Raw genomic sequence first — 110,333 nt, 5'->3', positions numbered from 1 at the left:
ACTCCGCCGCCTGGCGCGCCGCCCGGTGCAGTTGGTTGGAGCGGAAACGCACCCGGTCCGCGTCCTGCTCCGCGAGTTTCGCCGCCGTCACATCCCGGAACAGCCAGCCGACCCCCAGCGGAACAGGCTCTTCCGCCAGCGGCGAGGCCAGCCTCAGGAACCCGCTGCGCCAGCAGCGCCGGCGCTCCCCCTCGGCGGTCCGCAGGGTCACCCAGAGCTCGGCCGGTGCGGACGGCGCACCCTCGGCGAGGACATGGTGCAGCGCCCCCTCCAGGTCCTCGACACCCTGCACGATCAGCTCGCCCAGCGGACGCCCCAGCAGCGTCGTACGCCCGCCGCCCAGCGCCCGGGCGGCGTACGCGTTGACCACGGTCGGCCGCAGGTCGACGTCCACGGCGACGACACCCCAGGACGCGTCCTCGAACAGGGCCTCGCTGAGCGCGATGGACCGCTCAAGATCGATCTGCGCGTGCACCTCGCTGAACGCGCAGTACACCCCGGCGGGCTTCCCGTCCTCGCCTCGCACCCCCGACGACTGGGTCCGTACGAGGACGCGCCCGCCGTCCTTGCGCAGCAGCGCGAATTCGTTGACCTGCCGCCCCGGCGCTTCCATGGCCGCCATCAGCCGCCCCTGCACGTCCCCCGCGTCCGCGCTCCGCACGGCCCACCCCGCGAAGCCGCGCCGCCCCACGGCCTCGGCGGCGCTCCAGCCGAGGATCCGCTCGGCCTCACGGTTCCAGTGGGTGATGGTTCCGTGGGCGTCGAACGCGCAGAGGGCGGCGTCCATGCCGTCGAGCAGCGCGGCGAGAAGCCGGGACCCTGGAATCGCCACCGCCGAGGGCTCCCGCCCGGGGTCCTCGTCGGGGCCGAGCGCGTCGGTGGTCCCGGTGCTTCTGGAAGCACTCACTCCGTACCTCCTGCAGGGCATATTCCGCTGCGGGTTCCGCGTTGCCGCACGTCAGACCCATTGAACTCGAACGTGAGCCACCACACAGCCACTTCCACGAAATCTGCCGGATCAACGCAGTTATCACCAGGCACGCCGTGTGTTCGACATTCGCCCAAAGATCATGCACCCGTGTGGTGTTTCGGCCGGCCACTCCGGACTCACCGGCCCGGGCAGATACCTTCAGGCCAACACGTCGAAAGGAGATCACTCGCTCCCGTTGCCTCCCCGCGAGGCAGAACGAGTGAACAGCCCCAGTCATCATGATCGTCGATCAAAGGCAGGTGCCCTTGATGACTACGTTTCCTGCAGGCGAGCAGACCCACCGAGCTGTGCTTCCTCAGCAGCTCGCTCTGGAATCCGTGGGAGCAGACACCCCTGGGAGCAGGGACGAAACGGCTCACGGACACCCCGTCACCGCACGGGACACCGGCAGGGAACATGGGCGAGGGGAGACCGACGGGCTCTGCACCGGGCTCCGTCGGCGTCACGCCGAACAGGCAGAGACCGGGGCCGGTAACGTCCCCACGCGGAAAGGTCACCGCACAACCGGGAAAAAGGCAGGCAGAGTCTTCGTCCTCGCGAAGGGCGGCGAACCACTCATGCCCTGTCATCCCGCCCGCGCGCGCGAGTTGCTGGCCCGAGGACGTGCTGTCGTCGTACGGCACACGCCCTTCACCATCCGCATCAAGGACCGCACACGCGCTGAGTCCAACGTCTCCGGCGTGCAGCTGCGCATCGATCCCGGTTCCCGAGGGACCGGGATCGCGCTCACCGACAGCAAGCAGGAATCCGCACCGGACGGAACGCGGGTCTCCATGAGGCGCGGCCTCGTCTCCGTCGAATTACGTCACCGGGGCACCCAGATCCATCGGGCGATGGGGCAACGAGCCGGGTACCGGCACAGGAGACGCTCGGCGAACTGCCGTTACCGCGCGCCCAGGTCACACAACCGCACACGCCGAAAGGGCTGGCTGCCACCGTCGGTACAACACCGGGTCGACACCACGGTAAGCATGAGCCGCCGCCTGTCCGGACTCGCTCCCGTCACCGAGGTCCACATCGAGGAGGTCGTCTTCGATACCCATGCCATGGGCGTCGGCCACGATCTGACAGCCACCGAGTACCGCACCGGAACCCTCGCGGGCACCGAGATCCGCGAATTCCTGCTCGCCAAATGGGGCCACACCTGCGCCTACTGCGGAGTCTCGGGCGTTCCCCTGAACATCGACCACATCCAGCCTCGCAGCCGTGGTGGTTCCGATCGCATCTCCAATCTGACTCTCGCCTGCATCCCCTGCAACCAGGCCAAGGGGTCCACCCCCGTCGAAGCCTTCCTGGCGCATCGGCCGGGCCGACTCGCGACCATCCGCGCGCAGCTCAAGGCACCGCTTCGTGACGCCGCTGTCATGAACGCCACCCGGCGTCTCGTCTCGGAGGGCCTCTCTGCTCTCGGACTGCCTGTGCACACATGGTCGGGCGGGCGTACGAAGTGGAACCGCACCGCGATGGGCCTGCCGAAGACCCACACGCTCGATGCCCTCTGCGTCGGAGAGCTCGACCACCAGGCCGGAGCCATCACCGTCCGTGTGCCCGATCAGGTGCAGATCGTTACAGCGACAGGGCGCGGCACCTATGCGCGCACCACCCCCGACCGGTACGGATTTCCCCGGCTCACCCGCACTCGCCGGAAGCGCCACCACGGGTTCGCCACCGGTGACCTCGTACACGCCTTCCAGCCCAAGGGCAGATGGGCAGGCAAATGGACCGGACGCATCTCCGTCCGAGCCTCGGGGCAGCACAGCCTCACGACGCGGCAGGGTCGCTTCAACGTCTCCTACACGAACCTGCGGCTGCTGCAACGGGCCGACGGATACATGTACAGCACCAGACGCGAACCCACCGAATAAATGGGTTGAGACAGCCTCCGGGCATTTGTAGGCTGCTGTCAGCGAAGAAAGGAGGTGTTCCGGAAGTGATTTCTTCTCGGACTCGTGAGGTGACTGCGGGCTGACGCCCGTTGTCGCGCTCTTTGCAGTGCAGGCCGGTTGTCGGCCAATCCCAAGCAGTCACCGACCCGCAGGCTCGCCGGTAAGTCCGGCCGGCTCCTCCGCGAGGAGGAACCAGAGCCTGCGGGTTTCTGCGTTCACGGGGCGGGGCGGGTCAGTACTGCTCGGACTGGCCGCCGTCGATCGGGATGACCGTGGCGTTGATGAAGCCGGACTCCTCGGAGAGCAGGAACGCGACCAGGTTGCCGACCTCCTCCGGCCTGCCGAAGCGCTTCATCGGGTTCACGCTCACGAAGGCCTCGCCGGCCTGCTCCCAGTTGTCCGCGTCGATCTGCTTGAGCGACGCCTCGACCATGGGGGTCATGATGGCACCGGGGGCGATCGCCTTGACGGAGACGCCGAACCGGCCGTATTCGACACCGGAGTTCCGGGTGAGGCCGACGACGCCGTGCTTGGCCGCCGCGTAACCGGACTGGTTTCCCACGCCCCGTATGCCGCCGACGGACGCCGTGTTCACGACAGAGCCGGTGCCCTGGTCCTTCATGACCGGGAGCACGTACTTGAGGCCGAGGAACACGCCGCGGAGGTTGATCGACACGACTCGGTCGAACTCGTCGGAGCCGAAGTCCTCGGTGAGGTTCTGCTTGCCCTCGATGCCGGCGTTGTTGAAGAAGCCGTCGATGCGGCCGTAGGCCTCCACCGTGGCGGTGACGTACCGCCGCACGTCGTCCTCGGAGCTCACATCGGCGGTGATCCGCAGGACCTCCGCGCCGGGAGCGGTCTTCTCCACCTCGGCCGCCGTGTCCGCGAGACCCTGCCCGCTGATGTCGACGAGCGCCAGCCTGGCGCCTTCGGACGCGACCCGCACGGCCGCCGAGCGCCCGAGACCGGAGCCGCCGCCGGTGATGAGGACGACCTTGCCGCTGAACCGGTCTTCCATGACTGGACCTCCACGCTGAGATGCTGAATGAGCACTAGACTAGACAGTACGTACAGTCTAAATATTCCGGCTGTGCGCCCAGCCCCGCTCCCGGAGGACCCGTGGACCATGACGACCGCCCCGCCGGCTCCCGCCCCCGGCGCGGCCCCCACCGCGACCCGGACGCCCACGAGGCCGTGCTGGCAGCCACGCGCGAGCTGGTGGCCGAGTTCGGCTACAAGGGCGTGACCATGGAGCGCATCGCCTCACGGGCCGGGGTGGCCCGGATGACGGTCTACCGCTGGTGGCCGAACAAGGCGGCGGTGATCACCGAGGCGGTCGCGGACCGGCTCGCCCCGGGCCCGGCCCCCGACACGGGCGACGTACGCGAGGACGCGCTGCTCTGGCTGCGCGGCCTGGTGCGCACCCTGACCCTGCTCGGCGACCCCAGTGTCGTGACGGGCGCGCTGACCGAGCGCGGGGAGCCCGGCCGGGCCGAACTGCGCGACCTGCTCAAGGCGCATGCCGAACCGGCCGCGCAGCTGATGCGGAACGGCGTGGCCCGGGGCGGGCTGCCGGAAGACCTGCCCGTGGACGCGGTCGTGGACGGCTGGATCGGTTACGTCGTGTACCGGACGGTGTTCCTGGGCCAGGAGATCGCCGAGGCCGACCTCCTGGACCTCGTACGCCTCCTGCCGCCGCCTCCCGGACCGTCCGGCGGGGAGGCGGGCTGACCGCTCACGGGCAGAGGCGTTCCACGCGCCAGTCCTCGGCCGGGCTCTCCCGGACGTAGCGCAGCCGGTCGTGCAGCCGGTTCTCGCGGCCCTGCCAGAATTCGATCGCGTCCGGTACGACGCGGAATCCGCCCCACTGCGGCGGCGCGGGGACCTTCTCGCCCTCCGGGTAGCGGGCGGCGAGCTCCTCGTAGCGGTCGACCAGCTCCTGGCGGGAGCCGACCACCGTCGACTGTTCGCTGGCCCAGGCTCCCAGCTGGGAGCCGTGGGGGCGGGTGCGGAAGTACGCGACCGTCTCCTCGCGCCCGACGCGGGCAGCGGTGCCCGTGACGATGACCTGGCGGGCGAGCGGGTGCCAGGGGAAGAGCAGCGAGACGTACGGGTTCGCCGTCAGCTCGCGGCTCTTGCGGGATCCGTAATTGGTGAAGAAGACGAAGCCGCGGTCGTCGTAGTGCTTCAGCAGCACGGTCCGGGAGGACGGCCGGCCCCGGGGATCGGCCGTGGAGACCACCATCGCGTTCGGCTCGTGGAGCGCGCCGCCCCCTGCGACCTGGCGGAACCAGTGGGCGAACTGGTCCATGGGGTCGGCGGCGAGGTCCTTCTCGACGAAGTCCTCCGAGCGGTACTGCTCGCGCATCGCGGCCGGATCGGTGGTGCAATCGGATGACGGAACGCGAGAGGAGGCGGAAGCGGAAGACGGAGTGGCATCTGCTGTGGGCACGGGGCCATCCTGCCGCAGCGGGCCGGAATCCCTGCGGGGAGGGGCGCGATCGCCGGTCCGCGAGCCGGGAGGCTGTGCCGGACGTCACCCTTCCCCGCGTCGTGGTAACCCGCCAGTATGCGTGGACCGGCCTTTGTGGCCGTCATACAGCCGCCGAGTCGAGGGAGCCGCCCGATGTCCGACTTCGTACCCGGACTTGAAGGAGTCGTCGCGTTCGAGACGGAGATCGCCGAGCCCGACAAGGAAGGCGGATCGCTCCGTTATCGCGGCGTCGACATCGAGGACCTCGTCGGCCAAGTGTCGTTCGGCAACGTCTGGGGACTCCTGGTGGACGGGGCGTTCAACCCCGGTCTGCCGCCCGCCGAACCGTTCCCGATCCCCGTGCACTCCGGCGACATCCGCGTCGACGTGCAGTCCGCGCTGGCCATGCTGGCGCCGGTGTGGGGCCTGAAACCGCTGCTCGACATCGACGAGCAGACCGCGCGTGACGACCTGGCGCGGGCCGCCGTGATGGCCCTGTCGTACGTCGCCCAGTCGGCCCGTGGCCAGGGGCTGGCGATGGTTCCGCAGAGCGAGATCGACAAGGCGGAGTCCGTGGTGGAGCGGTTCATGATCCGCTGGCGCGGTGAGCCGGACCCGAAGCACGTCAAGGCCGTCGACGCGTACTGGACGTCGGCCGCCGAGCACGGGATGAACGCCTCCACCTTCACCGCCCGCGTCATCGCGTCGACCGGCGCGGACGTCTCGGCGGCGCTGTCCGGGGCGGTGGGCGCGATGTCGGGCCCCCTGCACGGCGGGGCGCCGTCCCGGGTTCTCGGGATGATCGAGGAGATCGAGCGGACGGGTGACGCCAGTGCGTACGTGAAGCAGGCGCTGGACAAGGGTGAGCGACTGATGGGCTTCGGCCACCGCGTCTACCGCGCCGAGGACCCCCGGGCCCGCGTGCTGCGCCGCACGGCCCGCGAGCTGGCCGCCCCGCGCTTCGAGGTGGCGGAGGCCCTGGAGAAGGCGGCTCTGGAGGAGCTCCACGCCCGTCGCCCGGACCGTGTCCTGGCGACGAACGTCGAGTTCTGGGCGGCTATCGTGCTGGACTTCGCGGAGGTCCCGGCGCACATGTTCACGTCGATGTTCAGCTGCGCCCGTACGGCGGGCTGGTCGGCGCACATCCTGGAGCAGAAGCGGACCGGCCGCCTCGTCCGCCCCTCGGCGAGGTACGTCGGCCCGGGCACGCGTGACCCCCGCTCGATCCAGGGCTACGACCAGCTGGCGGACCTGGGCAACTGACGGGACGCGGCGGGTGCCCGTGGGAGCGGACGGCTTCCCCGGGCACCCGCTCTTCGCCGTGCTGTGCACACGACGGATCACGCGGACTTCGGCGCGCCCACGGGGACGGTTCGGGCGGTCCCGAACCGTCCCGGCCCTAGCGTCAGGGCCTATGACGCACACGTTCCGCGACGGCCCGACCCGGCGCCCGCTGACCGCTTTCGCCCGTCTGCATCACCAGGCCGCCACCCCGCTCCTGCTGCCGAACGCCTGGGACCATGCCTCGGCCGCGGCTCTGACGGCCCAGGGCTTCCAGGCGATCGGCACCACCAGCCTGGGTGTGGCCGCGGCTGCCGGCCTGCCCGACGGAGCGGCCGCCACGCTCGACGCGACCCTGGCGCTGGCCCGCCGGCTCGGGGAGGGCTCTTTCCTCTTCACCGTCGACGCCGAAGGCGGCTTCAGCGAGGACCCGGAGGACGTAGCTCGCCTGGCCCGGGAGTTGTCCGACGCAGGCGCCGCGGGGATCAATCTCGAGGACGGCCGCCCGGACGGCACCCTCGCCCCCGCGGAGCTGCACGCCGCGAAGATCGCCGCGGTGAAGGCCTCCGCGCCTGCGTTGTTCGTGAACGCCCGCACCGACACCCACTGGCTCGGGGTCCAGGAGGAGGAGACCGTGGCGCGTCTCGCCGTCTACGAACGGGCGGGCGCGGACGGCGTGTTCGTGCCCGGCCTCTCGGATCCGGACGCGATCGCGACCATGACGGCAGCCCTCACCGTCCCCCTGAACATCCTGTACACGCCAGCCGGCCCCACCCTCGCCGAACTGGCCGCGCTGGGCGTCCGCAGGGTCAGCCTCGGGTCGCTGCTCTACCGCAGCGCCCTGGCGGCGGCGGTCGCCACCGCGACCGCCATCCGCGACGGCCACCGCCCGCCCGCGGGCCTCGGGACCCTCTCCTACGCCGAGGTCCAGGCGCTCGGGCCGCCCGCGCGCCCTTCTCGCCGACGGCCGCCACGGCCCGGTCTGCCTTGAGTACGGCGGGGTAGCCGCCGGGGCAGAGCCGGGGTGCGTCAGGTCAGGGCGTCGTCCAGCAGGGCCGCCCATTGGCGGGCGACTCGGCGGCGCCTTGCCGTGTCGTCCGTCAGCAGATTGGCGAGGCCCAGTCCCCGGGCCATGTCGAGGAGGCCCTGCACCGTCTCGCGTACTCCGGGCCGGGTCTCGTCCGCGCCCAGGAGTTCCACGGCGATGCGGTGGGTCTCGCGGCCCACCCGCGCTTCGAGTTCGGTGACGCGGGGCCGGAGCTGCGCCTCGTTCGACGCGGCGACCCAGAGCTGGAGCGCGGCGCGGAAGAGCGGCCCGGTGTACAGGTCGACGAGCGCGGCGACGACCTCGGCGCGGCCCTGTACGGGCAGGGCGCGCAGGGCGGCGGAGCGTTCCTCGGCGACGTACTCGACGGCGCCCGTGAACAGGTCCTCCCGGGTGGGGAAGTGGTGCTGGGCGGCGCCTCGCGAGACCCCGGCGTGTTCGGCGACGACGGATACGGTGGAGCCCGCCCAGCCGCGTTCGGCGAGGCAGGCGACCGCCGATGCCAGGAGCCGCTGCCGGGTGGCGCGGCTCCTGTCCTGCTTCGGGGGCGTCACAGCACCCATGCGGGATCCCGTCGTTCCAGGAAGGCCGTCATCCCCTCCCGTGCTTCGTCGGAGGCGAAGAGCGCTGCCGAGCGGGCGATGAGGTCTTCGGCGTGACTGTCGAAACTCTTCAGCACAGTAGCCGTGACCAGCTCCTTCGATGCCTTCAGCCCCTGGGGTGACGCCCTGCGCAGTCCGTCGAGTACCGGTACGAGCGCCTTGTCCACGTCCTCGGCGGCCATGGTGACGGCCCCGGTACGGGCCGCTTCCTCCGCGTCGAAGCGTTCACCGGTGAGGTAGTAACGGGTGGCGGCGCGCGGGTCGAGGCGGGGCAGCAGCGGCAGGGAGATCACGGCGGGGGCGAGGCCCAGGCGCGATTCGGTGAGGGCGAAGGAGGACTCGGGGCCCGCCACGGAGATGTCGCACGCCCCGAGGAGCCCGAGGCCCCCGGCCCGGACGTGCCCGGTGACCCGGGCGACGACGGGCTTGGGGAGGGCGACGACCGCCCGCATCAGGGCGACGAACGCCGCCGGTTCGGGCGGCGCGGTCAGGTCGGCGCCCGCGCAGAACGTGTTGCCGGTGTGGGTGAGGACGACGGCGCGGACCGTGTCGTCGGCCGCGCAGCCGGCCAGGGCCTCGGTCAGTTCGCCGACGAGACGGGCCGAGAGCGCGTTGCGGTTGACCGGGGAGTCGAGGGTGAGGGTGGTGATTCCGCGGTCGCGGGCCGGGGGTGCCAGGGTCATCGCGGCTTCTCCCGGTCGCGCAGCTCGCGCCGCAGGATCTTGCCGGACACCGCGCGGGGCACCGCCTCGATGAACTCGGCCCGTCTGACCTTCTTGTACGGGGAGACGCGCTCGGCGACGTACGCGATGACGTCGTCCTCCGTGAGGTCCCCCGCGTCCGGCCGGCGCACCAGGTAGGCCTTGGGGATCTCGTTGCCGTCGGTGTCGTGGACGCCGATGACGGCGGCGTCGGCGATCGAGGGGTGGGTCAGGAGGAGGGCCTCCAGGTCGGCGGGGGCGACCTGGTAGCCCTTGTACTTGATGAGTTCCTTGACCCGGTCGACGACGTACAGCCAGCCGTCCGCGTCGACGCGGCCGACGTCCCCGGTGTGCAGCCAGCCCTCCTCGTCGATCATGGCGGCGGTGGCGTCGGGGCGGCCGAGGTAGCCCTTCATGACCTGGGGGCCGCGGATGAGGATCTCGCCGTCGGTCCCGTCGCGGACGTCGGCGCCGGGGTCGGTGAGCGAGATGATCCGCATCTCGGTGCCGGGCAGCAGCTTGCCGACCGTGCCCGGGGGCGGGTTCTCCGCGTCGAGGGGGACGACGTGGGTGCCGGGCGAGAGTTCCGTCATCCCGTAGGCCTGCCGTACGGCGGGCACGCCGAGCCGGGTGGAGCAGGCGGCGGCGAGCCGGTCGTCCAGCGGGGCGGCGGCGCTGACGATGTACTCCAGCGAGGAGAGGTCGTAGTCGCCGACGAGCGGGTGCTTGGCGAGGGCCAGGACGATCGGCGGGGCGACGTACAGGCCCGTGATGCGGTGGGTCTGGATCGTCTCGAGGAACTGGGCGAGGTCGAAGCGGGGCAGGACGACGACCGTGGCGCCGTAGCGCAGCGGCCCGTTCATGAGGGCGGTCAGCCCGTAGATGTGGAAGAAGGGCAGCACCGCCAGGATGCGTTGGCGTTCGCCGAGGGGGACGAGGGGCCGCAGCTGCTCCAGGTTGGTGGCGATGGAGCGGTGGGTGAGCATGACGCCCTTGGGGGTGCCCGTGGTCCCGGAGGAGTACGGGAGTACGGCGATGTCCTCGGCCGGGTCGAAGGCGATGTCGGGCTCGGGGGCGGTGGAGCCCAGCATGTCGAGTACGGAGGTGTGGCCCTCGGCCTGGTCGCAGACGTAGATCTCCTCGATGCCGCCCGCGAGTGCGGCGGCCCGGCGGGCGACGTCGAGGAGCAGGGACACGGTGACGATCCAGCGGGTGCCCGAGTCCTTGAGCTGTTGGGCGAACTCCTCGGGCGTGGACAGCGGGTGGATGGTGGTGACGGTGGCGCCGGCCCGGGTCGCCCCGTAGAAGACGGGCGGGTAGACGATCGTGTTGGGGCTGTGCAGGGCGAGGACGTCGCCCTTGCGCAGGCCCGCCGCGGCGAGGTGGGCGGCGATGCGCCGGTGGAAGGTGTCGAGCTGGCCGTAGGTGACGGTCATCCCGTTGGTCCCGTCGACCAGGGCGGGGATGTCACCGAAGTCCGGGGCGTTGCCGAGGACGGCCTCGTGGATGGGTTTTTCGAGGGGCGTGACGTCTGCGTACTCGCTGTGGAACACCATGGCGGTCCCCTTCGACGCGGGTGGAGAGCCAGAATCGCCCTGCGGGGGCGGATGGGGAGACCCGGAACGTGGCCGGACTCGTCGGGACGACGTCAGTACGACTTCGGCAGGCCCAGGGTCTGGTGGGAGACGTAGTTCAGGATCATTTCCCGGCTGACCGGCGCGACACGGGAGACACGCGCCGCCGTGATGAGCGAGGCGAGCCCGTACTCGCGGGTGAGGCCGTTGCCGCCGAGGGTGTGGACGGCCTGGTCGACGGCCCTGACGCAGGCTTCGGCCGCGGCGTACTTCGCCATGTTGGCGGCCTCCCCCGCGCCGGTGTCGTCGCCGTCGTCGTAGAGTTTGGCGGCCTTCTGCATCATCAGCCGGGAGAGCTCGAGCTCTATGTGCGCCTGGGCGAGCGGGTGGGCGATGGCCTGGTGGGCGCCGATGGGCGCGCCCTTCCAGACGGTGCGGGTCTTCGCGTACTCCACGGCCCGTTCGACGGCGTAGCGGCCCATGCCGATGGAGAAGGCGGCGCCCATGATGCGTTCCGGGTTCAGCCCGGCGAAGAGCTGGAGCAGCCCCGTGTCCGCCTCCTCACCGACGAGTGCGCCGGCGGGCAGGCGTACGTCGTCGAGGACCAGCTCGAACTGCTTCTCCGCCGCCTGGAGTTCCATGTCGATCCGGGTGCGGGAGAAACCCGGGGCGTCGCGGGGGACGATGAAGAGGCAGGGCTTGAGGCTGCCTGACTTCGCGTCCTCGGTGCGGCCGACGATCAGGGTGGCGTCGGAGATGTCGACGCCGGAGATGAAGACCTTGCGTCCGCTGAGGACCCACTCCTCGCCGTCCCGCCGGGCGGTGGTGGTGATGCGGTGGGAGTTGGAGCCGGCGTCGGGCTCCGTGATGCCGAAGGACATGGTCAGGGAGCCGTCGGAGAGGCCGGGGAGCCATGCCTGCTTCTGGGCCTCGGTGCCGAAGCGGGCGATCACGGTGCCGCAGATCGCCGGGGAGACGACCATCATGAGCAGAGGGCTGCCGGCCGCGCCGAGCTCTTCCAGGACGATGGAGAGTTCGGCCATGCCGCCGCCCCCTCCGCCGTACTCCTCGGGGAGGTTGACGCCGAGGTAGCCGAGCTTGCCCGCCTCTTCCCAGAGTTCGCGGGGGTGCTCGCCCTTGCGCGCCGGGCCGGTGCTGTAGTCGCGGCCGAAGCGCTTGCCCAGTGCGGCGACGGCGGCGCGGAGGGCCTTGTGCTCTTCGGTTTCGAGGACGGTGCTCATGCGGTCGTCTCCTCCTGGTGCGCGGGTGCGGGCGCGGGCGCCTGGACGGGGGCGTCCTGTACGACGGCGAGCAGTGCGCCGACCTCGACCTGGAGTCCGGGGGCGGCGTGGAGCGCGGTGAGGAAGCCGGAGGCGGGGGCGAGGATGCGGTGCTCCATCTTCATCGCCTCCAGCCAGATCAGCGGCTGCCCGGCCTCGACGGCCGCGCCGGGCGCGAGCCCGTCGGCGACGCGTACGACGGTGCCGGGCATGGGGGCGAGCAGGGAGCCGGGTTCGGTGCGTTCGGCGGGGTCGGTGAAGCGGGGCAGGGCGGTGAAGGTGTACGAGCCCGCGGCCGTGTCCACATACACCCGGTCGCCGTGGGTGGTCACGGTGAAGTGCCGGGTCACACCGCCCGCTTCGAGGGTGACCGCGTCGGAGCGGGCGGCGAGGACCCGCTCGCCGGTCACGGGGGCGGGGATGCCGCTCCGGCCGGTGCGGTAGGGGATCTCGTACGCGGTGCCGTCGGGCTCGCACCGGTAGCTCCTGCTCTGCGGCTGCGAGGCGAGGTTGCGCCAGGCGCCGAGGCGGGCGGGGCCCGGACCGCTGCCCGCCCCCACGGCGGAGGCGAGCGCCGCGGCGGTGGCGGCGAGGCGGCGGGTCTCCTCGTCACCGGGGGCGGACGCGGTCAGGGCGGCCAGGTGCCGGTCGTAGAAGCCGGTGTCGAGGCGCCCCGCGACGAAGTCCGGGTGGCGCAGGGAGCGTACGAGGAGCTCCCGGTTGGTGACCGGGCCGTGGATGCGGACGCGTTCCAGGGCGCGGGCGAGGAGCCGGACGGCTTGGGTGCGGGTGGGAGCGTGGGCGATGACCTTGGCGAGCATCGGGTCGTAGTGCACCCCGACGGTGTCGCCGCCGGTGCAGCCGGTGTCGAGACGGATGCCGGGTTCGTCGGGCACGTCGAGTGTGAGCAGTGCTCCGGTCTGTGGCTGCCAGTCACGCGCCGGGTCCTCGGCGTAGAGCCGGGCCTCGACGGCGTGTCCGGTCGGCTGCGGTGGTGCGGCGGCAGGCAGCGCCCCGCCCTCCGCGACGCGCAGTTGCAGGGCGACGAGGTCGAGGCCGAACACCGCCTCGGTGACGGGGTGTTCGACCTGGAGCCGGGTGTTCATCTCCAGGAAGTACGGGCGCCCTCCGGCCGATACGAGGAACTCGACGGTCCCCGCGCCCCGGTAGCCCACCGCCTGCGCCGCGGCGACGGCGGCGGCGTGCAGCGTCCGGCGCAGCCCGTCGTCGATGCCGGGTGCGGGGGCCTCCTCGATGACCTTCTGGTGGCGGCGCTGGAGCGAGCAGTCGCGGGTGCCGAGCGCCCAGACCGTGCCCTGCCCGTCCGCCATGACCTGGACCTCGACGTGCCGGCCCCGTTCGACGTACGGCTCGGCGAAGACCTCGCCGTCCCCGAAGGCGGAGGCGGCCTCGGCGGAGGCGGCGGTCAACTCCGTCGGCAACGCCGCCAGTTCACGCACGATCCGCATCCCGCGCCCGCCGCCGCCCGCCGCCGCCTTCAGCAGCAGGGGCAGATCGGCGCCGGTGGCGCCCCCCGGGTCGACCGGGGCGAGCAGGGGGACATCGACGGCGGCCATCAGCTCCTTGGCGCGGGTCTTGGACGCCATCAGCTCGATGGCCTTGACCGGCGGCCCCACCCAGACGAGGCCGGCGTCCAGCACGGCCTGGGCGAACCCGGCGTTCTCCGAGAGGAAGCCGTACCCGGGGTGCACGGCGTCGGCCCCCGCGGCGAGCGCGGCGGCGACGACGAGGTCACCCCGCAGATACGTATCGCCGGGTGCGGCCCCCGGCAGGCGTACGGCGGTGTCGGCCTCCCGTACGTGCAGGGCACCGGCGTCCGCGTCGGAGTACACGGCGACGGTGGAGATGCCCAGCTCACGGCAGGTGCGGAAGATCCGGCAGGCGATCTCGCCCCGGTTGGCGACAAGCAGTGCGGTGATCATCCGATTCCTCACATCCGGAAGACGCCGAAGCCGCGCGCGCCTTCGACCGGTGCCGTATGGATCGCGGACAGGCACATCCCAAGGACGGTCCTGGTGTCGCGCGGGTCGATGACCCCGTCGTCGTACAGCCGCCCCGAGAGGAACATCGGCAGCGACTCGGACTCGATCTGCTGCTCCACCATGGCGCGCAGACCGGCGTCGGCCTCGTCGTCGTAGGGCAGCCCCTTCGCGGCGGAGGAGGCGCGGGCGACGATCGAGAGGACGCCCGCGAGCTGCTGGGGGCCCATGACGGCGGACTTGCTGCTGGGCCAGGCGAAGAGGAAGCGGGGGTCGTAGGCCCTGCCGCACATGCCGTAGTGCCCGGCGCCGTAGGAGGCGCCCATCAGTACGGAGAGGTGGGGGACCCGGGAGTTCGACACCGCGTTGATCATCATCGCGCCGTGCTTGATGATGCCGCCCTGTTCGTACTCCTTGCCGACCATGTAGCCGGTGGTGTTGTGCAGGAAGAGGAGCGGGATGTCGCGCTGGTTGGCGAGCTGGATGAACTGCGCGGCCTTCTGGGACTCCTCGCTGAACAGCACGCCCTGCGCGTTGGCGAGGATGCCGACGGGATAGCCGTGCAGGCGGGCCCAGCCGGTGACCAGGCTCGTTCCGTAGAGCGGCTTGAAGGCGTCGAAGTCCGAGCCGTCGACGAGGCGGGCGATGACCTCGCGCGGATCGAAGGGGACCTTGAGGTCGCCGGGGACGATCCCGATCAGCTCGTCCTCGTCGTACTTCGGCGGCTCCACCGGTCCCGGATCCGGGTGCGTCTTGCGCCAGTTGAGCCGGGCGACGATCCGGCGGGCCTGACGCAGCGCGTCGTGCTCGTCGACGGCGTAGTGGTCGGCGAGGCCGGAGGTGCGGGCGTGCATCTCGGCGCCGCCGAGGGATTCGTCGTCGCTCTCCTCGCCGGTCGCCATCTTCACCAGGGGCGGGCCGCCGAGGAAGACCTTGGACTGCTCCTTGATCATCACGGTGTGGTCGGACATGCCGGGGACGTACGCCCCGCCGGCCGTGGAGTTCCCGAACACCACCGCGACGGTGGGGATTCCGGCGGCGGACAGCCGGGTGAGGTCGCGGAAGAGCGCCCCGCCGGGGATGAAGATCTCCTTCTGCGAGGGCAGGTCGGCGCCCCCGGACTCCACCAGTGAGATGCAGGGGAGCCGGTTGGCGAAGGCGATCTCGTTGGCGCGCAGCGCCTTCTTCAGGGTCCACGGGTTGGAGGCGCCGCCGCGCACGGTCGGGTCGTTGGCGGTGATCAGACACTCCACGCCGGACACGGTCCCGATCCCGGTGACGAGCGAGGCTCCGACTGTGTACCCGGGGGCCTCACTGCCCCAGGCGGCCAGCGGGGAGAGCTCCAGGAAGGGGGTGTCCGGGTCGACGAGCAGTTCGATCCGCTCGCGGGCGAGGAGCTTGCCGCGCCCCCGGTGGCGGGCCACGTATTTCTCGCCGCCGCCCGCCAGGGCCTTGGCGTGCTCGGTGTCCAGCTCGGCGAGCTTCGCGAGCATGGCCTCGCGGTGGGCGGCGTATTCGGGCCCCGTGGTGTCGAGCGCGGTGGGCAGGACGGTCATGCGTTCACCTCCGGTGCGTCCAGCAGCTGTACGGGGACGGGGACGTGCCGGGACCGCAGCCACTCCCCCACCGCCTTGGCCTGCGGATCGAAGCGCGCCTGTGCGGCGACGCCCTCGCCGAGGAGGCCGTCGACGACGAAGTTGAGCGCCCGCAGCCGGGGCAGGACATGGCGTACGACGGTGAGCCCGGCGGTCTCCGGCAGCAGTTCCCGGAACCGTGCGACGGTCAGCTCGTGGGCGAGCCACCGCCAGGCGTCGTCCGTGCGGACCCACACGCCGACGTTGGCGTCCCCGCCCTTGTCGCCGCTGCGGGCGCCCGCGATCCGTCCGAGGGGCGTGGTGCGGGTGGGCCCGGCGGGCAGCGGTTCGGGCAGCTCCGGTTCCGCGACGTCTTCCAGCCGGCGGTATGGGCCGGCCGCCGGGACGGCCTCGCGGGACCCGTCGGGCCCCACGGCGACATGCTCGATCTCGCCGGCCGGTACGTACACGGCCTCGAACACCCCGTACGGCGCGCCCTTCCCGGGCGGGGAGGTCACATGGAAGCCCGGGTAGCTGCCGAGTGCCAGCTCGACGGCCGCCCCGGACACCGCGCGGCCGACCGCGTCCGCGTCCGGGTCGCGCACGACGAGGCGGAGCAGGGCGCTCGCGGTCTCCTCCGTCGCGGCGTCGGCCCGGTCGGTGCGGGCGAGCTCCCACCGCACCTCGGCGGGTTCGGAGCCCGCGCGGTCGAGGGCGTCGGCGAACTGGCCGCGCACCAGCCGGGCCTTGGCCTCGATGTCGAGCCCCGTCAGCACGAAGACGACCTCGTTGCGCCACCCCCCGAGCCGGGTGAGTCCGACCTTCAGGCTGGGCGGCGGGGCCTCGCCGCGTACGCCGCTGATCCGCACCCGGTCGGGCCCGTCCCGCGTCAGCGTGACGGTGTCGAGCCGGGCGGTGACGTCGGGGCCGGCGTAGCGGGCACCGCCGGTCTCGTACAGCAGCTGGGCGGTGACGGTGCCGATGTCGACGACACCGCCCGTGCCGTCGTGCTTGGTGATGACGCTGCTGCCGTCCTCGTGGATCTCGGCGAGCGGGAATCCGGGGCGGCGGATGTCGTGGTCGCCGAAGAAGGCGTAGTTGCCCCCGGTGGCCTGGGTTCCGCACTCCAGGACGTGCCCGGCGACCACGGCTCCGGCGAGGGCGTCCTGGTCCTCCGGCCCCCAGCCGAAGTGGGCGGCGGCGGGCCCGGTGACGAGGGCCGCGTCGGTGACCCGGCCGGTGACGACGATGTCGGCCCCGGCACGCAGACAGGCGGCGATGCCTCCGCCGCCGAGGTAGGCGTTGGCAGTGAGGTAACCGTCGGGCACGGGCCGGCTGTCGCCCTCGACGTGCGCGACGCGCACGGGCACACCGATCCGCTCCGCCAGCTCCCGTACGGCGTCGGCGAGTCCGGCCGGGTTGAGCCCGCCGGCGTTGGCGACGATCTTCACACCCCGCTCGTGGGCGAGCCCGAGCCCCTCCTCCAACTGCCGCAGGAAGGTCGAGGCGTAGCCGCGCTTCGGGTCCTTGAGGCGGCTACGGCCGAGGATCAGCAGGGTGAGTTCGGCGAGGTAGTCCCCGGTGAGGACGTCCAGCGGGCCGCCGGTGAGCATCTCGCGCAGGGCGTCGAAGCGATCGCCGTAGAAGCCGGACGCGTTGCCGATGCGCAGCGGCCGGGTCATCGGTCCGTCTTCCGGGGGCGCCCGGGTCCGGCGGGTCCGGCGAAGGCCTGCGCGATGTCCAGCCACTGCCCGGCGTCCGCGCCCACCGCCTCGACGGCGAGGTCGTCCCGGTGCGCGCGCTGGGTGACGAGCAGGCAGAAGTCGAGGAGCGGACCGGTGACCCGCTGGGCGGCGTCCTCGGGCCCGTACACGGTCAACCCGCCCTCCGCGGCCCGCAGTTCGATACGGAACTGCTCGGCGGGCGGTTGCAGGCCCCGTACGACGTAGGCGTAGTCCCGGGCGCGTACGCCGATCCTGGCGACGTGCCGCAGCCGGGCGGTCGGCTTCCTGGTCACGCCGAGCGCGTCGGCGATGTCCTGGCCGTGGGCCCAGGTCTCCATGAGCCGCGCGGTCGCCATCGAGGCGATGCTCATCGGCGGGCCGTACCAGGGCAGTTTCGTCCCGGCGGGCGCCGCCCGGAGTGCCTTCTGCAGCCGGGCCCGGCCCTCCCGCCACTCCACGAGCAGCGCCTCGGGGGGCAGGGCGGTGACGGCTTCCTCGGCCGCGTCGCCGACGAAGGTCTCGGGGGCGGCCAGCGCCTTCTCCACCTCGGCGGCGAAGGCTTCGGGCTCGGTGGCGGCGGTCAGGGCCACCTCGTCGGTCCAGTTGAGGTGGGCGATCTGATGGGCGACGGTCCACCCTTCGGCGGGGGTCGGCGCGGCCCACTCGCGTGCGCTCAACCCCGCTACCAGCAGGTCGAGTTCGTCGCTCTCCTCACGCATGTCGTCGAGCACGGCGGCGGTCACGGCCGATGCGTCGGGCACGGTGCGCTCCCCTCGGGGCGTAGCGGTGTGCCCCGGAGCATGCCAGCGCCCCCCAAAACAAGCAAGCATGCTTGCATGATTTATTCGGCCGCCCCTGCCCCGGCGGAGAGGTGGGACGCGCGCTCAATCGACCCGGTAGCCCGGGACCGAGGGCCGGCGCACGGTCAGCACCACGGACTCGTCCTCCGCGCGCCAGGAGTGGTCGACGCCCCGGCCCCATACGACGTGGTCGCCCTGGCGTTCCAGCAGCACGTCACGATCGGGGAACCGCATCCGGGAGCGGCCGCTGATCTCCAGGGCCTCACCGTGGCGGGGATCGGAGGGGTCCCTGAAGTGGCCGAGCTGCCATCCGCGGTCCAACGCCGCGTCCTTCTCCGCACGACCTGCGTACACGCCATCCCCGTCACCAGCACCCGGCCGACGGGAAGTCACAGACAGCCGCTTCGGATATTCCGGGCGTAACGTCCGCGACTTCCCGGCGAACGCCGGGCCGGTCGGCTCACATCGGCCATTGTTCGCACCCATTCAGCCATCGCCGCATAAAAAGATTCCCGGAATGATCGAGTCGTGAAATGATCTTGGCCGCCACGGACCATACCGCGCGCTGGTTCCGCCTCGCCCGGCCACTTTCGACATCTCGACGAGCCCACCAGGAGTTCACTCATGCGCATGCCCAGACGACTCGCGTCCGCTGCGACAGTCCTCGGCCTCACCGCCGCCGGAATGACCCTCACGGTCGGCACCGCCGAGGCGGCTTCCTACAACAGTGCCTGTGGGTCGGGTTACAGCGTGATCGACTCCATGGATGTCGGCGACGGCAACACGTTCCTGACCTACAACAGCTCCACCGGTTACAACTGCGTCGTGACCGTCGGCGACGCCCCGGGGACGTCCCAGATCCTGGGCGCACGTCTGCGACTGCACAGCACTTCCACCACGTGGAAGTCCAGCGAGGTGGACGACGGGGTGTTCAGCTACTACGCGGGTCCGGTCTACGCCTACGCCAAGGGCTCGTGCATCGACTGGGGCGGCCGAGCGGCGTCCAACTACACGCGCGTCAACTACGGCGTCCACTGCGGCTGAGCCGGCAAACCTCAGGCCGACACTCGATCTCGCCGCCGACGGGTGGGAGATCTCCCGGGCTACTCCGTGCGGTCGCCCTCCGCCTGGGAGGGTTCGGTCCGGGGGACGTCGGGGTGGGTCTCGGGCGCCCTGCCGCGCACGGCCGGCTCCTCGCGTTCGCCCTCGGCCTGCGAGGGGGTGTGCGAGTACAGCCCGTCGTACTCATCGGTTTCCTTTGCGGATCCCATGCGCGGGCCTCCTTCCTCCGCTCCCTTCCATCCTGCCTCCCGCGCCCGCTCCCGGCACGGTGACCGCGGCACGGCGCGCCCGTGCCGCGGTCCGCGCCGGAGTCACTGCCTCTTCGACGCCGCCTCGGCCATCTTCGCCGTGGTGCTGGCGCCGTCCAGCGCCTCGCGGACGATGTCGGCGTGGCCACTGTGGTGGGCGATCTCGCGGAAGACGTGCCACAGGACGTGACGGACGGTCCAGACGACCGGCTCCGGGGGCGACCAGGGGTACGAGGGCAGCGTGACCTCGCGGTCGAGGTCGGCCTCCTCGCGCACCGTACGGTCGAAAGCGGCCGCCGCCGCGTGGAAGGCCTCCAGCAGCCCGGCCACCGTCTCGGCGTCGGTCATCCGGTTGCCGTCGGGGTCGAGGTCCGCCCAGTCGACCTTGGCGGGGGCGGTGCCCTCGACGACGTCGAGCCAGCTGCGCTGCACGAGTCCGAGGTGCTTCAGGAGTCCGCCGAGGGTCAGCTCGCTGACCGTCGTCCGGGCGCGGGCCCCGGCGTCGTCGAGCTCCGCGACGGTGTAGAGAAAGTTGGTGCGCTGATCGGTCACGAGCGCCAAGAGATCGTCGCGTTCCGGCATGTGTTCCTCCAGGTCGGCCATCGCGACCACCCTAGGATCGGACGCCTGCCCGCGCAGGCGGAACGGGCAGGCCGGTCCCCCGGCGCGGCGGGCTCACCGCTTCCGCGAGCCCCGCGTCTGACTGCGCACCGCACCCATGCTCGCCCCGATGACCAGGGCGATGGCGAGGGCGTCGGTGGAGGAGAGGGCCTGGTCGAGGAGGAGGAAGCCCGCCGTGGCCGCGATGGCCGGTTCCAGGCTCATCAGGACCGCGAAGGTGGGCGCGGGCAGCCTGCGCAGGGCCATGAGTTCGAGGGTGTACGGAAGGACCGAGCTCAGCAGCGCCACGGCGACACCCAGAGCCAGCGTCGTCGGGACGACGAGCTTCGAGCCCGATTCCATGATGCCGAGGGGCAGCGAGAGGACCGCCGCCACCGCCATGGCGAGGGCCAGCCCGTCCGCCTGCGGGAAGCGGCGGCCGGTGCGGGCGCTGAAGAGGATGTACAGCGCCCACATGACGCCCGCGCCCAGGGCGAACGCCGTCCCGACCGGGTCCAGGCGGTCGAAGCCGCCGCCACTGAGCAGGACGACACCGCCGAGGGCCAGAGCGGCCCAGACGAGGCTGATCAGCCGGCGGGAGGCGACGACGGACAGGACCAGGGGCCCCAGCACCTCCAGGGTGACGGCCGCGCCCAGCGGGATGCGGTCGACGGCCTGGTAGAAGAGCATGTTCATGCCGCCCATCGCGACACCGAAGGCGACCACGGTGCCCCAGTCGGCGCGCGAGTGCCCCCGCAGCTTCGGCCTGCAGATGACCAGCAGGACGACGGCCGCGGCGGCGAGGCGCAGGGTGACGACGCCGAGCGCGCCCGCCTTCGGCATCAGCAGGACGGCGACCGCCGCGCCGAACTGGACGGAGAGCCCGCCCGCCACCACCAGCGCGACCGGGCCGAGTGCGGCTCTCCGGGCGCCGGGGCGCCCCGGCCGGCCCTGTCCCGGCTCGTCGAGCGCGGACACCGCCTCGGGTACGGCAACGGCAGCGGCGGGCTCTGCGGCAGCGCGCGGGTCGTTCACCGGAAACCTTTCGTTCAGTCTAATGAAGTGCACCAAGAGGTCTACGGTACGGCACCGAGCGGGGGCCGTTCACCTCCTCACCGTAGGGACCCGCGCGCCTCTCGTGAAATGCCGGTTGTGCTCCCGTTATGCTCCGCAGGCATGAGCACTGGACAGGGCACGGGGAACGGCGGCCGCTCCATCGAGGTCCGGCACCTCCGGGCCTTCCTCGCCATCGCCGACGAGGGCAGCGTCACCCGCGCCGCCGCCCTGCTCGGCGTCACCCAGCCCGTCGTCTCCCGCACGCTCGCCGCCCTGGAGCGGCACCTGGGCGTCCGGCTCGTCGACCGGTCCACCCACCACCTCGCCCTCACCCCCGAAGGTGTCTCCTTCCGCGACAAGGCGGCCGCCGCGGTCGGCGCCTTCGACGAGGCCGTCGACCCGGGACGGCCGCACGATCGGCCGCTGCGGATCGGGCACGCCTGGTCCGCGCTCGGCCCGTACACCACGCCGCTGCTGCGGGCCTGGCAGCAGCGCCACCCGGGGACCCCGCTCGAACTGCTGCGGATCGACGACCGTACGGCCGGTCTCACGCGCGGCGAGGTGGACGCGGCACTGCTGCGCGGGCCCGTGGAGACTCCGGGGCTCGTCACCGAGGTGCTGTTCACCGAGGCCCGGGTGGCGGCCGTGGCCGCCGACGGCCCGCTCGCCGCCCGTACCTCCGTGTCGCTGGCGGATCTGACCGGTGATCCGGTCGTCCTCAACACCGTCTCGGGCACCACCACGCTCGGCCTGTGGCCCCCGGACGCCAGGCCCGCCGCCACCGTCACCGTCGCCAACACCGACGACTGGTTCACCGCCATCGCGGCCGGGCGGGGCGTCGGGGTCTCGGGGACCTCCACCGCCCGGATGCACGCGTACGCGGGTGTCGCCTACGTGCCGCTGGACGACGCCCCGCCGCTGCCCGTCCTGCTGGCCCGCCGGGACGGCCCCGGCCATCCCGCGCTGCCCCGACTGGCGGCGCTCGCCCGGGAGATCGTGGCGCGCGAACAGGGCACGCCGTCCGGAAATTCCGTCGGCCGGCGGGGAATGGAGCCGTGACGTAAGGGAGTTGGGGACCTGTACCGACCAGGCCGATCACTCCAGGGGGCGTCTCATGACGGACACCGGCGACACCACCATCACCGTGCACGGCACGGTCGCGGCGGGCTTCGAGGGCGTACGGGAGGAGTTCGCCGCCGTACTCGCCGCGGACCACACCGAGCCGGGCAGCCAGCTCGCCGTGTACCACCACGGCCGGCTCGTCGTGGACCTGTGGGCCGGGGAGGGCATCGACGGTGACTCGCTGCCCGCCGTGTACTCCTCGACCAAGGGCGCCGCGCATCTCGTCGTCGCCCACCGACGTGGTGACCGCCCAGACCGACCCCTTCGCCCTGGGCTTCGAGGCGCAGCAAGGGCACTACCCCGCCCTCGGCGAGGGCGCCTTCGGGCACTCGGGAGCCGCGGGGTCACAGGCGTACGCCGATCCGGTCAACGGCGTGGCCTACGGCTGCACCCGGCGCCGCTTCGCTCTTCCCGGCGGTGCCGCCGCGGAGAACGAGCGGCTGTCCGCGGCGGTGAGCGAGGCCGTGGCGAAGGTCTGACGCAGCGGGCCGGGCGGGCAGGTCCCTGGAGGGAGGGGGACCTGCCCGTCGGTCACTTGGCGCAGACCGCCTTGTCGGCCTCCACGCGCTGGACGCCCTCCGGAGTCTTTCCAGGGGCCGAGAGCGGGCTGCCCGCCTCCGTGAAGTCCGGGCCCAGGGTCAGGACCATCGGGTCCATCTCGCCCGCGTCCGTCGTCGTCGGCTTGAGGGCCGAGGCCGCCATGCCCATCATCTCGGCCAGCCGGCGGGCCTGGTCCGCCTGGTTGGGGGCGTAGACGAGCTGGGTCTTCTTCACGTCCTCGGGCGCGTTCGCCTTGTTGGTGGACTTCAGCACGCCCTCTTCGTTCTGCAGCCAGTCCAGGGCGCTCTGCGCGGAGCCGGCGGGGGCGCCGCCGTTGTAGACGTCGACCCGCACGTCCGCCGCGTCGGCCTTCGCGCCCTGCAGCTTGGCGTCCTCCTTGGCCTTCGCCGCCGCCTTCTCCTGCTTCTCCACCGCGGTGAAGGAGACGTCCTCACGCATCATCGAGAAGACCTTCTGAGCCTTGGCGCTGTCCAGCAGGACGGTCGCCACGTCATCCGGATTGTCCCGCACCGGGACGGTGGTGAACGTGATGTTCTTGGGATCGACCGACGCCAGCTCCATGCCCAGCTTGCGGAGCTGATTTATGTCGGAGATCTTGTCGTCGACGGTGAGCGCCTTGGTGGCGGCCTCTGCGAGCGACCACATCTTGGTGGGGCTGGTCAGGGTGTCGTTGGACTTCAGCTTGCGCATCAGCGAGCCCAGGAACTGCTGCTGGATCTCGATGCGGCTCAGGTCACTGCCGAATCCGACGGAGTGCCGGGTGCGCAGGAAGGCGAGGGCTTCCTCGCCCTGGAGGCTGTGCTTCCCCTTGGGCAGCTTGAGGTGGGAGTCCTTGTCGTCGATGTCCTTGGCGAGACAGACCTCCACACCGTCGACGGCCGTCGTCAGGGACTTGACCGCGTTGAAGTCGGCCACCATGAAGTGGTCGACCTCGAGGCCGGTGAGCTCGGTGACGGTCCGCATGGTGCAGCTGGGCGTGCGGTCGGACTGTCCGAGGCTGGTGTTGAAGCGCACCCCGGTGGTCGCGGGGATGTCCTTCTCCTCCCCGCTCTCCAGCTTCGTGGGGCAGTCGGGGATGTCGGTTATCAGGTCCCGGGGGATGCTCAGCGCGGTCGCGTTCGTGCGGTCCTTGGAGACGTGGAAGAGGATGTTGGTGTCGGCGTGGCCGACGCTTCCCGCGTCCCCGTAGCCCTCGTTGCCCTCGCCGGTCCGCTTGTCGGTCCCGATCACCAGGACGTTGATCGCCCGGTCCTTGCTGAAGCCACCGGTGCCGGCCCCGTCGGTGGAGACGGCGGTGATGTTGCCGTTGAAGTGCTGGTACACGAGGTAGCCCGCGGTGCCGGTGCCCACCAGCAGGAAGGCGAGCACACCGCCGGTCCACACCAGGGCCTTCTTCTTGCGGGACTTCCTGGGCTTGGCCTTGCGGCGCCCGGTGGCAGGCGCTGCCGCCCGGCTCCCCGGCTTCCGCGCCTCGTCCCGGTCCCCGCGCCCGCCGCCGGCACCCCTGCGGCCGCCGCGCTGGCCGGGCACGGAGACGCGGTCGCCGGGCGGGGCGGTCTCCGGGTTCGGCCCGCGGCGCGGTCCGGGCGTTCTGACATCCGACGTACCGGCCGACGCGGATGATCGCCCTGAGGAGGGAGTCAGTCGCAGTTCGTAATCACCGGTGTCCGGGTTGAGTACCCACTGGTCTGCGGGGTCGATGCCTTCGTCCCGCCCACGGCCTTGCGCGTCCACGGTTGCCTGCGTCCTCCGTCGGGGCCACGCGGCGCCTCCCCCTTCAAGGCGCGCGGTGTGTCTTACGGCAGTGCCGACCTGGGAGGTCGGACGCACCGGAGCGCTCACATTAGCTGGCCACCGGCCCGGGGGCGACGATCGTGACAAATCAAGCCCCACACAGGGGACATACCCACACATTCACCACGACTCACCCACCCGACTTCTCGCGCAACACCGGAAACACTCGTCGGCGGGCACGAATCAGGTCGGTTCAAGCCAGATTTCATACAGAAGTGGCCACAAGGAATCCCCAAACAAGTCGCCAATTCTCCTATAGTTGCCGTGACTTGATCAGGAACAATCAGCTCCAGTTGTGGTTCTTTCGCCATCACCACACCGATGTGTCCCGATTGTCCCTTCGTCGTGCCAGCCGCACCTGTCCCTCCCGCCGCACCGTCCGCCCCGAGGACTCCGATTGCGCCCTTCACTCCGGCCGACCGCACTCGCCCTGCTGATCTCGGCAGCCGTTACCGGTGCTCTGTGCCTGTGGGCGGTCTCCGCCGCGCCCGCCTCGGTACGGACACCGCTCGCCTGGGGGGCGGGTGCCGCCGCCTTGCTGCTGTGCGTCGCGGTGGCCGTGACGGTCCACACGCTCGCCACCGCCCGCAACCTGCGGGCCCTGCGGGCCGCCGACTCCGAACGCTTCACCGCCGAGACCTCCCGCCTCGTCTCGACCTCCGCCGCCGAGGCGCAGCGCTTCACCGCGGAGACCGCCCGGATCAGGGCGGCGGCCTCGACCGAGGCGGCCCGGGTCACCGCCGAGGCGGACGAGCGTGTCGCACGGGTCACCGCCGACGCGGCCGAGCAGCACGAGCGGCTCACCGCCGAGACCGCGCGCCTCGCCGCCCGCGCCCGGCGCAGCGAGACCGAGCGTTCCGCCGCGGTCGCCGCGTGTGCCAACGCCGCCGGCCGGATGCAGGCCCTGGCCACGAGCATGCTGGCCGACCTGCGTGAGATGGAGCACCGGCACACCGCCGAGGACGTGCTCGGCGACCTGCTGCACCTGGACCACCGCACGGCCCAGGCGGGCCGTCTCGCCGACTCCATCGCCGTGCTGACCGGGGCGCGTTCCGGGCGCCGCTGGGCCAAGCCGATCGTGATGGAGTCGATCCTGCGCGGCGCGATGGGCCGTATCGGCGGCTACCAGCGCATCCGCCTCCACTCGACCAGCGATGTGGCGATCGCCGGCCACGCCGCCGAGGGCGTCATGCACGCCCTGGCGGAGATCCTCGACAACGCTGCCAACTTCTCGCCGCCCACCGCCGAGGTGCACGTGTACGTCGAGGAGGTCCCGGCGGGCATCGTCGTCACCGTCGAGGACAGCGGCCTGGTGATGAGCGATGTGCAGCTGCGCCGCGCCGAACGGGCCGTCTCCGCCGACAACCAGGACCTCACGGGGCTCTCCGGCACCCGGCTCGGCCTCGCCGTCGTCGGCCGGCTGGCCAGGAAACACGGACTCACCGTCTCCTTCCGGCCGTCGGCGCGCGGCGGCACGGGCGCGCTGATGATGCTGCCGCAGGAGCTCATCTCCCGTATGCCCACGCCCGCCCCGGTCCCCGAGTCCGCCCGGCACCCCGAGCCGGAGCCCGACCACGCGACGCCGGACGCGGAGAACCAGCGCCGGGCCACGGCGGACTCCCCCGGGTCCGCGTCCCGCGCGGTGCCCGCGCCCGGGAGGCCCGAGTCGGCGTCCGAGTCCACCGGATCCGTCCCCCAGTTCGGAGAGAGCGGCCTGCCCAAGCGCCGCCGCGGCCGCACCCTGGCCGCCGCCGAAGCCCGTACCGGCGATTCCGCCCCCGGCGGAGCCGAAACCCCCAGGCCCCGTACCACCGACCCGAAGGTGCAGGCTGCCCGCTTCAGCACCTTCAGCAAGGCCGTACGAGCCAACTCCCCGCACCCGGAAGGCAACACCCGATGAGCGCGACCACCGACGAGAAGCTGAACTGGCTGCTGGAGGGGCTGCTCGACCGCACGCCCGGCGCCCGGCACGCCCTCGTCCTGTCCCGGGACGGCCTGAAGCTGTGCCGCACCCCCGAACTCTCCGTCGACCAGGCCGACCAGCTGGCCGCGATCTCCGCCGGCATCCAGAGCCTGTCGCACGGCGCGTCCATGGAGTTCGGCGACGGCACCGGAGGCGTACGGTCCGCGATGACCGAGTTCTACGGCGGCGTGCTGTTCATCGTCGAAGCGGGCGCGGGCGCCCACCTGGCGGTCGTGGCGGCCGAGGACTCCGACGTCGGCCTCGTCGGCCACAACATGAGCGAACTCGTCGAGCAGCTCGGCGAATACCTCGTAGCCCCTCCGCGTGACCCTGTCGCCGGTCACGCGGCGGCCACGGCCACGGAAAAAGCGGACGTATGACATCGGTCCCCCGCCCCCGCCCCGGACGCGATGACGACCCGGACCGGCTGTACACCCTGACGGGTGGCCGCAGCCGGTCCGACTCGGCCGCCTTCGACCTGGTGACGCTCGTCGTCGCCGAGTGCGAACCGACCCCCGGGATGCAGTCGGAGCACGTCGCGATCCTGCGGATGTGCCACAGCCCCACCGCGGTCGTCGAGATCTCGGCCACCCTGAATCTGCCCGTCAGCATCGTCCGCATCATGCTGTGCGACCTGCTCGACACCGGCCGGATCAGCGCCCGCCACCCCCGTACTGCACGTGTCGAGGACCGGCTCCCCGACACCGACACCCTGGAACAGGTGCTCGTTGGACTCCGCAACCTCTGACCGTGCCGCCCTGCAGGCGACGGCCGACAACGGACTGAAGATCGTCGTTGTCGGCGGCTTCGGGGTCGGCAAGACCACCATGGTCCGATCCGTGAGCGAGATCCGTCCGCTCAACACGGAGGAGACCATGACCCGCGCGGGCGAGGCCGTCGACGACCTCGACGGTGTGCACTCCAAGACGTCCACCACGGTCGCCTTCGACTTCGGCCGCATCACGCTCGACGCGCGTTCGGTCCTCTATCTCTTCGGCGCGCCCGGACAGGAACGCTTCTGGTTCCTGTGGGACCGCCTCTTCTCCGGCACCCTGGGCGCCGTCGTCCTCGTCGACACCCGGCGGCTCGCCGACTCCTGGTACGCGATCGACCGGCTGGAGCACCACGGAACGCCGTTCATCGTCGCGTGCAACGACTTCGGCGGCCCGCTCCACACCGAGCAGCAGATCCGCGAGGCCCTCGACCTCTCCCCCGACGTCCCGCTCGTCGAGTGCGACGCCCGGGACCGCTCCTCCAGCAAGTACGTCCTGATCACGCTGGTCGAGCACCTCCACGCGCTCTCCCTCGCCCGCGCGAAGGGTGCCGAAGCGGCCCTCGCGGGCGGCCAGGCCGCCGCGGCGATGACCTCGGAGCGGACCCCGTGACCAAGTGCCCCGTGTCCCACGGCTCCGTGCCCCTGTCCGGGCCGCGGTTCCAGACCGACCCCGTGCAGCTGTACCGGGACATGCGCCGCGACCACGGCGCCGTGGCCCCCGTCGCGCTCGACGGCGACATACCCGCCTGGCTGATCCTCGGCTACCGCGAGCTGCACCAGGTCACCAACGACCCGGTGCTCTTCAGCCGGGACTCGGACCTGTGGAACGAGTGGGAGAACATCCCGGACGACTGGCCGCTGCTGCCGATGATCGGCCGCAAGCAGCCGTCGATCCTCTACACGGTGGGTGAGCGGCACACCGTCCGGGCGTCGATGATCAGCAACGCGCTGGAGGCCGTCGACCCGTTCGCGCTCAAGCGGTACGCGGAGGAGCTCGCCGACGACCTCATCGACGGCTTCTGCTCCACCGGCCGCACCGACATCATCGCCGAGTACGCGATGCTGCTCCCGGCCCGCGTCCTCGCGAGGATCTACGGCTTCAGCGACGAGGTCGGAGGGCCCCTCGTCGGCGCGCTCAACGACATGATCGACGGCCGTGAGAGGGCCCTGGCCGGCCAGCAGCACCTCGGCGCGGCCATGCAGCAGCTCCTCGTCGACAAGCACGCCGGGCCCGGCGACGACGTCGCGAGCCGGATGCTCCAGGACCCGGGCGGCTTCACGGACGAGGAGGTCGCCCAGGACCTCATGGTGATGTTGGCGGCGGGCCACCAGCCGACCGCCGACTGGATGGGCAACTCACTGCGGCTGATGCTCACCGACGACCGCTTCGCCGCGTCGCTGTCCGGCGGCCGGCACAGTGTGGCCGAGGCCATGAACGAGGTGCTCTGGGAGGACACCCCCACCCAGAACGTCGCGGGCCGCTGGGCGTCCCGCGACACCCATCTCGGCGGACGCCACATCCGCGCCGGTGACCTGCTGCTCCTCGGTATCGCCGCCGCCAACGGCGACCCGCAGGTACGCACCGACGGCTCCGCCCTGACCGGCGGCAACAACGCGTTCCTCTCCTTCGGCCACGGCGAGCACCGCTGCCCGTTCCCCGCCCAGGAGACCGCGGAGGTCATCGCCCGTACGGGGATCGAGGTGCTCCTGGACCGGCTCCCGGACGTGGACCTCGCCGTCCCCGAGGACCAGCTGACCCGGCGCCCGTCCCCGTGGCTGCGGGGGCTGACGGAGCTGCCGGTGCTCTTCACGCCCACCCCAGCACTTGGAGGCCAGAAATGACCCGGATCGCCCTCGATCCCCTCGTCGCCGACCTCGACACCGAGAGCGCCGCCCTGCGCGCCGCCGGGCCGCTGGCCGAGGTGGAGCTCCCCGGCGGGGTGCACTGCTACGCGGTGACGCACCACGCCGAGGCACGCCAGCTGCTCACCGACAGCCGCGTGGTCAAGGACATCAACGTCTGGAACGCCTGGCAGCGCGGCGAGATCCCGATGGACTGGCCGCTGATCGGCCTCGCCAACCCGGGCCGCTCCATGCTGACGGTCGACGGGACCGAGCACCGCAGGCTGCGCAGCCTGGTCGCGCAGGCGCTCACGGTGAAGCGGGTGGAGCGGCTGCGGTCCGGCATCGAGGCGCTGACGAACGCCTCCCTGGACCGGCTGGCGGCGCTGCCCGAGGGCGAGACCGTCGATCTGAAGGCGGAATTCGCCTACCCGCTGCCGATGAACGTCATCAGCGACCTGATGGGCGTGGACGCGGCCGACCACCCCCGGCTCAAGGAGCTGTTCGAGAAGTTCTTCTCGACGCAGACCCCGCCGGAGGAGGTCCCGCAGATGATGGCGGACCTCGGCGCCCTCTTCACGAAGATCGTCGACGACAAGCGGGCGAACCCGGGCGACGACCTGACCAGCGCCCTGATCGCGGCCTCCGAGGAGGGCGACCACCTCACCGACGAGGAGATCGTCAACACGCTGCAGCTGATCATCGCGGCCGGTCACGAGACCACGATCAGCCTGGTCGTCAACGTCGTGGAGGCGCTCCAGACCCACCCCGAGCAGCGCAAGCGTGTGCTGAGCGGCGAGGTGCCCTGGGAGAACGTCATCGAGGAGACGCTGCGCTGGAACACCCCGACCTCGCACGTCCTGATCCGCTTCGCGACCGAGGACATCGAGGTCGGCGACAAGGTCCTGCCGAAGGGCGAGGCCCTCATCGTCTCGTTCGGCGCGCTGGGCCGCGACGAGAAGCAGTACGGGCCGACCGCCGGTGAGTTCGACATCACCCGCTCCCCCAACCGCCACATCGCCTTCGGCCACGGCCCGCACGTCTGCCCCGGCGCCGCGCTGTCCCGGCTGGAGGCGGGGGTCGCGCTGCCCGCGCTGTACGAGCGCTTCCCCGACCTGGACCTCGCGGTACCGGCCTCCGAACTGCGGAACAAGCCGATCGTGACCCAGAACGACCTGTACGAGCTCCCGGTCGATCTCGGCTGATCCACGGCGCCCCTGTTTCCCGCCCGCCCCGGCCGCCCACGATCCGGAGCACGCGTCTCATCCGACGGACACGGTCCTCGACCGCTTCCGGGAGGGACTACGCTCCGGATCGTGGCTGACATCCAGATTCCCGCAGACCTCAAGCCCGCCGACGGACGTTTCGGCGCCGGGCCCTCCAAGGTGCGGACGGAGGCGGTCGACGCGCTGGCCGCGACCGGCACCTCTCTTCTCGGTACGTCTCACCGCCAGGCCCCGGTCAAGAACCTGGTCGGCGAGGTGCGTGACGGCGTGCGCAGCCTCTTCTCCCTCCCCGAGGGATATGAGGTGATCCTGGGCAACGGCGGCTCCACCGCCTTCTGGGACGTCGCGACGCACGGTCTGATCGAGTCGAAGTCCCAGCACCTGAACTTCGGCGAGTTCTCCTCGAAGTTCGCGAAGGCCGCCAAGCTCGCCCCGTGGCTGTCCGACCCGACCGTCATCGCCTCGGACCCGGGCACCCACCCGGACCCGAAGGCCGAGGCGGGCGTCGACGTCTACGCCTTCACCCACAACGAGACCTCCACCGGTGTCGCGGCCCCGGTCAAGCGGGTCGCGGGCGCCGACGAGGGCTCCCTCGTCCTGGTGGACGCCACCTCCGGCGCGGGCGGCCTGCCGGTCGACATCACCGAGACGGACGTCTACTACTTCGCCCCGCAGAAGTCCTTCGCCTCCGACGGCGGCCTGTGGATCGGCGTGTTCTCCCCGGCGGCCCTGGACCGCGCCGCGCGCGTCCACGCCTCGGGCCGGCACGTCCCGGAGTTCTTCTCGCTGCCCACGGCGATCGACAACTCCCTCAAGAACCAGACGTACAACACCCCGGCGCTGGCCACCCTCTTCCTGCTGAACGAGCAGCTGAAGTGGATGAACACCCAGGGGGGCCTGGACTTCACGACCGGCCGCACGGCCGCGTCCTCGCAGCACCTGTACGGCTGGGCCGAGGAGTCCAAGTACGCCACCCCGTTCGTCACCGACCCGGCGAAGCGCTCGCAGGTCATCGGCACGATCGACTTCGAGGACGGCATCGACGCGGCGGCCGTCGCCAAGGTGCTCCGCGCCAACGGCATCGTCGACACGGAGCCGTACCGCAAGCTGGGCCGCAACCAGCTGCGCGTCGCGATGTTCCCGGCGATCGACCCGGCGGACGTCCAGGCGCTCACCGCGTGCATCGACTACGTGATCGACAAGCTCTGACGGTCACTCCCGGGACGGCCCTGCACACCTCGGTGTGCAGGGCCGTCTCTGCTTCACTCAGCCGGGTGATGAACCGCCTGCGGGACGAAGTGGGGCGTCCCGCCCTACGATGATGTCCTCGACACCAGCCATTCCAGGAGGGCCCTCAATGTCTGCAGCAGCAGTCGAGCACCCCTGTGACGATGAGCCGGAACCGATGCTCGTCACGGCGAACCGCCTGACGGAGCAGCTTCCGGGTTATCGCGTCGAGATCATCGGAGGCGTCATCACCGTGGCCCCACCCCCGGACGGCCCGCACGCGCGCGCTCTGACCAAGCTCATGCGGCCCTTCATCGCGGCCGGGCTCGACGACGGGGAGACCGCAGTCCTCCAGTCGATCGGCCTGTGGCTGCCCGGCGGGCCCGAGGACTACGCCATCCCGGACCTCGCCATCGTCGACGCCGACTTCGACGAGCGCCTGATCGAGAACAACTGCTACGACCCGGCCGTCTTCCGCCTCGTCCTGGAAGTGACCTCCGGCAACTACAAGAGCGACCTGCGCAACAAGGTCTCCGCGTACGCCGAGGCCAAGATCCCGGTGTACGTGATCCTGGACCGCCGCCACGGCCGCCTCCACGTCCTGACGGAGCCCACCGGCTGCACGTACGACAGCCACGAGGTCTACGCCCCGGGCCAGTCGGCCGCGCTTCCCGCGTCGATCGGTGCGGAGATGGCCCTCGACGTCGCCGAGATGGTCAAGGCGGGCCGCCCTCGCGCCTGAGGCCGTGTCAGCACCGGCTGTTACGTTCCCCGGCATGACAAGGACTGTGCCGTACGGCGGTTCCGCGGGGACTCACCCCGCTTCCTGAGCCCCGGGGCCACCACCGACGCGGTTCGCCCATCCCGGGGCCTCCGTCGATCGCTCGGGAGCCGTGGCGGTATCCACGCACCGCGCCCTACGACGGTATAAGACAATTCCTGCCATGTCGTGATCAGGGGCCCTGCCCGGCGTCCGCCACCCGGTCCGGCGCGGCGTCCCGGGACGCCTCCCGCCGCCACCGCACCTCGCCGTCCTCCCACTCGCCCGTCGGCAGCAGCCCCGCGGCCGAGGCCACGGCGGCGGACGCCGCGTGGCCGGGGTGGATGTGGGCCACGACGGTACGGACGGAGCCCTGGTCCAGCAGGTGCCGGACCAGGCCGGCTGCCGCCTCCTTGGCGTATCCCCTGCCCTGCCACCGGGCCCCGACCACCCAGGCGACCTCCGCCCGTGCCCCGCGCACGGTGGCCTGGACGTAACCGGCCAGGTATCCGTCGGCACGCACCCGGAGCACCCAGTTCCACCAGCGTTCGGCGGGGTCGGGCGAGCCGGCGGTCTGGCGCTCGTAGCGGGCGCGCAGGGTGCCGGCGTCCTCCGGAGCGCCTCCCGTATAGGTGTGCAGGGCGGGGTCGAAGAGGACCACGGCCATCTCCTCCGCGTGCGCGACGTCGAGCGGGAGCGCGTCGAGACGGGAGGTGGAGAAGGGCTCGGGGGCCGCGTTGACCTGCATGGGGCGGAGCCTACGCGGCGCCTCCGCCGAAGATCAGCGGCTGAGGCGCTGAAATCTGCGCACGGCGAGCGGCAGGAACACCAGCGTGACCACCAAGGGCCACACCAGTGCCATCAGCAGGGCGTGTTCCTCGACCCAGGTGCCGCCGCTCGCCACCGGGTTGCCGAACAGCTGCCGGGCGGCGGTGACCGTGGAGGAGACCGGGTTCCAGGCGGCGAGCGTGCCCAGCCAGCCGGGCATCAGCGAGGGGGCGACCAGGGCGCTGGAGATCATGGTGACGGGGAACGCGATGGCGTACAGCCCGCCCGCCGACTCCGCGTTCGGGACGACCAGCCCCAGCCAGACGCCCACCCAGATCAGGCTGAACCGCAGCAGCAGGAGCAGCGCGAAGGCCGCCACCGCCTCCAACGGGCTGCCGCCGGCCCGCCAGCCGATCGCGAGCGCCGTGGCGGCCAGGATCGCCAGTTCGGCGCAGGCCACCACGAGGTCCGCGACGCCGCGCCCGGTCGCGACGGCGGACGGGGCCATCGGCATGGACCGGAAGCGGTCGATGACGCCCTTGCCGGCGTCGGTGACCACGGCCATGGCGGTGCTCATGAAGCCCATGGTCATGGTCGTGGCGAACATGCCGGGCATCAGGAACTCCCGGTAGTCGCCGCCCCCGGGGACCTTCATCGCGCTGCCGAAGACATAGCCGTACAGCAGCACGGAGATGATGGGGAAGCCGAGCTGCCAGATGATCGCGAGAGGCTGCCGCTGGTAGTGAGTGAGGCTGCGGCGGGTGACGTTCCAGCAGTCGGCGAGCGCCCAGTACGCGCGGCTCCGCTCGCGGCCGTCGGTGGCGTGCGGTTCCAGGGTGGTCATGCCGCGACCTCCATTCCCGCGGCGGCTTCCGCCCCGCGCCCCGTCAGGCGCAGGAACACGTCGTCCAGGCTCGGCCTGCGCAGCCCGATGTCCTCCACCACGATCCCCTCGTCCTGAAGGGCGCGCGCGACCTCGGTCAGCGCGGCCACCCGGTCGGCGACCTGGGCGTGCACACGGCGGTCGGGCGCGTCCGTCACCACCAGCCCGCCGCCCGCCACCCGGTCCACTGCCTTCGCCACGGCCGGCAGGTCGGCCGGTTCGGCGGCGACGACCTCGATCCGGTCACCGCCGACCCGGTCCTTGAGCCCGTCCGGACTGTCGTCGGCGATGGCCCGCCCGCGGTCGATGACGGTGATGCGCGAGGCGAGCTTGTCGGCCTCGTCGAGATACTGCGTGGTCAGCAGCACTGTCGTCCCGCCGGCCACGAGCGCCCGTACGGCGTCCCAGACCTCACCGCGGCCGCGGGGGTCGAGCCCGGTCGTCGGTTCGTCGAGGAACAGCACGGTGGGTGCCAGGATCATCGAGGCGGCCAGGTCGAGCCGCCGCCGCATCCCTCCGCTGTACTCCTTGACGCCCTTGCCCGCGGCGTCGACCAGGTCGAACTGCTCCAGCAGTTCCCCGGCGCGCCGCCGGGCCCCGCCGCCGCCCAGGTGGAAGAGGCGGCCGAACATCTCCAGGTTCTGCCTGCCGGTGAGCACCTCGTCCACGGCGGCGTGCTGTCCGGCGAGCCCGATCCGGCTCCGTACGCGGCGCGGTTCGCGCGCCACGTCCAGGCCCGCGACCTCGGCACGGCCGGTGTCGAACCGCAGCAGGGTCGCGAGGACCCGGACGGCGGTGGTCTTCCCCGCCCCGTTCGGCCCGAGCAGCCCGTGCACGGTCCCGGGACGGACCGCCAGGTCGAACCCGTCGAGCGCGTGCTTCTCCGCTGCCCCCTTCTTCGCCCCGTACCTCTTCACCACCCGCTCGGCCAGCACGGCATATCCGGATGCGGACATGGCTCACTCCCCTCTCCGACTCCAAAAACTGAGTACACCGTACCCGATTGCGAGTACACCGTACCCAGTTTTCGGCCGGCGGGCTTACCCTGAGGCCATGGCGAAGAGCGGACGGGCAGACGGCACGACCACGGGCAGCGGCGACATCGGGCGCAGCCTGGAGCTCCTGTGGGGCACCGGCGAGCGCCCCAGCCGCGGCCCCAAGCCGGGTCTCACGCTCGACCGCATCGTCACCACGGCCATCGGGATCGCCGACGCGGAGGGCCTCGACGTCCTCTCGATGCGCTCCCTCGCCACGGAGCTCGGCACCGGCACGATGACGCTCTACCGGTACGTCCCCGGCAAGGCCGAACTGCTCGACCTGATGCTCGACCGCGTCCAGGGCGAGCCGCTCGCCGTGGACGCCTCGGAGGTGCCCGGGGACTGGCGGGTGGCCGTCGACGTGATGGCCCGCACCCACCTGGCCACCCTCCGGGCCCACCCGTGGCTCCTCAAGATCAACCAGGCGCGCACGGTCCTCGGCCCGAGCGCCCTGCGCGGTCTCGAACTGGCCCTCACCGGCCTTCGGGGCATGGGGCTCACCGACCCCGAGCTGATCGGGGTGATCATCACGGTCAACAGCTTCGTCGAGGGCCTCGCCCGCACCGAGAACCACGCCGTGGAAGCCGCCCGGGAGACCGGCCTGGACGACGCCGCCTTCTGGGAGGGCCAGCGCCCCTACCTGGAGCGGGCCATGCTGAGCGGCGACTACCCGCACATGGCCGCCCTGTCGGAGGATGCGTTCGCCTCCGGCTTCGACCACTTCGCATTCGGCCTGGGCCGCATCATCGACGGCCTTGAGACCCTGGTCCGGCAGCGCGAGGAGCAGTGACCGGAACGCCCGGATCGCTCCGTTTTCATGCACCATGGGATATATGGAGACGATCCGTGAGCTAGAGCCCTTCGTGAAGCAGTACACCGTCCTGCTCAGCAGCCGAAGGCCGGACGGATCAGCTGCCAAGACTCCCGTCAGCATCGCCGTCGAGGGGGACCACGCCTACATCCGTACGTTCTCCTCGGCCTGGAAGGTCGACCGGATGCGTAACCATCCGGTCGTGGAGATCGCTCCGTGCACCGTGCGGGGCGCGCCGACAGGACCGCCGGTGACGGCATGGGCGCGGCTCCTGCCGCAGAACTCGAAGGAGAACACCCACGCCGCCCGGACGCTCTCCCGGAAGTACCCGGCGCTCCAGGGCGTGGCCGTCCCGCTCACCCACCGGCTGAAGCGCGACCGCACGCTCCACTACGAACTGCGGCCCGTCACCGACGACGTCTGAGCGGGCCGGGCAGGGCGGGCGGCGCGGCGGACGCCGGACCGGTGCGGGACCGCTGGTCGGCCTGGACGCCCGTGGCGGCCGGGAGCCGGTGATCGGAGGCGTGATCGCCGGCACCGAGGAGACCCATGAGGCCGTGGCCAACGGGCGGGGCGTGGCGCCGCCGGCGCCCGGGAACGCCCCGCTGATCGCCCGTGACACCGTCATCTGCCTCTGGTCCGCGCCTATCCGCCCGGCGCGGAGGAGCCGGCGGCCGGGGGAAGCCCCCCGGCACCGCACTGAGGACAGCGCGTCGGCACATCAGGGGGCAGGCCGGATGGGCCGGTCCCCTCTCCGCTGGTGAGATGGTCGCCGGCCATCGGCTCCGGGGCGGAACAGCCCCGGCGGGCGAGCGAAGAGAAAAGGGATCACCATGCATGTCTTAACCAGGCGTCGGCGACGCCTGCTGGTCGCGACCGGTCTGGCCGTGGCCCTCCTCACCGCGTCGAGCGGGCTGACGGCGGCGGCGAGGCCGCAGCAGGCCGATCCGCTCCAACGGCGGGTGGACGCGATCCACGACACCGGGACCGTCGGTGTGGGCGCCGAGGTGACGTCACCGCACACACGTGACAGCGCGCGCGCCGGGACGGCCCGGAGGGGCACCAGGAAGCCGATGCCGTGGAACGGAAGATTTCGGATCGGCAGCTCCACCAAGACCTTCACCGCCACGGTCGTGCTGCAACTCGTCGGCGAGGGGCGGATGTCCCTGGAGGACACCGTCGAGCAGTGGCTCCCAGGAGTCGTCCGGGGCAACGGCAACGACGGCAGCCTGATCACCGTGCGGCGCCTCCTGCAGCACACCAGCGGGATCCACGATGTCGGGCCGGACATACCCGCCTTGAACAGCGCGGACGGCTATCGGGCCGAACGGCTGCGCACCTACACCGCCGAGAGCCTGGTGGGGCAGGCGATGCGGCACTCTCCCGAATTCCCACCGGGCGACGACGGGTGGTCGTACTCCAACACCAACTACGTCCTCGCCGCGATGATCGTTCACAAGGTCACCGGACGGAGCTGGGAACGGGAGGTGAAGGACCGGATCATCCGCCCGCTGGGCCTGAGGGACACCAGCACCCCCGGCGCCTTCCCGTTCATCCTGGGCCCGCACGCCCACGCCTACGCCACGTTCGGCACCGGCACCGGCACCGGCACCGGCACCGGCACCGGCACCGACGTCACGGTGCTCAACCCGAGCATGGCCGTCGGAAGCGGCTCGGTCATCAGCACCACGCACGACCTGACCCGGTTCTACGCCGCGCTGCTCGGCGGCCGTCTGCTGGCTCCGGCACAGCTCCACGAGATGACGGCCACCGAGCCCGCGCCCGAACTGGGCGTGGACTACGGACTCGGCCTGGCCGAGATCCCGCTGTCCTGCGGCGGCAGCTACTTCGGGCACCGGGGCGAACTGCTCGGCTACCTCACCTGGGGTGGCGCCACCCGGGACGGGACCCGGACCGCGGTGGTGTACGTCACCGGTGACGGCGGCCCGCACACCGAGGAGGCCATGACCGCACTCGTGGACCGGGAGCTGTGCCGGCCCCGCTGAAACCCCCTGCCGGAGTGCTAACCGTCCGTGCCGTCGACGGGCTCGCCCGCCGGGCCCGTCGCACCGGTGCCGCTGTCCTCCGCGCCGATGGCCCGGCCTTCCCAGTGCAGCACCCGCCAGCCTTCGCCGGGCGCGCCGGAGAGGATGACGACCCCGGTGTTCCGCAGCGCCCGGGCGGACGCGAAGTCGACATCGATGTTCTCGGCCCGGGCCGCCACCCACATGCGGATGGCGGCGCCATGGCTGACCATGGCCACGGTCCCGGCCCCGGTGCCCGCGGCCTCGTCGACGACGGCGTCGTAACGCCGCAGCGCCTCCACGCCGTTCTCGCCACCCGGCATACGGAGCCCGGTGTCCCCCGCCGACCAGGCGAAGGCAGTGGTCATGTAGGTCTCGACGGCCTGATCGTCCCCGCGCATCTCGAGGTCCCCGGCGGACAGCTCCCGGAGCCCCTCCCGCACCCGGACCTCCAGCCCCGTCCGCGCCGCCAGCGGTGCCGCGGTGAGCTGGGTGCGGAGCAGGGTGGAGGCGTAGAGGGCGTCGATCCTCTCCGCCGCCAGCGCGTCCGGGAGCGCCGTAGCCTGCTCCTGGCCCAGCGGGGTCAGGGCCGGGCCTGGTTCAGCGGTGTCCAGCAGGCGCTTGACGTTGGAAGGAGTCTGACCGTGACGAATGAGCAGCAGCCGCATGAACAGATCTGTCTCCGTGAGGCGGGGGTCTCGGGGGGCCTGGGGTCTCGGGGGTTTCGGGGACCTGGGGTCTCGGGGGTTTCGGGGGCCTGGGGCCTCGGGGGTCTCGGGTCGGTCTTCCACTCTGCCACCGCGGATCCTTCTTCGACGGCCCGCGGGGTGGCCCGGACGGCTCGCGCCTACCCCCGGCGGCGCTTGGCCGCGATCAGGGCCAGCACGATGACGACGACGGCCACGGCGCCGCCCGTCGCGGTGCCCTTCTTCGAGACGCCGTCCTCCCCGCCGTCCTCGGAGGACGTCCCGCCGCCCCCGCCGTTCGGGGAGGCCTTGCCGCCGCCCCCGCCCTCCACCTCGACGCGCACCACTTCACTCCGCTCCCCCTCGGAGCCGAACATCATCGCCGAGCCGTCCGCCGTGTACGTCACCGACTCGGACTGCCCCTGGAGCGGCACGCTCACCGCGTGGTCGGCTCCGAGCCGGCCGTTCTCGAAGGCGTAGCGGCGGGCGCTGAAGTAGGAGCGCAGCACCAGCTCCTTGCCGTCCGGCGAGAACGCCCCGTCCGTCACCCACGGCACCTCGCCCACGCGCCGGAAGACGTTGGCCCCGCCGGCGGTCAGCTTCTCGGGGCCCTCGTAGAGCCCGCCGCCGCCCTCCCTCTTCGAGGCGATGTAGACCCGCCCGGTTCGGGGGTGGACCATCATCGCCTCGGCGTTGCGCGCCCCGTCCGCGTACGTCACGTCGAACTGCGTCGCCCTCACCGTGGCGTCCGCGAGCCGCTTCGGCTCGGGGAAGCGGTAGATCCAGACGTGGTCCCAGGAGCCGTCGAGGTTGTCGCCGATGTCACCGACGTACAGATTCCCGTCGGGCCCGACGGAGATCGCCTCCACGTCGCGTGGCTCCCCCACGCCCTTCATGGTGATCGTCGCCACGGTCTTCCCGGTCCGGGAGTCGACGGCGTAGACGTACGGCCCGTCATCGCTGTCGTTGTGCGTCCAGTAGATCCCCGGGTGGATCCGGCTGGCGGCGAGACCGCTGGACTCGGTGATGCGGGAGTCCTCGATCGTGAAGGTGCGGTCCGCCCCGTCCCCGTCGTCCGCGACGGCGGGCACCGTCCCCGTCAGGAACAGGAGGGTGGCGGCGGAGGCGGTCAGCAGCGATCTCATGGCACAAGTGTCCACTGTCACGTCGCAGGCCGGAGCGGTGATCGGCCATGATGTCGCCATGCGTTTTCTCTTCGTCGGCGACTCCATGACCATCGGGCGTTCCGGCGACTTCACCTGGCGCTACCGCATGTGGCAGCACCTCGAGGCGACCCTCGGCGACGGCGGGTACGCGATCACCGGCCCGCGTACGGAGCTGTACGACACCGAGGCGAACGCCCCGCTGTCCCATGTCTACGCCGACCCGGCCTTCCCCGCGCCCGCCCGCCGGCACCTGGCCGGCTGGGGCGAGGGCTGGCTCCACATGGCCCCGGCCATCGCGGACACGGTCACGGCGGCCCGCGCCGACGTCCTGCTGGTCTCGCTCGGCCTGATAGACCTCGGCTTCTACACGGACAGCACGCAGACGGCCGCGAACGCCCGGGAGTTCATCGCAGCGGCCCGCACCGCCAACCCGCGGATCAGGCTGGTTCTGCTCCCCGTCATCCCGAACATCCGGGCGGAGTCCGACGCCCCTTTCGCCGCCGAGTGCGACCGCTTCAACACGCTCCTCGCGAAGGCGGTCGCCGACCTGGACGCCCCGTCATCCCCGATCCTGCTGGCCTCGCACCCCGCGGACTACGACATCCACACGGACACCTACGACGGTACCCACCCCGGCCCCACCGGCGAGCACAAACTGGCCGGAGCCTTCGCCGACGCTATGCACCAGGCCTGGGGCGTGGGCGGCCCGTACGCGGGGGCGCTGGCGGCGGCCTGATCCGGCATCCGGCATCCGGCACGGAAAGGGCCACGTGACGAAGAAGAAGCGGGACGGGCGAGCGCTTGGCTGGAGCTGGGAGCGGGGCCGCGTCACCGCCCTGCTCTGCCTCATGGTGGCCGTCCTTCTGGTCTTCCCCGGCCTGGTCCCCAACACCCCGGGCCGCGTCGGGAGCCTGATGGAGACCTTCCTCCCCTGGCTCGGTCCGGCCGTCCCCGTCCTGCTGGTCCCGGCACTCCTGCGCCGCTCGCTCCTGGCGTCGGCGGCACTGCTGCTGCCCGTGGCCGCCTGGGCCGTGCTCTTCGGGGGTCTGCTGTTCTCCGGGGGCCAGCCACCGGACGGCACGTTCACCGTGGTCCAGCACAACGTCAGCGATGTGAACCCCGACCCGGCCGCCACCGCACGGGCGTTGGCGGGGACGGGCGCCGACATCGTCGCCCTGGAGGAGCTGACGGCCCCGGCCCTGGCCGCTTTCGAGGCGGCCCTGGCCGCGGACTACCCCCACCACGCGACGAAGGGCACGGTCGGCCTCTGGTCGAAACACCCCCTCACCGGCGTACGGCTGGTGGACATCAGGCCGAAGGACGTCGGCGCGGGCTGGAACCGGGGCATGCGGGCGACCGCCCGTACACCGCGGGGCGAGGTCGCCGTGTACGTCGCGCACCTGCCCTCGGTCCGGATCGGCGCGACCGGGCTCACCTCCGGGCGGCGGGACGAGAGCGCCGCCCTCTTGGGCGAGGCCATCGCCGCCGAGCCCCTGGACCGGGTGATCCTCCTCGGAGACCTCAACAGCACACTGGACGACCGAGGCCTGGAGCCGGTCACCTCGCTGATGGAAGCTCCGGGGCCGGGCTTCGCCTTCAGCTGGCCCGCGAAGCTCCCGGTGGCCCGGATCGACCAGGTCCTCACCCGGTCCGCGACGGTCGCCCGCGTCCGGTCGCTGCCCGCCACCGGCAGCGACCACCTGCCCATAGCGGCGGACATCAGGCTCTGAGCGATGGACCGGGACGGTCCGGCCTCAGCCCGCCGTCTCGATCCCGAGCATCGCGAGTCCCAGCTTGGTCAGCTCCTCCGACACCTCGTCGGGCCGGGCCCTGCGCGGGCGGCGGGCGTGGTGTGCCATGAGCTCGTGGACCGTGCCCACCATCACCATCACCACGACCCGGTGGTCCCGCTCCTCCACCTCGCCGCGCACAGCGGCCCGTTCGGCCTCACCGGTCAGGAAGTCGGTCCACAGGTCGCGCCACCGCTTGCAGTGCGCGTCCACGGCCGGGCTCACGCCGAGCACCTCGACGAACGTCACCCGCGCCTCACGCAGGTCCCGGGTCACCGCCGACACGTAGGCGTCGAAGAGCCGCCGGAAGCGCTGCTCCAGCGGGCAGTCGTCCATCCCCTCGGAGAGCAGGGCCACTTCGGACGCCCGCAGTCCGGCTGTCGTGATCTGGTTGTGCAGGGCCATCAACAGGCCCTCCCGGGAGCCGAACTCCTCCCGGAGTACCTCCTCCGGAACCCCGGCCGTCGCGCACAGGGCGTCGTCCGACGTCTGCGCGTAGCCGTACACCCCGAACAACTCCAGGCCGGCGTCGAGGAGCTGCCCACGGGCCCGCGTACGCACACCGTCGACCGCGCCGGTCAGTTGGTCCACCGGGACATCCACCACGGGTCCTCCTTGGTCTTCCGCACATCCGGTGCCCACGATCCGCCGTCGAGCGGTCGCGCGGGCCGGAGAGGGCGCGGGCGCCTCTGGATGGCGCGTGCGCCATTGTCCTGGTACGTCCCGCCCTACGCGTCCCGCGGCGCGCCGCCACGCCGACAGTCCGCCAGGACCGGGGAGCGCTCGCACAGATGTACAAGGATGCGCAGGTCGCCGAGGCTCCCCTACCCACGACCCCGGCCGGGGCGCCGGCCGTCACCAGCAGGTGGAGGGCTTGAACACCCGGGTGGACAGCCTCGCGGAAGGACTCACCATGCCCACGCCCCCCGGGTCCCCGTCGTCCTCGCCGACAAGCTCGCGCAGTTCAACGAGCTGTGCACCCGCGTACGTGACCGGCACAGCTCTCCACCCGGACACGGCTACGAGGTCACGGGTGACCTCCCGACGCCGTCAGCCGATGTCGCGGCCCGCGCTCCGGCCGTGGACCAGCGGCAGGAAGACCTCGTCGACGATCTCGACGAGGACGGGATCCGGCACGGCCGGGACCCCCCGCGTCATGTACTCGTTGCTCACCAGGTGGCTCCAGCGCTTCGCGCTCTCTTCGCCACGAAGCGCGGGCTCAGCGCCGCCCTGCACTCGGGGGACTCGGCCTACGAAAGCCTGCCGTCCGACTTCGAGAAGCGCTTCATGCCCGTACTCACCACGCTCATCGACGCGGCGGCGAAGGCCGGCGAGATCCGCTCCGACGTGGACCCCGAGGACCTGCTGATCGCCACACGCGGCGGATGATCGCCCTTCTCGTGGACGGACTCCGCTACGGGGTGAGGTGAGCCGGGCGGTCCGGTCGTCGGGATAACAGGGACACTCGAAACGGGGCATGAGGGGCGCCCTGTTGCCTCGTTCCTCCCGACGACCGGCCACGCGTCCGCCGAGCGGAACGGTTCAGCTCTGCCACACCTTGCTCGTGGCGATCTTCTCCATCTCGGCGAGGGTCAGCGCGGGAGCCTCGCGGGTGGCGGCCTCGTTCTGGTTCGCCGCGTTGAAGGCGGAGATCACCACCCGGAAGCCGTCGGGGCGGATCGTGTCGACCGTCCACATCTTCACGCCGTCACCGCCCTTCTCGCCCGGCCCCTGACGTGTGGTGGCCTTCGTGCCGTCCGCCAGGACCTTCGCGTCGGGGCCGAAGAGGTCGCCCTCGACGTCGGACATGTCCGGCTGGACGTTGATCTGCACGAAGCTCTTGCCCTGGCCGTCGTCGACCACGACGTACGCGTACTCCGTCTCCTGCCCGCCGGACGCCTTCACCGTCAGGCCGTCGGGGAGCTGCTTGATCAGTCTGCCCAGGATCACGTCGCCGTTCTGACCCTGCGGGGCCGGTTGTTCCAGCGGCGGCTGTTCGGGATCGGGCAGGGACGCGATGATCGGGCGCCACTCCTCGGCCCGGACGAGCGCCTTCAGCCGGGCCGACGACAACGGCGGGGCGGGGCGGCTGACCGGGGCGTCCTTCTCGGCGGCCGCGTTCCACTCGGTCACAGAGATCCGGTAGCCCTCGGGCGTCAGCAGGTCCGCGTACCAGCGCTTGGTCTCCACGCGCCGGTCCGGGTACTCCCAGCCCTTGAACAGTACGAGGCGCGAGCCGTCCTCCAGCGTCGTGGCCGAGCAGGACTCGAACGCGTTCAGGTTCTTGTCCGGGCAGGAGAGCTCGCCTTCGGGAAGCTTCTGGTCGGGGTGCTGCCGACCCAGGCTCACCGATACGGCGGCCTTCCCGTGGCCGTCGTCGTACACGACGGAGGCGTACGGCGCGTGCACGTCCTTCTGTTCACCCTCACCGGTGGTGCCGCGGCCCGTCCGGTCGCTGACCTTCCCGGCCGGCAGCAGCCCTTCGAGTGTCCTGATCACCTGCTGACCGGTGGAGGGGCCCGACGGCTTCTCGGTCCTGTCGGCCTTCTCCTTCGCCTGTGCGCCCACCGCAGCCCCGTTGCCGCCGTCCTGCGAGGCGCCGATGTTCCCGGTGACGTACGACCCGCCGAGCCCGATCACCGCCAGCGCCGCCACGCTCCCGGTCACCACGGCGCTGCGGCGCAGCACCGCCCGGCGCCGGCCGCGCGCCACGCCGCCGTCGACGAGCGGCCGCCCCGCGACGGAGAACCCCTCCCCCGCCTGCTTCATCGCCACGCCGAGCCCGCCCTCGAAGGCGTCCCGGTCGTCCTGAGCACTGTTTTCGCGCATGCTGTCCACCACCGTCCCCACACCTGTGGAAAGAGAAAAAGGAAAGAAGTACGAAGAGAGTTCAGTGCGCGGCCAGCTCTCCGATGCTGCCGCCCAGGTGCTCGCGCAGCCGGGCGAGCGCACGGGTGCTGCGGGTGCGCACAGCCGCCGAGCTGACGTGCAGCGCGTCCGCGGTCTCCGTGACCGACCGGTCCTCCCAGTAGCGCAGCACGATCACCGCCCGGTCCTTGGGCGGCAGGCCGCGCAGCGCGTCGAGGAGCGTCATCCTCAAGGACGCGTCCTCCGCCGACTCCCCCGCGCGTTCCGGCAGTTCGCCGCTCGGCCGTTCGCCGGCCGACCGGCGCCGCTGGTGCCCGAGATAGCACCGCACGAGCACGGTCTGCGCGTACGCCGCCGGGTTGCCGACCCGCGACATCCGCCCCCATACCGCGTACATCCGGCCGAGCGTCTCCTGCACGAGATCCTCGGCAAGATGCGTGTCCCCGCCGGTCAGCAGGCACGCCGAACGGAACAGATGGCCCATACGGGCTTCCGCGAACTCACGGAAGGCGCCCTCCTTGGACTGCCTCATCCGCCACCCCCTCTCCCCTACACCCCTTTAGATGCGGTGGCCGCCGGGAAATGTTTCACCCGAGGCCGTGGACCGCCAGGAGCCGTCCTGCCGCTGCGGCCGCCGCGAGGACGGCCTCCCGCCCTGGGAGCGCCCGGACGACCGGGTCTGGTCCCGGTGGGCGGGCCCGCAAAAGGAGGTGCGCCCGGCAGGGCCGCATCGCAGGATGGCGGCGTGACCGAGCCAGGGATCGACGCCGTTCCGCCCCGTCCCGTCCTCCACGCCTTCGGGGTGCAGGGGACTCCTGTTCCGCTGGCCGGTGGGCAAGGGCGGAGTGTTCTCGTCGGCGGGTACGTGTTCAAGCCTGCCGTGGGCGCCGAGGCCGAGGCCGAGTGGGGCGCTTCGCTGTTCGACGAGCTGGCGACGGGCAGTGGCTTCCGCGTGCCACTGCCGCTCCGGGCCGCCGACGGCCGGAGTGTCGTGAACGGCTGGACGGCCGGTGAGTTCCTGTCCGGTGAGCCCGGTCCACAGGGGCGTTGGGACGATGTCCTGCGCGCCGGCCGCGCCTTCCACGCCGCGTTGCGGCCGCATCCCCGGCCCGCCTTCCTCGCACGGCGGACCCATCCCTGGGCAGTGGCCGACCGGGTCGCGTGGGGCGAGGAGGACGTCGAGGTGACCGAGGACCTCGCGGCCCCGTTCTCGGCCCTGCTGGAGCTGAGGCGTCCTGTGAGGCAGCACGCGGCTCAGCTCATCCACGGCGATCTCACCGGCAACGTCCTCTTCGCCTCGCACGAACCGCCCGCTGTGCTCGACTTCTCGCCGTACTGGCGGCCTCCGCTGTTCGCCGAGGCCGTGGTGATCGCCGATGGTCTGCTGTGGTGGGGCCTCCCGAGCGGACTTCTTTCGGTGGGCGGCGATCACGCCGACTGGCAGCAGCTGCTGATCCGTGCGCTGATCTTCCGGCTCGTCGCGCTCAGCGAGATCGTGGGGCGCTCGGGGCGGGCCCGGCCGGGTGAGCCGGAGCGGTATGCGCGGGCGGCCCGCCTGGTGGCGGAGAGGGTGACGGGGCCTCAGACATAGCCGAGGCCCCGGGCGTACGTATCCGGATCACGCGGCCACGGTGACGGCCTCGACGGCCGGGGCACGCAGGGTCCTGCGCGCGGTCCCGAGGCTCGTGCCGAGGGTGACCACGGTGGCGATGGCCATGATGACCAGCCAGGTGCCCGGGCCCTGGTCAGGCAGGACCTGGTCGGTGCGGACCATCGTGAAGGGGATGATCCCCGCGATTCCCGCGACCGTGCCCAGGACGAGCCCGGTCAGTGTGAGGAGCACCGCCTCCCAGCCGACCACGCCCAGGACCTGTCCGGGCGTGGCTCCGGCGAGACGCTGCTGGCCGAACTCGCGGCTGCGGTAGGAGGTGGCGGCGTACAGGCTGTTGACGAGCATGATGCAGGAGAAGACGACGATGATGCCGACGACGACCAGGTTGAGGGTCTCCAGGTTCTTGTCGTCGACCGTCTTGTCCAGGCCGGACGCCGCGACCCAGTCGCTCTCGACGCCCTGGATGTAGAGGGTGGCGGTGGCCATGCCGGTGAAGATGATCATCGGCATGAGCACCCCGGCCAGTTCCGCGCCACGTCGGCGCAGGTTGCGGGCGCTCAGGTAGCCGCCCGCGCCGCCCACCGCCGCAAGCGGGCCGCGCAGCGGTTGCAGGAGCCTGCCCAGCAGGGACGGGGCGAGGACGGCGAAGCCGATGGAGAGCAGGATGGCGCCGTAGGCGGGGAACGCCATCAGCATCTCCTCGGTGCTGTCGACGGCGTACGTGGTCAGGATCCCCCCGGTCCCGGCCACCAGCGCGGCGCAGCCGGCCAGGGTGCGGCCCCGGCGGCCGGACGGGCCGCGCGCTCCGGCAGCGGCCTTGGTGGCGCGGCGTACGGCGAGGAACGCGGCGCCGACGGAGGCGAGGACCGCGATGCCGAAGCCCGAACCGAGGGCCATCGCGCCGAAGGCCGGGGCGACGTCCGCGGCGACCTGGCCGCTGTCCTTGAACAGGTCGAGCAGGAGCCGGCCGCCGAGCACGGCGGGCCCGACGGCGAGCGCGGCGCCGACGAGTGCGACGACGACGGACTCCCCGACGACCATGCGCGTCACCTGGGCTGGAGTTGCCCCGGTACAGCGCAGCAGGTGGATCTCCTCGGCGCGCTGGCGGACGCTGACGGTGAGGGTGGAGGCGATGGCGAAGAAGACGAGGAGGGAGCCGTATCCGCCGACGACGCTCGCGGAGATGCTCATGGACTCCGAGCTGACCTTGTCGACCCCCGGGGCCGCCGCCGTGTCGTGCAGGGAGCTGAACGTCATGATGATCACGGCGCCGAGGAACGCCGAGAGCAGGGTCGCGAGGAAGCGGCCCGGGCGCTTGCGGACCGAACGCATGGCAAGGAACAGCATGGCTCACACCTCCATCAACGGGCCGTTGCCCGCGCGACGTTCAGCCGCACGGTCCCCGAGGTGGGTCATGCGTTCGGCGACGGCCACGGCGGTGGGGGCGGGGAGGTGCCCCGCCAGCCGCCCGTCCGCGAGGAAGAGCACCGAGTCGGCGTAGGAGGCGGCGACCGGGTCGTGGGTGACGAGCACGACGGTGCTGCCGTGCAGCCGGACGGTCTCCTTCAGCAGGCCCAGCACATCGCGTGCGCTGCGCGTGTCCAGAGCGCCGGTCGGCTCGTCGGCGAAGATCACCGCGGGCCGGGTGACGAGGGCGCGCGCGATGGCGACACGCTGACGCTGCCCGCCGGAGAGTTCGTCGGGGAGATGGCCGAGGCGGTCGCCCAGGCCGACCTGTGCGAGGACCGCGCGGATGCCCTCCCGGCCGGCCTTGCGGCCGGCGAGCCGGAGCGGCAGCGCGGTGTTCTCCTCGACGGTCAAGGTGGGGAGCAGGTTGTACTGCTGGAAGATGAAGCCGATCCGGTCCCGCCGGAACTTCGTGAGCGCAGCCTCGCCGCCGCCGCTCATCTCCTCTCCGTCCACGACGATCTGCCCCCGGTCGGGGCGGTCCAGGCCGGCCGCGCACTGGAGCAGCGTGGACTTGCCGGAGCCCGAGGGGCCCATGACCGCGGTGAAGCTCCCCCGCGGCAGGCTCAGGGACACGCCGTCCAGGGCGGTCACGGCGCTGTCCCCGGTTCCGTACACCTTGCTCACCGAAACCAGCCGCAGAGCCTCGGCGGTCCGGCTCGTGGGCTGTCGTCTGCGATCGGACATGACCCTCACCCTCTGCTCGTCGGACGCGCTCTGCGCCACATCGACGACGCTACGGAGAGGGGCGGGCGGGCACATTGGGCGTACGCCCCCGAGTCCGGGTGGCGCTGAGTACACCGGGTCCGGGGGGAAGCACCCGGGTACAATACCCGTGGGGGTATACGAGCCCCAGTGACAGGCGTGCGCGGGAGGAACCATGCAACTCGACATGGCGGCCGAAGAGCTGAAGTCCGTCCTCAACCGGCTCCGGCGGGCCCAGGGCCAGATCGCCGGGGTCATCAGGATGATCGAGGAGGGCAGGGACTGCGAGGACGTGGTCACGCAGCTGGCCGCCGCGTCCCGGGCCCTGGACCGGGCGGGGTTCTCCATCATCGCGACGGGGCTCGAACAGTGCCTGGCCGACGAGGGGCAGACACCGGCGGACAGGGACCGGATGCGCGCCCGCCTGGAGAAGCTGTTCCTCTCGCTGGCGTGAGCGGACGCACCCCCGTCAGCGCTCCGGGAACCGCTCACCGCACGCGCTGCAGAACTTCGGCGCCCGGTCGGCCGACAGCCGCCCGCACTCCGGGCAGACCAGGTCCAGCATGCACGGGGCCTCGCCGCCCTCGTACGCGGGAGTGCGCACGGCCGGCTCGATCGTGAGGCCCGGGCGCCGGCGGTGCACCGTGAGGTACGTCAGCCCGTCCGGCCCCGCCTCCAGCGCCCGCCGTGAGGACCGGGGCAGCCAGGTGACGGTCGTCGGGGCGAGGTCCAGGGTGTCGCCGCCGCCCGTACGCAGGCTGCCGCCGCCCGCGAGGACGACGAGCAGCACGTCCAGGACGTCCTCCTGGTGCTCCCCCACCCCGGCGTCCGGCGGCAGATGGACGATGTTGGCGTCCAACTCCCGTCCCTCTTCGGCGAGACGCCAGAGGGCGCCGCGCTCGCCGGGTGCTGCGGCGGCGAGGAGTTCGTCCAGGACGGCCAGCACCTGCGGGGTGGCGTTCACGTCGCCGCCTCCTCGTCGTAGCGTTTCGCGGGCCTCGTGGACCTGGTCGAGAGTAACTCCTCCTGGGTTCGCGGGGGCGGGGGGCAGGCAGCTGCCGGACAGGGGGGCGGCTCGTCCTTGTTCCCTGAAGCGGGCAGGTCAGGCGTAGGGGCCGGACGGAGTGCCTCCGTAAGTGGAGGCCTTCTCCCTCCGGTCCGAAACCGCCGAACGGGCCCGGTGACCGCTGTACTCTCGGCCGATGATCCAGCCGACGCCCTCGAACCCCTCGGCCACGGACGCCGAGTGCGTCGCGCTCACCCGGACCCTGCGCCGCCGGGGGACGGCGGTCCTGTCGGTGTTCGCCTTGGTATGGGCCTTCGCCGGGGCGTCCGGGCTGGCGTCGTCGGGTGCGGCTCTGGCCGTCGAGATCATCGCCGTACCGGCCACTGCGGCGGCCTTCCACCTCGCCTACCGCAAGGGCGCCGCGCCCTCGCCCCGCCTGGTCTCCCTGCCCGCGGACTGGGCGCGTTCGGTCGGCATCGTCAACGTCGTCGAAATCGCGGCGATCTTCGCGGTGATCGCCGCGTGCAATGCCACCGGCCACCCCGCCTTCATTCCGCCGGCCATCGCGCTTGTGGTCGGCCTGCACTTCGTCCCGCTCGCGCGTCTCTACGACCAGTGGCAGTACAAGGGGACGGCCGCGCTGCTGAGCGCCGTCGCGGTCCTCGGCTTCGCGCTGATCGCGGCCGGCCTGGACGGGAGCGTGCGCGCCGTGGTGGGTCTGGGATCCGCGGTGACGCTGTGGGCGTCGGCGTACCACGTGGGCGTCAGGGGCTGACGGCTCCGGCCGCACGGAGCGGGCACCCGGTGCCCACGCGGCCGTCGAGTTCGGCGCGCAGGGACGCGAGTTCGGCCATGCGCGCGTCGATCATCCGGATCCTCTCCTCCAGCAGCGCGGACAGGGCGTCGGCCTGGTCGGGCGCCTCACGCAGCTCCTCGCCGTGCCGGGCGATCTCCGCCAGGGAGAATCCGAGGGTCTGCGCGGTGCGGACGTGGAGCAGCCAGGCCACCGTCTCCGGCGGGAAGTCGCGGTAACCGCTGGGCAGCCGCTCGCTGGTGACGAGTCCCGTCTTCTCGTAGAAGCGGATGGCGTCCCTCGACAGGCCTGTCCGCGCGGCCAGTTCCCCGATCAGCATGGCTCCCCCCTCGGACACCGGGCTTGACCTTGGACCGTACTCCACTGTTCAGCGTCGGGCCGTCGCTTGCCCGAGACCCCAGGGAACCTCTCATGCCCCTTCCCCTCGCCCCCGCCTCCGCCGTCTACCCGCGCGTCGTGCGCGCGAGCGCCTGGTACGACCTCGTCGTCACGGCCGGCTTCGCCACACCGTGGACGTACGGTCTGCTGCACGACGCGCTGTCCACCCTGGGCACCGCGCTCGGTCTGGGCGCGCTGCCCCCGCAGGACCCGATGCAGACCCTGTACGCGAATCTGATGGGCTCGGTCGTGGTCGTCTGGGCGGTCCTGCGCCTCGTGAGTCCGCTGCCGGCCCACGGCCTGTACGACGGCGTCGCACGGGCCTTGTTCGCGGCCTGGCAGACATATGCGCTCGCCCACGGCGGACCGGGGCTGCTGTGGCTGTTCCTCGGCGTCGAGGTGGCGTTCGGCGTCGCGCAGCTGGCGCCCTGGCTCCGCCGGCATGACACCGGGCCGACGGGAGAGCGGCCCTGGGTAGGGTGGGCGCGACAGCGCACCGTGAACCGGACCGAGGAGCAGACGTGAGCGAGCCGGCGGACATCGCCCTGCAGCAGGAAATCGCCAGGGAGCTGGAGGTCGCGGAGACCTTCGACGCCTACCAGGAGATCGAGCGCCGCGTGGCCTTCCTCGCCGAGCGGCTGACCTCCACGGGTCTGAGCTCCCTGGTGCTCGGCATCAGCGGAGGCGTCGACTCCACGACCGCCGGCCGGCTGTGCCAGCTCGCCGTCGAGCGGGCCAGGGCCGCGGGCCACGAGGCCCGGTTCCACGCGATGCGGCTCCCCTACGGCGTCCAGGCCGACGAGCACGACGCACAGCTCGCCCTCTCCTTCATCAAGCCCGACCAGGTGCTGACCGTGGACATCAAGCCCGCGACCGACGCCATGCAGGAGTCCCTGCTCGACGGCGACGTGGCCTTCCGCGACCCCCACCACCAGGACTTCGTGCTCGGCAACGTCAAGGCCCGGCAGCGCATGATCGCCCAGTACGCGGTGGCCGGAGCGCACAGCGGCTTCGTCGTCGGCACGGACCACGCCGCCGAGGCCGTATCCGGCTTCTTCACCAAGTTCGGGGACGGCGCGGCCGACCTGGTCCCGCTGACCGGGCTGACCAAGCGCCGGGTGCGCGCCGTCGCGGAGGCGCTCGGCGCCCCGGCCGAGCTGGTCGGGAAGGTGCCGACGGCCGACCTGGAGACGCTCGACCCGGGCAAGGCGGACGAGCATGCGCTCGGCGTCACCTACGACACCATCGACGACTTCCTGGAGGGCAAGCCGGTGGACGAGCATGCCTTCGACACGATCGTCGGCCGCTACCGCCTCACCGACCACAAGCGCCGGCTGCCCAGCGCGCCATGACGCGCGGGGGAGCCTGACCGGTCGGCCGATTCGGTTTGCACCAGGGAGACTTGAGCAGCGCTCCAATGTCTCGGTCGGTATCCTGCACCACGGGTCCCGACGGCCGGTTCGCCGCGGAGGTGAAGGTGCCCGCAGAGGTGGGGTCCGGGCACGACACCCCGGTGTTCCGCGTGTGGAGCCTCGACGACGTGGACTCGGAGAACACGGCCGACACCCCCTTCACCTACGTGGAATAGCTTCACACGCCGAGGGGGACACCGCAGTGGACAGGCAGCCCGACGAGAAGTACCCGCCGATCGAACCCTACGACCACGGAATGCTCGACGTCGGCGACGGCAACCTCGTGTACTGGGAGGTCTGCGGCAATCCGGCCGGCAAACCCGCCCTCGTCGTCCACGGCGGCCCGGGCTCGGGGTGCGGGAGCGGGGCCCGGCAGTACTTCGACCCGGAGCTCTACCGCGTCGTGCTCTTCGACCAGCGCAACTGCGGCCGCTCCACCCCGCACGCGAGCGACCCGGCCGCCGACATGCGGCACAACACGACGGCGCACCTGATCGCCGACATGGAGCTCCTGCGCGGCCACCTCGGCATCGGGAAGTGGCTGCTGCACGGGTGGTCCTGGGGCTCCACGCTGCTCCTCGCGTACGCCGAACAGCACCCGGAGCGCGTATCGGAGGTCGTGATCGCGGCCGTGACGACGACCCGGCGCAGCGAGCTCGACTGGCTGTACCGGGGCGCCGGGCAGATCTTCCCCGAGGCGTGGGACCGGTTCCGGGCGGGCGTCCCGGAGGCCGAGGGCCCCGGGGACCTCGTCGCCGCGTACGCCCGGCGGACGGAGAGTCCCGACCCGGAGGTCCGGGCGAAGGCGACGGCCGACTGGTGCGCCTGGGAGGACGCGGTGCTGTCCATGGAGACGCACAGCGGCCCGCCTCCGTACAGCGGGCGGCCGGACCGTGACCAGCTGGCGTTCGTCCGGATCTGCGCGCACTACTTCTCGCACGCCGCCTGGCTGGAGGAGGGCCGGCTGATCCGCGACGCGGGCCGCCTCGCGGGCATCCCCGGCGTCCTGGTGCACGGCCGCTTCGACCTGGGCGGTCCGCTGATCACCGCGTGGGAGCTGGCCAGGGCGTGGCCGGACGCCGAGCTGACGGTGATCGACGACGCGGGCCACACGGGAGGCCCGGCGACGAGCCGCGCGGTGCTGGCCGCGCTGGACCGTTTCGCACGGCGCGCCTGAGCAGGTCGCTCTTGCTTCGAGCGCGCTCGAAGGAGTTGGCTTGGGCTCCATGAAGTACACGCAGCTCGGACGCACCGGACTCAAGGTCAGCCGCCTCGTGCTGGGGACGATGAACTTCGGCCCCCAGACCAACGAGAGCGACAGCCACGCGCTCATGGACGCCGCCCTGGACGCGGGCGTCAATTTCTTCGACACCGCGAATGTCTACGGCTGGGGCGAGAACAAGGGCCGCACCGAGGAGATCCTCGGCACCTGGTTCGCGCAGGGCGGCGACCGCCGTGACAAGGTCGTCCTCGCCACCAAGGTCTACGGCAACATGGGCGCGGACGGCGAGGCGTGGCCCAACCACGACAAGCTCTCCGCCCTCAACATCCGCCGCGCCGTCGACGCCAGCCTCAAGCGGCTGCAGACGGACCACATCGACCTGTACCAGTTCCACCACGTCGACCGGGACACCCCGATCGACGAGATCTGGCAGGCCATCGACGTACTGATCCAGCAGGGCAAGATCCTTTACGCGGGCTCGTCCAACTTCTCCGGCTACAAGATCGCCCAGGCCAACGAGAGGGCCCGGCAGCGGGGCAGCTACGGGCTGGTCAGCGAGCAGTGCATCTACAACCTGATGGAGCGCGGGGCCGAGATGGAGGTCATCCCGGCCGCCCAGGAGTACGGCCTGGGCGTCATCCCGTGGTCGCCGCTGCACGGCGGTCTGCTCGGCGGCGCGATCCGGAAGGAGCGCGACGGGGGCGGCGCCCGGTCCACCTCCGGCCGGTCCGGCGAGGCGCTCGCCGACCCGAAGGTGCGGGCGCAGGTCCAGGCGTACGAGGACCTGCTGGAGAAGCACGGCCTGGAGCCCGGCGAGGCCGGTCTGGCCTGGCTGCTCACGCGGCCCGGCGTCACGGGGCCGATCTCCGGTCCGCGCACACGCGAGCAGCTCGACTCGGCGCTGCGCGCGGTGGAGCTGGAGCTGTCGGACGAGGTGCTGTCGGCCCTCGACGAGATCTTCCCCGGCCCGGGGCCGTCGCCGGAGAACTTCGCCTGGTAGCCGGCGCGCGTGCGTCCGTCCTCGGCGGGCTCAGCCCCCGAGGGCGGACGCCGCCGCGACGACGATGAACATCAGTACGAGCACGGCGGCCATGATGCGGTTTCTGGTCTTCGGGTCCACCCGACGAGCGTAACCGCCCCGCTCACCGCCCCAGCGGCCAGGCCCGCACCACCTCGTACCGCGGCTGCTCCCCCGGCACCCCGTCCACGGGCAGATCGCTGCGTACGAGACTGAGCTCCCGGGCCTCCCAGCGCATGCCATCGAAGCCTTCCAGCGCCGCCGTGTACGGGGCCAGGTCGGTCTGGAGGCGGCTGCGGGCCAGGGTGAGGTGGGGGGTGTGGCGGCGGTGCTCCTCCATCGGGATCCCGGCCTTGCGCGCGGCGGCATGCGCCCGCTGCGCCAGCAGCCGCAGCGTCGGCAGGTCGCCCTCCGCCCCTGCCCAGAGCGCCCGCCCGTCGAACCTGCCGCCGCCGTGGATCCGGAGCAGGAAGGGCTCGGTCCGGTGCGCGGCACGCTCCAGCCGGCTGTACAGCTCCGGCAGCAGCTCCTCGTCGACGTTCCCGAGGAAGGCCAGCGTGTAGTGCCAGCCCGCACGGGCGGTCCAGCGGAGGTTCACGGCCCCGGGGAGGGTGTGCAGCGGGCCGACGGCCCCCGCCAGCTCGTCGGCGGCGGTTCCGGGCGGCAGGACGGCGGCGAAGAGTCTCTGGCTGCTCATGCGGCGAGTGTCCCAGCGTCCCGGCGTGTCCGGGGGCCTGTCGGCGTACGGCCTCGTCCGGAGACCACCGGCTCCCCCGCGCCTGAACGCATTACTGCCCTCCTCCCGGCGGGGAGGAGGGCAGTCGCGTGTTCACCGGCTCTCAGGCCGCCGTGGCCAGCTGCTCGCGCGGGACTATTCGCACGTGCGGGCGACCCGGCCGCAGGTCGACCTTCAGGCGCAGGCCGCCGACCCGGGTCAGCATGAATCCGACGCCGATCGCGGCCAGCATCGAGATCGCGCCTCCGGCCACCATGCCGATCCGGGCGCCGTAGGTGTCGCTGATCCAGCCGACGATCGGGGCGCCCACCGGCGTGCCTCCGGCGAAGACCATCATGTAGAGGCTCATCACCCGGCCCCGCATCTCGGGGTCCGCGGCCATCTGGACGCTCGTGTTGGCGCTGATGTTGGTCGTCAGGCCGATCATGCCGATCGGGAGCAGCAGCAGCGAGAACAGCCAGACGGACGGCGACAGGGCCGCGGCGACCTCCAGCAGACCGAACAGGGTGCCCGCGGCCACCAGCATCCGCAGCCGCGAGGAGCGGCGGCGGGCGGCGAGCAGGGCCCCGGCGAGGGAACCGGCCGCCATGAGGATGTTGAAGAACGAGTACATCCCGGCGCCGCCGTGGAAGATCTCGTCCGCGAAGGCCGTCAGGAAGATCGGGAAGTTGAACCCGAACGTGCCGACGAAGCCGACCAGGACGATCGGCCAGATCAGCTCGGGCCGGCCGGAGACATAGCGCAGGCCGTCACGGAGCTGGCCCTTGGCCCGCTTGACGGTCACGGACGCGTGGAGCTCGTTCGTCCGCATCATCATCAGGCCGACGAGCGGAGCGATGAAGGACAGCCCGTTGAACATGAACGCCCAGCCGCTGCCGACCGTCGTGATCAGGACACCCGCGACGGCGGGGCCGATGAGCCGGGCGGACTGGAAGTTCGCCGAGTTCAGGCTGACGGCATTGCGCAGCTGCGCGGGGCCGACCATCTCGGAGACGAACGACTGGCGCGCCGGGTTGTCGACGACGGTCACCATGCCGAGCAGGAAGGCGATCAGGTAGACGTGCCAGACCTCGACGACGCCGGAGAGGGTCAGGACGGCGAGCGCGACGCCGCAGAGGCCGAGTGCGGCCTGGCTGATGAGCAGCAGACGCCGCTTCGGGAGCCGGTCGGCGATGACCCCGCCGTACAGGCCGAAGAGCAGCATCGGAAGGAACTGGAGGGCCGTGGTGATACCGACGGCGGCGGCGGACCCGGTGAGGCTCAGGACGAGCCAGTCCTGCGTGATGCGGGACATCCAGGTACCGGTGTTGGAGATCACGGCGCCCGTGGCGAACAGGCGGTAGTTACGGATCTTCAGCGACGAGAAGGTCCCGCCGGTCTTGCTCTCGTGGGTGGAAGTCGGTGCGGGGGCGGAGTCTGCTCCGGATCCCGTACTCAAAAGAGTCGCCTCCTCGGACGTATACGGCGTTCGTGCTGACGGGGACGTGACTGCGGGCGCTGCGGACCGGGGTCCGGCGGCGCCCGAAGGGGTCACAGGTGGGCGAGCTTCTCCAGCACGGGCGCGGCGGCCCGCAGCTTCTCCCACTCATCCTCGTCCAGGCCCTCGGCGAGTCTGGTCAGCCAGGCGTTCCGCTTGTCGCGGCTCTCGGCGAGCATGGCTTCCGCCTGCTCGGTCCGGCTGACCATCTTCTGCCGACGGTCATCGGGGTGCGGTTCGAGTCTGACCAGGCCCTTCGCTTCCAGCAGCGCCACGATGCGGGTCATCGAAGGCGGCTGCACGTGCTCCTTGCGGGCCAGCTCACCGGGGGTGGCTGAACCGCAGCGGGCGAGCGTGCCGAGCACCGACATCTCGGTGGGGCTCAGCGACTCGTCGACGCGCTGGTGCTTCAGGCGCCGGCCCAGCAGCATCACGGCGGAGCGTAGGGAGCTCACGGCGGCGGCACTCTCACCGTCGTGGATCAGGTCAGGCATGTTCCTTAGCGTAACTCATTAGCCATGCTAAATACCAGTCGGTGGTACACGCGCGAGAAACTGATCACCCGAACGAGTGAGTACGAGGCGGAAAGAGTCGCGAAAAGGCCGCACGTGCCGCGACCCTGCTTGGCATGGGATCGACAGTGCTCAGCCTGCGCATAGACGGTGAGCTGCTCGACCGGCTCCGCCGGCACGCCGCGAGACGCGGAATGAGCGTCCAGGACTACGTGGTCCAGACGCTCGTACGCGACGATTTCGACGAACGTTTCCACGCCGCCGTCGACGAGACGGAGAAGTTCTACGGGGCGGAGACCCGTCACGCCGACCCGGCCGACCGGGTCACATGACGGGCTCCGCCCCGCAGGGGTGAAGACTTCGCGCGTCCAGGTGCGCGCCTACGTGAGGCCGAGCGCCGGCATCGCGTAGTAGAAGACGAAGACCGCGGACACCACGTACATCGCCACCGGGACCTCCCGGCCGCGCCCGGCCGCCAGGCGCATCACGCTGAAGGCGATGCAGCCGATGCCGATGCCGTTGGTGATCGAGTAGGTGAGCGGCATCATCAGCATGGCCATGAAGGCCGGGACGGCGAGCGTGTAGTCGCTCCAGTCGACGTCCCGCACGTTGCCCGCGAGGATCAGGAAACCGACCGCGATCAGTGCCGGGGTGGCCGCCTGCGAGGGCACCATCGTCGCCAGCGGCGTCAGGAGCAGCGCCACCGAGAAGAGCAGCCCGCTCACCACGCTCGCGAGCCCGGTGCGGGCGCCCTCACCGACGCCCGCCGTGGACTCGACGAAGCAAGTCGACGCGGAGGAGGAGCTCACGCCACCCGCGGCGACGGCGACACCGTCGACGAGGAGGACCTTGTTGATGCCCGGGAAGTGGCCGTCCTTGTCCATCAGCTTGGCCTCGTCGCCGACGCCGAGGATGGTGCCCATCGCGTCGAAGAAGCAGGACAGCAGCACGGTGAAGACGAAGAGGATGCCGGTCAGGAGGCCGACCTTCCCGAAGCCGCCGAACAGACTGACCTGACCGATCAGACCGAAGTCCGGGGAGGCCACCGGATTGCCGGGCCACTCCGGGACGGTCAGCCCCCAGGCGCCGGCCGGCAGTTCGGCGACCGCCTCGATGACCAGCGCGACGACCGTCATGGCGACGATGGAGAGCAGGATCGCGCCCGGCACCTTGCGGACGATCAGCGCGAGGGTCAGCAGCGTGCCCAGGATGAAGACCAGGACCGGCCAGCCGTTGAGGTGGCCGTCGTTGCCGAGCTGCAGCGGCACCGTGGTGTGCGCGGCGTCCGGGATGCGGGAGACGAAGCCCGAGTCGACCAGGCCGACCAGGAGCACGAAGAGACCGATGCCCATCGCGATGCCCTTGCGGAGCGAGCGCGGCACCGCGTTCATCACGCGCTCGCGCAGACCGGTCGCGACGAGCAGCATCACGACGATGCCCGCGAGGACGACCATGCCCATCGCGTCGGGCCAGCTCATCCGGGGGGCGAGCTGGAGGGCGACGACGGTGTTGACACCGAGGCCGGCGGCGAGCGCGATCGGCACATTGCCGATGACGCCCATCAGGAGCGTGGAGAACGCGGCCGCCAGCACGGTGGCCGTGACGAGCTGGCCACCGTCGAGCTGGTGCCCGTACATGTCCTTCGCGCTGCCGAGGATGATCGGGTTGAGCACGATGATGTACGCCATCGCGAAGAACGTGGCGAAGCCACCACGGACCTCGCGCGCGACCGTCGACCCCCGCTCGGAGATCTTGAAGTAACGATCAAGGACGCCGTGAGGCTGCTGCGGCATCGGAGGCTGATCGACCGGAGCGGTGGCCGAGGAGGACATGTATGACCTTCAGTCGTGCATCGAGGGGATGAAAGGAGTCAGATTTGGATGTTCACACGAATGAATCGAGTCATCCACAAGCAGATTCAGTATGAATACATAAGGGAAAGATCGCTATCTCCGCGCGTAGATCCTTGGGCCGACTGGGCCGACTGGCCCACGGCGCAGCCCGTAGACTGGCCGCATGGAGAAGTGGACACCGAAGCACGAGGCGCCCGAGCCCCTGGAGGGCCCCGTCGTCGCCACCGTCACGGGCGGCACGATCCTCTGGTTCGTCCTCTTCGTCGTGCAGGTTCCCTTCTACGCCTGGTTCGACGACCGGGGTCACGCCTGGTGGATCTGGGTCTGCCTGGCCGGTGCCGGACTGGGCCTGATCGGCATCTGGTACGTCCGGGGGCGGGACGCCGCACTCAAGCGGGCCGCCGCCGCGCAGGACGCCGCCGCCGCGCCCGACGGCGCGCACCACTGACACCGGGGGCCGCTCCCGTACGGCCCTGATCCCCTGGCCCCGATCCCTGACGTACGACCGTGGGACCATTCCGGTCCTCCCCCGGTCGGATCTTCCGGCGCCCGGCGGGTGAACCGCCCCTTCCGCCCGTACGGTCGGAATCATGACGCAGCGGGCACTCGATTCCTTCGGTGAGCGGCCGGACCCCGTACAGACCTCGCCGGCGCCCGCGCCACCGGGCGGGCTGACCACCGCCGAAGTCGCCGAACGGGTCGCCCGGGGCGAGGTCAACGACGTACCGGTCCGCTCGTCCCGCTCCGTCACCGAGATCGTCCGCGCGAACGTCCTCACCCGGTTCAACCTGATCATCGGCGTGCTCTGGGTGATCATGCTGTTCGTCGCGCCGATCCAGGACAGCCTCTTCGGCTTCGTGATCATCGCCAACACGGGGATCGGCATCGTCCAGGAGTGGCGCGCCAAGAAGACCCTGGACAGCCTCGCGGTGATCGGCGAGGCGAAACCGACCGTGCGGCGCGAAGGAAAGGCCGCAGAGGTCTCCGTCTCCGAGATCGTGCTCGGTGATCTGGTCGAGCTGGGCCCCGGGGACAAGGCCGTCGTGGACGGCACGGTCGCCGAGGCCGACAGCCTGGAGATCGACGAGTCGCTTCTGACGGGCGAGGCCGACCCCGTGGTCAAGCGGCCCGGCGACCCGGTGATGTCCGGCAGTTTCGTCGTCGCCGGAGGCGGGGCGTTCACCGCCACCAAGGTCGGCCGCGAGGCCTACGCCGCCCAGCTCGCCGAGGAGGCGTCCCGCTTCACCCTCGTGCAGTCCGAGCTCCGCAGCGGCATCAGCACGATCCTCAAGTACGTGACCTGGATGATGGTGCCGACGGCGATCGGGCTCATCGTCAGCCAGCTGGTCGTCAAGGACGACAACTTCAAGGACTCGGTCGCCCGCACGGTCGGCGGCATCGTCCCGATGATCCCCGAGGGCCTGGTGCTGCTCACCTCGGTCGCCTTCGCGATCGGGGTCATCCGGCTCGGCCGCAAGCAGTGCCTCGTGCAGGAGCTGCCCGCCATCGAGGGCCTGGCCCGGGTCGACGTCGTCTGCCTGGACAAGACCGGCACCCTCACCGAGGGCGGCATGGACGTCACCGAGGTCCGCCCGCTGAACGGCTCCGACGAGGAGTACGTACGCCGCGTCCTGGGCGCCCTCGGCGCCTCCGATCCCCGGCCCAACGCCAGCCTCCAGGCCATCATCGACGCCTACCCGGACGGTGAGGGCTGGGGCGTCACGCAGACCATGCCGTTCTCCTCGGCCCGCAAGTACAGCGGGGCCGCCTTCACCGAGGGCGACGGCGACGCCTCCGCCTGGCTGCTGGGCGCCCCCGATGTGCTGCTGGGCGCCGACGACCCCGCCCTCGCGGAGACCGGCCACCTCAACGAGCAGGGGCTGCGGGTCCTGCTCCTCGCCCGGGTGCGGGGCGAGCTGGACGCCCCCGACGCCGCGTCCGGGGCCGTGCCCACCGCGCTCGTCGTCCTGGAGCAGCGACTGCGGCCCGACGCCGGTGACACGCTGGCCTACTTCGACGAGCAGAACGTCGCGGCGAAGGTCATCTCCGGCGACAACGCCGTCTCGGTCGGCGCGGTGGCCCAGAAGCTGGGGATGCCGGGCGCCGAGCACCCCCTGGACGCCCGCCGGCTGCCCGAGGACAGCGACGACATGGCGACGGAGATCGAGCGGAACGCGGTCTTCGGCCGGGTCACCCCGCAGCAGAAGCGGGACATGGTCGGGGCGCTCCAGTCACGCGGGCACACGGTCGCGATGACCGGTGACGGCGTCAACGACGTGCTGGCGCTGAAGGACGCCGACATCGGGGTCTCGATGGGCTCGGGCTCGGAGGCGACGCGCGCGGTGGCCCAGATCGTGCTGATGGACAACAGCTTCGCGACGCTGCCGTCCGTCGTGGCCGAGGGCCGGCGGGTCATCGGCAACATCACCCGGGTCGCCACCCTGTTCCTGACGAAGACCGTCTACTCGGTGCTGCTGGCGATCCTGGTGGTCTGCTTCCAGGTGGAGTACCCGTTCCTGCCGCGCCACCTGACGCTGCTGTCCACACTGACGATCGGCGTCCCGGCGTTCTTCCTGGCCCTCGCCCCCAACAAGGAGCGGGCCCAGCCGCACTTCGTACGCCGCGTCATGCGGTACGCGATCCCCTCCGGGCTGATCGCGGCGGTGGCCACCTTCACCACCTATCTGGTCGCCCGCCACCACTACGCCGGTACGGGGGCGCTGGACGCGGAGACGAGCGCGGCGACCCTCACGCTGTTCCTGGTCTCCATGTGGGTCCTGGCGATCATCGCCCGCCCCTACACGTGGTGGCGGATCGCCCTGGTGGCGACGATGGGCCTGTGCTTCCTCATCGTGCTCGCGGTGCCCTGGCTCCAGGACTTCTTCGCGCTGAAGCTGGTGGGGACGACGATGCCGTGGGCGGCGGTGGGGATCGCGGTGGTCGCGGCGGCCGTCCTGGAACTGGCCTGGCGTATGGTCGGCCGCCGCTTCCGCTCGTGACTACTTCACGTCGACGAAGTCACCCGCGGTCGTGACGGCCGGGGTGGTCGAGGTGCCGGCGAAGCTGTAGCGCCAGTAGCCGTCCTCCACGGCCTTGACCGTGGTCTTCAGCGCACCGGTGCTGTTCGTGTTGATGGTCTTGACGGTGGTGTAGGTGCTGCTGGCCTTCTTGCGGAACTGCAGCTTGACGGGCTGCACGGTGTAGCCCATGTAGGTGCCGTTCTCCCAGTTGGCGCGCGACAGCTTGCCGGTGGCCGTGATGGTCGCGCCCTTCTTGACGGGCTCGGGCGCGGCGTTGACGGTCAGCTTGGAGAGGCGCTGGACACGGGCCGTGGACTGGTAGTCGTTCCACGCGATCGAGGTCTGGTCGCCCGCGAGCGCGCCCGCGGTGACCTTCCAGGTGCCGGCCAGCAGGTTCTTGTACAGGTCGTAGCCCGGGTACGCCGTGATCGTCAGCGAGCACGTGGCGGTCGTGGCGCTGGCGTTCTTGCAGGACGCGACCTCCTCGTTCGGCAGCAGCACCCCGTCGAGACCGGTGTCCACGTCCGTCCCGTGCCACAGGTCGATGTAGCCGTCGGCTATGCCGGACGGGTGCGAGGCGGTGACGGAGACGGTGAACGTCTTCGCCGCCGTGGTGCCGACGACGACGTCCTTGCCGCCGTTGATGACGACCTTCGAGATGACGGGGGTCGCCACCGCGGCGCGCGAGACCGCGCGGGGGGCCTTGGCCCCGGTGCCGAACACCTCGGCGGCGGTGGGCTTGTCCAGGCCCGGAACGGCCTGGTCGCCCGCCTCCGCCGCCGGTACGGCGAGAGCGGACAGAGCCAGGGCGCCGGAAACAGCGGCGACGGTGGCACGAATACGCATGTGGTCCCCTGTGGAGCAGGGGACCCGCGAGGTGGTGTCCACCCGGCGGGCCCCAACTGGTCGATGAGTCTGATGACTCGCATGGTCAGACAGCGCTCAGATGTGAATGGTTGTACCCGAGGAATGCATTTCTGGTGAAGATCACACCGGGCCGACAGGTCGGGCCGGTGTCAACACCCGTGCACCCGGACGCTTCCGGAGCAGGAAGGGGACACGGATGATCGACCCGCTCGCCTCGCCGGTCATCGCGAAGCGGTACGTCCAGGAGCTGTGGGACCCGCCCGGTCGCGGGTCCCCGACAGCCTCTCGGTTCCCGGTCGTCAGTCGAACCAGCGGTCCCGGGCCAGCTCCTCCGTGCGGGACGGGTCCTCCAGGAGCGCCGCCACCTCGAAGCGGCGCGGCCACTGGCCGGCCGCCCAGGCGAGGCCGGCCGCCACGCCCTCCACCGTCGACGCGTGGACCACACCGTCCGGGGTGCGGCGCCAGTCCAGCTCGACGCCGCCCGCGCGCAGTTCGCTGTGCTCGACGTACGTGTCGGGGGTCCCGGCGCCGAGCAGGATCCGTACGGACTCCGGCACCTGGTGCTCCTCGCCCTCCGTCGTCACCACGGCCTCGACGCTCTCGCCGAGCCGCCGCACCTGGAGCAGGTCCGCCAGCTCGGCCGCGCGGGCCGGGGCCACCGGGAGCAGCGGGAGCCCGCCCGTCAGCGGCAGCAGGTCGGGGGCGTCGGCGATCACGACGTCGGCCGCGTCGGCGACCCGCACCTCGTCGTCCACGACGGCCCGCAACTCGTCAGGCAGCGTGACCTGTTCGGGGTCCAGCTCGGCCAGCGCCGTGTAGAGCGAGTGCAGCTGCACGGGACCGACGGGGCGGTCCTCGTCGGCGAGCCGGCCCAGCAGCTCGGCCGCCCCGCCCGGCTCGTCCAGGAGCGCCGCCACCGAGGTCCGCACGCCGAGGGCGCGCAGCACCTGCGCGTCGTCGAAGCCCGTCGCGTCGGCGGAGTCGTACAGGCCCGCCAGTCGCGGGTCACCGCCCGCCGCGCGCAGGCCGGCCGGGCGGCGGCCGTCGAGCACGGGGTGGTCGCGCAGCCACCACGCGGTGTAGGGCCGCACCGACTGCGTCGTACCGTCCGGGAGCAGCACCCGTACCGGCTGGGTCAGCGCGTCGCGCAGCGGCGGGAGGGCGAGCATCGCCAGCGCCTGCGGCCAGGCGTCGTCGTCGACGAGGTCCAGGTCGCGTACGGCGACGAGCTCGGTGGCCACCGGCGGCACGGGGGTGTCCGGGAGCTGGTCCAGGACGTCCTCGCACCACACGTCGACGGCGTCGAGCAGGCCCGCGTCGTCGGGCTCGGCGAAGTCGCTGTCGCGGGGCTCCAGTTCGTCCGGGTCCAGGACGACGTCGGTGGCCCGCACGAGGGCGAAGGTGGCCAGCACCCCGCAGGCGGTCAGGGGCTGTTCGCCCCAGCGGCCGGCCAGCTCCGCGTCGCACAGGGCGAGTTCGCCCTCACGCATCACCTGGGCGAACGGGCTGCCCGGCAGCACGAGTTCGCCGGCGGGTGCGGCCTCGCCGTCCTCGTCGGGCAGGGCGAGCGCGCCCAGCCAGGGCTCGTCGCCTGGTGCGAGGTCCGCGTCGCGTACGAGCGTGAGGACGGTCTCGGCGAGCTCGTCCCCGTCCAGGGCGTCCTCGTCCCAGATCTCGCCCGCGTCCAGCGAACCGGCGACGGCGGCCCGGACCTGCGGGGTCCGCAGGACGGCGCGGGGCGTGGCCGGCAGGGCGCCGAGCTTCTCCAGCAGGGGGTGCGCGGCGTCCGGGTGGGCGACCTTCAGCCCCAGCCGGGCCAGCCGGGCGAGCACGGGCGAGGTGAGCGCGTCCGGCAGCGGCAGGAGGACCTGCCGGGGGCCGATCGTGGTGCGGGGCGGCGCGTCCACCGGGCCCGCGAGGGGCACGGGCAGTCCGGAGAGCCGGTCGGGGTCGACGCCGGCCAGGCTGTCGTACAGCCGCCGCCACCAGTCCGGGTCGCGCTCCAGACCGGCCAGCCGGTCGATGGCCTCGGTCAGCGGGACGCGGGCGACGCCGAGCGTACGCAGCTCGACGCGGCGTTCGAGACCGGCGGGCAGCAGACAGGGCAGGACCTCGGCGAGGACCCGTACGGTCCGGTCGCCCACGCCCTCGACCACCTCGGCCTCGACGGGCCGCAGCGCGGTCGTCCCCGGGCTCGGGGCCCCGGCGCCGTCCCAGTCGTCCCACTGGGCCGCGGCCTCGGCGGGGTCCCGGGGCGCGGCGGGCTCCAGGAACGCCACCCGGGGCAGCCGCTCCAGGATCGCGGCCCGCAGGGCGCCGTCGAGCTGCCCCTTGCCGAGCGCGCCCGGCACCAGCGCGATCGTGGCGACGGACACGGGCTCCCACGCGGCGAGCAGCTCGGCGTAGGCGTCGGCCGCGCGCTCCACCAGGAAGTCGGTCAGCGGGCCCGGCGCGGGGTGCCGGCGGGTGGTGTCCAGCGGCAGCGAGGCGATCAGCAGCGCGGGGACGCCGAGGGGCTCGTCGGTCGGGGTGGGCGCGTGCACGACGGGCGCCGTACGGGGCTGCTGGGGCGCCCCGTCCTCGTCCACGGGCACGGCCCACGTCACGGACCAGTGCGGACGCAGCCGCTCCTCCACGGGCCGGTCGGCCAGCAGTGCGGGCTCCAGGGGGCCCTGACCGGCGACGGTGCGCCAGCGGTGGAGGCCGTGCGCGGAGTCGTCGACGTGCGTGTACGGGCCGTGTTGCGAGCGCCGCAACGTCCGTACACCGTCGGGGGTTTCGATGACGACCTCGTCGAGGCCGGACAGCGTCAGGAGGAGCGCGTCGTCGACGCCTTCGAGCAGCCTGCTCACGAGGTCCTCGGCGACACCGTCGCGGAGCGGCAGGACGACCACCGTGTCGTAACCGTCGGGCGCGGTGCCCTCGGCGGGCAGCGGGAGCCGGAGCAGCGGTACGTGTCCGTCGCGGCGGCGCAGCTCGTCGCCGAGGCCAGGGCTGCCGACGGCCGCCTGCCGCGCGAGGTCGCGGGCCTCCGCGAGGGACCAGCGGACGCCTCCGTGGCGTCCGATCACGGCGGGCTCGTCGCTGACGGCCAGCACGGCGGCGAAGCCGACACCGAAGCGGCCCACGGACGACTCGTGCCCCTCGCGCTTGGCGGAGGCACGCAGGGTGCTCAGCGATTCGACCCCGGTCGCGTCGAGGGGGGCCCCGTTGTTGGCGGCGGCCAGGACGGCGGGGCTGCCGCCGTCCGCCTCGTGCAGGGTGAGGCGGAGCCGGCCGGGGACACCGGCGCGGGCGGCGGCGTCGGCTGCGTTCTGGGCGAGCTCGACGACCAGGCGGTCGCGGTAGCCGCCCAGCGCGAGGTCCTCCTCGGCGTTGGCGTCCTCCCGGAAGCGGGCCGGGCCCGCGCCCCAGGCGTCGAGCACGCCGCGCCGCAGTCGCGCCGTCCCGAACGGATCGGCCCCCTCGGTCGCATTCATGCTCACGCTCGTACTCCGCTCTTCCGGTGACCCGTGACGCCCAGTGTGCGCCCGAAGGTACCGCGACGGGGCAGCCCTCAACGCCGGCCGGCCCCGGGACCGGTAACACGCACCAGACCGCACCCGGCAAAACCAGGCCCGTTGGGGCCCCGGACGAAGTCTGGGGAGATTGAGGACAAAGCACGCCCCAGGACCAGGCCTCGCCCGAAGCCCCGACACACAGGCCCGGAATCAAGCCCGTCCGGCGTTTGAGGACAAAGCCTGTACCAGCAGCGCCCCCGGGCCCCGCGATGCCCGGGCACCGCAAGCCCGGACCCCACAGCGGACAGGAGCGTCAGGAGTGGCCCAGGTCCTCCGTCGCGCCGTCCGGCAGGTCCGGGACCGATCCGGAGCCGTCGGCCGGCCGCAGGGAGTAGTCGTCCACCCGCATCGTGTCGAGCGCGTGCGACGGCTTCGGCGTCTTCGGCATGACCGCCGCCTCGGAGTGGCCACCGCAGCCGTACGCCAGGGAGACGACCCGGCCGTCCGCAGGGGCGAACTCGTTCGCGCAGACCCCGAAGGCCTGCTTCAGCGAGCCGGCCATCGGCACGAGGAACGCGCAGGTGACACAGGACGCGGGCGCCGCCTGCGCCATGGGCGTCCTCGCGCCGAACTCCTCGTCCCACCGCTCCGCCGCCAGCCGCAGCCCGTACCGGGACAGCACCCGCGCACGCCGCGTGCCGAGCTCGTCGGCGACCGCGGCGATCGAGCCCCGGCGCGTCCCGGGCAGCGCCGTCAGCTCCGCGTCCTCGACGTCGGCGAGGGCGGCCAGCTCCTGCGACACCTCGGAGACCGCGGAGTTCGGCAGGGGCTCGTCCTCGCCCGTCCATCCGGGCTCCAGGCGCGGGTCCTCCGCCTCGGTGGGCAGCAGGTCGCCGGGACCCATGTCGCCGGGCCGCAGCCGCTCGCTCCAGGGCACCCACTCGGGGGCGAGGAGCGCGTCGGATCCGGGCAGCAGCACCGTTTCGTCAAGGGTGACGTTCTTGGCGCGGGAGGCCCTGGCGACCGTCACCGCCCAGCGCCAGCCCCGGTAGCCGGGCTCCTCGGACTCGAAGTAGTGCGTGACCACCCGGTCACCTTCGGAGACCAGGGCCACGTGCTCACCCACCACTCCTGGGGCGGCGGCCTCCTCCGCCGCAGCGCGTGCGAGGTCTACCGCCTCGGCGCACAGACGGTCAGGGGCGGGGGTACGGGCCGTACGGCTTCGCGTCGTCGCAGCACTCACAGGTCTCGCTTCTCTCCATACGCCGTCTCACGAGCGCGCCAGCAGCTCCATCGATGTCCGATTTCGGCCATGACAGTTGTGAGCGGAGCGGACCTGGGGGCCGCGTCGACGTCCACACCCGTTGTGCCTGCCTCGGGCGCGCCTTCTGCCATCCATTCTGCGGGATCGCGGAGAGGCGCGCGGCCAAGAACAACCGCCGGTGGCGCGTGAGTGCACGCTACCCTCTCCGCCGCCCCGCGCCCACCTGCCCGTCCCAAACAGCACCGGAACCCTTCCGAACCGGTTCGGATCCGCCGGCGGGCGGAGGGCGGAATCGCCCGGGATCGGCGGTGCGTACCGGCCGATTCCCGACCGGGGGCGACTCACCCGACGGAGCGTCCGCCGCCACGCCCCGGCCCGATCATGGGTTCGTGACGGCGGGGGGTGGGGCACTATGACCACGTGGCCACCGCCAGGTCGTCCGACGGATCCGGCCCGCTCCGCAGGGCGGGCCGGGCGATGACCCGTGTCCTGCGCGCCCCGTTCACGGGCACCGCGCGGGGGATCAGGAAGGCGACCCACGCCCACGGGGCCGGCGAGTCCGGCCTCGGCAAGCTGATCGAGCTGCACGCGGTCAACGGCGCCGGTGACGTCATGATCACCGTGGCGCTCGCCTCCACGGTGTTCTTCTCCGTACCGACGGACGAGGCACGGGGGCGCGTCGCCCTGTACCTCGCCGTCACCATGGCGCCCTTCACCCTGCTCGCCCCGGTGGTCGGCCCTCTCCTGGACCGTCTGCCGCACGGCCGCCGCGCCGCGATGGCCGGTGCGATGTTCGCCCGGGCGGTGCTCGCGATCACGATGTCGGGCGCGGTGGCCACGGGCGGCCTGGAGCTCTATCCGGCGGCCCTGGGCGTCCTGGTCTGCTCGAAGGCGTACGGGGTCGTGCGCAGCGCCGTCGTGCCCCGTCTCCTGCCGCCCCGCTTCTCCCTGGTGAAGGCCAATTCGCGGGTCACCCTCGCCGGTCTGCTGGCCACAGGTGTCGCGGCGCCGATCGGAGCGGGGCTGCAGAGCATCGGGTCCCCCTGGCCGCTCTACGGCGCCTGTGCGATCTTCCTCGGCGGCACGGTCCTCGCCTTCACGCTGCCCCACAAGGTCGACTCCGCGAAGGGCGAGCGCAAGGCCCGTCTCGTCGTCCCGCACGAGGAGGCCGCCCGCCCGGCCGTCCCCAAGGGCAGGACCAAGGGCGGCAGGAGCGGCAGCACGAGGAGCGGGCGGGAGAAGCCGCCGGGGCTGCGGTCCGTCGGGCCGTCCGTCCTGCACGGCCTCCAGGCGAACGCCGCGCACCGCGCGCTCTCCGGCTTCCTGATCTTCTTCCTGGCGTTCCTGCTGCGCGAGCATCCCCTGGCGGGGCAGAGCGCCGCCGTCTCCCTCGGCATCGTCGGGGTCGCGGCCGGGGCCGGGAACGCCTGCGGCACGGCGGTCGGCTCGTGGCTCAGGGCGCGCGGCCCCGAGGTGATCGTCGCGACGGTGCTGGGGCTCGCCCTGGGGGTCGCCGTGCTCACCGCGGTGTTCTTCAGCACGGTGATGGTCGCCGCCCTCGCCGCGGTCGCGGGGTTCACGCAGGCCCTGTCGAAGCTGTCGCTGGACGCGATGATCCAGCGCGACGTGCCGGAGGAGGTGCGTACGTCGGCCTTCGCCCGGTCGGAGACGCTGCTCCAGATGTCCTGGGTGGTCGGCGGCGCGATCGGCATCGCGCTACCGCTCAACGGAGTACTCGGCATGTCCGTCGCCGCGGGGCTCCTGGCACTGGGCGCGGCCGCCTCCGTACGGGGCCTCCTGGGGGCCGCACGGCGCGGCTCACCGCACCCCCGCGTGGCGTGAGCGGCACCGACCGATAACCTTCGGCGCATGACCGTTGCGTTCTTCTCCGGTAAGGGCCGTCGAATCGGCGTCGCTCTTGGTGCCGTGTCCGCGGGACTCCTTGTCCTGTCCGCCTGCGACAAGCCGACGCCGCTCGCCACCGTGACGGTCGGCGACAACTCGGTGAGCACCGAGGCGTCCTGCTACAACGACGGCAACGCCCTCAAGGAGTCCGAGATCCAGGGCTGCCTGAACAAGAAGGCGGAGAAGTCCGTCAAGGTCGCGATGGACGACAAGGTCCGCTTCGGCGTCGACCCCGACGTCGCGGACAACGGCTGGACCCTGTTCATCAACGGCCAGCAGGCCGAGCAGGAGCCGTACAAGAAGACCTACCGGTCGATCCCCGGCAGCGCCTTCTTCGCCAGCCAGACCGGTGAGACCACGGCGGACAAGACGCAGGTCAGCATCGTCGAGACCAAGGGTCAGAAGCTCACGGGCGTCTGGCACTTCCAGCTCACGAAGACTTCCTGACCGACCCTTCGACCCCGAGGACCACCGCCGTGCGGGTGCTTGTCGTGACCGCCGTCCCGGCCGAACGGGACGCGGTCACGCGCGCGTTCGGGGGTGCTCCGGAGGTGCGGGGGGTTCCCGGCGCCGAGCTGCACCGGGCCGGCCCGTTCGACGTCCTCGCGGGCGGCGCGGGTCCGGCCGCCGCGGCGGCCGCCACCGCCTTCGCCCTCGCCGCCGCGCCCGCCTCGCAGCCGTACGCGGCCGTCGTCTCGGCCGGCATCGGCGGCGGCTTCGCACCCGCCGCGCCCGTCGGCTCCCTCGTCGTGGCGACCGCCATCGTCGCCGCGGACCTGGGCGCCGAGACCCCGGACGGCTTCGTGCCCGTCACCGGTCTCGGCTTCGGAAGGGACACCTTCCTGCCGCCCGAGGCCCTCGTACGGGACGTGGCGGAGGCCACCGGCGCCGCGCCGGGCCCCGTCCTCACCGTCTCCACCGTGACCGGCAGCGCGGCCCGCACCGCCGAACTGCTGGCCGCGCACCCCGGAGCCGTCGCCGAGGCCATGGAGGGCTTCGGCGTCGCGGAGGCCGCCGGCAGGTTCGGCGTGCCGGCGCTGGAGCTCCGGGCCGTCTCGAACACCGTGGGGCCGCGCGACCGCGGGGCCTGGCGTATCGGCGACGCCCTGGCGGCGCTCACCGAGGCGTTCGGGAAGACCGCACCTGTAGTGGAAAGTTGGACCTGGCATGACCGACTCTACCGACACCGTGACTGACACCGCGACGGACTCCGCCGGCGCCTCGCTCCCCGCGCTGCGCATCGCCTTCTCGCCGTGCCCCAACGACACCTTCGTCTTCGACGCCTGGGCGCACGGAAGGGTCCCCGGCGCGCCCGCCCTCGATGTCACCTTCGCCGACATCGACCTCACCAACGGCATGGCCGAGCGCGGCGAGCTCGACGTGCTGAAGGTGTCGTACGCCGTCCTCCCGTGGGTGCTCGACGAGTACGCGCTCCTGCCGTGCGGCGGCGCCCTTGGACGTGGCTGCGGGCCGCTCGTCCTCACGAAGGAGCCGGGCGCGGACCTGACGGGGAGGACCGTCGCCGTGCCGAGCGAGCGCTCCACCGCCTATCTGCTGTTCCGGCTGTGGGCGGCCGAGGTCGTCCCGGACGGCGTCGGCGAGATCGTCGTCATGCCGTTCGACGAGATCATGCCGGCGGTGCGCGACGGCCGGGTGGACGCCGGGCTCGTGATCCACGAGGCCCGTTTCACCTACCGGAACTACGGTCTGCACAGCCTCGCCGACATGGGTGAGCACTGGGAGTCGACCACCGGCCTGCCGATCCCGCTGGGCGCGATCATCGCGAAGCGCTCGCTGGGCGAGGAGACGCTGAACAGGCTGTCGGAGTCGATCCGTACGTCGGTGCGGATGGCCTGGGACGACCCGGAGCGTTCGCGTCCGTACGTCCTGGAGCACGCCCAGGAGATGGACCCGGCCGTGGCCGATCAGCACATCGGGCTGTACGTGAACGAGTTCACCGCCGACCTGGGCGAGAGCGGCTACGCGGCGATCCGCGGCCTGCTGACCCGGGCGGCGGCCGAGGGTCTCGTGCCGGCGCTGGCGCCGGACGCGTTCTCCGTCACCGGGCGCTGATCGGGGACGCCCGGGCCCTGCCCGGGCGTCCCCGTCCACGTCAGACGTCGAGCTGGTCGGCGACGGCCCTCAGCAGGCCGGCGATCTTCGCGCCCGCCGCCTTGTCGGGGTACCGGCCGCGCTCCAGCAGCGGCGTGATGTTCTCCAGCACCGTCGTCAGGTCCTGCACGATCGAGGCCAGCTCGTCCGGCCTGCGCCGCTGTGCGGCGGCGACGGACGGCGTGGGGTCGAGGATCACCACGGAGAGGGCCTGGTCACCGCGCTGGCCGGCGACCACACCGAACTCGACGCGCTGGCCGGGCTTGAGCGCTTCGACGCCGTCCGGGAGCACGGAGGAGTGGACGAAGACGTCGGCGCCGTCGTCGCGCGAAAGAAAGCCGAAGCCCTTTTCCGAATTGAACCATTTGACCTTACCCGTGGGCACGTCTGTCCTCGTCCTCGTACTCGTCGGTGCGCGGGAGAGCCGCGAAACGGCTCCGGATAGCAGTACAGCGGGTCTTCCGACCCGCCATGCCCCAGGCTAATGGTCCAGGGGCCGGACACAAGACGTCGCCGAATGGTTCCGCCGAGCTGGGAACTACCCTGACCGGGTGAGTACTACTCCTTCCGGCGCAGGCGACCGGCTCGTACAGGTCGGCGCGATCGTCTTCTTCATCGGCGCACTGGCCACACTGGTCACCGTGGCCCCGCTCTTCCTGGGCACCGACCCGTTCCCGTCCCTCGCCTACGCGGTGTGCATGCTGATGGGTCTGGGCTTCCTGATCGCGGCCGCGGGGGTGGTGCGGTCGGTGTGGAAGAACTCCCCGAAGCGCGCCGCCGCGAGGTAGCCGGCCGGGCCCTCCCAGGGGTGCGTCAGGCCGCGGCGAAGGTCCGCAGCCAGGCGGGGAACACCGTGAGGTCCGGCAGGATCACATCGGCTCCGGCGGCCCGGAGCTCCTCCTCGTCGCACGGGCCGGTGGTGACACCGACCGACAGGGCGTCCGCCGCGTGCGCACCCCGTACGTCCCCGGTGTGGTCGCCGACGTAGACCCGCGCACCGTGCTCCAGGAGCGCCTGCGCCTTACCCTCTGCCCAGAGCCCGCCGATCAGCACGTCCGCGGCTATGCCGAGGTGCGCGAGGTGGAGCTTGGCGTTCGGCTCGTACTTGGCGGTGACGACCATCGCCCGCCCGCCGAGCGCCTGGACGGCCTCGACGGCCTCCCGGGCGCCGGGGAGCGCGGTCGTCGGGGTGATCGCCGTGTCCGGGTAGAGGGCGCGGTACCGGTCGCAGGCCTCGGCGATCGCGTCGGCCGGGAACCAGTGGGCCATCTCGTCCTGGAGCGGCGGGCCGAGCCGGCTGACGACCAGGTCGGTGTCGATGTACACACCCGTCTCGGCGGCCAGTTTCTCGTAGGCGACCTTGATGCCGGGCCGGGAGTCGATGAGCGTCATGTCGAGGTCGAATCCGACCGTCAGGGTGGGTGAAGGCATGAGGTCCATTGTGCCGGTGCCCCGGCCCGGGCGACCGTCCGTCCGAAGTGCGGGCCCACCGCACCCGCCCCCCTACCGAGGAACGGCCGTTGACCCCGTACTCCCTGGCGTTCTACGTCCATGCCGTCACCACCGGCACCGTGCTCGGCCTCGGCCCCGACGGGTCCCCCGACGAGGTCGCCTCGGTCCTGGGGACGGACTTCGCCGAGAACGACTTCGGCCGGGCCATGTGCCGTGACTACGGCCTGGCGGAGTTCCACTACCACCGCGCCCGGGCCCGCGACCCCTGGTCGGGGCACCACTTCAGCCTCCAGGTGCACCGGCTCGCCCGCCGCGACCGCACCCTCCCGGGCGAGGTGCTCCGTGCCCGCTACGGACGGTTCGCCCCGCGGCTCCGTTTCGAGAAGCTGGAACGTCTCCTGCGGCGGCGGGGCGTCCCGCTGGTGGAGATCCCGGAGTACCCGGGGAACGCGCCGTACTACCGCACGTTCTGGCAGCCCGGCTCGCGGACGGCCGTCTCCTTCATCGCCGTACACGGCGAGTACAGCACTCCGGGCGCCCTGCGCGTGGGCGACGTCTACAAGATCCAGACCCCCGTGACCGCCCAGGAGGTCGAGCTGCGCAGGGCGAAGGTGCGGTGACGGAGCCCATGGGCGCCCTGCCCGGCTTCATGGGCCACACATAGACTTAGCCAAGCCTTACCTCGCAATGCCCCGATCCCCGCAGTTCCCGGCTCTCGCTCACCCGATTGGTTCCGATGGCAGCCGCCGCTCCACGCCTGTCCAGACGCGCGGTCGCGACGGCTGCCGCCGTCGTCGCCCTGCTGCTCTCCGTCCTGCTCAGCCTCGCCGTGGGGGCCAGGACCATCGCGCCGTCCGCGGTCCTGGACGCCCTGCTGCACGGCGGGCACTCCGACGCCGCCGAGGTGATCCGGCAGATGCGGGTGCCGCGCACTGTGATCGGGCTGATGGTCGGCGCGGCGCTCGCCCTCGCGGGCACGGTGCTCCAGGGCATCACGCGCAACCCCATCGCCGACCCGGGGATCCTCGGGATCAGCCAGGGCGCCTCGGTGGCCGTCGTGCTGGCCATCGCCTACGCCGGGATCCACACCCTCACCGGCTATGTGTGGTTCGCCTTCGGCGGGGCCGCCGTCGCGTCCGTCGCCGTGTACGCCATCGCCTCCCGGGGCCGGGGCGGTGCGACGCCGGTGAAGCTCGCGCTGGGCGGCGCCGCGATCAACGCGCTGCTCGTGTCCGTGACCATGGCGGTGCTCACCACGAAGGCGTCGGCGCTCGACGAGTTCCGCTTCTGGCAGGTGGGCTCGATCGCCGGCCGCGAGGCCCAGGTCGCCCAGCAGATCTGGCCGTTCCTGCTGATCGGGGCCGCCCTCGTGGTGTCCGTCGCGCGCGGGCTCGACGCGCTGGCGCTGGGCGAGGACGTCGCGAAGGGCCTGGGGCAGAACGTCGCGGCCGTCCGCATCGTCGGCGGTGTCGGGGCGACCGTGCTCACCGGCGCGGGTGTGGCGGCGGCCGGACCGATCGCCTTCGTCGGCCTCGCGGTGCCGCACATCGCCCGCGCGATCGTGGGCGGCGACCACCGCTGGGTGCTGCCGATGGCGGCCCTCGTCGGGCCCGTGATGCTCCTCGTCTCCGATGTCGTCGGCCGGGTCCTGTTCCCGCCCGGCGAGGTCCCGGCAGGCGTGATGACGGCGCTGATCGGCGTGCCGTTCCTGGTCACCCTCGTACGCCGGAAGGCGGTGCCCGCATGAGCGCGGACACGGCAGTGCCCGTACGGGCCCCGGTCCGCCCCGCCGGCTACCAGGTCGTACGGGTCGGGAAGCGGGCCCGCTTCCTGCTCCACCGGCGGGCCGGCCTCGTCGCCGTGGCCCTCGTCGTCCTGCTGGCGGCGGTCTGTGTCGCCTACCTCTGCACCGGGGAGAGCTTCGTGGCGCCCGCGGAGGTCGTGAAGGTCGTCCTCGGGCAGCCGTCGCCGGACGAACTGGTCGTGGGCACCCTGCGGCTGCCCCGCATGGTCGTCGGGCTGCTCGTCGGCGCGGCCTTCGGGATCGCCGGTGCGCTGATCCAGACCGTCGCCCGCAACCCGCTCGCCAGCCCCGACATCATCGGCATCAGCCAGGGCGCGAGCGCGCTCACGGTCGGCGCGATGACCTTCGGCCTCACCTCGTACACCGTCCTGCCCTATCTCTCCGTCATCGGCGGCGTCGCCGCCGCCGCGCTGGTGTACCTCTTCGCGTGGCGCGGCGGGCTCCACGCGACCCGCTTCGTCCTCATCGGGATCGGCTTCGCGATCGCCCTGCGCTCGGTGACCACGCTGTTCCTGACGAAGGGCGACTACCTGGTCGCCCAGCAGGCGCAGATCTGGATGACGGGCTCGCTCAACGGCCGCGGCTGGAACGAGGCCGCCCCCATCGGCTGGGCGCTCCTGATCCTGCTCCCGGCCGTCCTGTGGGCGGCGCGCGCGCAGCGCACCGTCTCGATGGACGACGACACCGCGACGGCGCTCGGCGTCCGCCTCGGGCGCGTACGGCTGGGGCTCGTCGCCCTCGGGGTGGTCCTGGCGTCCGTGGCGACGGGGACGGCCGGGCCGGTCGACTTCGTGGCGCTGCTCGCCCCGCAGATCGCCCGCCGGATGACGCGTACGGCGCAGATCCCTCTGCTGTGCTCGGCACTGCTCGGCGCCGTGATCGTCGTCCTCGCGGATCTGCTGGCCCGCAGGCTCTTCTCCCCCACCGAGCTCCCGGTGGGTGTGCTGACGGCGGCGGTCGGCGCCCCGTATCTGATCTGGCTGATCATCCGTGGCCACGGCGGCCGCAGTGGAGGCAACGCATGACGACCCGTACGCAGGACACCGCCACGTCCAGGCTCACGGCGCGCGCCCTGACCCTCGCCTACGACGACCGCACCGTCGTGCACGAGCTGGACCTGGCCGTGCCCGACGGGTGCGTGACGGTCATCGTCGGCCCGAACGCCTGCGGCAAGTCGACGACTCTGCGCGCGCTGGGCCGGCTGCTGAAGCCGGCCGGCGGCTCCGTGCTCCTGGACGGTACGGAGCTGTCGCGCATCCCCACGCGCACGATCGCCCAGTCGGTCGGGCTGCTCCCGCAGACACCCGTGGCACCCGAGGCGATCACCGTCTCCGACCTGGTCGCCCGTGGCCGCCAGCCGCACCAGCGCTGGTGGCAGCAGTGGTCGGAAGCGGACGAGCGCGCGGTGAGTGACGCCATGGCACGCACCGACATCACCGCGCTCGGCGACCGGCCGGTGGACGAGCTGTCCGGGGGCCAACGCCAGCGGGTGTGGATCGCGATGGCGCTCGCGCAGGACACGGATCTGCTGCTGCTCGACGAGCCGACGACGTATCTCGACATCGCGCACCAGGTCGAGGTCCTCGACCTGGTGCGCCGACTCGCCGCCCCGGCCGCGGACGGCAGCCGGGGGCGGACCGTCGTCACCGTCCTGCACGACCTCAACCAGGCCGCCCGTTACGCCGACCACCTCGTCGCCATGAAGGCGGGCCGCATCGTCGCCGAGGGGCGACCCGGGGACGTCGTCACCGCAGAGCTCGTGCGCGAGGTCTTCGGCCTGGAAGCCGTCATCGTCCCGGACCCGGTCACGGGCTCGCCGCTCGTCGTACCCGGCGCGCCCTGGACTCCCACCACGTCCTCCTCATCCCTTTCCGGAAAGGCCCTCTGACATGCCCACACCTCCTGCGGCCCGTCTCCTCGTCACCGGTTCACTGGCCGTGACCGCCGCGCTGACCCTCACCTCCTGCGGCTCGTCCGACTCCGGCTCCGGCTCCGGCGGCTCGACGTCCTCCTCCGACGGCAAGACCCACACGGTCGCCACGGCCATGGGCAACATCAAGGTCCCCGTCGCCCCGAAGCGGGTCGTCGTCCTGGACACCGCCGAGCTGGACTCCGCGCTCACCCTCGGCGTGAAGCCGGTCGGCGCCACGCACACCGGCACGGAGTCGGGTTACCTGAGCTACCTGCCGAAGGAGAAGGTCGCGGGCATCGAGGACGTCGGCGAGATGATGACGCCGAACCTGGAGGCGATCGCGGGGCTGAAGCCGGACCTGATCCTCACCAGCAAGATCCGCCACGGCGACGCGTACGACGAGCTCTCGAAGATCGCCCCGACGGTCATGACGGAGAACACGGGCTACCCCTGGAAGGAGAACTTCCAGGTCCACGCCAACGCGCTCGGCAAGGTCCCCGCGGCCGAGAAGGTCATCGCCGGCTACGACGCGCACGTCGGCGAGGTCACCGAGGCGCTCGGCGGCAAGGAGAAGGCGGCGGCCACCGAGGTCAACATGGTGCGGTTCGTCGAGGGCGCGGACATCCGCGTCTACGGCCGCCAGAGCTACATCGCGACGATCCTCGCCGACGTCGGCCTCGGCCGGCCCGCGATCGTCGACAAGGCCGAGGACGGCTTCTCGTACGACGTCAGCCCGGAGAAGATCGACCAGGCGGACGCGGACGTCGTCTTCCACTCGACGTACGGGGACGCGGAGAAGTCCAAGCAGAAGCAGACCGTGGGCAGCGGGCTGTGGAAGAACATGGGCGCGGTGAAGGCCGGCAAGGTGTTCCCGGTCGAGGACGAGCTGTGGATCCAGGGCATCGGCTACACGGCGGCGGACAAGATCCTGGACGAGCTCCAGGCGGACCTGACGAAGTAGGCTCGCGCGCGGTCACCCCTCCCGGTCCCCGCGCCCCAGCGCTTCCCGGAGCCTGACGGCCGCCGAAGCCACGAGGGGCGAGGCCACGATGCCGCCCGGCGCCGCGTAGCCGGAGACGGTCTCATCGGTGGAGAAGCCTGTGGGGCGCGGTGTCAGGTCCGCGCCCCACAGGCGGTTCGGGGGTCCTGTGCCCAGGACGTCATGCGCCGCACCGCCAGCCGCGTCAGCTCGCGGTCCTGCGGCTCGGTGTCGAGCGACCTGTGCAGGGCCAGCCCCTCGATCAGCGCGTCCAGCTGACGGGCGGTGTCCGGGTCGAAGTGCTGCTCCAGCAGGCGGCGGCTGCGGTTCATCCACGCGTGGGTGAGCTCGCGGTACTCGTCGCGCCGGGCGGCCAGCGTGTAGAGCTCCTGGGTGAGGACGAGGTCGCGCCGGGGGCCCTCGGAGAGCACGTGGATGAGGTCGGTGACGGCCTCACGGGCCTGCTCGGGGGTGTCGGCCCGTCCCAGGTGCAGCTCGAAGACGGCCACGATGTGGTCGGCGAAGCGGGTGAAGGCCTCGCGCAGCAGGTCGTCGATGCCGTCGAAGTGATACGTCATCGAGCCCAGCGGGACCTCGGCGCGCCCGGCGATCTTGCGGTGGGAGACGCCGACGACACCCTCCTCGGCGATGTGGTCGAGCGTGGCGGCGAGGATGCGCTCGCGCCGCTGCGGATCCGTGCGTCCGGTGGCCATGGGCGGGCGGGTCAGACGGCGCGGACGACGCGGGCGGGGTTGCCCACGGCGACGACGTCGGCGGGGATGTCCTTCGTGACCACGGCTCCGGCCCCGATCACGGAGTTGGATCCGATGGTCACCCCGGGGCAGACGATGACCCCGCCGCCGAGCCAGACGTTGTCGCCGATGGTGATGGGGAGCGCCGCTTCCAGCTTGTCCCTGCGGGGCTCCGGCTCCACGGGGTGGGTGGGGGTCAGGAGCTGGACGTTGGGGCCGATCTGGCAGTCCTCACCGATGGTGATGCGCGCGACGTCCAGCGCCGTGAGGTGGTAGTTGACGAAGGTGCGGGCGCCGATCGTGATGTTGCTGCCGTAGTCGACGTAGAGCGGCGGGCGCAGGTCGACGCCCTCGCCCACGGAGTCCAGCAACTCGGCCAGGATCGTCCTGGCCGCGTCGGCGTCCTCGGTGTAGGCGGCCTGGAAGCGGGCCGCGAGGCGCATGGCCCGCTGCTGCCGCCGGCCGATCTCCGGGTCGTCGGCGACGTAGAGGTCACCGGCGAGCATGCGCTCGAGGTTGGAACGCGGATCGTTGGCGAAGTGGTCCGTCGGCATGCGTACGAGCGTACACCCTGGAGTGTACGAACGTACACTCTCCGGGCCGGCCGCCGTCATCTCGCCAGCCTGCGTGAGCGCCACACCAGATACAACGCCGACGACACCGCCGCCACCCGCACCACCACGGGCCAGACGTCCGTCATCGCGTCCCCCATCGCGTCCGCCGCGAGGGGTTCGCCCCAGCGGCCGTCGGTGCGGCCCCACAGCCAGACGAAGGCCCCGGCCACGACCACGCCCGGCAGGCCCAGCGCCACCCATTTCGCCTCGGCGCGCGAGAACTTGCGCGAGCTGTACGCCAGCAGCCAGCCGCCCGCGAGCGCCAGCCACGATCCGGCCACGGCGCCGGCCACGAGCAGTGCGGCCGCCAGCAGCAGAAGCGGGTTCGAGAGGCGGGGCCGCACGGCGACCTCGCCGTCCACGGCGGCCCGCCGGACGCGGGGCAGCCGCAGCTTCCGCCGCCTGGGCGCCGGTGGCTCGGCCTCCTTCCCGGCCTCCGCCGGCCCCGGCTCCTCCGCCTCGGCCGGCGCACGCGGCCCCGGGGCCTTCGGAGCGCTCGGCAATCCGAACAGCTCCGGGCTCTCCAGCCCGCCCACGAACCCCGGCACGGCGGTGCCGGGCCCCATGGCCCCCGGCGCGCCCTGCCCGCCGGGTCCGGCCTGCCCGCCCTCGCCGAAGGGCCCCGGCTCGATCCGCCACCACTCGGGCTCCGCCCCGGGGGGCGCCTGGTCCAGGCCGGCCATGTGCGGCGCGGACGCCGACGGCCAGTCCGGGTCCGGCTCGCCGGACGCCCGTCCCTCGGTGTCCGGCTCCCCGAGCCCTGACTCCGGGCTCGCGGCGGCGCTCCGGGGCTCCTTGCGGCCCGGCGACGCGCCCTTCCGCGACGCGGCTTTCCTGAGCGCACTCCGCCGTGCCCGTGGCACCCCGCGCGGTTCCGCCGCGTCCGTGGCCACGTCCGCCCGGGGAGACGGCAGGGGCACCGCCCCGTCGCCCGACTCGGCCGCCGCGGCCACGAGTTCACCCGGGGCGCCGAGCCGTCCGAGGATGCGCCGGACCACCGCGGGAGAGTCCGAGCCGTCCGTGCCGCGCTGCCGGTCGATCTCGCCCCGGAGCGTCGCGACGAGCCTCATCCGGGCGCCCGAGGACAGCTGTTGCTGCTGCGCCAGGTCACCGACCCGGCTGAGGTAGTCGTAGACAAGCTGGTCGCTCTCGATCCCCACGCGATCGTTCTCCCTCCACCGCCCTGCCCCGACGGTAGCGTTCCAGGGGCTACCGTGGGACGGATGGGGACGACCACACCACCGCGCACGCTCGCCGAAGCTCTGCGCGCCCGGGGCGACGAATCGCTGGCAGGGCTGCTGCGTGCCCGCCCCGACCTGCTCAGCCCCGTGCCGAACGACATCACCCAGCTGGCGACGCGGGCCGGCACGCGCGCCTCCGTCGTCCGTGCGCTGGAGCACCTCGACCGCTTCGCCCTGCAGACCGCGGAGGCGCTGGCCGTGGCGCCGGACCCGGCACCGTACGACACGCTGCTCGCGCTCCTCACCGGTGACGGCCAGGACGACGGCGACGGGCGCGACGACGCGGGCGCCGCGATCACCGCCGCGCTGCCCGCCGCCCTCACGACCCTCCGCGAACAGGCCCTGGTCTGGGGCGAGGACACCCGGCTGCACCTCGTGCGCACCGCGCGCGAGCTGCTCGCCCCGTCACCGCAGCACCCCTCCCCCACCGGCCTCGGCCCGACCGTCTCCGAGGCCACGGCCGGGATGTCGCCCGGCAGGCTGCAGGAGATCCTGGCCGCCGCCGGGCTGCCCGCCACCCACGACCCGGTCTCCGCCGTCTCCGCGCTGGCCGGGCTCTTCACGGACCGGACGAGGATGGCGGAACTGCTGGACACCGCCCCCGTCGAGGCGCTGTCCGTGCTCGACCGGCTGGTCTGGGGGCCGCCGTACGGGGAGGTCACCCCGAACCCCGCGCCGCCCGTGCAATGGCTGCGCGACCGCGGGCTGTTGCTGCCCGTCTCGACGCGCACCGTCGTCCTGCCGCGCGAGGCGGCGCTGCATCTGCGGGCGGGCCGCGCCCACCGTGTGCCCGAGCCCGTGCCCCCGGCGATCGTGGCGGCGGCCGAGCGGGATCCCCAGGCTGTGGACAGAGCCGCGGCGGGCCAGGGCTTCATGGCGCTGTCCACCGTCGAGGAGCTCCTCAAGCTCTGGAACGACGGTGGTCCGGCCATCCTCCGCGCGGGCGGCCTGAGCGTGCGTGAGCTGAAGCGCGCCGCGAACGCGCTCGACGTCTCGGAGACCGTCGCCGCCTTCTGGATCGAACTCGCCTACGCGGCGGGCCTGCTGGCCTCCGACGGCGAGACCGACGAGCGGTACGCGCCGACGCCCGCGTCCGACGAGTGGCTGGACCTCCCCGCCCAGGACCGCTGGACCCACCTCGCCACCGCCTGGCTCGCCGCCACCCGCACGGCGGGCCTGATCGGCGGCCAGGACGCCAAGGGCAGGGCGCTGTCCGCACTCGGCCCCGACCTGGACCGCTCGGCCGCCCCCGAGGTACGCCGCCGGGTGCTGGCCCTGTACGCCTCGCTCCCGCCGGGCACCGCACCCGACCCGCAGACGCTGCTCGCCCGGCTCCGCTGGGAACGTCCGTTGCGCTCCTCGGCCCCGGGCGGACCCGCCGTACCGGGCGGGCCCACGGGCGAGGCCTCCGACCTCCGCTCCCGGATCGCCCTGTGGACGGTCAACGACGCGGAGCTGCTGGGGATCACCGGCCGCGGTGCCCTCTCCTCCCAGGCCCGCGCGCTGCTCGACGAGGGCCCCGACGCGGCCGCCGCCCGCCTCGCCCCGCTGATCCCCGAACCCCTGGACCACGTGCTGCTCCAGGCCGACCTGACGGCGGTCGCCCCCGGCCCGCTGGAACGCCCGCTCGCCGACATGCTCTCGGTGCTCGCCGACGTCGAGTCCAAGGGCGGCGCGACGGTCTACCGCTTCACGCCCGGCTCCGTACGCCGCGCACTCGACGCCGGACGGGCCGCGACGGACCTGCACGCCTTCCTGGCCACCCACAGCCGTACGCCGGTGCCGCAGCCGCTGAGCTACCTCATCGACGACGTGGCCCGCCGCCACGGGCACCTGCGGATCGGCGCCGCCTCCGCGTACGTGCGCTGCGACGACGAGGCCGTGCTCAACGAGATCCTGGCCGACAAGCGCTCGGCCACCCTGCGGCTGCGCCGGCTGGCTCCGACCGTCCTGGCCTCGCAGGCCGACCCGGGGTCGCTCCTCGAAGGGCTGCGCGAGATGGGGTACGCCCCGGCCGCCGAGTCCGCCGAGGGCGACGTCCTGATCACCCGCGCCGGCGCCCGCCGCACTCCGCCGCGTACGCCCCCCGCCCCCGTCCCCGAGGGCCCGCCGGTCCCGGACTCCACCCTGCTGAGCGCCGCGGTCCGGGCCATCCGGGCGGGCGACACGGCAGCCAGAGCCGTCCACAAGGAGGGCCCGGACACGGCCACGGCGGGCTCACTCCCCCGCACGGCCCCCGCCGAGACCCTGGCCACGGTGCAGGCGGCCGCGATGACCGGCTCGGCCGTCTGGATCGGCTACGTCAACGCCGACGGCGCGGCCAGCCAGCGGGTGATCGCCCCGGTCAAGGTGGAGGGCGGCTTCGTGACGGCGTACGACCACACGGCCGACGAGGTCCGGACGTATCCGTTGCACCGGATCACGGGCGTCGCGGAGCTCGCCGACGAGCAGACGCCCTGACGGGGGGTGCCGCGCTCAGGACACCGGGAGCCCGCCGGCGGTCGCGGCCTCGCGGAGCACGTCGACCAGCATGGGCATGGTGAGCCGGCCGGTGAACGTGTTGCGCTGACTCGGGTGGTAACTCCCCAGCAGGTGCAGTTCCTGCCTGCGCTCCGTGGCGGGCAGTACGACGTGCGCACCGTGGCCGAAGGCGGGACGCGGGCGCGGCAGCCGCCACCCCGCCTCGGCGAGCACCGGGAGCACCGCCTGCCAGCCGAACCCGCCGAGGACGACCACCGCGCGCAGCCCCGGGCTCAGCAGGTCCAGCTCGGCGGCAAGCCAGGGACGGCAGTTGTCGCGCTCCTCCGGCGTGGGCCTGTTCGCCGGGGGCGCGCAGTGCACGGGGGAGGTGAGCCGTACGCCGCGCAGGGTGAGCCCGTCCTCCGCGTGGACGGAGGACGGCTGCGAGGCCAGGCCCACGGTGTGCAGCGCGGCGAAGAGGAAGTCGCCGGCCGCGTCGCCGGTGAACATCCGGCCGGTCCTGTTGCCGCCGTGGGCGGCGGGGGCGAGCCCGACCACCGCCACCGTGGCGTCGGACGGCCCGAAGCCGGGGACGGGCCGCGCCCAGTAGTCCCAGTCCTGGAAGGCCGCGCGCTTGGTCCCGGCGATCTCCTCCCGCCACGCGACCAGCCGGGGGCAGGCGCGGCACCGCGTGACGAGGGCGTCCAGCTCACCCGGCGTGCCGCACCGCGGCGCGTGGTGGGCCGGGAAGCCCCGGTCGTCGGCGCCCGGCGCCCGTCCCGCGGCTTCCGCTCCGTCCATCCCTCCACGCTACGGGCCTGGGGCCTCGTCCCCGGGTCGGCGCCAGATGAACATGGCCGGCAGCACCGCCCGGCACACACCGACCGGCGACGGCAGGGCGATCATGATCACGCCCGTGGGGGAACTGCGCAGCCGGCCCATGCCCGCGTCGCCCGCCTCCCTGCCGACCATGCGCCGGCCTCCGTGCCATGACGTGCGTCACAAGCGGTCCCAGGGTGCGTACGCGCGGTGCGCCCTTCCAGAGGCGCCGGCCACAGGAGCCCCGCCCACCGGCGGCCGATGAGGCACACTGGACGTTTGGCCGTTCGCACCCGGCGGCCACCCCACGCCGGAAAGGGCCGACGCGCGTGACCGGACCCCTCATCGTCCAGAGCGACAAGACGCTGCTCCTCGAAGTCGACCACGACCAGGCCGATGCCTGCCGCCGTGCCATCGCACCCTTCGCCGAGCTGGAGCGTGCCCCCGAGCACATCCACACCTACCGGGTGACCCCGCTCGGCCTGTGGAACGCCCGCGCCGCGGGGCACGACGCCGAGCAGGTCGTCGACGCGCTCGTCGAGTACTCGCGCTACCCCGTGCCGCACGCGCTCCTCGTCGACATCGCCGAGACGATGGCGCGGTACGGCCGCCTCACCCTGTCCAAGCACCCGGTCCACGGGCTGGTGCTGACGTCCAACGACCGGCCGGTGCTGGAGGAGATCCTCCGCTCGAAGAAGGTCCAGCCGCTGGTCGGGGCGCGCCTCGACCCGGACACCGTGGCCGTGCACCCCTCCGAGCGCGGCCAGATCAAGCAGACGCTGCTGAAGCTGGGCTGGCCTGCCGAGGACCTCGCCGGATACGTCGACGGCGAGGCGCACCCGATCGATCTCGCCCAGGACGGCTGGGCGCTGCGCCCGTACCAGAAGCAGGCCGTCGAGGGCTTCTGGCACGGCGGCTCGGGCGTCGTCGTCCTCCCCTGCGGCGCCGGCAAGACCCTGGTCGGGGCCGGCGCCATGGCGGAGGCCAAGGCGACCACCCTGATCCTGGTCACCAACACCGTCTCCGCCCGGCAGTGGAAGCACGAGCTGGTGAAGCGGACCTCGCTGACCGAGGACGAGATCGGCGAGTACAGCGGTACGCGCAAGGAGATCCGGCCGGTCACCATCGCCACGTACCAGGTGCTGACGACCCGCCGTAAGGGGATCTACCCGCACCTGGAGCTGTTCGACTCCCGTGACTGGGGGCTGGTGATCTACGACGAGGTGCACCTGCTGCCCGCGCCCGTCTTCAAGTTCACCGCCGACCTCCAGGCCCGCCGCCGTCTCGGGCTCACCGCGACGCTGGTGCGTGAGGACGGGCGCGAGTCGGACGTCTTCTCGCTCATCGGGCCCAAGCGGTTCGACGCCCCGTGGAAGGAGATCGAGGCGCAGGGCTACATCGCGCCCGCCGACTGCGTCGAGGTCCGCGTGAACCTCACCGACTCGGAGCGCCTCGCCTACGCGACGGCGGAGGCCGAGGAGAAGTACCGGTTCTGCGCGACGACCGCGACGAAGCGGAAGGTCACCGAGGCGCTCGTGCGCAAGCACCAGGGAGAGCAGACCCTGGTCATCGGTCAGTACATCGACCAGCTCGACGAGCTCGGTGAGCACCTGGACGCCCCGGTGATCAAGGGCGAGACGAGCAACGCGCAGCGCGAGAAGCTGTTCGAGGCGTTCCGTCAGGGCGAGATCAGTGTGCTGGTCGTGTCGAAGGTCGCGAACTTCTCGATCGACCTGCCGGAGGCGACGGTCGCCATCCAGGTGTCGGGGACGTTCGGCTCGCGCCAGGAGGAGGCACAGCGACTCGGCCGGGTGCTGCGGCCGAAGGCGGACGGGCACGAGGCCCGCTTCTACTCGGTGGTCGCGCGCGACACGATCGACCAGGACTTCGCGGCGCACCGCCAGCGGTTCCTGGCCGAGCAGGGTTACGCGTACCGGATCGTCGACGCGGACGAGTTGCTGACGGAGAGCTGACAGGGACAGATGGCCGGGGCCTAGCGGTGGCGGCGGACGACGCCCGCCTCCTCCGCGTACTCGCCGAGGACGGCGACACCGAACGCGGTGCGTGTGAAGACCGAGACGGCACGCACCGCGTTTCCTATGCGGTGGCCGCGAGGGTGACCGGTGGCCGCCGTGGCGCCGTGCGCGGGTCCGGTCCTGCGTGGGTTCAGGTAAACGGTGCTCATGTACTCCATGGTGCTCCGCCGGCCCGTTCCCCTGCATCGGCCGACCGGCCGAAGCTTGTGCGGATCCGGGTCGGCCGAAAGACGGACCCGTCCCCTACGGGACGGACGGTGCCGCGCCGCTCGCGGTCAGACGGTGACGACGATCTTGCCGACCTGTTGTCCCCTCTCCAGGTACCGGTGCGCCTCGACGATGTCGTCGAGGCCGAACTCCCGGTCGACGGTGGGCCGCAGCGCCCCGGTGCGCAGGCCGGCGTTCACGAACGCCGCGATCCGGCGGACCACCGTGGGGTCCAGCGTGTGCTCGAAGCTTGCGTAGCCGAGGACCGTGAGGGGCCAGGACATCGGGAACGACGCGGGCCGGGGGTCCAGCCAGCCCGCGGTGACCAGGGTCCCGCCGGCCCTGGCCGCCTTCGCCAGGTCCGCCAGGCCGGGGCCCATGACGGAGTCGAGGATGATGTCGGCTCCGGCCCCGCCGCTGTGCCGGCGGGCGGCTTCGGCCACGTCCTCGTGGTCGGTGACGATGACGGCGGCGGCGCCTGCGGCGAGCAGCCCTTCCTTCTTCGCGGTGTGGCGGGTGACCGCCAGGGGGACGGCGCCGATCTGGTTGGCGACCTGGATGGCGGCGAGGCCGACGGAGCTGGAGGCGGCGGTGATCAGGACATGGTCGCCGGGCCGCATCCCGGCCTTCTCCATGAGCGCGCCGTACGCCGTGGAGTACGCCACCCACAGGGCCGCCGCGCCGGTCGCGTCCAGCCCGGTGGGCCGCGGGACGACGGAAGCGGCCGGCACGGTGGTGTATTCGGCGTAGGTGCCGTTGAGGTCCATCTCGGGGACGGCGGTGATGACGACCGCGTCACCGACTCCGGGCCCCTCGACGCCGGGGCCCACCGCGTCGACGACGCCGGTTCCCTCGCAGCCCAGCCGGGCGTGCGGCAGACGCACCGGCCCGGGGTAGGAGCCGGCGCGCATCATCTGGTCGAGCCGGTTGACGCCGATGGCCTCGATCCTGATCCGCACCTCGCCGGCGGCGGGCTCGGTGACCGGCTGATCGACGAGGTGCAGGACGTCCGGGGCTCCGGTCCTGTCGAACACGACGACTCGCGGCATGGGGTGACCGTCTTTCTCTCGGAGGGCTGTGCGATGCGACGGCAGGGCGCTCAACGGGCCGGGTGTGCACGGATGTTGTCCGCGTCCGGTGCCGCCGCACACAGACGAAATTACTGATCCGACAGGTACCTCCTGGTACCTTCCATGCCATGAGCCACTCGGCCGGAGACGTCTTCCTCGCCGACTGCCCGGCCCGGCTGGCGATCGAGATCATCACCGACAAATGGGCCGTCGTCGTGATCTTCGCGCTCAGCCGACGGCCGTGCCGGCACGGCGAACTCGTCGACCTCATCGGCGGCATCTCGCGCAAGGTCCTCACCCAGACGCTGCGCAGGCTCCAGGGCTACGGCCTCGTCGAACGCCACGCGTACGCCGAGGCGCCGCCGCGGGTCGAGTACAGCCTCACCGGACTCGGCCGGACGCTCGTGGTGCCCATCGCCGCCCTGACGGAGTGGGCGACCCTGCACGGCGAGGCCGTCGCGGACTTCCAGGAGTCGGAGCAGGACGGGTCCGACGGCCGGTAGGCGGCACCGGGCGCCCCGACCGCCTGGCGTGTCCGTCCCTGCGATCTATTCGTTCGCCCCCGGGGGCGGCGGTCGATACAATCGCCGGTCTGCCCGCCTCCCGCACCGTGGTACCGGCCAGCCCTCCGAGCGGCCGGCAGCCGGGGGAGCGCCGCCGACCGGACGGAAACCGGCCGACAACAGCCGCACGCGCCCACCGCGCGTGCGCATCTGTGTGTGAACGTCCCCGAGCGGACCGGGCGGTGAGCCCGGTCCGCCGTCCTGCGTCGAAAAGCCGGAGGCAACACCGTGCCCGCGCACGAAGAGTCAAGCAATCCACTGGTCAGGGAGCGGGCGCACCTCGCCGCGTCCCGTGCCGCGCTGCGCGCCATGCGCGAGGACGTGCAGGCGCTCGACATCCGCGACGTCACCGCGAACTGGGTCAACGCCGCGGTCCTCCAGTCGCAGATCGACGACCGGATCAAGGCGCTCGCCGACCTCACCCACACCCCGCTGTTCTTCGGGCGCCTCGACTATCTGCACGTGGTCGGGGCCGAGAAGGCGGAGGGCGCCGAGGGAGAGCGGTTCTACATCGGGCGCCGCCACGTCCACGACGCCCATGGCGACCCCATGGTCATCGACTGGCGCGCCCCGGTCTCCCAGCCGTTCTACCAGGCCTCCAGGAACAACCCGCTGGACGTCGACCACCGCCGCCGCTTCGGCTACACCGGCGGGGAGCTGACCGCGTACGAGGACGAGTACCTCACCGACCCGGCGGAGACCGAGCAGACCAGCAAGCTCCTCCAGGCGGAGATCGAGCGGCCCCGTGTCGGCCCGATGCGCGACATCGTGGCGACGATCCAGCCGGAGCAGGACGAGATCGTCCGCAGTGATCTCGGTGGCACGGTCTGCGTCCAGGGAGGCCCCGGGACCGGGAAGACGGCCGTCGGCCTGCACCGTGTCGCCTACCTCCTGTACGCGCACCGCGACCGCCTCGCCCGCACCGGCACCCTCGTCGTCGGCCCCAACCGGTCGTTCCTCCACTACATCGAGCAGGTCCTGCCCGCGCTGGGCGAGCTGGAGGTGCAGCAGGCCACCGTCGAGGACCTGGTGGCGGCGCGCGTCGAGGTGCGGGGCACGGACGAGTCCGCCGCCGCGGTGATCAAGGGCGACGCCCGGATGGCGGAGGTCCTGCGCCGGGCGATCCGTTCGCACGTGACGCCTCCGACGGAGCCGGTCGTGGTGGTGCGCGGCTCCCGTCGCTGGCGGGTCCCGGCGTACGAGGTCGAGGAGATGACCACCGAGCTGCTGGCCCGTGACATGCGGTACGGGGCCGCCCACGAGGCCCTTCCGCAGCGCATCGCCCACGCCGTCCTCGTACGGATGGAGGAGGCGGGCGAGGCCCCCGACGACCGGGTGCAGAACGCGGTGGCGCGCAATCCCGCGGTGAAGGCGGCCGTGAAGGCGGTCTGGCCGGCGGTGGACCCGGCGAAGCTGGTGCTGCGGCTCCTGACGGACGCGGAGTTCCTGGGCGCGCACGCGGAGGGGATCCTCACCGGCGACGAGCAGAAGCAGATCCTCATGGCGAAGCCCGCCCGCAGCGTGAAGTCGGCGAGGTGGACGGCGGCGGACGCGGTCCTGATCGACGAGGCGGCCGACCTGGTGGCCCGGACGCACTCGCTGGGCCATGTCGTGATCGACGAGGCCCAGGACCTGTCCCCGATGCAGTACCGCGCGGTGGGCCGCCGCTGCTCGACCGGTTCGGCGACGGTGCTCGGCGACCTGGCGCAGGGGACGACGCCGTGGTCGACGGGGAGCTGGGAGCAGGCGCTCTTTCATCTGGGCAAGGCGGACGCGGTGGTGGAGGAGCTCACGGCCGGTTTCCGTGTGCCGCGCGAGGTCATCGCGTACGCCTCCCGGCTGCTCCCCGCGATCTCGCCGGGCCTGGCCCCGGTGGAGTCGGTACGTGAGACACCCGGCTCCCTCGCGGTGCGTGCGGTGGCGTCGGCCGACGAGCTGGACTCCGCGGTGGTCGCGGCGTGCACGGAGTCGCTGCGGCACGAGGGCTCGATCGGCCTGATCGCCGCCGACGCCCGCATCCCGGCCCTGGCGGCGGCGCTCGATGCGGCGGGCCACGCGTATCTCTCCCCGGGCGAGGAGACGACCGCCGCGTCCCGGCTGACCCTGGTCCCGGCCTCGCTGGCCAAGGGGCTGGAGTACGACTACGTGGTGCTGGACGAACCGGCGGCCGTGGTCGACGGCGAACCCGACGAACGCACGGGCCTGCGCCGCCTGTACGTGGCCCTGACCCGCGCGGTGTCGGGCCTGATCGTGCTGCACGCGGCGGCGCTGCCGGAGCAACTCGGCTAGCAGGCCGGTACGCGCCGGATCAGGCCGGGCAGCTCAGGCGATCACGACACCGCGGTGACCACGGTGACTGCGGTGACCGCCACCATCGCCGCCTGCATGTCGCGGATCGCCGTACGGACGTCGTCGCCCGCCCACTGGCCCTCCGCGATCTTCTCCATGCGCGGCTTCACCTCCCGCGCCGGCACCTCGGGGAACGCGAGCCGGTGCAGCTTGGCGGCGTGGATCAGGGCGACGAGGCCGGCCGTGCGGTCGTCCGGATCCGTGCCGTGCTGCACCACGGAGGCCAGGCGCTCGCGCAGCTCCGCCTCGGTCGCCCCGTCCGCCTCGGGATAGCGGCGCACCGGGAAGACGCCGAGCACCTTGCGCTGCTCCTCGCTCACGAGGCCACGTGCCCGCAGGCTCTCCGTCGTGGCCTCGACCGCCTTGCCGTGATCCCTCGTCAGCCAGTCCGTCACCTTGGGCGGCTTGCTCTTCTTCGCCGCCCAGGCGTCGATCAGACCGAGCCGCTCGTCGAGCAGGGCGACACCGGTGGGCGTGCGGCCGGTCACCGACAACCGGCCGCCGTCCACCGAGAGCCGCCCCGCCAGGACGAGTTCGAGCAGGATGCCACCCGCGACGGCCCATCCGGCGGCCTGCCGGTCCTTGGCCGCTCCGGACTCGTCGTCCAGAGACAGCAGCATGATCTCTTCGCCCAGCGTGACCGACATGATTCCACTCCCCGCCCATTCGCTTACTCTTAGTGACGAACAGAGGCAGCGATCAGTTCCCGGCCACTCGGATGTCCGTAACTACCGCACATTCTCGGGATGTTGCAGCAGTCGCTGCACGAGGCGTTTACAGACCACCTGGTGCGCGCTACGTTTTTGGGAGCGCTCCCACACACCCCCGCACTCTCCTTCATCCCCCCAGAGGAGAACAACCTCATGGCCATGCGAACCCTCTTCCGGAGAACGTCTCCGATGCGCGCGCCCCGCGTGCTGAGCTTCCTGGGAGCCGGCCTGTTGGGCCTCACCCTGGCCGGCCTGCCCTCCCCCGCATCCGCTCACGGTGTCGCCATGGAGCCGGGCTCCCGCAGCTACCTGTGCTACAAGGACATGATCGCGAGCGGCAACCAGACCCCGTCCAACCCGGCCTGTGCCGCCGCGGTCGCGGCGACCGGAACCACTCCGCTGTACAACTGGTTCGGTGTCCTGGACTCCAACGGCGGCGGGAAGACCAAGGGTTACATCCCGGACGGCGAGCTCTGCAGCGGCGGCCACAACGGCCCGTACAACTTCTCGTCGTACAACGCGGCCCGCAGCGACTGGCCGACGACCCATCTCACGGCGGGCACCACCACCCAGGTGAAGTACAGCAACTGGGCTGCCCACCCTGGCAAGTTCAACGTCTACATCACCAAGGACGGCTGGTCGCCGAGCAAGCCCCTGGCGTGGGACGACCTGACGCTCACCCAGACCGTGGACAACCCGCCGCAGTCGGGCGGGGCCGGCTCGGACGGCGGTAACTACTACTGGAACCTCCAGCTCCCGCAGGGCAAGTCCGGCAAACACATGATCTTCATCCACTGGATCCGCTCGGACAGCCAGGAGAACTTCTACTCCTGCTCCGACGTCGCCTTCGACGGCGGCAACGGCGAGGTCACCGGCATGAAGGGAAGCCAGTTGTCGGCGGACGAGCTGGCGGAGGTCGCGGAGAAGACCGGGACCCGGGCAGCACCGGCCCACGCGGAGCACGCCGGGCATGCCGCCGCGGCCGGTGAGACCGGTCTCGTGGCCTCCGCCCAGGACTCCTCGGCCGGTTACCTGCCCGCGGCGACGGCGGTCTCCCTGACCGGCGCCGCCCTGCTGTTCGCAGCGGGGGCGGTGGCCCAGAGCCGGCGCCGACGCCGTGAGGCCGGGCAGAACCGCTGACCGCCAGGAACCGTTCATGGCCCCGGGCCGGTCGTCACCGGCCCGGGGCCGAACCGTCGGCCCCGGGCTTCGCGTCCCCTTCCGCGTCGAGGTGCGGAAGGATCCGGTCCAGCCATCGCGGAGTCCACCAGGCGGCGCGGCCGAGCAGGGTCATCACCGCGGGCACCAGCAGCAGCCGCACGACGGTCGCGTCGATGAGCACGCTCACCGCGAGACCCAGGCCCAGCATCTTGACGACGATGTTGTCGCTGATGATGAAGGCCGCGAACACGCTGACCATGATCAGCGCGGCGCAGGTGATGACCCGCGCGGTGATCTCCAGGGCGTGCGCGACGCTCGCCTTCGGGTCCCCGGTGGCCAGCCACGCCTCGTGGATCCGGGTCAGGAGGAAGATCTCGTAGTCCATGCTGAGACCGAAGACGATGGCGAACATCATCATCGGCACATAGCTCTCGATCGGGATGTCGCCCGAGACGCCGAGCGCGGGTCCGCCCCAGCCCCACTGGAAGACGGCCACCACGACTCCGTACGAGGCCGCGATCGACAGGACGTTGAGCAGGGCCGCCTTGACCGCGACCAGCACCCCGCGGAACACCGCCAGGATCACGAGGAACGCGAGGCCGACCACGACCGCGATGATCAGTGGCAGCCGGCTGGAGACGATGTCCAGGAAGTCGACCTGGGCGGCCGTCGTGCCGGTCACGTAGGTGCTCGCGGCGGTGCCGGAGACCGCGTCGGGCAGGACGTCGTCCGACAGGTGGTTGACCAGGCTCGTGGTCCGCGCGTCCTGCGGTGCGGCGACGGAGTAGGCGGTCGCCGTGAGGACGTCCCCGTCCTGGGTGGCGGTGAGCGGGGTGATGACGGCCGCGTCCGGCACCTTGCTCAGGGACTGCTGGGCCTGGCTCTGCAGCGCGGACCGGTCGCTCTGCGGGACCTCGCTCTGGTCGATCACGAGCGTCAGCGGGCCGTTCGACCCGGGGCCGAAGGCCGAGGACATGAGGTCGTAGGCGCGCCGGTCGGTGAAGGACTTGGGATCGGCGCCGTCCCCGATGTGTCCCAGCTGGATGAAGAAGAGGGGGAAGGCGAGCACGGCCAGCACGACGACCCCACCGGCGAGGAACCACCACGGCCGGCGCTCCACCCGCCGTGCGTATCGGTGCCAGGTGCCGCGCGTCGTCGGCCCCTTGCCCGGGTCCGGGCCGGCCTCCGGGCCCGGCTCCGCGTCGGCCTCCACCTCGGCGACCGGCTTGCGGACGTGGATCCGGTCGATGTGCCGCCCGATCAGTCCGAGCACGGCCGGTACGAGGGTGAGGGCGCCGAGCACCGCCGTGACGACGGTGACGGCGGCGGCCACGCCGAGCTTGCCGATGAAGCCGATGCCGGAGACCCACAGCCCGCAGAGGGCGATGATCACCGTGCACCCGGAGAGCAGCACGGCCCGTCCGCTGGTCGCCGTCGCGGCCCCGGCGGCCGCCACCGGATCCCTGCCGTCATTTAGGTTCTGACGGTGCCGGGTGACGAGGAACAGGGCGTAGTCGATGCCGACGCCCAGCCCGATCATCGTGGCCAGCGTCGGTGACACGGTGGCGAAGGTCGTCGCCGCGGCGAGCAGCCCCAGCAGGCCCAGCCCGCAGACGACACAGATGAGGGCCGTGACCAACGGCAGCAGTGCTGCCAGGAGACTGCCGAAGCCGATCAGCAGCACCAGGACGGCCACCCCGAAACCGATGGCCTCGCTGGTGCGGTCGTTCGCCTCGGGCCGGGCCAGTTCGCCCAGCGAGCCGCCGTACTCCACCTCGGCGCCCGCCGCCCGCAGCGGCTGCACGGCGGAGTCCACCCCGTCGAGGTAGCCGGCCCCCAGGGTGGAGGGCTGCACGCTGAACCGGACGGTGATGTACGCCGTCCTCCCGTCGCTGGAGAGCGGGCCCACGTCCGGCCCGCCGCTGCTGCTCGGCGCCGTCAGCGGATTCTGGGCGGACAGCACGTCGGGCAGCTTCTGGAGGCTTCCGACGACCGTGGACATCTGGCTGCTCAGCCCGCTGAGGGACTTGTCCGCGTCGTGCACCACCACCTGGCTGCTGTAACCGCCGGCCGAGGGGGCGTGCGCTTCGAGGACGTCGAGGCCGTCCTGCGACTGGGTTCCGGGGATCGAGAAGTTGTCGGAGTAGTCGCCGCCGTACGCGTGCTGCAGCATTTGTAGCGCGGCGAGCGCGGCCAGCCACAGCACGATGACGATCACGAAGTGCCGCGCGCACCACGCCCCGGTCGCGTGCAGGACCCCCGCCCGGCGCGCAGCCGTGCCGGAGTCGTGGGCGGGCTGCTGATGCGACATGGGGACTCCGGGGCTGGGCCGGGCACCTGGGACACTCAGCATTCAAAGCCGGTCCCACTGCCATGGCACGCCGGAGTGGGGGAACGGGTGACGCCCCCGGGTCCGGGAGCGTCGCCGCGCCCCGGTCAGCTGTCGAGCACCGTGCGCCATTCCCGTACGGCCTCGGCGTCCACCGGGCCGGTCCAGCCGCCGGGCCGTGCCGCCCCTCCGATGTGGAAGGCCTCGATGCCCGCGGCGCGCAGGCGCGGCAGGTGGTCCAGGCGCAGGCCGCCGCCCACCATGATCTGCGGTTCGTAGCCGGGCAGGTCGGAGTGTCCCGCTTCGGCGAGCAGGGTCTCCATGCCCGCGTCCACGCCGTCGGGCGACCCCGCCGTGAGGTAGGTGTCCAGGCCCGGAAGGTCGGCGAGGTGCTTGCGCAGGACATCGCGGTCGGCCGCACGGTCGATGGCGCGGTGGAAGGTCCACGAGCAGCCGTTCAGTGCGGCGACGAGCCGCTCGACAGCGACCAGGTCCACGTGGCCGTCCTGGTCGAGGAAGCCCAGGACGAATTCGTCGGCCCCGGCGCCGCGCATCGTGCGGGCCTTCTCCACGAGGACGCCGATGTCACCGGCCGCGAACCCGTCCGCGACCCTGAGCATGACCCGCAGGGGGATCCCGACGGCGGCCCGGATCTCCTCGAAGGCGGCGAGCGAGGGCGTCAGGCCGTCGGCCGCCATGTCGGTGACCAGTTCGAGGCGGTCCGCACCGCCCGCCTGCGCCGCGACCGCGTCCTCCGCGTCGAGAGCGATCACCTCCAGGAGTGCACGGTTGCTCATGGTGTTCCCATCCTTCGGAGCGGCTACGGACTACAGGTCTAGTCCAATAAACCAGACTACGGGTCAGCCACCCGGCGCGCAGCTCCCCACGGGGACGCGTGCGTGAAGATACGCGAGGCCGCGACGGCATCCGGGGAACGGACGCGCCGCGGCCTCGAGGGTCACGAGGAGGACGGTCAGGGCTGGAGCGGCATCGACCAGCAGTTGGATGCGGCCTTTTTGCCGGAGAGACGGTCAGTCATCCAGGAGATGGCGCTGCCCTGGTCCGTGAGGTAGGGGGCCAGGTGGTTGGTGAGGATCTTGTCGCCGAGGTTGGGCAGCCGCACGGCCTCGTACGTCACGTTCACGCCCTTGCGGCACCAGTCCACCGCGAGCTGCCTGGCCTGTTTGTGACCGACGATGTCGTCCTGCACGCCGGTCGCCACCCGCACCGGGGTCGCCGGCTTCAGATTGCCGATGCGCTGCTGGGCGAGGACCGCCTGCAGCTTCGGCTCGGCCGCGATGATGTCGGCGATCGGCTTGCCGTTCGCGGTCCACTTCTTGCTGTCGGTGAAGCCGTGGCCGAGAATCGCATCGCCCACGCACATGGTCGAGGTGTCCTTCAGCGCGGCCTTGCCGACGTCGTTCGTGTGCGCGTCGACGACCGCCTTCAGGGACGGGTCGGACTGGGCGAAGCCGTTGATCGACCAGCCCAGCGCGCCGGCCAGGGCGCTGCCGTCGATGCCCTTCATGACCTCGGTGAGGTCGGCGGGCGGGGCTCCGGCGTAGGTGCCCGCCAGATTGACGTCGGGTGCGTACGACGGCTGCAGCTCGGCGGCCGAAGCACTGGCGCCGCCGCCCTGGCTGTAGCCGTAGAGGCCGACCCGCGAGGCGGAGGTGATCGAGGCGCCGGAGACGGAGCGCGCCGCGCGGGCCGCGTCCAGGAGGGCGTGCCCCTCGTCGACGCGGTTGACGTAGGTGTGGAGCCGGTCCGTCGCGCCGAGGCCGGCGTAGTCGGTGACGACGACGGCGGCACCGGCGGCGAGGAAGCGGTGGACCGCGATGTTGTCGTAGCCGATGGAGACCGTGCCCTCGCCGATGATCAGCGGGTGCTGGAGCGAGAGCGAGGGGGCGCACTGGTCACCCTGGCCCATGGTTCCCGAGGCCAGCGCCACCAGGGGGCGGGGGCCGTCACCCTTCCACGCGGCGGACGGCTCGATGTACGCGCCGGTGACGGCGACGGGCCCGCCGCCCGCGTCGGTGGACTTGTACATCAGCCGCGTCGCCGCGCCGGGTATCCGCCGGCCGTCCAGCCCGGGGAGGCTGAGCCCGAGCGGCAGCGGCTCCGTACGGACGAGGGACCCGTCGGCGGAGGGCAGCCGCGCCGGCGGGTTGTAGAAGTCGGGGATGGTCACTCCCCGGGAGACCACAGGCTCCGACCCGGCGGAGGCCGAGGTGGTGGCGGAGGCGGGTACGGACACCGCGCCAAGACAGGCCGCGGCGGCCACCGAGGCGGCCAGCAGGCGCCCCGGTCGGCGGGGACCAAGGAGGTGGGGGGTGTTCACGGTCGAGCTCGAACGGGCGGTCTTGCGCGGACTCACGGCTCACTCCTCGCTCTGCTCCGATGAATGTCCGCGCAAGCTAGCACCGTGGCGTTACCTGAGGTAACTCGTCGGTAAGTTACGCTTCGGTAACGTGGGTGAGACGGCAGGTCCGGCGCTACCGAGCAGGGCTCTACCGGGCAAGTCGCTAGCGGGCGAGGACGAGTGCGTGTGCCTCGTCGAGCAGCTCCCGCAGCTTCGAGGTGGTCGGGGCGACCGCAGTGGCGAGCAGTGCCGGCCCGTCGGCCAGCGGTGCGAGGAGAGCACAACCACCCTTGACGCCTTCGCCGAGCAGTACCGGGCCAGGTCGGCTGTCGAGGCGTGGGTCCACGACGAGGAGCTGGCCGACGGCGCGGTGCCCGCCCAGGACGGCCGGACCGTCCCAACCGGGCTCCAAGGCGCCGTACGCCGTGCGCTGGTCGAGCAGCGCACGCCCGGCGCGGCGGACCAGGATCCTGCTGACGAGGTGGCCCGGTTCCTCGTCGGCCCGGCCGAGGACCTGCTCCTCCCGCAACAGCAGTCGTGAGGTGGCGGCGAGTTCGACTGTGTACGTCTGGCGCAGATTGCTGCCGGCGGCGCTGATCAGAGGCTGCGGCAGCCAGCGCAGACGGGCGTGCTCTCCGACGGTGAGCCGTACGTCGTACGTCGCCACGTCGGTGGTGGGACCGCGCAGGGCGAGTGTGGCGGCAGCCGTGGTGACCTCCAGCTCGGCCCGGTCCTCGGCGGTGACGTCGAGTGTGAGCCGGTCGCCACCGAGCGGGGCACTCATCGCGCCGATGATCCCTACCGTGGCGGCACTGCCTTGGCTCCGCAGGCGTCGCAGGTGAAAGGGGCCGTCGCTGCGCAGCTGCGGAAGCGTGGTGACGCGTCCGTTGTACGCCGCCCGGATCCGGGCCGTGGCATGTACGCCGTCGGGGTGCCCGGTGGATCCCTGGGCGTCGGCCGGAGGAAAGTCGAGGCCGGACGCGGCTCCGGCGATGGCGAGCCGGAAGGGCGGGCTCATACGGCTGCCCCCGCACGCCACTGGGCGAGGTGGCCTGTGACCCAGTCGGCGACTTCGCGGATGCCGTCGTCGGTGGTGAGGTCGGTGAAGATGACCGGAAGGTCGCCTCGCTGTCGTTTCGCATCGGCGGCCATGGTGGCCAGATCGGCGCCGACGTACGGGGCCAGGTCGGTCTTGTTGACGATGAGGAGGTCGGCCGTCGTGATGCCGGGGCCGCCCTTGCGGGGGATGTCGTCGCCGCTGGCCACGTCGATGACGAAGATCTGCACGTCGACGAGGCCCTTGGAGAAGGTGGCGGTCAGATTGTCGCCACCGGACTCGATGAGTACGAGGTCGAGAGGGTGGAGAGTCTCCTCCAGATGCTCCACGGCTTCCAGGTTGGCGGAGATGTCGTCGCGGATGGCGGTGTGCGGGCAGGCGCCGGTCTCGACGGCGGTGATGCGCTCGGGCGGCAAAACGGCTTCGCGCAGCAGGTACTCGGCGTCCTCGCGGGTGTAGATGTCGTTGGTGACTGCGGCGATGCACCAGCGGTCGCGCAGGGTTCGGCAGAGCGCGGCTACGGTCGCGGTCTTGCCGGAGCCGACGGGCCCGCCCAGGCCGACCCGGAGGGCGCGGCGACTGCCGTCGGGCCGGGACGCCGAAGCGCTGGGAAAGTGCTGGTGGGGCAGCGAGTGGTCGAGGTGCATGGCAACTCCGTGATGGCGTCTCGGTGTTCGGATGGTGCTCAGGAGGCGAAGAGCCGGACGGTCCAGGCGGCGTGCTGCTCCGCCGTGATGTCCAGCAGGGGCGACGATGCCGACGGCAGAACGTCGACGCCCTCGGTCATGGCACGGGCCGCGGCGTCGGCCGCGGCTTCCGCGACCCCGTCGGCCTCGCGGCCGAGGCGTGCCAGCAGCCCCGAGACATGGAGCGGGTCGAGGCTCAGCAGGCGCACTGCCGCGGTGGCCGGGCCGCCGATGCTCTCGTATGCGGCTGCGCAGGCGGAGTCCACCGGGGTGAGCCCGGCAGCGCGGGTGGCGAGGCCCAGGACGATGGGCTGATGGGCGCCCTGGGGACGCGCAGAGGACAGGCGCTCGAGCTCGGCCGAGGGGAAGGTGGCACGGGCCGCGCGCATCATCTGCCTGCCGAGCCTGCGGGCGACGGTCCGTAGCGCGGGGGCGGAGGTGCGCGCGTCGGCGGCATCGTCGAGCAGCAGCGGGTCATGTCCGGCGGCGGCTGCGGCGGCCAGCCCGGCCGCCGTCAGACCGGTGGTGTGCAGACGCCCCCGGCAGAACACCTCCAGGCTGTCGGGGTCGTGTACGGCTCCGTGGGCGACCGCGGCCTCGACACCGCCGGAGTGGGCGTACCCACCGGCAGGGAAGCGGCCGTCGGCCAGGAGAAGCAGGGCTGTGCGACTCATGGGCGAGCGACTGCCTTTCAGGGGGCGGGGACAAACGGCCGCGACGGCCGGGGAAGGCGGACTCAGAAGAGGAAGTACCGCTGCGCCAGCGGTACTTCGCTGACATAGGAGCGCGGCACGGTCGCACCGTTGAGCTCGGTACGGGAGTCGCTCGTCGTCGCACCGCCGATGGTGACCTCGAAGCTGTTGTGGTCGACTTCGAGGCTCTCGGGCACCGTGTCGTTCAGCTTCATGTCGGTCTTCCTGACGCCCCGGGTGTCTGCGATCTCCACGAACTTCTTGCCGAGTCCCAGTCCCTCCGCCCTCGTCTCCGTGACCTTGTTGCTCTTGTCCTGGACGACGACGAGCCGGGTGTTCAACCTGTCAGCCACGCCCGGAGCGGCGAAGTTCACCGAGTTACTCCCCGGGGCGCGACCCGTGGAGCCCCAGACCGCCCTCGGCAGGTACGGCTGCGGCGTCGTGATCGAGGCATTGGCGTCGCCGACCTGCGCACGGGCGAGCTGGCCGCCCTTGAGGACCATGTGCATCTTGACGCCGAAGAACTTCGGCTCCCACAGCACCAGGTCTGCCAGCTTCCCTGGCTCCACGGAACCGACATAGCCGGCGATGCCATGCGTGATCGCGGGATTGACCGTGTACTTGGCGACGTACCGGCGAGCCCGGTAGTTGTCGTTCGGCGCCGGCGCGTCCTCGTTGAAGGAGTGGTCCAGGTCGTCGTCGACCTTTCGGATTTTCGCGTTCTGCAGGTCTTCGGGCAGCGCGCCGTAGCGGCGCTTCATGACGTGCGCGGTCTGCCAGGTACGCATGATCATCTCGCCGATGCGCCCCATGGCCTGGGCATCCGAGGACATTATCGAGATGGCTCCCATGTCGTGGAGCAGGTCCTCGGCCGCCATGGTGGACGGCCGGATACGGGAGTCCGCGAAGGCCATGTCCGCCGGGATATCCGGGTTGAGATGGTGACACACGACCATCATGTCGATGTGCTCCTTGACGGTGTTCACCGTCAGGGGCCGGGTGGGGTTGGTCGAGGCGGGCAGGACGTTGGTCTCCTTGACCAGCTCGATCATGTCCGGGGTGTGGCCCCCTCCGGCCCCCTCGACGTGGAAGATGTGGACGGGACGGTCCTTGAAGGCGGCCTTGGTGCTCTCCAGGAAACCGGACTCGTTGAGCGAGTCGGCGTGCAGGGCGAGCTGGACCTTGCGTTCCTCGCAGACGGTCAGCGCCTTGTCGATCACCGCCGGCGTGGAACCCCAGTCCTCATGCACCTTGAAGCCGATGACACCGGCGTCCACCTGCTCGTTCAGCGCCCTGGCGTCCATCGTGCTGCCCTTGCCGAGCAGACCGATGTTGACCGGGTACTCGTCCAGGGCCTCGAAAAGCCGGGCGATGTGCCACGCGCCCGGGGTCACGGTGGTGGCCGTACTGCCCTCGGCGGGGCCGGTGCCGCCACCGATCAGCGTGGTCACGCCCGAGGCGAGTGCCTCGTGGATCTCCTCGGGACAGATGAAGTGGACATGAGTGTCCACACCACCCGCGGTGAGGATCCGGCCGTTGCCGGAGATGACCTCGGTGCTCGGGCCGATCACGAAGTTCGCCGCCGTCACCGGCAGCCGCTCACCCGCCTGTTCACGAGCGGTCTTCTCGAACTCCGAGATCGCGTCCATCGTCTCGGGGTTGTACGCCTTGCCGATGGCATGGACCTTGCCGTCCCTGATGCCGACGTCAGCCTTGACCACGCCCCACCAGTCGAGGATCAGCGCCCCCGTGACGACCGTGTCCACGGGCTCGCGTGCCGTGTCACCGCCCCCGTCCCGCGGGATGTGGGACATGCCCATCGACTCCCGGATCACCTTCCCGCCACCGAAGATCATCTCGTTGCCGCTGTATTCCGGTCCGCCACTCCAGTCGGCTTCGACCTCGAGGGTGAGATCGGTGTCGGCGAGGCGGACACGGTCCTTGGTGGTGGGTCCGTACAGAGCGGCGTAGTCCACCCGCTTCAGCAAGTTGCTCGGCCTCTGCCGACCCGTCTGCCCCGGCTGACCACTCATCGGACGATCCCTTCACGCAGTCCCTGGATCCTGCTGGTGTCGTTCTTGGCGTCGCCTTCGATCTTCACCAGTTCGACGCAGCACTCGTCCCCCGGCTCGAACCGCACGGCGGTGCCCGCGGCGATGTTGAGCCGTCGCCCCTTCGCTTCGGCGCAGTCTTCGAGCCGGCCATCCGTCACAGGCGTGCCGACGGGGTTCTCGACCACTTCGAGGCCGGGGTTGACCTCGGCGAAGTGGTAGTGGGAGCCGACCTGGATGGGGCGGTCGCAGGCGTTCCTGACCTTGATCGTCTTCTTGTCGCCCTGCAGATGCCCGTTGAACGCGATCGCCTCGTGCCAGGACGCGGCGTCGTCGCACCCGCCGCAGCAGGCGGACGAGTCGGTGCCGTCGCAGTCGACCGGGCACTTCGGCCTGCGTGCCGGCTGGGGATGCTCCAACTTGCCCGGATACACCTTGGGCTTCTCCGCGCCCTCCGGGATGGGTTCGTGGAGCGTGACCAGCTTCGTGCCGTCCGGGAAGGTGGCCTCCACCTGGACGCTCTTGATCATCTCCGGGACGCCGTCCATGACGTCATCACGTGCGAGCACCTGTCGGCCCGACTCCATGATGTCGCTGACCGTCCTGCCGTCGCGCGCCGCCTCGAATACGTGGACGGTCAGCAGCGCCATGGTTTCGGGGTAGTTGAGGGGCAGCCCCCGATCGCGGCGCTTCGCCGCCACGTCGGCCGCGACGTGGATCAGCAAGCGCTCCTGCTCATGCGGAGTCAGATGCACGATGAGTCGATTCTGTCGGTCGAATGGTGCGCGCGGCCGGGCATGCCGGGATCACGGACAACACTCCGCGGCGGGAACCGGACGCTCAACGATCATCAGCAGCCAAGAGCGGCGAATCCATGAAATGGCGGATGATCTACACCATCCGGTGAAATCATGGCGTACGCCGTTTCACACCCTGCCTCGAAGTGAACTCGCGATGCAGGTCAGCCGTCCGTCACGCGTGTACGAAGCGCACCGGCGTCCCCGGGGCCGCCTGCGCCGCGCCCGCCAGCGCGGCTTCGGCGACCACGCCCACGACCGGGTAGCCCCCCGTCGTCGGATGGTCGTTGAGGAACACCACGGGCAGGCCGTCCGGCGGGACCTGGACGGCCCCCAGCACCATGCCCTCGCTGGGCAGTTCGCCGTCCCGGGCGCGCCGCAGGGCCGGCCCCTCCGTGCGCAGCCCGATGCGGTTGCTGCGCTCCGAGACCCGGTACGCGGCGCTCGTGAGCGTGCGCAGGGCCTCCTCGGTGAACCAGCTGTCGCGCGGGCCCCGGTGCAGGGGCAGCACCAGCTCGGCCGGAGCGCCCGGCCAGGGCACGGGGCCGGCGTACGGGGCGCCGCCCGGCCGGCCCAGCGGCAGGACGTCCCCGTCGCACAGGACCGGCGGGCCGAGCCCGGAGAGCAGGTCGGCGGACCGGCTGCCGAGCACCGGACCGGGCACCAGGCCGCCCGCGAACGCCAGGTAGCCGCGCACCCCCTGCGCCGCGGGACCGGCCTCCAGCACCGCGCCGCCGGGCACCCGGACGGGTTCGCCCCATGCGACGGGGCGGCCGTCCACCGTGACCCGGCACCCCGCTCCGCCGACGACGGCGTACACCGGCCGTGTGCCCGTCACCCGGACCGCGCACCCCGTGAACGTGGTCTCCAGCACGGCCGCGTCCGGCGCGTTGCCGACGAGCCGGTTGGCCAGCCGCCGGGCCGGTGCGTCCAGCGCCCCCGCCCTGGGTACGCCGAGGTGGGCCCAGCCGGCCCGACCCTCGTCCTGCACCGTGGTCAGGGCACCCGCCCGGATCACTTCGAGCCCCGGGCTCATCCGGACACCCCCGTCGGCACGAAGCGCACACGGACCCCGGGGCCGAGCAGCGCCGCGGGTTCGCGCCCCGGGTCCCAGAGTGCGTCCGGCCCGGGCATCCGGCCGATGAGCTGCCAGCCGCCGGGCGACTCGCGCGGATAGACCCCGGTGTACGGCCCCGCGAGGGCCAGCGCCCCGGCCGGCACCCGGGTCCGGGGCGTGGCCCGGCGCGGCACGCTCAAGTGACCGGGCAGGCCCGTCAGATAACCGAAGCCGGGCGCGAACCCGCAGAAGGCCACCCGGAATTCCGTACGCGCGTGGATGCTCCCCACCTCCTCCACGGCGACGCCCCACGCGTCGGCCACATCGGCGAGGTCCGGGCCGTCGTAGACGACGGGTATCTCGACGGCCTCCCCCGCGCCCCGGCTCAGCGGCGGCACGGTCCACGACCGCAGCCGCCCCGCGAGCGTCCGGTCCTCCACCCCGTCCAGCAGCACGGTCCGGGCACCGGGGACGATCTCGCGTACGCCGGTGAGCTCCCCGGCGGCCCGGCGGCGGAGCAGCTCCGCGTGGAAGGCCTCCGCGTCCTCGCCGGAGGCGAGCTCCACGAGCAGGGCGCGGGGCCCGGCATCGAGGACCCGGATGCCGCTCACGCGAACGCCCGTACGCGGACGCCCGCCTCTTCCAGCGCCGTCCGCACCCGCAGGGCGAGCGCGGCGGCCCCGGGGGTGTCCCCGTGGACGCACAGCGACCGGGCCGCGACGGCTATCCGGCTGCCGTCCACCCCGGTCACGGCGCCGTGGACGGCCATGCCGACACTGCGGCGTACGACCTCGTCGGCGTCGTGCACCACGGCGCCGGCCTGGCCCCGTGGCACGAGCGTGCCCTGCGGGGTGTACGCGCGATCGGCGAAGGCCTCCTCGACGGGGGTCAGCCCCGCCGCCTCCGCGTGGGCGAGCAGCCGCGAACCGGGCAGCCCGAGGACGGCCGGCCGGCCGCCCGCGAGCAGTACGCCCGCGACGACGGCGGCGGCCTGCTCCTCGTCCCGGACGACACGGTTGTAGAGGGCGCCGTGCGGTTTCACGTACGACACCGTGGAACCGGCCGCCTCCGCGAAGACCCGCAGGGCGCCGATCTGGTAGGCGATCTCGGCGGTCAGCTCGTCCGCCGGCACGTCCATGGCGCGCCGCCCGAATCCGGCCAGGTCGCGGTAGGAGACCTGCGCCCCGATGCGCACACCCCGCTCGGCCGCCGTGTCGCAGACCCGCCGCATCACGGAGGCGTCGCCCGCGTGGAAGCCGCAGGCCACGTTGGCACTGGTGACACAGGTCAGCAGCGCCTCGTCCTCGGTGAGGGTCCAGCGTCCGAACCCTTCGCCCAGGTCCGCGTTGAGATCGATGAGATACGTGGATTCAGCGGGTTCCGTCACGGCCGCACGCTAACCACTGACCTCCCCGCCCTACAAGGTGTTCCCGGCTCTACAGTCGCTCCATGACCGACGCCACCGCGCTCCGTATCCGCTGGCAGGACGCCCTCGTCGCCGCCAGGGGCGGCGCACCGGGCCCCGACCCCCTGCCGTACGCCGACAACCTCCTGGACCGCTGGGCCGAACCCCAGCGGCGCTACCACACCACCGCCCATCTGACGCAGGTCCTGGACCGCGTCGACACCCTGGCCGGCCACGCCGCCGACCCGGACCTGGTGCGCCTCGCCGTCTGGTTCCACGACGCGGTGTACCGCCCCGACCGCTCCGAGAACGAGGAGCGCAGTGCCGCGCTCGCCGAGCGGGCCCTGCCCGAGGCCGGTCTCCCCGACGCGGCGACGGCCGAGGTCGCCCGGCTGGTCCGGCTCACCGTCACGCACGACCCGGCGGACGGCGACACCAACGGCGAGGTGCTGTGCGACGCGGACCTCGCGATCCTGGCGGCGCCTCCCAAGGAGTACGCGGCGTACGCGGCGCGGGTACGGGAGGAGTACGGCTTCGTCCCGGACGACGCCTTCCGTGAGGGGCGGGCCGCCGTCCTGCGGCAGCTGCTGGAGCTGCCCCGGCTCTTCCGTACGCCGCAGGGGGCGGCGGAGTGGGAGCCGAGGGCCCGGCAGAACCTGACCACGGAGCTGGAACTGCTCACCCACTGAGCTGTTCAGCCACCGGGACGGGGGAATGACAGGGCCGAAAGCACTGTTGGCCACTGTCATGCCCGACTCTGTCTCCAGCCGCTCCCGTATGCCGATGGCCGTCTACATCCTCGGCCTGTCCGTCTTCGCCCTCGGCACCAGCGAGTTCATGCTGTCCGGGCTGCTGCCGCCCATCGCCGACGACATGGACGTGTCCATCCCGAAGGCCGGGCTCCTCATATCCGCCTTCGCGATCGGCATGGTGATCGGCGCCCCGCTGCTGGCCGTCGCCACGCTGCGGCTGCCTCGCCGCACGACGCTCATCGCCCTCATCTCGGTCTTCGGGCTGGGCCAGGTCGCCGGTGCGCTGGCACCGACGTACGAGGTGCTGTTCGTCTCCCGGGTGGTGAGCGCGCTGGCGTGCGCCGGCTTCTGGGCGGTCGGCGCGGCGGTCGCCATCGCGATGGTGCCGGTGAACGCGCGGGCCAGGGCGATGGCCGTGATGATCGGCGGGCTGTCGATCGCCAACGTGCTCGGGGTGCCGCTGGGCGCCTTCCTCGGGGAGAGCTTCGGCTGGCGTTCGGCGTTCTGGGCCGTGGGCGCCGCGTCCGCCGTGGCACTGGTCGGGGTCGTCACACGCATCCCGCGCATTCCGCTGCCGGACGAGAAGCCGCAGCTCAAGAAGGAAGTCGCGATCTACAAGGACCGTCAGGTGTGGCTGTCCATCGTGATCACGGCCCTCGCCGCCGGCGGCGTGTTCTGCGCGTTCAGCTATCTCGCACCGCTGCTCACCGACGTGGCGGGACTGAGCTCGGGCTGGGTGCCGTGGGTCCTCGCGCTCTTCGGCGCGGGTGCGCTGATCGGTACGACGATCGGTGGCCGGATCGCGGACGCGCATCTCTTCGGTGTGCTGCTCAGCGGCATCAGCGCCTCGACCGTCTTCCTGGTGGCCCTGGCCCTCTTCGCGTCGAACCAGGTCGCCGTCGTCGTCCTGGCGTTCCTGCTGGGGCTGTCGGCGTTCTACACGGCCCCGGCGCTCAACGCCCGGATGTTCAACGTCGCGGGGGTGGCCCCGACGCTGGCGGGTGCGACGACCACGGCCGCGTTCAACCTGGGCAACACGAGCGGGCCCTGGCTGGGCGGTGCGGTGATCGACGCGGACTTCGGCTTCCGGGCCACGGCCTGGGCGGGGGCCGCGATGCTGCTGCTCGGCCTGGTGGCCGTGACGGTCTCACTGCGGCTGCGCGGCGACGGCAAGCCGTCCCGGCGCATCGCCACAAGCACACCGGCGCACGTCATCCCGGCGCAGGACGCCCCTTCGGCCTCCGCAGCCCCGCGTCGGTGAGCCGGCGCACGATCTCCTTCGAGCCGACCTCCAGCGCCCCGGCGCGCACCGCGTCCGCGTAGCGCGCCTCGGGCACGTCGTAGTGGTCGCGCTCGAAGGCGCGGGGCGGGCATCCGATCGTGGCGGCGAAGGCGTGCAGCTCGTCGAACGACACGTCGCTGACCAGGTGCGACCACATACGGCCGTGCCCCGGCCAGGTCGGCGGATCGATGTAGACGGTCACCGTCCGAGCACCTCGGCGAGCGATCCCACCCGTGCGACGGACACCGTCGCCTTCGTGCAGACCCAGTGCGGATCGGGGCCGAGCTCCGGCTCGACGTCCAGGGCGTGCGGTCCTTCCTCCGTGCAGACCGGGCACAGCGGCCAGCGCCCGTGCTCCTCGAGGAGAGCGTCCTGGACGTCCTGCGCCACGAGCCCCGTGACGAAGGCCACACCCTCGGGCCACTGCTCGACCCACCACCGCCGGTGGGCCACCGCGTCCTCGACCATCGAGACGATTCCGGCCTCGGCCACGTCACCCGCGACGAGGTCGGCCATCACCAGCGCACGCGCGGTGTGCAGCTCCTGTTCCAGGCTGTTCAACTCCATGGCCCCATTGTCCCCCGGCCGCGTACCGGCCCGGCCTTCATCCTTCAGAGGTAGGGACCAAAGGGGGGTTGACGGGATTCACGACTGAAAATATCTTTCAAATGTGACCAATGACGTGAAGGAAAGTTTCAACCCGGACTCCCCGCCCGCCCCTGCGGCTCTTGCCGCCAAGGTGCGCACCCTCGCCCCGACCATGACCCGTTCCATGCAGCGGGTCGCCGAAGCGGTCGCGGGGGACCCCGCCGGGTGCGCCGCCCTCACCGTCACCGGTCTCGCCGAGCTCACCGGCACGAGCGAGGCGACCGTCGTCCGCACCGCCCGCCTTCTCGGCTACCCCGGCTACCGGGACCTGCGTCTCGCGCTCGCCGGCCTCGCCGCCCATCAGCTGTCCGGCCGGGCGCCCGCCGTCACCGCCGACATCGCGGTCGACGACCCGATCGCCGACGTCGTCACGAAGCTCGCCTACGACGAGCAGCAGACCCTCGCCGACACGGCGGCCGGTCTCGACACCGTGCAGCTCGGGGCCGCCGTGGCCGCCGCCGCGACCGCCCGTCGCATCGACATCTACGGCGTCGGCGCGTCCTCCCTGGTCGGCCAGGACCTGGCCCAGAAGCTGCTCCGGATCGGCCTGATAGCCCACGCCCACATGGACCCGCACCTCGCCGTGACCAACGCGGTGCAGCTCCGCTCCGGCGACGTGGCCATCGCGATCACCCACTCCGGCTCCACGGGCGACGTCATCGAGCCGCTCCGGGTCGCCTTCGACCGCGGAGCGACGACGATCGCGATCACCGGCCGCCCCGACGGGCCGGTCTCGCAGTACGCCGACCACGTGCTCACCACGTCCACCGCCCGGGAGAGCGAGCTGCGGCCCGCCGCCATGTCGAGCCGCACGAGCCAGCTCCTCGTCGTCGACTGCCTCTTCATAGGGGTCGCCCAGCAGACGTACGAGACGGCCGCACCCGCGCTGTCCGCCTCGTACGAGGCGCTCGCCCACCGCCACACCCCCCGCAGCCGCTGACCTCGGCAGCACCCGCACCCGCACCCGCACCCGCACCCGCACCCGCGAACCGTACGAGCCCGAGAAAGCAGAGCCGCTGTCCATGACCTCCACCACCGACCCCAGCACCGACGCCGAGCCCGGCGGCTACGGCGAACTCCGCGCCCAGCTCGCCACCCTCACCACCGAGGCGTTCCGCCCCGAGCTCGCCGAGATCGACCAGCTCCCCACGCAGGACATAGCGCGGATCATGAACGGCGAGGACACCACGGTCCCCGCCGCCGTGGCCGAGAAGCTGCCGCAGATCGCCGCCGCGATCGACGCCACCGCCGAGCGCATGGCGCGCGGCGGCCGGCTGATCTACGCGGGCGCCGGCACCGCCGGCCGTCTCGGTGTGCTCGACGCCAGCGAGTGCCCGCCCACCTTCAACACCGACCCGTCCGAGGTCATCGGCCTGATCGCGGGCGGCCCCTCCGCCATGGTCACGGCCGTCGAGGGTGCCGAGGACAGCAAGGAACTGGCCGCCGCCGACCTCGACGGACTGAACCTGAGCGCCGACGACACCGTGGTCGGAATCTCCGCCTCCGGCCGCACGCCGTACGCCATCGGGGCCGTCGAGCACGCCCGCGCCAAGGGCGCGCTCACCATCGGCCTCTCCTGCAACGCGGACTCCGCGCTCGCCGCCGCGGCCGAACACGGCCTGGAGATCGTCGTCGGCCCCGAGCTCCTCACCGGCTCCACCCGTCTCAAGGCGGGCACGGCACAGAAGCTCGTCCTGAACATGCTGTCGACGATCACCATGATCCGGCTCGGCAAGACGTACGGGAATCTCATGGTCGACGTGCGCGCCTCCAACGAGAAGCTGCGCGCCCGCTCCCGGCGGATCGTCTCCCTCGCCACCGGCGCCTCCGACCAGGAGATCGAGGCGGCGCTCGCCGCCACCGACGGCGAGGTGAAGAACGCCATCCTCACCATCCTCGGCGGGGTCGACGGCCCCACCGCCGCCACACTCCTGGCCGACTCCGACGGTCACCTCCGCGCCGCCCTCGCGGCCGTCCGAACCACCTGACGCACCACTTCCCCGCACAGCAAGGCACCACGCACCATGGCTACTGAAGACAAGAACCGCGCCACTGCCGCCGCGATCCTGCCGCTTGTCGGTGGCGCCGCGAACGTCAGCTCGATCGCCCACTGCATGACCCGGCTCCGGCTGGGCCTGCACGACCGTTCCCTCGTGGACGACGAGGCCCTCAAGGCGGTCCCCGCCGTGATGGGCGTGGTCGAGGACGACACCTACCAGATCGTCCTCGGCCCGGGCACCGTCGCCCGGGTCACCCCCGAGTTCGAGCAGCTGGTCGAGGAGGGCCGGGCGTCCGGCACCCCCGCCCCCGTCCGCACGGCGGAGGAGCTCGCCGACAAGGGCGCGTCCCTCAAGGCGCGACAGAAGGCGAAGAACGCCACCCCGTTCAAGCTGTTCCTGCGCAGGATCGCGAACATCTTCGTCCCGCTGATCCCCGCCCTGATCGGCTGCGGCATCATCGCCGGCCTCAACGGCCTCCTGGTGAACCTCGGCTGGCTGCCCTCGGTCACCCCCGCCCTGGCGGCGATGGCATCCGGCTTCATGGCCCTGATCGCGGTCTTCGTCGGCTACAACACGGCGAAGGAGTTCGGCGGTACGCCGATCCTCGGCGGTGCGGTCGCGGCGATCATCGTCTTCCCCGGCGTCGCCAACATCGACGCCTTCGGCCAGACCCTCTCCCCCGGCCAGGGTGGCGTCCTCGGCGCCCTCGGCGCGGCGGTCCTCGCGGTGTACGTCGAGAAGTGGTGCCGCCGCTGGGTGCCGGAAGCCCTGGACGTCCTGGTCACCCCGACCCTGACGGTCCTGATCTCCGGCCTCGTCACGATCTTCGGCCTGATGTACGTGGCCGGTGAGGTCTCCTCCGCCATCGGCACGTTCGCCGACTGGCTGCTCTCCACGGGCGGCGCGGGCGCGGGCTTCCTGCTCGGCGGCTTCTTCCTGCCCCTGGTGATGCTGGGCCTGCACCAGGCCCTGATCCCGATCCACACGACGCTGATCGAGCAGCAGGGCTTCACGGTCCTGCTCCCCATCCTCGCGATGGCCGGAGCCGGCCAGGTCGGCGCGGCGGCCGCGGTCTACCTCCGCCTCCCCCGCAACGAGTCGATCCGCAAGACCATCAAGTCCGCCATGCCGGCGGGTCTGCTCGGCGTCGGCGAGCCCCTGATCTACGGCGTCTCGCTCCCGCTGGGCCGTCCCTTCATCACGGCCTGTGTGGGCGGCGCGTTCGGCGGCGGCTTCGTGGGCCTGTTCAACCAGCTCGGCGACTCGGTCGGCTCGACGGCCATCGGCCCGTCCGGCTGGGCCCTGTTCCCGCTGCTCGACGGCAACCACGGCCTCGGCTCCACGATCGCGATCTACGCGGGCGGCCTGCTCGTCGGCTACGTCGCGGGCTTCGTGGCGACGTACTTCTTCGGCTTCAGCAAGGCGCTGCTGGAGGAGTTCGACGTCTCCCAGGAACCGGCCCCGTCGACGGTCGCGGCCACCGGCCCGGCCGCCGCCTCCGGCGGCTCCCCGGCGAAGGAACCGGCGGGCGTCTGACCGGCCGTCCGCCAACCACCGGGGTGCTGCCCGGCCGATACCGGGAGTGGTCACGAGAAGGCCTCAAAGGTTTCCTCACGAACACGCGTGTGTAGGCAATTGATTGCCGGGCACCAGAGGTCTCGGAGGTTGATAACAATGGTTCCCCTGCTTCTCGTTCTTCTGCTCGCCCTGATCCTTTTCGGTGCCGGTTTCGCACTCAAGGCACTGTGGTGGATCGCCGTGATCGTGCTCGTGGTCTGGCTGATCGGATTCTTCGTACGTCCGACGGCCGGCGGTGGCAAGCGGGGCCGGTGGTACCGCTGGTAGGCCGCCCCGACCAGCAAAGACGCGGGTGGGGGGGGGGCCGGCGGGGCCCCCCCCCCCCCCCCCGGGGGGGGGGGCCCCCAAAAAAGCGGGGGGGGGGGGGGCAAGAGGGGGCGGCGCCAAAATTTGGGGGGCGCCGCCGCCAAAACCAGGGGTTGGGGCGG

112 protein-coding genes and 2 pseudogenes (1 of these 114 running past the window's edge) are annotated in these 110,333 nt (G+C 72.0%); 53 read left to right on the top strand and 61 right to left on the bottom strand.

The features are described from left to right. Positions 1–907: the 5' portion of a PAS domain-containing protein gene (locus tag ACIBCU_RS07250; RefSeq protein WP_362939551.1), read on the bottom strand. 485 nt of this gene lie to the left of the window's left edge; only the first 907 of its 1,392 coding nucleotides appear in the window; its start codon is at positions 905–907; its stop codon lies off the left edge, out of view. 302 nt (positions 908–1,209) lie between these two features. On the opposite strand from ACIBCU_RS07250, the gene iscB reads away from it, so the two are divergent. Next, positions 1,210–2,856, top strand: a complete 1,647-nt coding sequence (iscB, locus tag ACIBCU_RS07245; RefSeq protein WP_399229903.1) for an RNA-guided endonuclease IscB — start codon at positions 1,210–1,212, stop codon at positions 2,854–2,856. 253 nt (positions 2,857–3,109) lie between these two features. Here the strand turns inward: iscB and ACIBCU_RS07240 are convergent, their stop codons facing one another. Then, entirely contained in the window at positions 3,110–3,895 is a 786-nt protein-coding gene (locus ACIBCU_RS07240) for an SDR family oxidoreductase (RefSeq protein ID WP_362939557.1), read from the bottom strand. 101 nt (positions 3,896–3,996) lie between these two features. Here ACIBCU_RS07240 and ACIBCU_RS07235 point away from each other — a divergent pair, with 101 nt between their 5' ends. Beyond that, positions 3,997–4,608, top strand: a complete 612-nt coding sequence (locus ACIBCU_RS07235; protein ID WP_399229901.1) for a TetR/AcrR family transcriptional regulator — start codon at positions 3,997–3,999, stop codon at positions 4,606–4,608. Positions 4,609–4,612: 4 nt separating this feature from the next. On the opposite strand, the gene pdxH is transcribed toward ACIBCU_RS07235, so the two are convergent. Continuing rightward, a complete protein-coding gene (gene pdxH / locus ACIBCU_RS07230) occupies positions 4,613–5,245 on the bottom strand; it encodes a pyridoxamine 5'-phosphate oxidase (RefSeq protein ID WP_399229899.1) in 633 nt (210 codons plus the stop codon). A gap of 258 nt (positions 5,246–5,503) precedes the next feature. Here pdxH and ACIBCU_RS07225 point away from each other — a divergent pair, with 258 nt between their 5' ends. Both ACIBCU_RS07225 and ACIBCU_RS07220 read left to right on the top strand, forming a co-directional pair. Beyond that, positions 5,504–6,613 carry a citrate synthase 2 gene (locus ACIBCU_RS07225; protein ID WP_362939566.1) on the top strand — a complete coding sequence of 370 codons (1,110 nt, stop codon included), beginning with the start codon at positions 5,504–5,506 and terminating at the stop codon, positions 6,611–6,613. A 151-nt stretch (positions 6,614–6,764) separates the two neighbouring features. Next, a complete protein-coding gene (locus ACIBCU_RS07220; RefSeq protein WP_399229896.1) occupies positions 6,765–7,622 on the top strand; it encodes an isocitrate lyase/phosphoenolpyruvate mutase family protein in 858 nt (285 codons plus the stop codon). A 38-nt stretch (positions 7,623–7,660) separates the two neighbouring features. Here ACIBCU_RS07220 and ACIBCU_RS07215 read toward each other — a convergent pair whose 3' ends face one another. The 9 genes from ACIBCU_RS07215 to ACIBCU_RS07175 all read right to left on the bottom strand — a co-directional run bounded on the left by ACIBCU_RS07215 (position 7,661) and on the right by ACIBCU_RS07175 (position 18,285). Continuing rightward, complete coding sequence (locus ACIBCU_RS07215) at positions 7,661–8,239, bottom strand: TetR/AcrR family transcriptional regulator (protein WP_362939570.1); 579 nt, start codon at positions 8,237–8,239, stop codon at positions 7,661–7,663. Then, positions 8,227–8,961 (bottom strand): enoyl-CoA hydratase family protein, encoded by a 735-nt coding sequence (locus tag ACIBCU_RS07210; protein WP_399229894.1) that lies wholly within the window; start codon positions 8,959–8,961, stop codon positions 8,227–8,229. The genes ACIBCU_RS07215 and ACIBCU_RS07210 overlap by 13 nt, the downstream gene beginning before the upstream one ends. Next, on the bottom strand, positions 8,958–10,535 hold the full coding sequence (locus ACIBCU_RS07205; RefSeq protein ID WP_399229892.1) for a 4-coumarate--CoA ligase family protein: 1,578 nt from the start codon (positions 10,533–10,535) through the stop codon (positions 8,958–8,960). The genes ACIBCU_RS07210 and ACIBCU_RS07205 overlap by 4 nt, the downstream gene beginning before the upstream one ends. A 92-nt stretch (positions 10,536–10,627) precedes the next feature. Continuing rightward, entirely contained in the window at positions 10,628–11,794 is a 1,167-nt protein-coding gene (locus tag ACIBCU_RS07200) for an acyl-CoA dehydrogenase family protein (RefSeq protein WP_399229890.1), read from the bottom strand. After that, a complete protein-coding gene (locus tag ACIBCU_RS07195) occupies positions 11,791–13,776 on the bottom strand; it encodes an acetyl/propionyl/methylcrotonyl-CoA carboxylase subunit alpha (RefSeq protein WP_399229888.1) in 1,986 nt (661 codons plus the stop codon). Before ACIBCU_RS07195 ends, ACIBCU_RS07200 begins: the two co-directional genes overlap by 4 nt. An 8-nt stretch (positions 13,777–13,784) precedes the next feature. After that, complete coding sequence (locus ACIBCU_RS07190; RefSeq protein WP_362939585.1) at positions 13,785–15,389, bottom strand: carboxyl transferase domain-containing protein; 1,605 nt, start codon at positions 15,387–15,389, stop codon at positions 13,785–13,787. Then, entirely contained in the window at positions 15,386–17,089 is a 1,704-nt protein-coding gene (locus ACIBCU_RS07185) for an acyclic terpene utilization AtuA family protein (RefSeq protein ID WP_399229886.1), read from the bottom strand. Before ACIBCU_RS07185 ends, ACIBCU_RS07190 begins: the two co-directional genes overlap by 4 nt. Beyond that, positions 17,086–17,892 carry a TIGR03084 family metal-binding protein gene (locus ACIBCU_RS07180; protein WP_399229884.1) on the bottom strand — a complete coding sequence of 269 codons (807 nt, stop codon included), beginning with the start codon at positions 17,890–17,892 and terminating at the stop codon, positions 17,086–17,088. The genes ACIBCU_RS07185 and ACIBCU_RS07180 overlap by 4 nt, the downstream gene beginning before the upstream one ends. A gap of 123 nt (positions 17,893–18,015) precedes the next feature. After that, positions 18,016–18,285, bottom strand: a complete 270-nt coding sequence (locus tag ACIBCU_RS07175; RefSeq protein ID WP_399229882.1) for a signal peptidase I — start codon at positions 18,283–18,285, stop codon at positions 18,016–18,018. A gap of 276 nt (positions 18,286–18,561) precedes the next feature. On the opposite strand from ACIBCU_RS07175, the gene ACIBCU_RS07170 reads away from it, so the two are divergent. Beyond that, positions 18,562–18,975 carry a spore-associated protein A gene (locus ACIBCU_RS07170; protein WP_362939596.1) on the top strand — a complete coding sequence of 138 codons (414 nt, stop codon included), beginning with the start codon at positions 18,562–18,564 and terminating at the stop codon, positions 18,973–18,975. 59 nt (positions 18,976–19,034) lie between these two features. Here ACIBCU_RS07170 and ACIBCU_RS07165 read toward each other — a convergent pair whose 3' ends face one another. From ACIBCU_RS07165 to ACIBCU_RS07155, 3 genes are all read right to left on the bottom strand, one after another. Beyond that, positions 19,035–19,202: a hypothetical protein gene (locus tag ACIBCU_RS07165; RefSeq protein WP_362939599.1), complete on the bottom strand. Its 168-nt coding sequence runs from the start codon at positions 19,200–19,202 to the stop codon at positions 19,035–19,037. A gap of 102 nt (positions 19,203–19,304) precedes the next feature. Further along, positions 19,305–19,823 (bottom strand): DinB family protein, encoded by a 519-nt coding sequence (locus ACIBCU_RS07160; protein ID WP_362939633.1) that lies wholly within the window; start codon positions 19,821–19,823, stop codon positions 19,305–19,307. Between the two features lie 93 nt (positions 19,824–19,916). Continuing rightward, on the bottom strand, positions 19,917–20,876 hold the full coding sequence (locus ACIBCU_RS07155) for an EamA family transporter (RefSeq protein WP_362939602.1): 960 nt from the start codon (positions 20,874–20,876) through the stop codon (positions 19,917–19,919). Between the two features lie 141 nt (positions 20,877–21,017). Between ACIBCU_RS07155 and ACIBCU_RS07150 the strand changes: the two genes are divergently transcribed. Then, on the top strand, positions 21,018–21,956 hold the full coding sequence (locus tag ACIBCU_RS07150; RefSeq protein WP_399229879.1) for a LysR family transcriptional regulator: 939 nt from the start codon (positions 21,018–21,020) through the stop codon (positions 21,954–21,956). A gap of 36 nt (positions 21,957–21,992) precedes the next feature. On the opposite strand, the gene ACIBCU_RS07145 is transcribed toward ACIBCU_RS07150, so the two are convergent. Continuing rightward, a complete protein-coding gene (locus ACIBCU_RS07145; protein ID WP_399229877.1) occupies positions 21,993–22,226 on the bottom strand; it encodes a hypothetical protein in 234 nt (77 codons plus the stop codon). Between the two features lie 35 nt (positions 22,227–22,261). On the opposite strand from ACIBCU_RS07145, the gene ACIBCU_RS07140 reads away from it, so the two are divergent. Continuing rightward, complete coding sequence (locus ACIBCU_RS07140; RefSeq protein WP_399229875.1) at positions 22,262–22,498, top strand: hypothetical protein; 237 nt, start codon at positions 22,262–22,264, stop codon at positions 22,496–22,498. A 52-nt stretch (positions 22,499–22,550) separates the two neighbouring features. On the opposite strand, the gene ACIBCU_RS07135 is transcribed toward ACIBCU_RS07140, so the two are convergent. Continuing rightward, complete coding sequence (locus tag ACIBCU_RS07135) at positions 22,551–24,314, bottom strand: LCP family protein (RefSeq protein WP_399229873.1); 1,764 nt, start codon at positions 24,312–24,314, stop codon at positions 22,551–22,553. Between the two features lie 457 nt (positions 24,315–24,771). Between ACIBCU_RS07135 and ACIBCU_RS07130 the strand changes: the two genes are divergently transcribed. The 8 genes from ACIBCU_RS07130 to ACIBCU_RS07095 all read left to right on the top strand — a co-directional run bounded on the left by ACIBCU_RS07130 (position 24,772) and on the right by ACIBCU_RS07095 (position 32,149). Then, on the top strand, positions 24,772–26,274 hold the full coding sequence (locus tag ACIBCU_RS07130; RefSeq protein ID WP_399229871.1) for an ATP-binding protein: 1,503 nt from the start codon (positions 24,772–24,774) through the stop codon (positions 26,272–26,274). Further along, complete coding sequence (locus ACIBCU_RS07125; protein ID WP_399229869.1) at positions 26,271–26,717, top strand: roadblock/LC7 domain-containing protein; 447 nt, start codon at positions 26,271–26,273, stop codon at positions 26,715–26,717. Before ACIBCU_RS07130 ends, ACIBCU_RS07125 begins: the two co-directional genes overlap by 4 nt. Then, a complete protein-coding gene (locus ACIBCU_RS07120; RefSeq protein ID WP_362939621.1) occupies positions 26,714–27,085 on the top strand; it encodes a DUF742 domain-containing protein in 372 nt (123 codons plus the stop codon). Before ACIBCU_RS07125 ends, ACIBCU_RS07120 begins: the two co-directional genes overlap by 4 nt. Beyond that, positions 27,066–27,722 carry a GTP-binding protein gene (locus tag ACIBCU_RS07115; RefSeq protein WP_399229866.1) on the top strand — a complete coding sequence of 219 codons (657 nt, stop codon included), beginning with the start codon at positions 27,066–27,068 and terminating at the stop codon, positions 27,720–27,722. Before ACIBCU_RS07120 ends, ACIBCU_RS07115 begins: the two co-directional genes overlap by 20 nt. Then, complete coding sequence (locus ACIBCU_RS07110; RefSeq protein WP_399229864.1) at positions 27,719–28,954, top strand: cytochrome P450; 1,236 nt, start codon at positions 27,719–27,721, stop codon at positions 28,952–28,954. The genes ACIBCU_RS07115 and ACIBCU_RS07110 overlap by 4 nt, the downstream gene beginning before the upstream one ends. Further along, positions 28,951–30,159 (top strand): cytochrome P450, encoded by a 1,209-nt coding sequence (locus ACIBCU_RS07105; protein ID WP_399229862.1) that lies wholly within the window; start codon positions 28,951–28,953, stop codon positions 30,157–30,159. The genes ACIBCU_RS07110 and ACIBCU_RS07105 overlap by 4 nt, the downstream gene beginning before the upstream one ends. Positions 30,160–30,270: 111 nt before the next feature. Next, entirely contained in the window at positions 30,271–31,389 is a 1,119-nt protein-coding gene (gene serC, locus ACIBCU_RS07100) for a phosphoserine transaminase (RefSeq protein WP_362939070.1), read from the top strand. Positions 31,390–31,537: 148 nt separating this feature from the next. Continuing rightward, complete coding sequence (locus tag ACIBCU_RS07095) at positions 31,538–32,149, top strand: Uma2 family endonuclease (RefSeq protein WP_399229860.1); 612 nt, start codon at positions 31,538–31,540, stop codon at positions 32,147–32,149. Between the two features lie 211 nt (positions 32,150–32,360). On the opposite strand, the gene ACIBCU_RS07090 is transcribed toward ACIBCU_RS07095, so the two are convergent. The 3 genes from ACIBCU_RS07090 to ACIBCU_RS07080 are packed head-to-tail and all read right to left on the bottom strand — an operon-like array spanning position 32,361 to position 34,774. Beyond that, on the bottom strand, positions 32,361–32,915 hold the full coding sequence (locus ACIBCU_RS07090; protein WP_399229858.1) for a GNAT family N-acetyltransferase: 555 nt from the start codon (positions 32,913–32,915) through the stop codon (positions 32,361–32,363). Positions 32,916–32,948: 33 nt separating this feature from the next. Next, positions 32,949–33,779: an ABC transporter permease gene (locus ACIBCU_RS07085; RefSeq protein WP_399229856.1), complete on the bottom strand. Its 831-nt coding sequence runs from the start codon at positions 33,777–33,779 to the stop codon at positions 32,949–32,951. Next, a complete protein-coding gene (locus ACIBCU_RS07080; RefSeq protein ID WP_399229854.1) occupies positions 33,776–34,774 on the bottom strand; it encodes an ATP-binding cassette domain-containing protein in 999 nt (332 codons plus the stop codon). The genes ACIBCU_RS07085 and ACIBCU_RS07080 overlap by 4 nt, the downstream gene beginning before the upstream one ends. A 97-nt stretch (positions 34,775–34,871) precedes the next feature. Here ACIBCU_RS07080 and ACIBCU_RS07075 point away from each other — a divergent pair, with 97 nt between their 5' ends. The 3 genes from ACIBCU_RS07075 to ACIBCU_RS07065 all read left to right on the top strand — a co-directional run bounded on the left by ACIBCU_RS07075 (position 34,872) and on the right by ACIBCU_RS07065 (position 37,672). Next, positions 34,872–35,645: a TetR/AcrR family transcriptional regulator gene (locus ACIBCU_RS07075; RefSeq protein ID WP_399229852.1), complete on the top strand. Its 774-nt coding sequence runs from the start codon at positions 34,872–34,874 to the stop codon at positions 35,643–35,645. 43 nt (positions 35,646–35,688) lie between these two features. Next, the gene (locus tag ACIBCU_RS07070; protein ID WP_362939084.1) at positions 35,689–36,090 is read left to right on the top strand and encodes a PPOX class F420-dependent oxidoreductase; all 402 of its coding nucleotides are present in this window, start codon (positions 35,689–35,691) and stop codon (positions 36,088–36,090) included. Positions 36,091–36,499: 409 nt separating this feature from the next. Next, complete coding sequence (locus ACIBCU_RS07065; RefSeq protein WP_399229849.1) at positions 36,500–37,672, top strand: serine hydrolase domain-containing protein; 1,173 nt, start codon at positions 36,500–36,502, stop codon at positions 37,670–37,672. A gap of 17 nt (positions 37,673–37,689) precedes the next feature. Here the strand turns inward: ACIBCU_RS07065 and ACIBCU_RS07060 are convergent, their stop codons facing one another. Next, the gene (locus tag ACIBCU_RS07060; protein ID WP_362939090.1) at positions 37,690–38,358 is read right to left on the bottom strand and encodes a histidine phosphatase family protein; all 669 of its coding nucleotides are present in this window, start codon (positions 38,356–38,358) and stop codon (positions 37,690–37,692) included. A 179-nt stretch (positions 38,359–38,537) separates the two neighbouring features. Beyond that, positions 38,538–39,521 carry a WD40 repeat domain-containing protein gene (locus ACIBCU_RS07055; protein ID WP_362939093.1) on the bottom strand — a complete coding sequence of 328 codons (984 nt, stop codon included), beginning with the start codon at positions 39,519–39,521 and terminating at the stop codon, positions 38,538–38,540. On the opposite strand from ACIBCU_RS07055, the gene ACIBCU_RS07050 reads away from it, so the two are divergent. Continuing rightward, positions 39,520–40,278 (top strand): GDSL-type esterase/lipase family protein, encoded by a 759-nt coding sequence (locus ACIBCU_RS07050; RefSeq protein WP_362939096.1) that lies wholly within the window; start codon positions 39,520–39,522, stop codon positions 40,276–40,278. The two genes, ACIBCU_RS07055 and ACIBCU_RS07050, sit on opposite strands and share 2 nt — an antisense overlap. A 112-nt stretch (positions 40,279–40,390) precedes the next feature. Next, the gene (locus tag ACIBCU_RS07045; protein ID WP_399230868.1) at positions 40,391–41,272 is read left to right on the top strand and encodes an endonuclease/exonuclease/phosphatase family protein; all 882 of its coding nucleotides are present in this window, start codon (positions 40,391–40,393) and stop codon (positions 41,270–41,272) included. Positions 41,273–41,296: 24 nt separating this feature from the next. On the opposite strand, the gene ACIBCU_RS07040 is transcribed toward ACIBCU_RS07045, so the two are convergent. Further along, positions 41,297–41,938: a TetR family transcriptional regulator gene (locus tag ACIBCU_RS07040; protein ID WP_362939099.1), complete on the bottom strand. Its 642-nt coding sequence runs from the start codon at positions 41,936–41,938 to the stop codon at positions 41,297–41,299. A 444-nt stretch (positions 41,939–42,382) separates the two neighbouring features. Further along, positions 42,383–42,505: a hypothetical protein gene (locus ACIBCU_RS07035; protein WP_399229846.1), complete on the bottom strand. Its 123-nt coding sequence runs from the start codon at positions 42,503–42,505 to the stop codon at positions 42,383–42,385. Between ACIBCU_RS07035 and ACIBCU_RS07030 the strand changes: the two are divergent. Beyond that, positions 42,501–42,762: pseudogene (locus tag ACIBCU_RS07030) on the top strand (TetR family transcriptional regulator); the annotation flags it as partial. The gene ACIBCU_RS07035 and the pseudogene ACIBCU_RS07030 sit on opposite strands and share 5 nt — an antisense overlap. Before the next feature lie 112 nt (positions 42,763–42,874). On the opposite strand, the gene ACIBCU_RS07025 reads toward ACIBCU_RS07030, so the two are convergent. Beyond that, a complete protein-coding gene (locus ACIBCU_RS07025) occupies positions 42,875–44,161 on the bottom strand; it encodes a hypothetical protein (RefSeq protein WP_399229845.1) in 1,287 nt (428 codons plus the stop codon). A 61-nt stretch (positions 44,162–44,222) separates the two neighbouring features. Further along, positions 44,223–44,732, bottom strand: a complete 510-nt coding sequence (locus tag ACIBCU_RS07020; RefSeq protein WP_399229843.1) for a SigE family RNA polymerase sigma factor — start codon at positions 44,730–44,732, stop codon at positions 44,223–44,225. A gap of 213 nt (positions 44,733–44,945) precedes the next feature. On the opposite strand from ACIBCU_RS07020, the gene ACIBCU_RS07015 reads away from it, so the two are divergent. Beyond that, entirely contained in the window at positions 44,946–45,791 is an 846-nt protein-coding gene (locus ACIBCU_RS07015) for an aminoglycoside phosphotransferase (protein ID WP_399229841.1), read from the top strand. A 27-nt stretch (positions 45,792–45,818) separates the two neighbouring features. Here ACIBCU_RS07015 and ACIBCU_RS07010 read toward each other — a convergent pair whose 3' ends face one another. Then, on the bottom strand, positions 45,819–47,159 hold the full coding sequence (locus ACIBCU_RS07010) for an FtsX-like permease family protein (protein WP_399229839.1): 1,341 nt from the start codon (positions 47,157–47,159) through the stop codon (positions 45,819–45,821). Between the two features lie 3 nt (positions 47,160–47,162). Next, positions 47,163–47,966: an ABC transporter ATP-binding protein gene (locus ACIBCU_RS07005; protein WP_362939108.1), complete on the bottom strand. Its 804-nt coding sequence runs from the start codon at positions 47,964–47,966 to the stop codon at positions 47,163–47,165. A 193-nt stretch (positions 47,967–48,159) separates the two neighbouring features. On the opposite strand from ACIBCU_RS07005, the gene ACIBCU_RS07000 reads away from it, so the two are divergent. Further along, positions 48,160–48,438, top strand: coding sequence for a metal-sensitive transcriptional regulator (locus tag ACIBCU_RS07000; RefSeq protein WP_362939111.1), 279 nt, complete (start codon positions 48,160–48,162; stop codon positions 48,436–48,438). 15 nt (positions 48,439–48,453) lie between these two features. Here the strand turns inward: ACIBCU_RS07000 and ACIBCU_RS06995 are convergent, their stop codons facing one another. Further along, positions 48,454–48,948 (bottom strand): hypothetical protein, encoded by a 495-nt coding sequence (locus ACIBCU_RS06995; RefSeq protein WP_399229836.1) that lies wholly within the window; start codon positions 48,946–48,948, stop codon positions 48,454–48,456. 238 nt (positions 48,949–49,186) lie between these two features. On the opposite strand from ACIBCU_RS06995, the gene ACIBCU_RS06990 reads away from it, so the two are divergent. Further along, positions 49,187–49,765: a hypothetical protein gene (locus tag ACIBCU_RS06990; protein ID WP_399229834.1), complete on the top strand. Its 579-nt coding sequence runs from the start codon at positions 49,187–49,189 to the stop codon at positions 49,763–49,765. Here ACIBCU_RS06990 and ACIBCU_RS06985 read toward each other — a convergent pair. Continuing rightward, positions 49,755–50,123: a MerR family transcriptional regulator gene (locus ACIBCU_RS06985; protein WP_362939119.1), complete on the bottom strand. Its 369-nt coding sequence runs from the start codon at positions 50,121–50,123 to the stop codon at positions 49,755–49,757. The genes ACIBCU_RS06990 and ACIBCU_RS06985 overlap by 11 nt on opposite strands. Positions 50,124–50,215: 92 nt before the next feature. On the opposite strand from ACIBCU_RS06985, the gene ACIBCU_RS06980 reads away from it, so the two are divergent. From ACIBCU_RS06980 to ACIBCU_RS06960, 5 genes are all read left to right on the top strand, one after another. Next, positions 50,216–50,707 carry a hypothetical protein gene (locus ACIBCU_RS06980; protein ID WP_399229832.1) on the top strand — a complete coding sequence of 164 codons (492 nt, stop codon included), beginning with the start codon at positions 50,216–50,218 and terminating at the stop codon, positions 50,705–50,707. Beyond that, on the top strand, positions 50,704–51,534 hold the full coding sequence (nadE, locus tag ACIBCU_RS06975) for an ammonia-dependent NAD(+) synthetase (RefSeq protein ID WP_399229830.1): 831 nt from the start codon (positions 50,704–50,706) through the stop codon (positions 51,532–51,534). The genes ACIBCU_RS06980 and nadE overlap by 4 nt, the downstream gene beginning before the upstream one ends. A gap of 65 nt (positions 51,535–51,599) precedes the next feature. Further along, positions 51,600–51,770, top strand: a complete 171-nt coding sequence (locus ACIBCU_RS06970) for a hypothetical protein (protein ID WP_399229828.1) — start codon at positions 51,600–51,602, stop codon at positions 51,768–51,770. A 26-nt stretch (positions 51,771–51,796) separates the two neighbouring features. Continuing rightward, a complete protein-coding gene (pip, locus tag ACIBCU_RS06965; protein ID WP_399229826.1) occupies positions 51,797–52,771 on the top strand; it encodes a prolyl aminopeptidase in 975 nt (324 codons plus the stop codon). Positions 52,772–52,820: 49 nt separating this feature from the next. Further along, positions 52,821–53,816 (top strand): aldo/keto reductase, encoded by a 996-nt coding sequence (locus ACIBCU_RS06960; RefSeq protein WP_362939131.1) that lies wholly within the window; start codon positions 52,821–52,823, stop codon positions 53,814–53,816. A 142-nt stretch (positions 53,817–53,958) separates the two neighbouring features. Here the strand turns inward: ACIBCU_RS06960 and thpR are convergent, their stop codons facing one another. The 3 genes from thpR to ACIBCU_RS06945 all read right to left on the bottom strand — a co-directional run bounded on the left by thpR (position 53,959) and on the right by ACIBCU_RS06945 (position 56,541). After that, positions 53,959–54,531 (bottom strand): RNA 2',3'-cyclic phosphodiesterase, encoded by a 573-nt coding sequence (thpR, locus tag ACIBCU_RS06955; protein WP_399229824.1) that lies wholly within the window; start codon positions 54,529–54,531, stop codon positions 53,959–53,961. 142 nt (positions 54,532–54,673) lie between these two features. After that, positions 54,674–56,008, bottom strand: coding sequence for an MFS transporter (locus tag ACIBCU_RS06950; RefSeq protein WP_362939137.1), 1,335 nt, complete (start codon positions 56,006–56,008; stop codon positions 54,674–54,676). Positions 56,009–56,100: 92 nt separating this feature from the next. After that, on the bottom strand, positions 56,101–56,541 hold the full coding sequence (locus tag ACIBCU_RS06945; protein WP_362939140.1) for a MarR family transcriptional regulator: 441 nt from the start codon (positions 56,539–56,541) through the stop codon (positions 56,101–56,103). 134 nt (positions 56,542–56,675) lie between these two features. On the opposite strand from ACIBCU_RS06945, the gene ACIBCU_RS06940 reads away from it, so the two are divergent. Next, positions 56,676–56,891 carry a hypothetical protein gene (locus tag ACIBCU_RS06940; RefSeq protein ID WP_187355795.1) on the top strand — a complete coding sequence of 72 codons (216 nt, stop codon included), beginning with the start codon at positions 56,676–56,678 and terminating at the stop codon, positions 56,889–56,891. A 48-nt stretch (positions 56,892–56,939) separates the two neighbouring features. Here ACIBCU_RS06940 and ACIBCU_RS06935 read toward each other — a convergent pair whose 3' ends face one another. After that, a complete protein-coding gene (locus ACIBCU_RS06935) occupies positions 56,940–58,391 on the bottom strand; it encodes an NCS2 family permease (RefSeq protein ID WP_362939143.1) in 1,452 nt (483 codons plus the stop codon). Between the two features lie 184 nt (positions 58,392–58,575). Between ACIBCU_RS06935 and ACIBCU_RS06930 the strand changes: the two genes are divergently transcribed. Further along, positions 58,576–58,860: a DUF2530 domain-containing protein gene (locus ACIBCU_RS06930; protein WP_362939146.1), complete on the top strand. Its 285-nt coding sequence runs from the start codon at positions 58,576–58,578 to the stop codon at positions 58,858–58,860. A 142-nt stretch (positions 58,861–59,002) separates the two neighbouring features. Further along, on the top strand, positions 59,003–61,411 hold the full coding sequence (locus tag ACIBCU_RS06925; protein WP_399229820.1) for an HAD-IC family P-type ATPase: 2,409 nt from the start codon (positions 59,003–59,005) through the stop codon (positions 61,409–61,411). Here ACIBCU_RS06925 and ACIBCU_RS06920 read toward each other — a convergent pair whose 3' ends face one another. The 3 genes from ACIBCU_RS06920 to ACIBCU_RS06910 form a co-directional block, all read right to left on the bottom strand. After that, positions 61,412–62,278, bottom strand: a complete 867-nt coding sequence (locus ACIBCU_RS06920; protein WP_399229818.1) for a DUF5707 domain-containing protein — start codon at positions 62,276–62,278, stop codon at positions 61,412–61,414. Positions 62,279–62,598: 320 nt separating this feature from the next. Then, positions 62,599–65,778 carry a sacsin N-terminal ATP-binding-like domain-containing protein gene (locus ACIBCU_RS06915; protein ID WP_399229816.1) on the bottom strand — a complete coding sequence of 1,060 codons (3,180 nt, stop codon included), beginning with the start codon at positions 65,776–65,778 and terminating at the stop codon, positions 62,599–62,601. Positions 65,779–66,112: 334 nt separating this feature from the next. Continuing rightward, positions 66,113–67,042: a DUF3027 domain-containing protein gene (locus ACIBCU_RS06910; RefSeq protein WP_362939154.1), complete on the bottom strand. Its 930-nt coding sequence runs from the start codon at positions 67,040–67,042 to the stop codon at positions 66,113–66,115. Between the two features lie 441 nt (positions 67,043–67,483). Here ACIBCU_RS06910 and ACIBCU_RS06905 point away from each other — a divergent pair, with 441 nt between their 5' ends. The 4 genes from ACIBCU_RS06905 to ACIBCU_RS06890 are packed head-to-tail and all read left to right on the top strand — an operon-like array spanning position 67,484 to position 71,041. Further along, entirely contained in the window at positions 67,484–68,905 is a 1,422-nt protein-coding gene (locus ACIBCU_RS06905; RefSeq protein WP_362939157.1) for an MFS transporter, read from the top strand. Positions 68,906–68,932: 27 nt separating this feature from the next. Then, on the top strand, positions 68,933–69,415 hold the full coding sequence (locus tag ACIBCU_RS06900) for a DUF2771 domain-containing protein (protein WP_362939160.1): 483 nt from the start codon (positions 68,933–68,935) through the stop codon (positions 69,413–69,415). 29 nt (positions 69,416–69,444) lie between these two features. Then, positions 69,445–70,164: a futalosine hydrolase gene (locus tag ACIBCU_RS06895; RefSeq protein ID WP_399229813.1), complete on the top strand. Its 720-nt coding sequence runs from the start codon at positions 69,445–69,447 to the stop codon at positions 70,162–70,164. After that, on the top strand, positions 70,136–71,041 hold the full coding sequence (locus ACIBCU_RS06890; RefSeq protein WP_362939165.1) for a 1,4-dihydroxy-6-naphthoate synthase: 906 nt from the start codon (positions 70,136–70,138) through the stop codon (positions 71,039–71,041). The genes ACIBCU_RS06895 and ACIBCU_RS06890 overlap by 29 nt, the downstream gene beginning before the upstream one ends. A 40-nt stretch (positions 71,042–71,081) precedes the next feature. On the opposite strand, the gene ACIBCU_RS06885 is transcribed toward ACIBCU_RS06890, so the two are convergent. After that, on the bottom strand, positions 71,082–71,465 hold the full coding sequence (locus tag ACIBCU_RS06885) for a cold-shock protein (RefSeq protein ID WP_362939168.1): 384 nt from the start codon (positions 71,463–71,465) through the stop codon (positions 71,082–71,084). Between the two features lie 166 nt (positions 71,466–71,631). Here ACIBCU_RS06885 and ACIBCU_RS06880 point away from each other — a divergent pair, with 166 nt between their 5' ends. After that, complete coding sequence (locus tag ACIBCU_RS06880; RefSeq protein WP_362939171.1) at positions 71,632–71,868, top strand: hypothetical protein; 237 nt, start codon at positions 71,632–71,634, stop codon at positions 71,866–71,868. 25 nt (positions 71,869–71,893) lie between these two features. Here the strand turns inward: ACIBCU_RS06880 and ACIBCU_RS06875 are convergent, their stop codons facing one another. Next, on the bottom strand, positions 71,894–72,511 hold the full coding sequence (locus ACIBCU_RS06875; protein ID WP_399229810.1) for an HAD family hydrolase: 618 nt from the start codon (positions 72,509–72,511) through the stop codon (positions 71,894–71,896). A gap of 89 nt (positions 72,512–72,600) precedes the next feature. On the opposite strand from ACIBCU_RS06875, the gene ACIBCU_RS06870 reads away from it, so the two are divergent. The 5 genes from ACIBCU_RS06870 (at position 72,601) to ACIBCU_RS06850 (ending at position 77,209) form a co-directional block, all read left to right on the top strand. After that, positions 72,601–73,152, top strand: a complete 552-nt coding sequence (locus ACIBCU_RS06870) for a hypothetical protein (RefSeq protein WP_399229808.1) — start codon at positions 72,601–72,603, stop codon at positions 73,150–73,152. 116 nt (positions 73,153–73,268) lie between these two features. Beyond that, positions 73,269–74,279, top strand: coding sequence for a FecCD family ABC transporter permease (locus tag ACIBCU_RS06865; protein ID WP_399229806.1), 1,011 nt, complete (start codon positions 73,269–73,271; stop codon positions 74,277–74,279). Beyond that, positions 74,276–75,361, top strand: a complete 1,086-nt coding sequence (locus tag ACIBCU_RS06860; RefSeq protein WP_362939183.1) for an iron ABC transporter permease — start codon at positions 74,276–74,278, stop codon at positions 75,359–75,361. The genes ACIBCU_RS06865 and ACIBCU_RS06860 overlap by 4 nt, the downstream gene beginning before the upstream one ends. Continuing rightward, positions 75,358–76,224: an ABC transporter ATP-binding protein gene (locus ACIBCU_RS06855; RefSeq protein ID WP_399229803.1), complete on the top strand. Its 867-nt coding sequence runs from the start codon at positions 75,358–75,360 to the stop codon at positions 76,222–76,224. Before ACIBCU_RS06860 ends, ACIBCU_RS06855 begins: the two co-directional genes overlap by 4 nt. 1 nt (position 76,225) lies before the next feature. Further along, the gene (locus ACIBCU_RS06850; RefSeq protein ID WP_399229801.1) at positions 76,226–77,209 is read left to right on the top strand and encodes an ABC transporter substrate-binding protein; all 984 of its coding nucleotides are present in this window, start codon (positions 76,226–76,228) and stop codon (positions 77,207–77,209) included. A 152-nt stretch (positions 77,210–77,361) separates the two neighbouring features. Here the strand turns inward: ACIBCU_RS06850 and ACIBCU_RS06845 are convergent, their stop codons facing one another. Genes ACIBCU_RS06845 through ACIBCU_RS06835 form a run of 3 tightly spaced genes read right to left on the bottom strand, consistent with a single transcriptional unit; the run spans position 77,362 to position 79,753 of the window. Further along, positions 77,362–77,940 (bottom strand): TetR family transcriptional regulator, encoded by a 579-nt coding sequence (locus tag ACIBCU_RS06845; protein WP_362939192.1) that lies wholly within the window; start codon positions 77,938–77,940, stop codon positions 77,362–77,364. A gap of 11 nt (positions 77,941–77,951) precedes the next feature. Beyond that, entirely contained in the window at positions 77,952–78,533 is a 582-nt protein-coding gene (locus ACIBCU_RS06840; RefSeq protein ID WP_399229799.1) for a sugar O-acetyltransferase, read from the bottom strand. A 56-nt stretch (positions 78,534–78,589) separates the two neighbouring features. Next, positions 78,590–79,753: a hypothetical protein gene (locus ACIBCU_RS06835; RefSeq protein WP_399229797.1), complete on the bottom strand. Its 1,164-nt coding sequence runs from the start codon at positions 79,751–79,753 to the stop codon at positions 78,590–78,592. Positions 79,754–79,816: 63 nt separating this feature from the next. Between ACIBCU_RS06835 and ACIBCU_RS06830 the strand changes: the two genes are divergently transcribed. Beyond that, a complete protein-coding gene (locus ACIBCU_RS06830; protein WP_399229795.1) occupies positions 79,817–82,294 on the top strand; it encodes a helicase C-terminal domain-containing protein in 2,478 nt (825 codons plus the stop codon). 15 nt (positions 82,295–82,309) lie between these two features. On the opposite strand, the gene ACIBCU_RS06825 is transcribed toward ACIBCU_RS06830, so the two are convergent. Both ACIBCU_RS06825 and ACIBCU_RS06820 read right to left on the bottom strand, forming a co-directional pair. Beyond that, a complete protein-coding gene (locus ACIBCU_RS06825) occupies positions 82,310–83,095 on the bottom strand; it encodes a uracil-DNA glycosylase (RefSeq protein WP_399229793.1) in 786 nt (261 codons plus the stop codon). Positions 83,096–83,104: 9 nt separating this feature from the next. Beyond that, entirely contained in the window at positions 83,105–83,266 is a 162-nt protein-coding gene (locus ACIBCU_RS06820) for a hypothetical protein (protein ID WP_399229791.1), read from the bottom strand. A 176-nt stretch (positions 83,267–83,442) separates the two neighbouring features. Between ACIBCU_RS06820 and ACIBCU_RS06815 the strand changes: the two genes are divergently transcribed. Further along, entirely contained in the window at positions 83,443–85,086 is a 1,644-nt protein-coding gene (locus tag ACIBCU_RS06815; RefSeq protein ID WP_362941261.1) for a DNA repair helicase XPB, read from the top strand. 20 nt (positions 85,087–85,106) lie between these two features. Here ACIBCU_RS06815 and ACIBCU_RS06810 read toward each other — a convergent pair whose 3' ends face one another. Both ACIBCU_RS06810 and ACIBCU_RS06805 read right to left on the bottom strand, forming a co-directional pair. Further along, the gene (locus ACIBCU_RS06810) at positions 85,107–85,298 is read right to left on the bottom strand and encodes a hypothetical protein (protein WP_356707896.1); all 192 of its coding nucleotides are present in this window, start codon (positions 85,296–85,298) and stop codon (positions 85,107–85,109) included. Positions 85,299–85,424: 126 nt separating this feature from the next. Then, entirely contained in the window at positions 85,425–86,405 is a 981-nt protein-coding gene (locus ACIBCU_RS06805; RefSeq protein ID WP_362941264.1) for a zinc-dependent alcohol dehydrogenase family protein, read from the bottom strand. Between the two features lie 149 nt (positions 86,406–86,554). On the opposite strand from ACIBCU_RS06805, the gene ACIBCU_RS06800 reads away from it, so the two are divergent. Together ACIBCU_RS06800 and ACIBCU_RS06795 are read left to right on the top strand one after the other, a co-directional pair. After that, on the top strand, positions 86,555–86,929 hold the full coding sequence (locus ACIBCU_RS06800) for a helix-turn-helix domain-containing protein (protein WP_362941267.1): 375 nt from the start codon (positions 86,555–86,557) through the stop codon (positions 86,927–86,929). Between the two features lie 288 nt (positions 86,930–87,217). Next, complete coding sequence (locus ACIBCU_RS06795) at positions 87,218–89,278, top strand: UvrD-helicase domain-containing protein (protein ID WP_362941270.1); 2,061 nt, start codon at positions 87,218–87,220, stop codon at positions 89,276–89,278. 41 nt (positions 89,279–89,319) lie between these two features. On the opposite strand, the gene ACIBCU_RS06790 is transcribed toward ACIBCU_RS06795, so the two are convergent. Continuing rightward, entirely contained in the window at positions 89,320–89,985 is a 666-nt protein-coding gene (locus tag ACIBCU_RS06790) for a GPP34 family phosphoprotein (RefSeq protein ID WP_399229787.1), read from the bottom strand. Between the two features lie 216 nt (positions 89,986–90,201). Between ACIBCU_RS06790 and ACIBCU_RS06785 the strand changes: the two genes are divergently transcribed. Continuing rightward, positions 90,202–91,188 (top strand): lytic polysaccharide monooxygenase, encoded by a 987-nt coding sequence (locus ACIBCU_RS06785; protein ID WP_399229785.1) that lies wholly within the window; start codon positions 90,202–90,204, stop codon positions 91,186–91,188. 34 nt (positions 91,189–91,222) lie between these two features. Here the strand turns inward: ACIBCU_RS06785 and ACIBCU_RS06780 are convergent, their stop codons facing one another. The 12 genes and pseudogenes from ACIBCU_RS06780 to ACIBCU_RS06725 form a co-directional block, all read right to left on the bottom strand. Beyond that, the gene (locus tag ACIBCU_RS06780) at positions 91,223–93,520 is read right to left on the bottom strand and encodes an MMPL family transporter (RefSeq protein ID WP_399229783.1); all 2,298 of its coding nucleotides are present in this window, start codon (positions 93,518–93,520) and stop codon (positions 91,223–91,225) included. A gap of 125 nt (positions 93,521–93,645) precedes the next feature. Beyond that, on the bottom strand, positions 93,646–94,335 hold the full coding sequence (locus ACIBCU_RS06775) for a copper homeostasis protein CutC (RefSeq protein WP_399229781.1): 690 nt from the start codon (positions 94,333–94,335) through the stop codon (positions 93,646–93,648). Positions 94,336–94,511: 176 nt separating this feature from the next. Continuing rightward, entirely contained in the window at positions 94,512–95,915 is a 1,404-nt protein-coding gene (locus tag ACIBCU_RS06770; protein WP_399229779.1) for a lipase family protein, read from the bottom strand. Between the two features lie 148 nt (positions 95,916–96,063). Next, positions 96,064–96,918, bottom strand: a complete 855-nt coding sequence (locus ACIBCU_RS06765) for an urease accessory protein UreD (RefSeq protein ID WP_399229777.1) — start codon at positions 96,916–96,918, stop codon at positions 96,064–96,066. Continuing rightward, a complete protein-coding gene (gene ureG / locus ACIBCU_RS06760) occupies positions 96,915–97,604 on the bottom strand; it encodes an urease accessory protein UreG (protein ID WP_362941292.1) in 690 nt (229 codons plus the stop codon). Before ureG ends, ACIBCU_RS06765 begins: the two co-directional genes overlap by 4 nt. A 38-nt stretch (positions 97,605–97,642) precedes the next feature. After that, positions 97,643–98,317, bottom strand: a complete 675-nt coding sequence (locus ACIBCU_RS06755; RefSeq protein WP_399229775.1) for an urease accessory protein UreF — start codon at positions 98,315–98,317, stop codon at positions 97,643–97,645. Between the two features lie 62 nt (positions 98,318–98,379). Further along, positions 98,380–100,368, bottom strand: coding sequence for an urease subunit alpha (ureC, locus tag ACIBCU_RS06750; protein WP_399229773.1), 1,989 nt, complete (start codon positions 100,366–100,368; stop codon positions 98,380–98,382). Next, complete coding sequence (locus ACIBCU_RS06745) at positions 100,365–100,820, bottom strand: urease subunit beta (RefSeq protein ID WP_362941326.1); 456 nt, start codon at positions 100,818–100,820, stop codon at positions 100,365–100,367. The genes ureC and ACIBCU_RS06745 overlap by 4 nt, the downstream gene beginning before the upstream one ends. 24 nt (positions 100,821–100,844) lie before the next feature. Then, positions 100,845–101,141: pseudogene (locus tag ACIBCU_RS06740) on the bottom strand (urease subunit gamma); the annotation flags it as partial. Between the two features lie 217 nt (positions 101,142–101,358). After that, positions 101,359–102,219: a biotin-dependent carboxyltransferase family protein gene (locus tag ACIBCU_RS06735; protein ID WP_399229772.1), complete on the bottom strand. Its 861-nt coding sequence runs from the start codon at positions 102,217–102,219 to the stop codon at positions 101,359–101,361. Continuing rightward, positions 102,216–102,851 (bottom strand): allophanate hydrolase subunit 1, encoded by a 636-nt coding sequence (locus tag ACIBCU_RS06730; protein ID WP_399229770.1) that lies wholly within the window; start codon positions 102,849–102,851, stop codon positions 102,216–102,218. Before ACIBCU_RS06730 ends, ACIBCU_RS06735 begins: the two co-directional genes overlap by 4 nt. Further along, positions 102,848–103,597 (bottom strand): LamB/YcsF family protein, encoded by a 750-nt coding sequence (locus ACIBCU_RS06725; RefSeq protein ID WP_399230865.1) that lies wholly within the window; start codon positions 103,595–103,597, stop codon positions 102,848–102,850. Before ACIBCU_RS06725 ends, ACIBCU_RS06730 begins: the two co-directional genes overlap by 4 nt. Positions 103,598–103,689: 92 nt before the next feature. Between ACIBCU_RS06725 and ACIBCU_RS06720 the strand changes: the two genes are divergently transcribed. Then, a complete protein-coding gene (locus tag ACIBCU_RS06720; RefSeq protein ID WP_399229768.1) occupies positions 103,690–104,334 on the top strand; it encodes a hypothetical protein in 645 nt (214 codons plus the stop codon). A gap of 88 nt (positions 104,335–104,422) precedes the next feature. Next, a complete protein-coding gene (locus tag ACIBCU_RS06715; protein WP_362941332.1) occupies positions 104,423–105,658 on the top strand; it encodes a Cmx/CmrA family chloramphenicol efflux MFS transporter in 1,236 nt (411 codons plus the stop codon). Here ACIBCU_RS06715 and ACIBCU_RS06710 read toward each other — a convergent pair. Together ACIBCU_RS06710 and ACIBCU_RS06705 are read right to left on the bottom strand one after the other, a co-directional pair. Beyond that, positions 105,609–105,881, bottom strand: coding sequence for a DUF4031 domain-containing protein (locus ACIBCU_RS06710; protein WP_362941310.1), 273 nt, complete (start codon positions 105,879–105,881; stop codon positions 105,609–105,611). The two genes, ACIBCU_RS06715 and ACIBCU_RS06710, sit on opposite strands and share 50 nt — an antisense overlap. Then, positions 105,878–106,246 (bottom strand): hypothetical protein, encoded by a 369-nt coding sequence (locus ACIBCU_RS06705; protein ID WP_362941313.1) that lies wholly within the window; start codon positions 106,244–106,246, stop codon positions 105,878–105,880. The genes ACIBCU_RS06710 and ACIBCU_RS06705 overlap by 4 nt, the downstream gene beginning before the upstream one ends. A 103-nt stretch (positions 106,247–106,349) precedes the next feature. Here ACIBCU_RS06705 and ACIBCU_RS06700 point away from each other — a divergent pair, with 103 nt between their 5' ends. From ACIBCU_RS06700 to ACIBCU_RS06685, 4 genes are all read left to right on the top strand, one after another. Next, entirely contained in the window at positions 106,350–107,267 is a 918-nt protein-coding gene (locus ACIBCU_RS06700) for a MurR/RpiR family transcriptional regulator (protein WP_362941316.1), read from the top strand. Positions 107,268–107,349: 82 nt separating this feature from the next. Next, positions 107,350–108,315 carry an N-acetylmuramic acid 6-phosphate etherase gene (gene murQ / locus ACIBCU_RS06695; protein WP_399229765.1) on the top strand — a complete coding sequence of 322 codons (966 nt, stop codon included), beginning with the start codon at positions 107,350–107,352 and terminating at the stop codon, positions 108,313–108,315. A 36-nt stretch (positions 108,316–108,351) separates the two neighbouring features. Continuing rightward, positions 108,352–109,863 carry a PTS transporter subunit EIIC gene (locus ACIBCU_RS06690; protein WP_399229763.1) on the top strand — a complete coding sequence of 504 codons (1,512 nt, stop codon included), beginning with the start codon at positions 108,352–108,354 and terminating at the stop codon, positions 109,861–109,863. 138 nt (positions 109,864–110,001) lie between these two features. Next, a complete protein-coding gene (locus ACIBCU_RS06685; protein WP_362941323.1) occupies positions 110,002–110,172 on the top strand; it encodes a DUF5670 family protein in 171 nt (56 codons plus the stop codon). Positions 110,173–110,333 lie beyond the last annotated feature (161 nt).

It is taken from the genome of Streptomyces sp. NPDC051064, from assembly GCF_044455985.1.
Taxonomy (GTDB): domain Bacteria; phylum Actinomycetota; class Actinomycetes; order Streptomycetales; family Streptomycetaceae; genus Streptomyces.
The sequence above is the reverse complement of the archived record's forward strand: the minus strand, read 5'-3'. Positions and strand labels throughout refer to the sequence as shown.

Excerpts from the sequence above, each read along its gene's own strand:
- ACIBCU_RS06845 (WP_362939192.1), bottom strand. The coding sequence starts at position 77,940 with ATGGCCACCGGACGCACGGATCCGCAGCGGCGCGAGCGCATCCTCGCC.
- ACIBCU_RS06720 (WP_399229768.1), top strand. The coding sequence starts at position 103,690 with ATGACCGACGCCACCGCGCTCCGTATCCGCTGGCAGGACGCCCTCGTC.
- ACIBCU_RS06735 (WP_399229772.1), bottom strand. The coding sequence starts at position 102,219 with ATGAGCCCGGGGCTCGAAGTGATCCGGGCGGGTGCCCTGACCACGGTG.
- ACIBCU_RS06920 (WP_399229818.1), bottom strand. The coding sequence starts at position 62,278 with ATGCGTATTCGTGCCACCGTCGCCGCTGTTTCCGGCGCCCTGGCTCTG.
- ACIBCU_RS06875 (WP_399229810.1), bottom strand. The coding sequence starts at position 72,511 with ATGCCTTCACCCACCCTGACGGTCGGATTCGACCTCGACATGACGCTC.
- ACIBCU_RS07025 (WP_399229845.1), bottom strand. The coding sequence starts at position 44,161 with ATGCGCGAAAACAGTGCTCAGGACGACCGGGACGCCTTCGAGGGCGGG.
- ACIBCU_RS07105 (WP_399229862.1), top strand. The coding sequence starts at position 28,951 with ATGACCCGGATCGCCCTCGATCCCCTCGTCGCCGACCTCGACACCGAG.
- ACIBCU_RS06960 (WP_362939131.1), top strand. The coding sequence starts at position 52,821 with ATGAAGTACACGCAGCTCGGACGCACCGGACTCAAGGTCAGCCGCCTC.
- ACIBCU_RS07160 (WP_362939633.1), bottom strand. The coding sequence starts at position 19,823 with ATGCCGGAACGCGACGATCTCTTGGCGCTCGTGACCGATCAGCGCACC.
- ACIBCU_RS06790 (WP_399229787.1), bottom strand. The coding sequence starts at position 89,985 with ATGTCGGTCACGCTGGGCGAAGAGATCATGCTGCTGTCTCTGGACGAC.
- ACIBCU_RS07045 (WP_399230868.1), top strand. The coding sequence starts at position 40,391 with ATGGTGGCCGTCCTTCTGGTCTTCCCCGGCCTGGTCCCCAACACCCCG.
- ACIBCU_RS07005 (WP_362939108.1), bottom strand. The coding sequence starts at position 47,966 with ATGTCCGATCGCAGACGACAGCCCACGAGCCGGACCGCCGAGGCTCTG.
- ACIBCU_RS07050 (WP_362939096.1), top strand. The coding sequence starts at position 39,520 with ATGGCACAAGTGTCCACTGTCACGTCGCAGGCCGGAGCGGTGATCGGC.
- ACIBCU_RS06685 (WP_362941323.1), top strand. The coding sequence starts at position 110,002 with ATGGTTCCCCTGCTTCTCGTTCTTCTGCTCGCCCTGATCCTTTTCGGT.
- ACIBCU_RS07190 (WP_362939585.1), bottom strand. The coding sequence starts at position 15,389 with ATGACCGTCCTGCCCACCGCGCTCGACACCACGGGGCCCGAATACGCC.
- ACIBCU_RS07125 (WP_399229869.1), top strand. The coding sequence starts at position 26,271 with ATGAGCGCGACCACCGACGAGAAGCTGAACTGGCTGCTGGAGGGGCTG.
- ACIBCU_RS06865 (WP_399229806.1), top strand. The coding sequence starts at position 73,269 with ATGGCAGCCGCCGCTCCACGCCTGTCCAGACGCGCGGTCGCGACGGCT.
- ACIBCU_RS06775 (WP_399229781.1), bottom strand. The coding sequence starts at position 94,335 with ATGAGCAACCGTGCACTCCTGGAGGTGATCGCTCTCGACGCGGAGGAC.
- ACIBCU_RS07090 (WP_399229858.1), bottom strand. The coding sequence starts at position 32,915 with ATGCAGGTCAACGCGGCCCCCGAGCCCTTCTCCACCTCCCGTCTCGAC.
- ACIBCU_RS07210 (WP_399229894.1), bottom strand. The coding sequence starts at position 8,961 with ATGACCCTGGCACCCCCGGCCCGCGACCGCGGAATCACCACCCTCACC.
- ACIBCU_RS06945 (WP_362939140.1), bottom strand. The coding sequence starts at position 56,541 with ATGCCTGACCTGATCCACGACGGTGAGAGTGCCGCCGCCGTGAGCTCC.
- ACIBCU_RS06855 (WP_399229803.1), top strand. The coding sequence starts at position 75,358 with ATGACGACCCGTACGCAGGACACCGCCACGTCCAGGCTCACGGCGCGC.
- ACIBCU_RS07000 (WP_362939111.1), top strand. The coding sequence starts at position 48,160 with ATGCAACTCGACATGGCGGCCGAAGAGCTGAAGTCCGTCCTCAACCGG.
- ACIBCU_RS06755 (WP_399229775.1), bottom strand. The coding sequence starts at position 98,317 with ATGAGTCGCACAGCCCTGCTTCTCCTGGCCGACGGCCGCTTCCCTGCC.
- pdxH (WP_399229899.1), bottom strand. The coding sequence starts at position 5,245 with ATGCGCGAGCAGTACCGCTCGGAGGACTTCGTCGAGAAGGACCTCGCC.
- ACIBCU_RS06940 (WP_187355795.1), top strand. The coding sequence starts at position 56,676 with ATGGGATCGACAGTGCTCAGCCTGCGCATAGACGGTGAGCTGCTCGAC.
- ACIBCU_RS07120 (WP_362939621.1), top strand. The coding sequence starts at position 26,714 with ATGACATCGGTCCCCCGCCCCCGCCCCGGACGCGATGACGACCCGGAC.
- ACIBCU_RS07150 (WP_399229879.1), top strand. The coding sequence starts at position 21,018 with ATGAGCACTGGACAGGGCACGGGGAACGGCGGCCGCTCCATCGAGGTC.
- ACIBCU_RS07225 (WP_362939566.1), top strand. The coding sequence starts at position 5,504 with ATGTCCGACTTCGTACCCGGACTTGAAGGAGTCGTCGCGTTCGAGACG.
- ACIBCU_RS07185 (WP_399229886.1), bottom strand. The coding sequence starts at position 17,089 with ATGACCCGGCCGCTGCGCATCGGCAACGCGTCCGGCTTCTACGGCGAT.
- ACIBCU_RS06830 (WP_399229795.1), top strand. The coding sequence starts at position 79,817 with ATGGGGACGACCACACCACCGCGCACGCTCGCCGAAGCTCTGCGCGCC.
- ACIBCU_RS07080 (WP_399229854.1), bottom strand. The coding sequence starts at position 34,774 with ATGTCCGCATCCGGATATGCCGTGCTGGCCGAGCGGGTGGTGAAGAGG.
- ACIBCU_RS07195 (WP_399229888.1), bottom strand. The coding sequence starts at position 13,776 with ATGATCACCGCACTGCTTGTCGCCAACCGGGGCGAGATCGCCTGCCGG.
- ACIBCU_RS06810 (WP_356707896.1), bottom strand. The coding sequence starts at position 85,298 with ATGAGCACCGTTTACCTGAACCCACGCAGGACCGGACCCGCGCACGGC.
- ACIBCU_RS06970 (WP_399229828.1), top strand. The coding sequence starts at position 51,600 with ATGTCTCGGTCGGTATCCTGCACCACGGGTCCCGACGGCCGGTTCGCC.
- ACIBCU_RS07220 (WP_399229896.1), top strand. The coding sequence starts at position 6,765 with ATGACGCACACGTTCCGCGACGGCCCGACCCGGCGCCCGCTGACCGCT.
- ACIBCU_RS06765 (WP_399229777.1), bottom strand. The coding sequence starts at position 96,918 with ATGAGCCCGCCCTTCCGGCTCGCCATCGCCGGAGCCGCGTCCGGCCTC.
- ACIBCU_RS07085 (WP_399229856.1), bottom strand. The coding sequence starts at position 33,779 with ATGACCACCCTGGAACCGCACGCCACCGACGGCCGCGAGCGGAGCCGC.
- ACIBCU_RS07060 (WP_362939090.1), bottom strand. The coding sequence starts at position 38,358 with ATGCGGCTGCTGCTCATTCGTCACGGTCAGACTCCTTCCAACGTCAAG.
- thpR (WP_399229824.1), bottom strand. The coding sequence starts at position 54,531 with ATGAGCAGCCAGAGACTCTTCGCCGCCGTCCTGCCGCCCGGAACCGCC.
- ACIBCU_RS06785 (WP_399229785.1), top strand. The coding sequence starts at position 90,202 with ATGGCCATGCGAACCCTCTTCCGGAGAACGTCTCCGATGCGCGCGCCC.
- ACIBCU_RS06930 (WP_362939146.1), top strand. The coding sequence starts at position 58,576 with ATGGAGAAGTGGACACCGAAGCACGAGGCGCCCGAGCCCCTGGAGGGC.
- ureG (WP_362941292.1), bottom strand. The coding sequence starts at position 97,604 with ATGCACCTCGACCACTCGCTGCCCCACCAGCACTTTCCCAGCGCTTCG.
- ACIBCU_RS07200 (WP_399229890.1), bottom strand. The coding sequence starts at position 11,794 with ATGAGCACCGTCCTCGAAACCGAAGAGCACAAGGCCCTCCGCGCCGCC.
- ACIBCU_RS07240 (WP_362939557.1), bottom strand. The coding sequence starts at position 3,895 with ATGGAAGACCGGTTCAGCGGCAAGGTCGTCCTCATCACCGGCGGCGGC.
- ACIBCU_RS06925 (WP_399229820.1), top strand. The coding sequence starts at position 59,003 with ATGACGCAGCGGGCACTCGATTCCTTCGGTGAGCGGCCGGACCCCGTA.
- ACIBCU_RS06860 (WP_362939183.1), top strand. The coding sequence starts at position 74,276 with ATGAGCGCGGACACGGCAGTGCCCGTACGGGCCCCGGTCCGCCCCGCC.
- ACIBCU_RS07165 (WP_362939599.1), bottom strand. The coding sequence starts at position 19,202 with ATGGGATCCGCAAAGGAAACCGATGAGTACGACGGGCTGTACTCGCAC.
- ACIBCU_RS06820 (WP_399229791.1), bottom strand. The coding sequence starts at position 83,266 with ATGGTCGGCAGGGAGGCGGGCGACGCGGGCATGGGCCGGCTGCGCAGT.
- murQ (WP_399229765.1), top strand. The coding sequence starts at position 107,350 with ATGACCTCCACCACCGACCCCAGCACCGACGCCGAGCCCGGCGGCTAC.
- ACIBCU_RS07020 (WP_399229843.1), bottom strand. The coding sequence starts at position 44,732 with ATGAGGCAGTCCAAGGAGGGCGCCTTCCGTGAGTTCGCGGAAGCCCGT.
- ACIBCU_RS06990 (WP_399229834.1), top strand. The coding sequence starts at position 49,187 with ATGATCCAGCCGACGCCCTCGAACCCCTCGGCCACGGACGCCGAGTGC.
- ACIBCU_RS06715 (WP_362941332.1), top strand. The coding sequence starts at position 104,423 with ATGCCGATGGCCGTCTACATCCTCGGCCTGTCCGTCTTCGCCCTCGGC.
- ACIBCU_RS07010 (WP_399229839.1), bottom strand. The coding sequence starts at position 47,159 with ATGCTGTTCCTTGCCATGCGTTCGGTCCGCAAGCGCCCGGGCCGCTTC.
- ACIBCU_RS06985 (WP_362939119.1), bottom strand. The coding sequence starts at position 50,123 with ATGCTGATCGGGGAACTGGCCGCGCGGACAGGCCTGTCGAGGGACGCC.
- ACIBCU_RS06840 (WP_399229799.1), bottom strand. The coding sequence starts at position 78,533 with ATGCCGACGGACCACTTCGCCAACGATCCGCGTTCCAACCTCGAGCGC.
- ACIBCU_RS07065 (WP_399229849.1), top strand. The coding sequence starts at position 36,500 with ATGCATGTCTTAACCAGGCGTCGGCGACGCCTGCTGGTCGCGACCGGT.
- ACIBCU_RS07170 (WP_362939596.1), top strand. The coding sequence starts at position 18,562 with ATGCCCAGACGACTCGCGTCCGCTGCGACAGTCCTCGGCCTCACCGCC.
- ACIBCU_RS06890 (WP_362939165.1), top strand. The coding sequence starts at position 70,136 with ATGACCGACTCTACCGACACCGTGACTGACACCGCGACGGACTCCGCC.
- ACIBCU_RS06780 (WP_399229783.1), bottom strand. The coding sequence starts at position 93,520 with ATGTCGCATCAGCAGCCCGCCCACGACTCCGGCACGGCTGCGCGCCGG.
- ACIBCU_RS06690 (WP_399229763.1), top strand. The coding sequence starts at position 108,352 with ATGGCTACTGAAGACAAGAACCGCGCCACTGCCGCCGCGATCCTGCCG.
- ACIBCU_RS06825 (WP_399229793.1), bottom strand. The coding sequence starts at position 83,095 with ATGGACGGAGCGGAAGCCGCGGGACGGGCGCCGGGCGCCGACGACCGG.
- ACIBCU_RS07205 (WP_399229892.1), bottom strand. The coding sequence starts at position 10,535 with ATGGTGTTCCACAGCGAGTACGCAGACGTCACGCCCCTCGAAAAACCC.
- ACIBCU_RS06705 (WP_362941313.1), bottom strand. The coding sequence starts at position 106,246 with ATGGAGTTGAACAGCCTGGAACAGGAGCTGCACACCGCGCGTGCGCTG.
- ACIBCU_RS06900 (WP_362939160.1), top strand. The coding sequence starts at position 68,933 with ATGACCGTTGCGTTCTTCTCCGGTAAGGGCCGTCGAATCGGCGTCGCT.
- ACIBCU_RS06935 (WP_362939143.1), bottom strand. The coding sequence starts at position 58,391 with ATGTCCTCCTCGGCCACCGCTCCGGTCGATCAGCCTCCGATGCCGCAG.
- ACIBCU_RS06915 (WP_399229816.1), bottom strand. The coding sequence starts at position 65,778 with ATGAATGCGACCGAGGGGGCCGATCCGTTCGGGACGGCGCGACTGCGG.
- ACIBCU_RS07215 (WP_362939570.1), bottom strand. The coding sequence starts at position 8,239 with ATGGGTGCTGTGACGCCCCCGAAGCAGGACAGGAGCCGCGCCACCCGG.
- ACIBCU_RS07070 (WP_362939084.1), top strand. The coding sequence starts at position 35,689 with ATGGAGACGATCCGTGAGCTAGAGCCCTTCGTGAAGCAGTACACCGTC.
- ACIBCU_RS06805 (WP_362941264.1), bottom strand. The coding sequence starts at position 86,405 with ATGCCGCGAGTCGTCGTGTTCGACAGGACCGGAGCCCCGGACGTCCTG.
- ACIBCU_RS06850 (WP_399229801.1), top strand. The coding sequence starts at position 76,226 with ATGCCCACACCTCCTGCGGCCCGTCTCCTCGTCACCGGTTCACTGGCC.
- ACIBCU_RS07055 (WP_362939093.1), bottom strand. The coding sequence starts at position 39,521 with ATGAGATCGCTGCTGACCGCCTCCGCCGCCACCCTCCTGTTCCTGACG.
- ureC (WP_399229773.1), bottom strand. The coding sequence starts at position 100,368 with ATGAGTGGTCAGCCGGGGCAGACGGGTCGGCAGAGGCCGAGCAACTTG.
- ACIBCU_RS06800 (WP_362941267.1), top strand. The coding sequence starts at position 86,555 with ATGAGCCACTCGGCCGGAGACGTCTTCCTCGCCGACTGCCCGGCCCGG.
- ACIBCU_RS07095 (WP_399229860.1), top strand. The coding sequence starts at position 31,538 with ATGTCTGCAGCAGCAGTCGAGCACCCCTGTGACGATGAGCCGGAACCG.
- ACIBCU_RS06980 (WP_399229832.1), top strand. The coding sequence starts at position 50,216 with ATGCCCCTTCCCCTCGCCCCCGCCTCCGCCGTCTACCCGCGCGTCGTG.
- ACIBCU_RS07075 (WP_399229852.1), top strand. The coding sequence starts at position 34,872 with ATGGCGAAGAGCGGACGGGCAGACGGCACGACCACGGGCAGCGGCGAC.
- iscB (WP_399229903.1), top strand. The coding sequence starts at position 1,210 with ATGATCGTCGATCAAAGGCAGGTGCCCTTGATGACTACGTTTCCTGCA.